Annotated in this window: 97 protein-coding genes, 1 tRNA gene and 1 pseudogene (2 of these 99 cut by a window edge); 54 read left to right on the top strand and 45 right to left on the bottom strand. The window is 71.5% G+C overall.

Annotated elements, in window-relative coordinates; translation table 11 throughout:
• The 10 genes from narH to moaC all read left to right on the top strand — a co-directional run.
• Window positions 1–170, top strand: the final stretch of a protein-coding gene (gene narH, locus EGX94_RS06970) for a nitrate reductase subunit beta (protein WP_021798519.1). It extends 1,354 nt beyond the left edge of the window; the window shows 170 of its 1,524 coding nt (coding positions 1,355–1,524); the start codon falls outside the window, past its left edge; the stop codon is at window positions 168–170.
• Between the two features lie 206 nt (window positions 171–376).
• Window positions 377–1,021 (top strand): nitrate reductase molybdenum cofactor assembly chaperone, encoded by a 645-nt coding sequence (gene narJ, locus EGX94_RS06965; RefSeq protein ID WP_196807793.1) that lies wholly within the window; start codon window positions 377–379, stop codon window positions 1,019–1,021.
• 5 nt (window positions 1,022–1,026) lie between these two features.
• Complete coding sequence (gene narI / locus EGX94_RS06960) at window positions 1,027–1,830, top strand: respiratory nitrate reductase subunit gamma (protein ID WP_043150376.1); 804 nt, start codon at window positions 1,027–1,029, stop codon at window positions 1,828–1,830.
• 77 nt (window positions 1,831–1,907) lie between these two features.
• Window positions 1,908–2,750, top strand: coding sequence for a helix-turn-helix transcriptional regulator (locus EGX94_RS06955; RefSeq protein ID WP_021797936.1), 843 nt, complete (start codon window positions 1,908–1,910; stop codon window positions 2,748–2,750).
• Window positions 2,751–2,786: 36 nt separating this feature from the next.
• Window positions 2,787–3,023 (top strand): MoaD/ThiS family protein, encoded by a 237-nt coding sequence (locus tag EGX94_RS13815; RefSeq protein ID WP_021797934.1) that lies wholly within the window; start codon window positions 2,787–2,789, stop codon window positions 3,021–3,023.
• A gap of 75 nt (window positions 3,024–3,098) precedes the next feature.
• Window positions 3,099–3,518 carry a molybdenum cofactor biosynthesis protein MoaE gene (locus tag EGX94_RS06950; protein ID WP_021797931.1) on the top strand — a complete coding sequence of 140 codons (420 nt, stop codon included), beginning with the start codon at window positions 3,099–3,101 and terminating at the stop codon, window positions 3,516–3,518.
• Window positions 3,519–3,565: 47 nt separating this feature from the next.
• A complete protein-coding gene (locus EGX94_RS06945; protein ID WP_226906014.1) occupies window positions 3,566–4,321 on the top strand; it encodes a HesA/MoeB/ThiF family protein in 756 nt (251 codons plus the stop codon).
• A gap of 48 nt (window positions 4,322–4,369) precedes the next feature.
• On the top strand, window positions 4,370–5,614 hold the full coding sequence (locus tag EGX94_RS06940) for a molybdopterin molybdotransferase MoeA (protein ID WP_021797935.1): 1,245 nt from the start codon (window positions 4,370–4,372) through the stop codon (window positions 5,612–5,614).
• Between the two features lie 584 nt (window positions 5,615–6,198).
• Entirely contained in the window at window positions 6,199–6,429 is a 231-nt protein-coding gene (locus tag EGX94_RS06935; RefSeq protein WP_123826095.1) for a hypothetical protein, read from the top strand.
• A 208-nt stretch (window positions 6,430–6,637) separates the two neighbouring features.
• Entirely contained in the window at window positions 6,638–7,075 is a 438-nt protein-coding gene (gene moaC / locus EGX94_RS06930) for a cyclic pyranopterin monophosphate synthase MoaC (protein WP_231386103.1), read from the top strand.
• Between the two features lie 160 nt (window positions 7,076–7,235).
• Here the strand turns inward: moaC and EGX94_RS06925 are convergent, their stop codons facing one another.
• The 3 genes from EGX94_RS06925 to EGX94_RS06915 are packed head-to-tail and all read right to left on the bottom strand — an operon-like array spanning window position 7,236 to window position 9,205.
• Window positions 7,236–8,207, bottom strand: a complete 972-nt coding sequence (locus EGX94_RS06925; RefSeq protein WP_021797933.1) for an SLAC1 family transporter — start codon at window positions 8,205–8,207, stop codon at window positions 7,236–7,238.
• A complete protein-coding gene (locus EGX94_RS06920; protein ID WP_021797938.1) occupies window positions 8,204–8,752 on the bottom strand; it encodes a MogA/MoaB family molybdenum cofactor biosynthesis protein in 549 nt (182 codons plus the stop codon). The genes EGX94_RS06925 and EGX94_RS06920 overlap by 4 nt, the downstream gene beginning before the upstream one ends.
• 3 nt (window positions 8,753–8,755) lie before the next feature.
• A complete protein-coding gene (locus tag EGX94_RS06915; protein ID WP_021797930.1) occupies window positions 8,756–9,205 on the bottom strand; it encodes an HIT family protein in 450 nt (149 codons plus the stop codon).
• Between the two features lie 261 nt (window positions 9,206–9,466).
• Here EGX94_RS06915 and EGX94_RS14070 point away from each other — a divergent pair, with 261 nt between their 5' ends.
• The 6 genes from EGX94_RS14070 (at window position 9,467) to EGX94_RS06890 (ending at window position 16,012) form a co-directional block, all read left to right on the top strand.
• A complete protein-coding gene (locus EGX94_RS14070; RefSeq protein ID WP_264291245.1) occupies window positions 9,467–9,601 on the top strand; it encodes a hypothetical protein in 135 nt (44 codons plus the stop codon).
• Window positions 9,602–10,095: 494 nt separating this feature from the next.
• The gene (locus tag EGX94_RS06910) at window positions 10,096–11,295 is read left to right on the top strand and encodes a sensor histidine kinase (protein WP_051245436.1); all 1,200 of its coding nucleotides are present in this window, start codon (window positions 10,096–10,098) and stop codon (window positions 11,293–11,295) included.
• A gap of 267 nt (window positions 11,296–11,562) precedes the next feature.
• Window positions 11,563–12,225: a response regulator gene (locus EGX94_RS06905; protein ID WP_021796393.1), complete on the top strand. Its 663-nt coding sequence runs from the start codon at window positions 11,563–11,565 to the stop codon at window positions 12,223–12,225.
• A gap of 522 nt (window positions 12,226–12,747) precedes the next feature.
• Window positions 12,748–14,091, top strand: a complete 1,344-nt coding sequence (locus EGX94_RS06900; protein ID WP_021796398.1) for an MFS transporter — start codon at window positions 12,748–12,750, stop codon at window positions 14,089–14,091.
• Between the two features lie 168 nt (window positions 14,092–14,259).
• Complete coding sequence (locus EGX94_RS06895; protein ID WP_051245449.1) at window positions 14,260–15,180, top strand: ABC transporter ATP-binding protein; 921 nt, start codon at window positions 14,260–14,262, stop codon at window positions 15,178–15,180.
• 1 nt (window position 15,181) lies between these two features.
• On the top strand, window positions 15,182–16,012 hold the full coding sequence (locus EGX94_RS06890) for an ABC transporter permease (RefSeq protein ID WP_021796395.1): 831 nt from the start codon (window positions 15,182–15,184) through the stop codon (window positions 16,010–16,012).
• Window positions 16,013–16,055: 43 nt separating this feature from the next.
• On the opposite strand, the gene EGX94_RS06885 is transcribed toward EGX94_RS06890, so the two are convergent.
• The 3 genes from EGX94_RS06885 to EGX94_RS06875 form a co-directional block, all read right to left on the bottom strand.
• Window positions 16,056–17,033, bottom strand: a complete 978-nt coding sequence (locus EGX94_RS06885; RefSeq protein ID WP_021796401.1) for a ribose-phosphate diphosphokinase — start codon at window positions 17,031–17,033, stop codon at window positions 16,056–16,058.
• A gap of 125 nt (window positions 17,034–17,158) precedes the next feature.
• Window positions 17,159–17,806 carry a response regulator gene (locus EGX94_RS06880; protein WP_051383704.1) on the bottom strand — a complete coding sequence of 216 codons (648 nt, stop codon included), beginning with the start codon at window positions 17,804–17,806 and terminating at the stop codon, window positions 17,159–17,161.
• Between the two features lie 19 nt (window positions 17,807–17,825).
• Window positions 17,826–18,968, bottom strand: a complete 1,143-nt coding sequence (locus EGX94_RS06875) for a sensor histidine kinase (RefSeq protein WP_051383705.1) — start codon at window positions 18,966–18,968, stop codon at window positions 17,826–17,828.
• A gap of 148 nt (window positions 18,969–19,116) precedes the next feature.
• On the opposite strand from EGX94_RS06875, the gene EGX94_RS13215 reads away from it, so the two are divergent.
• Window positions 19,117–19,374, top strand: a complete 258-nt coding sequence (locus EGX94_RS13215; protein WP_148083275.1) for a hypothetical protein — start codon at window positions 19,117–19,119, stop codon at window positions 19,372–19,374.
• A 23-nt stretch (window positions 19,375–19,397) separates the two neighbouring features.
• On the opposite strand, the gene EGX94_RS06870 is transcribed toward EGX94_RS13215, so the two are convergent.
• The 20 genes from EGX94_RS06870 to EGX94_RS06775 form a co-directional block, all read right to left on the bottom strand.
• On the bottom strand, window positions 19,398–21,833 hold the full coding sequence (locus EGX94_RS06870) for a class III lanthionine synthetase LanKC N-terminal domain-containing protein (RefSeq protein WP_043120164.1): 2,436 nt from the start codon (window positions 21,831–21,833) through the stop codon (window positions 19,398–19,400).
• A gap of 67 nt (window positions 21,834–21,900) precedes the next feature.
• A complete protein-coding gene (locus tag EGX94_RS06865) occupies window positions 21,901–23,070 on the bottom strand; it encodes a hypothetical protein (RefSeq protein ID WP_028706489.1) in 1,170 nt (389 codons plus the stop codon).
• 5 nt (window positions 23,071–23,075) lie between these two features.
• Window positions 23,076–23,711, bottom strand: coding sequence for a hypothetical protein (locus tag EGX94_RS06860; RefSeq protein ID WP_021796373.1), 636 nt, complete (start codon window positions 23,709–23,711; stop codon window positions 23,076–23,078).
• A complete protein-coding gene (locus tag EGX94_RS06855) occupies window positions 23,708–26,011 on the bottom strand; it encodes a beta-ketoacyl-[acyl-carrier-protein] synthase family protein (RefSeq protein ID WP_043120182.1) in 2,304 nt (767 codons plus the stop codon). The genes EGX94_RS06860 and EGX94_RS06855 overlap by 4 nt, the downstream gene beginning before the upstream one ends.
• Window positions 26,012–26,016: 5 nt before the next feature.
• On the bottom strand, window positions 26,017–27,030 hold the full coding sequence (locus EGX94_RS06850) for an aminomethyltransferase family protein (RefSeq protein WP_021796394.1): 1,014 nt from the start codon (window positions 27,028–27,030) through the stop codon (window positions 26,017–26,019).
• A gap of 104 nt (window positions 27,031–27,134) precedes the next feature.
• Window positions 27,135–29,207 (bottom strand): GNAT family N-acetyltransferase, encoded by a 2,073-nt coding sequence (locus EGX94_RS06845; RefSeq protein ID WP_021796403.1) that lies wholly within the window; start codon window positions 29,205–29,207, stop codon window positions 27,135–27,137.
• Between the two features lie 43 nt (window positions 29,208–29,250).
• The gene (fabZ, locus tag EGX94_RS06840) at window positions 29,251–29,778 is read right to left on the bottom strand and encodes a 3-hydroxyacyl-ACP dehydratase FabZ (RefSeq protein WP_021796399.1); all 528 of its coding nucleotides are present in this window, start codon (window positions 29,776–29,778) and stop codon (window positions 29,251–29,253) included.
• The gene (locus EGX94_RS06835) at window positions 29,775–30,071 is read right to left on the bottom strand and encodes an acyl carrier protein (protein ID WP_043120168.1); all 297 of its coding nucleotides are present in this window, start codon (window positions 30,069–30,071) and stop codon (window positions 29,775–29,777) included. Before EGX94_RS06835 ends, fabZ begins: the two co-directional genes overlap by 4 nt.
• 79 nt (window positions 30,072–30,150) lie before the next feature.
• Window positions 30,151–30,912, bottom strand: coding sequence for an SDR family oxidoreductase (locus tag EGX94_RS06830; RefSeq protein ID WP_021796384.1), 762 nt, complete (start codon window positions 30,910–30,912; stop codon window positions 30,151–30,153).
• The gene (gene sbnB, locus EGX94_RS06825; protein WP_021796409.1) at window positions 30,912–31,940 is read right to left on the bottom strand and encodes a 2,3-diaminopropionate biosynthesis protein SbnB; all 1,029 of its coding nucleotides are present in this window, start codon (window positions 31,938–31,940) and stop codon (window positions 30,912–30,914) included. Before sbnB ends, EGX94_RS06830 begins: the two co-directional genes overlap by 1 nt.
• On the bottom strand, window positions 31,937–33,025 hold the full coding sequence (sbnA, locus tag EGX94_RS06820; protein WP_021796406.1) for a 2,3-diaminopropionate biosynthesis protein SbnA: 1,089 nt from the start codon (window positions 33,023–33,025) through the stop codon (window positions 31,937–31,939). The genes sbnB and sbnA overlap by 4 nt, the downstream gene beginning before the upstream one ends.
• Window positions 33,022–35,388 carry a lantibiotic dehydratase gene (locus EGX94_RS06815; RefSeq protein WP_021796379.1) on the bottom strand — a complete coding sequence of 789 codons (2,367 nt, stop codon included), beginning with the start codon at window positions 35,386–35,388 and terminating at the stop codon, window positions 33,022–33,024. The genes sbnA and EGX94_RS06815 overlap by 4 nt, the downstream gene beginning before the upstream one ends.
• A complete protein-coding gene (locus EGX94_RS06810) occupies window positions 35,385–36,560 on the bottom strand; it encodes an aminotransferase-like domain-containing protein (RefSeq protein ID WP_021796378.1) in 1,176 nt (391 codons plus the stop codon). Before EGX94_RS06810 ends, EGX94_RS06815 begins: the two co-directional genes overlap by 4 nt.
• A gap of 10 nt (window positions 36,561–36,570) precedes the next feature.
• Window positions 36,571–36,810, bottom strand: a complete 240-nt coding sequence (locus EGX94_RS13400; protein ID WP_021796388.1) for an acyl carrier protein — start codon at window positions 36,808–36,810, stop codon at window positions 36,571–36,573.
• Between the two features lie 31 nt (window positions 36,811–36,841).
• On the bottom strand, window positions 36,842–38,308 hold the full coding sequence (locus EGX94_RS06800; protein WP_043120169.1) for a class I adenylate-forming enzyme family protein: 1,467 nt from the start codon (window positions 38,306–38,308) through the stop codon (window positions 36,842–36,844).
• 2 nt (window positions 38,309–38,310) lie between these two features.
• On the bottom strand, window positions 38,311–39,201 hold the full coding sequence (locus EGX94_RS06795) for an ACP S-malonyltransferase (protein ID WP_021796381.1): 891 nt from the start codon (window positions 39,199–39,201) through the stop codon (window positions 38,311–38,313).
• 36 nt (window positions 39,202–39,237) lie between these two features.
• Window positions 39,238–40,074 (bottom strand): ABC transporter permease, encoded by an 837-nt coding sequence (locus EGX94_RS06790; protein ID WP_021796385.1) that lies wholly within the window; start codon window positions 40,072–40,074, stop codon window positions 39,238–39,240.
• 9 nt (window positions 40,075–40,083) lie between these two features.
• The gene (locus tag EGX94_RS06785) at window positions 40,084–41,019 is read right to left on the bottom strand and encodes an ABC transporter ATP-binding protein (protein WP_051383708.1); all 936 of its coding nucleotides are present in this window, start codon (window positions 41,017–41,019) and stop codon (window positions 40,084–40,086) included.
• A gap of 553 nt (window positions 41,020–41,572) precedes the next feature.
• Window positions 41,573–42,370, bottom strand: a complete 798-nt coding sequence (locus EGX94_RS06780) for a PIG-L family deacetylase (protein WP_021796376.1) — start codon at window positions 42,368–42,370, stop codon at window positions 41,573–41,575.
• Between the two features lie 75 nt (window positions 42,371–42,445).
• Window positions 42,446–43,675, bottom strand: a complete 1,230-nt coding sequence (locus EGX94_RS06775; RefSeq protein ID WP_226906013.1) for a glycosyltransferase — start codon at window positions 43,673–43,675, stop codon at window positions 42,446–42,448.
• Between the two features lie 224 nt (window positions 43,676–43,899).
• Here EGX94_RS06775 and EGX94_RS06770 point away from each other — a divergent pair, with 224 nt between their 5' ends.
• Window positions 43,900–44,775 (top strand): hypothetical protein, encoded by an 876-nt coding sequence (locus tag EGX94_RS06770; RefSeq protein WP_123826091.1) that lies wholly within the window; start codon window positions 43,900–43,902, stop codon window positions 44,773–44,775.
• 66 nt (window positions 44,776–44,841) lie between these two features.
• Here the strand turns inward: EGX94_RS06770 and EGX94_RS06765 are convergent, their stop codons facing one another.
• A complete protein-coding gene (locus EGX94_RS06765) occupies window positions 44,842–45,972 on the bottom strand; it encodes a hypothetical protein (RefSeq protein ID WP_028706496.1) in 1,131 nt (376 codons plus the stop codon).
• Window positions 45,973–45,975: 3 nt separating this feature from the next.
• Complete coding sequence (locus EGX94_RS06760; RefSeq protein WP_021796392.1) at window positions 45,976–47,166, bottom strand: MalY/PatB family protein; 1,191 nt, start codon at window positions 47,164–47,166, stop codon at window positions 45,976–45,978.
• 129 nt (window positions 47,167–47,295) lie between these two features.
• Here EGX94_RS06760 and EGX94_RS06755 point away from each other — a divergent pair, with 129 nt between their 5' ends.
• The 5 genes from EGX94_RS06755 to EGX94_RS06735 all read left to right on the top strand — a co-directional run bounded on the left by EGX94_RS06755 (window position 47,296) and on the right by EGX94_RS06735 (window position 54,850).
• Entirely contained in the window at window positions 47,296–48,465 is a 1,170-nt protein-coding gene (locus EGX94_RS06755; RefSeq protein ID WP_021796383.1) for a uroporphyrinogen-III synthase, read from the top strand.
• An 83-nt stretch (window positions 48,466–48,548) separates the two neighbouring features.
• The gene (locus tag EGX94_RS06750) at window positions 48,549–50,582 is read left to right on the top strand and encodes an NAD(+) synthase (RefSeq protein ID WP_021796375.1); all 2,034 of its coding nucleotides are present in this window, start codon (window positions 48,549–48,551) and stop codon (window positions 50,580–50,582) included.
• Between the two features lie 45 nt (window positions 50,583–50,627).
• A complete protein-coding gene (locus EGX94_RS06745; RefSeq protein WP_051245443.1) occupies window positions 50,628–52,088 on the top strand; it encodes an Eco57I restriction-modification methylase domain-containing protein in 1,461 nt (486 codons plus the stop codon).
• A gap of 5 nt (window positions 52,089–52,093) precedes the next feature.
• The gene (locus EGX94_RS06740; RefSeq protein ID WP_043120198.1) at window positions 52,094–53,020 is read left to right on the top strand and encodes a BsuBI/PstI family type II restriction endonuclease; all 927 of its coding nucleotides are present in this window, start codon (window positions 52,094–52,096) and stop codon (window positions 53,018–53,020) included.
• A 936-nt stretch (window positions 53,021–53,956) separates the two neighbouring features.
• Window positions 53,957–54,850, top strand: a complete 894-nt coding sequence (locus EGX94_RS06735) for a PadR family transcriptional regulator (RefSeq protein WP_192962628.1) — start codon at window positions 53,957–53,959, stop codon at window positions 54,848–54,850.
• Between the two features lie 203 nt (window positions 54,851–55,053).
• Here the strand turns inward: EGX94_RS06735 and EGX94_RS06730 are convergent, their stop codons facing one another.
• Window positions 55,054–57,027 (bottom strand): solute carrier family 23 protein, encoded by a 1,974-nt coding sequence (locus tag EGX94_RS06730; RefSeq protein ID WP_021798154.1) that lies wholly within the window; start codon window positions 57,025–57,027, stop codon window positions 55,054–55,056.
• A gap of 247 nt (window positions 57,028–57,274) precedes the next feature.
• Between EGX94_RS06730 and EGX94_RS06725 the strand changes: the two genes are divergently transcribed.
• The 9 genes from EGX94_RS06725 to EGX94_RS06690 are packed head-to-tail and all read left to right on the top strand — an operon-like array spanning window position 57,275 to window position 66,254.
• On the top strand, window positions 57,275–57,922 hold the full coding sequence (locus EGX94_RS06725) for an SAF domain-containing protein (RefSeq protein ID WP_021798156.1): 648 nt from the start codon (window positions 57,275–57,277) through the stop codon (window positions 57,920–57,922).
• The gene (locus EGX94_RS13395; protein WP_051245445.1) at window positions 57,922–58,821 is read left to right on the top strand and encodes a hypothetical protein; all 900 of its coding nucleotides are present in this window, start codon (window positions 57,922–57,924) and stop codon (window positions 58,819–58,821) included. The genes EGX94_RS06725 and EGX94_RS13395 overlap by 1 nt, the downstream gene beginning before the upstream one ends.
• The gene (locus EGX94_RS06720) at window positions 58,818–60,449 is read left to right on the top strand and encodes a CpaF family protein (RefSeq protein WP_081660615.1); all 1,632 of its coding nucleotides are present in this window, start codon (window positions 58,818–58,820) and stop codon (window positions 60,447–60,449) included. Before EGX94_RS13395 ends, EGX94_RS06720 begins: the two co-directional genes overlap by 4 nt.
• On the top strand, window positions 60,446–61,309 hold the full coding sequence (locus EGX94_RS06715) for a type II secretion system F family protein (RefSeq protein ID WP_123826087.1): 864 nt from the start codon (window positions 60,446–60,448) through the stop codon (window positions 61,307–61,309). Before EGX94_RS06720 ends, EGX94_RS06715 begins: the two co-directional genes overlap by 4 nt.
• Window positions 61,299–62,207, top strand: a complete 909-nt coding sequence (locus EGX94_RS06710) for a hypothetical protein (protein WP_021796131.1) — start codon at window positions 61,299–61,301, stop codon at window positions 62,205–62,207. Before EGX94_RS06715 ends, EGX94_RS06710 begins: the two co-directional genes overlap by 11 nt.
• Before the next feature lie 46 nt (window positions 62,208–62,253).
• The gene (locus EGX94_RS06705; RefSeq protein WP_021796128.1) at window positions 62,254–62,475 is read left to right on the top strand and encodes a hypothetical protein; all 222 of its coding nucleotides are present in this window, start codon (window positions 62,254–62,256) and stop codon (window positions 62,473–62,475) included.
• Window positions 62,472–62,912 carry a TadE family protein gene (locus EGX94_RS06700; protein WP_021796130.1) on the top strand — a complete coding sequence of 147 codons (441 nt, stop codon included), beginning with the start codon at window positions 62,472–62,474 and terminating at the stop codon, window positions 62,910–62,912. Before EGX94_RS06705 ends, EGX94_RS06700 begins: the two co-directional genes overlap by 4 nt.
• A gap of 40 nt (window positions 62,913–62,952) precedes the next feature.
• Complete coding sequence (locus EGX94_RS06695) at window positions 62,953–63,399, top strand: TadE/TadG family type IV pilus assembly protein (RefSeq protein WP_123826085.1); 447 nt, start codon at window positions 62,953–62,955, stop codon at window positions 63,397–63,399.
• On the top strand, window positions 63,396–66,254 hold the full coding sequence (locus tag EGX94_RS06690; protein ID WP_123826083.1) for a LysM peptidoglycan-binding domain-containing protein: 2,859 nt from the start codon (window positions 63,396–63,398) through the stop codon (window positions 66,252–66,254). Before EGX94_RS06695 ends, EGX94_RS06690 begins: the two co-directional genes overlap by 4 nt.
• A gap of 293 nt (window positions 66,255–66,547) precedes the next feature.
• Here the strand turns inward: EGX94_RS06690 and EGX94_RS06685 are convergent, their stop codons facing one another.
• The gene (locus EGX94_RS06685; RefSeq protein ID WP_021797430.1) at window positions 66,548–68,776 is read right to left on the bottom strand and encodes a 6-phosphofructokinase; all 2,229 of its coding nucleotides are present in this window, start codon (window positions 68,774–68,776) and stop codon (window positions 66,548–66,550) included.
• Between the two features lie 501 nt (window positions 68,777–69,277).
• Here EGX94_RS06685 and EGX94_RS06680 point away from each other — a divergent pair.
• The 4 genes from EGX94_RS06680 to EGX94_RS06665 all read left to right on the top strand — a co-directional run bounded on the left by EGX94_RS06680 (window position 69,278) and on the right by EGX94_RS06665 (window position 75,841).
• Window positions 69,278–70,051: a hypothetical protein gene (locus EGX94_RS06680; RefSeq protein ID WP_021797426.1), complete on the top strand. Its 774-nt coding sequence runs from the start codon at window positions 69,278–69,280 to the stop codon at window positions 70,049–70,051.
• A 9-nt stretch (window positions 70,052–70,060) separates the two neighbouring features.
• Complete coding sequence (locus EGX94_RS06675) at window positions 70,061–71,881, top strand: DUF6531 domain-containing protein (protein ID WP_021797433.1); 1,821 nt, start codon at window positions 70,061–70,063, stop codon at window positions 71,879–71,881.
• Window positions 71,882–72,578: 697 nt separating this feature from the next.
• Window positions 72,579–75,491 carry an RHS repeat-associated core domain-containing protein gene (locus EGX94_RS06670; protein WP_226906085.1) on the top strand — a complete coding sequence of 971 codons (2,913 nt, stop codon included), beginning with the start codon at window positions 72,579–72,581 and terminating at the stop codon, window positions 75,489–75,491.
• A 62-nt stretch (window positions 75,492–75,553) separates the two neighbouring features.
• Window positions 75,554–75,841, top strand: a complete 288-nt coding sequence (locus EGX94_RS06665; protein WP_123826079.1) for a DUF7668 domain-containing protein — start codon at window positions 75,554–75,556, stop codon at window positions 75,839–75,841.
• A 7-nt stretch (window positions 75,842–75,848) separates the two neighbouring features.
• On the opposite strand, the gene EGX94_RS14335 is transcribed toward EGX94_RS06665, so the two are convergent.
• Both EGX94_RS14335 and EGX94_RS13790 read right to left on the bottom strand, forming a co-directional pair.
• Window positions 75,849–76,178: a transposase family protein gene (locus tag EGX94_RS14335; RefSeq protein WP_196807754.1), complete on the bottom strand. Its 330-nt coding sequence runs from the start codon at window positions 76,176–76,178 to the stop codon at window positions 75,849–75,851.
• 24 nt (window positions 76,179–76,202) lie between these two features.
• Window positions 76,203–76,592 carry a helix-turn-helix domain-containing protein gene (locus EGX94_RS13790; protein WP_196807753.1) on the bottom strand — a complete coding sequence of 130 codons (390 nt, stop codon included), beginning with the start codon at window positions 76,590–76,592 and terminating at the stop codon, window positions 76,203–76,205.
• A gap of 255 nt (window positions 76,593–76,847) precedes the next feature.
• Here EGX94_RS13790 and EGX94_RS14065 point away from each other — a divergent pair, with 255 nt between their 5' ends.
• The gene (locus tag EGX94_RS14065; protein ID WP_264291242.1) at window positions 76,848–76,976 is read left to right on the top strand and encodes a hypothetical protein; all 129 of its coding nucleotides are present in this window, start codon (window positions 76,848–76,850) and stop codon (window positions 76,974–76,976) included.
• Here the strand turns inward: EGX94_RS14065 and EGX94_RS14330 are convergent.
• Window positions 76,957–77,076 (bottom strand): hypothetical protein, encoded by a 120-nt coding sequence (locus tag EGX94_RS14330; RefSeq protein WP_404825150.1) that lies wholly within the window; start codon window positions 77,074–77,076, stop codon window positions 76,957–76,959. The genes EGX94_RS14065 and EGX94_RS14330 overlap by 20 nt on opposite strands.
• Window positions 77,077–77,241: 165 nt before the next feature.
• Between EGX94_RS14330 and EGX94_RS06645 the strand changes: the two genes are divergently transcribed.
• The 10 genes from EGX94_RS06645 (at window position 77,242) to EGX94_RS06600 (ending at window position 88,013) form a co-directional block, all read left to right on the top strand.
• Window positions 77,242–77,790, top strand: coding sequence for a hypothetical protein (locus tag EGX94_RS06645; RefSeq protein ID WP_123826077.1), 549 nt, complete (start codon window positions 77,242–77,244; stop codon window positions 77,788–77,790).
• Window positions 77,791–78,200: 410 nt separating this feature from the next.
• Window positions 78,201–78,680, top strand: a complete 480-nt coding sequence (locus EGX94_RS13390; RefSeq protein WP_021797431.1) for a hypothetical protein — start codon at window positions 78,201–78,203, stop codon at window positions 78,678–78,680.
• A gap of 108 nt (window positions 78,681–78,788) precedes the next feature.
• Window positions 78,789–79,319, top strand: coding sequence for a GNAT family N-acetyltransferase (locus EGX94_RS06635; RefSeq protein WP_021797441.1), 531 nt, complete (start codon window positions 78,789–78,791; stop codon window positions 79,317–79,319).
• Between the two features lie 314 nt (window positions 79,320–79,633).
• On the top strand, window positions 79,634–80,515 hold the full coding sequence (locus EGX94_RS06630; protein ID WP_021797429.1) for a sensor histidine kinase: 882 nt from the start codon (window positions 79,634–79,636) through the stop codon (window positions 80,513–80,515).
• Window positions 80,512–81,198, top strand: a complete 687-nt coding sequence (locus EGX94_RS06625; RefSeq protein WP_021797436.1) for a response regulator transcription factor — start codon at window positions 80,512–80,514, stop codon at window positions 81,196–81,198. The genes EGX94_RS06630 and EGX94_RS06625 overlap by 4 nt, the downstream gene beginning before the upstream one ends.
• On the top strand, window positions 81,195–82,238 hold the full coding sequence (locus EGX94_RS06620) for an ABC transporter substrate-binding protein (RefSeq protein ID WP_021797440.1): 1,044 nt from the start codon (window positions 81,195–81,197) through the stop codon (window positions 82,236–82,238). The genes EGX94_RS06625 and EGX94_RS06620 overlap by 4 nt, the downstream gene beginning before the upstream one ends.
• Entirely contained in the window at window positions 82,235–83,884 is a 1,650-nt protein-coding gene (locus tag EGX94_RS06615) for an ABC transporter permease (RefSeq protein WP_123826075.1), read from the top strand. Before EGX94_RS06620 ends, EGX94_RS06615 begins: the two co-directional genes overlap by 4 nt.
• Window positions 83,885–83,894: 10 nt before the next feature.
• A complete protein-coding gene (locus tag EGX94_RS06610) occupies window positions 83,895–84,986 on the top strand; it encodes an ABC transporter ATP-binding protein (RefSeq protein WP_021796281.1) in 1,092 nt (363 codons plus the stop codon).
• Window positions 84,987–85,112: 126 nt separating this feature from the next.
• Window positions 85,113–86,516: an MFS transporter gene (locus EGX94_RS06605; RefSeq protein ID WP_021796278.1), complete on the top strand. Its 1,404-nt coding sequence runs from the start codon at window positions 85,113–85,115 to the stop codon at window positions 86,514–86,516.
• A 144-nt stretch (window positions 86,517–86,660) separates the two neighbouring features.
• A complete protein-coding gene (locus EGX94_RS06600) occupies window positions 86,661–88,013 on the top strand; it encodes a hypothetical protein (protein ID WP_021796282.1) in 1,353 nt (450 codons plus the stop codon).
• Here EGX94_RS06600 and EGX94_RS06595 read toward each other — a convergent pair.
• On the bottom strand, window positions 87,991–88,821 hold the full coding sequence (locus tag EGX94_RS06595) for an alpha/beta fold hydrolase (protein ID WP_123826073.1): 831 nt from the start codon (window positions 88,819–88,821) through the stop codon (window positions 87,991–87,993). The genes EGX94_RS06600 and EGX94_RS06595 overlap by 23 nt on opposite strands.
• Before the next feature lie 235 nt (window positions 88,822–89,056).
• On the opposite strand from EGX94_RS06595, the gene EGX94_RS06590 reads away from it, so the two are divergent.
• The gene (locus EGX94_RS06590; protein WP_021797005.1) at window positions 89,057–90,736 is read left to right on the top strand and encodes a class I adenylate-forming enzyme family protein; all 1,680 of its coding nucleotides are present in this window, start codon (window positions 89,057–89,059) and stop codon (window positions 90,734–90,736) included.
• Between the two features lie 87 nt (window positions 90,737–90,823).
• Here the strand turns inward: EGX94_RS06590 and EGX94_RS06585 are convergent, their stop codons facing one another.
• Window positions 90,824–93,322 (bottom strand): helix-turn-helix transcriptional regulator, encoded by a 2,499-nt coding sequence (locus EGX94_RS06585; protein ID WP_021797011.1) that lies wholly within the window; start codon window positions 93,320–93,322, stop codon window positions 90,824–90,826.
• 661 nt (window positions 93,323–93,983) lie between these two features.
• Here EGX94_RS06585 and EGX94_RS06580 point away from each other — a divergent pair.
• Window positions 93,984–94,057: transfer RNA gene (locus EGX94_RS06580), tRNA-Ile, on the top strand.
• 220 nt (window positions 94,058–94,277) lie between these two features.
• On the opposite strand, the gene EGX94_RS06575 is transcribed toward EGX94_RS06580, so the two are convergent.
• From EGX94_RS06575 to dnaA, 10 genes and pseudogenes are all read right to left on the bottom strand, one after another.
• Window positions 94,278–94,778, bottom strand: a complete 501-nt coding sequence (locus EGX94_RS06575) for a DUF3566 domain-containing protein (RefSeq protein ID WP_051245588.1) — start codon at window positions 94,776–94,778, stop codon at window positions 94,278–94,280.
• Between the two features lie 158 nt (window positions 94,779–94,936).
• Window positions 94,937–97,552 carry a DNA gyrase subunit A gene (gene gyrA, locus EGX94_RS06570; protein ID WP_021797008.1) on the bottom strand — a complete coding sequence of 872 codons (2,616 nt, stop codon included), beginning with the start codon at window positions 97,550–97,552 and terminating at the stop codon, window positions 94,937–94,939.
• Window positions 97,553–97,615: 63 nt separating this feature from the next.
• Window positions 97,616–99,592 carry a DNA topoisomerase (ATP-hydrolyzing) subunit B gene (gyrB, locus tag EGX94_RS06565; protein ID WP_226906084.1) on the bottom strand — a complete coding sequence of 659 codons (1,977 nt, stop codon included), beginning with the start codon at window positions 99,590–99,592 and terminating at the stop codon, window positions 97,616–97,618.
• 578 nt (window positions 99,593–100,170) lie between these two features.
• On the bottom strand, window positions 100,171–100,650 hold the full coding sequence (locus EGX94_RS13785; protein ID WP_314710849.1) for a DUF721 domain-containing protein: 480 nt from the start codon (window positions 100,648–100,650) through the stop codon (window positions 100,171–100,173).
• 422 nt (window positions 100,651–101,072) lie between these two features.
• A pseudogene (gene recF / locus EGX94_RS06555) lies at window positions 101,073–102,212 on the bottom strand (DNA replication/repair protein RecF); the annotation flags it as partial.
• Window positions 102,213–102,219: 7 nt separating this feature from the next.
• The gene (gene dnaN, locus EGX94_RS06550) at window positions 102,220–103,371 is read right to left on the bottom strand and encodes a DNA polymerase III subunit beta (RefSeq protein ID WP_021796412.1); all 1,152 of its coding nucleotides are present in this window, start codon (window positions 103,369–103,371) and stop codon (window positions 102,220–102,222) included.
• A 210-nt stretch (window positions 103,372–103,581) separates the two neighbouring features.
• Entirely contained in the window at window positions 103,582–105,276 is a 1,695-nt protein-coding gene (locus tag EGX94_RS06545; protein WP_021796410.1) for a nitrite/sulfite reductase, read from the bottom strand.
• A 383-nt stretch (window positions 105,277–105,659) separates the two neighbouring features.
• Window positions 105,660–108,203: an ABC transporter permease gene (locus EGX94_RS14060; RefSeq protein WP_192962626.1), complete on the bottom strand. Its 2,544-nt coding sequence runs from the start codon at window positions 108,201–108,203 to the stop codon at window positions 105,660–105,662.
• A gap of 28 nt (window positions 108,204–108,231) precedes the next feature.
• Window positions 108,232–110,922, bottom strand: coding sequence for an ABC transporter ATP-binding protein (locus EGX94_RS14325; RefSeq protein WP_404825112.1), 2,691 nt, complete (start codon window positions 110,920–110,922; stop codon window positions 108,232–108,234).
• 463 nt (window positions 110,923–111,385) lie between these two features.
• Window positions 111,386–112,852, bottom strand: a complete 1,467-nt coding sequence (gene dnaA, locus EGX94_RS06530) for a chromosomal replication initiator protein DnaA (protein ID WP_021798757.1) — start codon at window positions 112,850–112,852, stop codon at window positions 111,386–111,388.
• A 487-nt stretch (window positions 112,853–113,339) separates the two neighbouring features.
• Between dnaA and rpmH the strand changes: the two genes are divergently transcribed.
• The 5 genes from rpmH to EGX94_RS06505 all read left to right on the top strand — a co-directional run.
• Window positions 113,340–113,477 carry a 50S ribosomal protein L34 gene (gene rpmH, locus EGX94_RS06525; protein ID WP_021798759.1) on the top strand — a complete coding sequence of 46 codons (138 nt, stop codon included), beginning with the start codon at window positions 113,340–113,342 and terminating at the stop codon, window positions 113,475–113,477.
• Between the two features lie 7 nt (window positions 113,478–113,484).
• A complete protein-coding gene (gene rnpA, locus EGX94_RS06520; protein WP_021798764.1) occupies window positions 113,485–113,856 on the top strand; it encodes a ribonuclease P protein component in 372 nt (123 codons plus the stop codon).
• Window positions 113,853–114,146, top strand: coding sequence for a membrane protein insertion efficiency factor YidD (gene yidD, locus EGX94_RS06515; protein ID WP_021798749.1), 294 nt, complete (start codon window positions 113,853–113,855; stop codon window positions 114,144–114,146). Before rnpA ends, yidD begins: the two co-directional genes overlap by 4 nt.
• A 26-nt stretch (window positions 114,147–114,172) precedes the next feature.
• Window positions 114,173–115,231: a membrane protein insertase YidC gene (gene yidC / locus EGX94_RS06510; RefSeq protein WP_051245598.1), complete on the top strand. Its 1,059-nt coding sequence runs from the start codon at window positions 114,173–114,175 to the stop codon at window positions 115,229–115,231.
• A 94-nt stretch (window positions 115,232–115,325) separates the two neighbouring features.
• Window positions 115,326–115,343 carry the 5' portion of a Jag family protein gene (locus tag EGX94_RS06505; RefSeq protein ID WP_021798761.1) on the top strand. It continues 591 nt past the right edge of the window, so only the first 18 of its 609 coding nucleotides appear in the window; it begins with the start codon at window positions 115,326–115,328; the stop codon falls past the right edge of the window.

The following is a 115,343-nucleotide window of genomic DNA, read 5'->3' as shown; positions in this document are numbered from 1 at the left end:
TCGCCAAGTACGACGACCGCTTCGTCGTCCCCACGACGCACTCGGAGCTGCCGCGAGGCCTCGCCCGGCTCGAGGGCTGCCCCATCCGCGGTCTCGACGACGACGCCTTCTTCCCGACGGCCCGCGGCAAGGGCCGTCACCCGTCGATTCCGCTGCAGGTGCTGCGATGAACGCCCTCGGCGCAATGTCTTCGGGCACGGCCCGGAACCAGCGGGCGCTCCGGGCGCCGGACGCCGCCCGGCCGGACCGGCCGCAGCGGACGGGCCTGCTGCGGCACGAGGAGGGCCATCCGGTGACCGATGTCTTCATGGGCGCACCTCGCCTGCCCGTCAGGCGGCACGTGCCCACCGACCGCGCCCAGCGGCGGACCGTCGAGATGGCCTGCTCGCTGCTGCTGGACTACCCGGCCGACGAGCTGGCCGAGCAGTGCACGGCCGTGCGGGCCGAGCTGGCGACCCTGCCCGCACCGGTCGCCGAGCACCTGGAGGCCTTCTGCGCCCGTGCCGAGGCCCTCGGACTGCGCGGACTGCGCGAGCACTACGTCGAGACCTTCGACCAGCGGCGCCGCTGCGCGCTGTACCTGAGCTACTACGAGCAGGGCGACACCCGCGGCCGCGGGCAGGCCATCGTGGCCTTCCGCGAGATCATGCGGGCCGCCGGCTTCGAGCAGGCCCGCGAGGAGCTGGCCGACTACCTGCCGGTCGTCCTCGAGTTCGCCGCCCTCGACGACGAGCAGGGCATGGGCGAGGAGCTGCTCGAGACCCACCGCGAGGGGCTGGAGGTCATCCGGGCCGCCCTCGTGGACGCCGGCTCGCCCTACGCCGAGCTCGTCGAGGCGCTCGTGGCGACCCTGCCGGAGCCCGACGAGCGAACCATCGCCGCTTACCAGAAACTCATCAGCCAGGGCCCGCCGACCGAGCTGGTGGGTCTGGGCGCGGGGCGCCCGGGCGCCCCGGTCGGCGGCCGCGCGTCGGCCGTCGACGGGCCCCCAACCGAACCGAACTCCCCGAAGGAGGGGTGACCATCATGTCCGCCGCCACGGTCCTGGCCTGGGTCGTCCTGCCGTACCTGTCGATCGTCCTGCTCATCGGGGGGCTCGTCTGGCGCTTCCGCACCGACCAGTTCGGGTGGACGAGCAGGTCGAGCCAGTGGCGCGAGAGCGCGATCCTGCGCTGGAGCTCCCCGCTGTTCCACCTGGGCATCCTCCTCGTCGCCCTCGGGCACGTCCTGGGCCTCGTGGTCCCGCAGAGCGCCACCGACGCGATGGGGATCCCGCACCACGTCTACCACCTCGTCGCGACGATCCCCGGCTCGATCGCAGGCGCAGCCGCCGTCGTGGGCCTGGTCGGCCTGCTGTACCGCCGCATCGTCGTCAGGTCGGTGCGTCTGAACACCTCGAGGGGCGACATCCTCACCTACGCGCTGCTGACGATCCCCATCGCGCTCGGCGCGGCGGCCACCGTCAGCACCCAGCTCGTCGGCCCCGCCGGCGGCTACAACTACCGCGAGACGATCTCGGTCTGGTTCCGCTCCATCCCGATGCTGCACCCGCGGCCGGAGCTCATGGCCGACGTCCCGATGGTCTTCAAGCTGCACATCCTCGCCGGCATGCTCCTGCTGTGCATCTGGCCGTTCACCAGGCTCGTCCACGTCGTCTCGGCGCCGGTCGGCTACGTGACGCGCCCGAACGTCGTCTACCGCTCCAGGCGGGAGGGCCCCGTCGCCTCGGCGCCCGCGGCCCGCGGCTGGGACCGCCCCTTCGAGAGCCCCGGCCGGCGGGGCCGCCGGTCCGCCGCCCGCACCGCGAGCGACCGGACGGCGCTCGCGTGACGGATCCCGACCGCGACCCTCCCCGGACGCCGCGCCCTAGAATCGGAGCAGTGGACAGCGAACGAAGGGCCTCATCCATGCCTACCGACCACCGGGCTCCCCTCGACTGCGCCTGCAGCCACCGGGACCACCAGTACGACGCGAGCACGCCCGATCTGAGCGAGACGCTCAGGAGGATGGCCCGGCTCACCTCCGCGCAGCAGGCCCTGCTGCGCCGCATCTCCGCGCACGCCGGGTCCGTCACCGTCGCCGAGCTGGCCGCCGAGTCGGGCCTGCACCCGAACTCGGTGCGCGAGACCCTCGACGCGCTCGTCAACCTCGGCCTGGTCACCTGCGAGCAGATGCCGATCAGGGGCCGCGGCCGCCCCGCCCTGGGCTATCAGAGCTGGACGCCGACCGACCCGGCGTTCCCGGCGTGCACGCTCGCCCAGGTGAGCCATGCGATGTTCGCCTGGCTCACCGCCCACGTGGCCGACCCGCGCCAGGCGGCCCACGAGATGGGCCGCTACTGGGCCGACGACGCGCTGGCCATGATGCACGTGCCCGACCACACGCGGCTCAAACCGACCGGGGGCTTCACGATGGCGGGGCACCTCAACAAGATGCGCCTGTTCCTCACCTCGCTCGGCTTCGCGGCGCAGCCGCATCCGCGCATCGACACCGGACTGGTGCTGCACGGCTGCCCGTTCGGCTGCACCGACGAGTCGTGCCCGGACTCGCTGGCCCTCGAGATGCGCGACGGCCTGCTCGAGCGGGTCATCGAGCGCACCGCGGGCAGCATGGCCGACGCCCAGGTCATGGTCGACGTCAACCACCCGCTGCGCTGCGAGATCATCCTCACCCCGAAGGACCGGCTCGCCGACGGGGGGCCGGCCTCCGGCGGCGACGCCGAGGCGCCGGTGCGCGCCGCGGCATCCTGAAGGTCCCGCCCGACCGGGGCACGACAAGGGGGATCCATGATCACCGTACGGTACTTCGGCGGCGCGGCGGAGGCCGCGGGCGTCGAGTCGGAGCAGTGCGCCCCGGCGGGGCGCCTCGACGAGCTGACCGCGGCGCTGGCCGACGCCCACCCCGACCTCGAACGCGTCCTGCCCGTGTGCAGCTTCCTCGTCGACGAGGCCTCGGCCGCGGCCGACACGCCCCTGGGCGATGACGCGCTCGTCGACGTCCTGCCGCCCTTCGCCGGCGGCTGAGCCCGGGCCCGACCGCACCGTCCACCATCCGCTCCACCGTCCGGGTCCTGACGCCCGGGCGCCCGAAGGCATGACATGAACGCTGTTCTCTCCGGCATCACCGCCGAGGCGCTCGACCCGGCGGCGCTGTGCGCGCGGATCGGCGACGACCGCGCCGGCGCGGTGGCCTGCTTCGTCGGCGTCGTGCGCGACCACGACGCCGGCATGCCGGTGACCGCCATCGACTACTCGGCGCACCCGGCCGCCGGGCGGGTCCTCGACGGCATCTGCCGGCGCATCGCCGCCCGCGAGGGCGTCCACGCCGTCGGCGCCTGGCACCGCACCGGCGGTCTCGTCGTCGGCGACGTCGCGATGGTCGTGGCCGCGGCCGCCGAGCACCGGGGCCAGGCCCTCACGGCCGTCTCCGATCTCGTCGACCTCGTCAAGGCCGAGCTGCCGGCGTGGAAGTGCCAGTGGCTCCCCGACGGCTCCCACGTCTGGTCGGGCATCGCGTGAGCGCCGGCGGGGACCGTGCGCCGGCCGGGAGCCGGACGGGGGTGCGCGTGCCGCTGCGCAACCGGGTCGGGCCCCTCGACGACGCGACGGCCGCCCGCCACCGCCGCACCCGGCTCGTCACGGGGATCGGCGAACGGGGTCAGGCCCGGCTCGCCGCCGCGCGGGTGCTCGTCATCGGGGCCGGCGGGTTGGGCTCCCCGGTGCTGCTCTACCTCGCCGCGGCGGGGGTCGGGACGTTGGGCGTGTGCGACTCCGACGTGGTCGAGCTCTCGAATCTCCAGCGCCAACTGCTGCACGGCGAGGCGGACGTCGGCACGCCCAAGCCGGCCAGCGCGGCCGCCCACCTGGGCGGGCTCAACTCGGCCGTGCGCGTCGAGCAGTACCCGCACGCGACGAGGGGTTTCCTCGACAAGCACGGCGCCGAGTGGGACGTCGTCATGGACTGCACCGACAGCTTCACCGCCAAGTACCTCGTGGCCGACTGGGCGGCCGAGGCCGGCGCGCCCCTCGTCTGGGGTACCGTCGTGGGGATGGGCTTCCAGCTGTCGGTGTTCTGGTCGCGCCCGCCGACCGGGCTCCCGGCGACGAGCCTGCGGACCCTGCACCCGCGGGTGCCCGAGCCCGGCTCGACGCCGACGAGCGCCCGGGCGGGCGTCCTCGGGACGGTCGTCGGACAGGCCGGCACGGCCATGGCCACCGAGGCCGTCAAACTCATCACGGGCGCCGGCGACCCGCTCATCGGGCGGGTCCTCGTCGGCGACGCCGCGCGGAACCGCTACGAGACGCTGCGCTTCGCGCGCTGACGGGCAGGGCCGGCCGACTGTCGTGGGCGGCCCGGGAAGGTGGATGACATGGGTGACGAGCCGTTGGGCCTCGACGAGTACCGGGCCCTCGTCGAGGCGCGGATCCCCGCCCGGGGCACGGCCACGAAACCGCTGGACGAGTGCCTGGGCCTGACGCTGGCCTCCGATGCGCCCGCCCGCATCCCGGTGCCCCCGTTCACGAACTCGGCGATGGACGGTTTCGCCGTGCGCCGCGTCGACGTCGCCGGGGCCTCCCCCGAGCATCCCGTGAGGCTCCCCGTCATCGCCGACGTCCCCGCCGGCGACCCCGCGGCGACGCCGCTGCGTCCCGGCACCGCCGAACGCATCATGACCGGCGCGATGATGCCCGCCGGGGCCGACACGGTGATCCGCGTCGAGGAGACGGACCACCGTCCGGGCACCGACCGGGCGCCCGAGGCCGTGACGATCCTCCGCGGGGCCGAGGAGGGCGCGAACGTGCGCCGGGCGGGCGAGGACGTCGAGGCCGGCGATCCCGTCCTGACGGCCGGGATCCCGCTCGACGCCGTGGCGATCGCCGCCGCCGCCTCGGTCGGCCACACCACCCTCGAGGTGGTTCCGCGTCCGCGCGTCGGCGTGCTGGCCACCGGCTCGGAGCTGCGCGAGGCCGGCGACCCGCTGGGGCCCGGGCAGATCCCCGACTCCAACTCCCATCTGCTGGCCGGCCTCGTGCGCGAGGCCGGCTGCGAGCCCGTCGAGGTCGGGCGCGTGCCCGACGACCCGGCGAAGCTGCTGGGCCTGCTCGCGCAGTGGCCCGCGCTCGACCTGGTCATCACCGCCGGCGGGATCTCCGCAGGCGCCTACGAGGTCGTGCGCCAGGCCCTGTCGGGCCCCGCCTCGCGCTTCCACCGCGTCGCCCAGCAGCCGGGCGGGCCGCAGGGCCTGGCCACCGCCGTGGTCGGCGGGCGCCCCACCCCGGTGCTGTGCCTGCCGGGCAACCCCGTGAGCGTGTGGGTCGGCTTCCACGTCCTCGCCGCCGGGGTGCTGCGGGTGCTGGCCGGGCGGGCCACGGGCACCGCCCCGCGGACCAGTCGTGTCGTGGCGGCCGAGCCCTGGTCGGGACCGGCCGCGAAGGTGCAGTTCATGCCGGTCGTGCGCGAGGGCGAGCGCGTCCGTCCGATGCACCCGCTCGGCTCGAGGTCGCACCTGGTGGCCTCGCTGCCCCGCGCCGACGGGCTGGCCGTCGTCCCGGTCGGCACGGGCCGGGTGGAGCCCGGAACGGAACTGGAGTTCATCGCGGCGCACCCGCGCTGAGGGCGGCAAGCGGGCGGACTCGAAGACGCCGCGGCCCCGGACACGGAAGGCAGAGATGACCGGTGGAGGCGCCAGCCCGTGGGGGCGACGCGGCCTCCTCGCCCTGTGCCTGCTCGCCCCTGCCTGTTCGAGGCGGAGACCCTCCTGCTCATCCGCTCCGGCAGGCCGCCCGGGAGGACAGCGGCAATCCCGCTGCGGGGCCCGATCGTGCCGGGGACGCTCGCTCATGGCCGCCCTCCGGGCCGGGTCATCCTCTCCCGCCGTCGCAGGCACGTGCGAAGGACGCCGCTGCGGCGCGGGCCGCCGGCCTGCGCCACGCGGACCACGACGCGCTCTACGCGGCGCGGCTCGAGCAGCCGTGCGGGATCCGCAGGGCCCGTGTCTCGGTCCGACGCGTCGTGGAGCGCCCCGACGGCACCCGCAGCGGCGAATTCCTCGTCCGCGGGGGCAAGGGGGAGAGCATCCGGTGCTTCGCCGACATGGCCCTGCCGGTGCCTGCCGACAAGCCCGTCTGCGGCGCCGACGTCTGCCGGGCTTCCGGTGACCTGCAATGCGCTGACCGGCGACCGCGCCTTCGACGAGGAGTGGGCCCTCATGACGACGGCCCCTCCCCGGCGCCGGTGCTCGGCCCGCAGCTGCGCGCCGTCCTGGGCGCCGACTGCTTCCGCCGGCTGCATCTGGCCGACGGCCGTATGATCTGTCTGACCAGGAATTCCTTCCGGGTCGAGGACTTCGGGCGACCCGCCGGCCAGGTCCGGTGGCCGGGGCGGATCATCGAGGCCGAGTCGGCAGGGCCGGCGGCGGGCCCCGGCTGAGCCGAGGGAGCCGGCCGAGCAGTCCGCACGACCGCCGGACGCGGGAGAGCCTCCCCGGCCGGCGGAGGATCGACATGACCGACACGCCGGACGGTCCGATGCGCCTCCCGGAAGGTGTACGGCTGTGCGTCGGAGAGGAAGCGACATGACCGACACGCCGGAGAATCCGGTGCGCCTGCCGCACCTGCGCGGCGACGGCGGCGCCTTCATGGTCGACGTGACCGCCAAGGCGCCGAGCGTGCGCGAGGCCACCGCCGTCGCCGAGGTCGGCTGCTCGCCGCGGGTCATGTCCGCCCTGCGCGACGGCACCGTGCCGAAGGGCGACGTGCTGGCCGTGGCGCGCGTCGCCGGGATCATGGCCGCCAAGCGCACCCCCGACCTGCTGCCGTTGGCGCACCGCATCGGCGTGCACGGCTGCGAGCTCGACCTGTCCCTCGCCGAGGACCACGTGGCGATCCGCGCCACGGTCCGCACCGCCGATCGCACCGGCGTCGAGATGGAGGCCCTCACCGCGGCGACGGTGGCCGCCCTGGCCGTCGTCGACATGGTCAAGGGCGTCGACCGCTCGGCCGTCGTCCGGGAGGCGATGATCGTCCACAAGTCGGGCGGGCGCTCAGGCGACTGGACCCGCCCGGGCCGGGGGTGAGCCGGGCCCGGAGCCCGACCTCGTCCCGCATCCCGTCCCCGGATGCGGCCGAGAGGGCCCGACCGCGCACCATGCACGGGCGGACGCCCCAGCTGCGATCAAGGGACGCCGACCGCCCCGGGCGCCCGACCGCCGGGCCGGTCCGTCGGGGCCAGCCGAGTCAGGGCACCGGTCGGGCACCCGGCAGCGCACGGACGGTGAGGCCCGCGACGGCGACGACGACGGCCGTCGCCAGGGCCAGGACGGCCCAGGCCGCAGGGCGCCACGGCCCGAGGGGGGCGGTGGCCAACCACCGCACGAGGAAGTTCGCCGTCGCGGCCGAGGGGAAGGTGAACGACCACATGGCCGTCGTCGCAGGGGCCCTGAGATAGCAACCGGGCACCAGGAAGAGCTCGACGACGATGAACAGCGCCGTGATGCCGACGAGGATCTCGACGACGGCATCGCCGCGTCCGCCGTTCATCGTCACCCACGCGGTGCCGGCCGTGGCAGGCGGCGCGACGAGGATGGCCAACAGCGGCCATTGGGAGGGCGGCAGCGGCTCGCGCGTCCACAGTCGCACCGTGACGACGGCGCCGATCATCACCCACAGCATGATGCCGATGCCGAACTCGGCCATGGCCGGGCCCCGCGCGCCGACGAGCGAGAGCGCCGGGCTCGTGACGAAGGCACCCGCGATGAGCGGGACGAAGTAGCCGGTGTGCAGGGACTCGACCCGCACCGGCCGGATGCACCAGCGGGCGACGAGCCGCGCGCCGAACAGACCGACCACGAGGGCGCAGGCGATGATGAGCCAGAACGCCGCGGTCGGAGCCCGGATGTACAGGCGCTCGCCGAGCAGCACCCCCACCAGCGGGAAGTAGGAGAACGCGAAGCCGTCCAGGTCGTCGCCGAAGCGGTTGGCCCCGCACGCCAGGGCGCGGACGTAGCGCACGGCGATGACGAGCACGGCGGCCAGGGCCGCGAGGGCGAGCAGATCGGCGCACCACCCGGGCGCTCCGAGCAGCGGAACGGCGCTCCCCCAGGCCCCGGCCAGACCGCTCAGGCCCAGCGCGACGGCCAGGGCGCTCAGATCGAACGGGCGCGGTGCGGGCCCGTCGGGAACCCCCTGCCCTGGTGCGGGCGCGCTCATGAGGGCCGGCGCCCTCTCGTCGCGCCTGTGGCCGGCGCGGGGTGGTCGCCGCCGTCGAGCTGGTCGAGGACGTGCCCGAGCAGCGGCGCGACGACGGCGACGGCGTCGCGCACCCCGCCGGGCGAGCCCGGGGCGTTGACGACGAGGGCGGCGTCGGCACCGCGCGCACTGATGCCGACGAGGCCGCGGCCGAGACAGGCGGTCGGCGCGGAGGCCTCGCCGCGACGGCGGATCGCATCGGCGAGCCCGTCGAGGCGGGCTGCGAGCAGGGGCGCGGTGGCCTCGGGCGTCACATCGCGCGGGCCGATGCCGGTGCCGCCGGTGGTGAGGACGAGGCGGCAGCCGTCGGCCAGGGCGGCAGCGATGGCAGCCCTCACCGATTCGACGCCGTCGGGCACGACGACGACCGGGCCGGCCGCGATGCCGGCATCGGCGAGCAGACGAGCAGCGAGCGGACCGGACAGATCCTCGCGCTCGCCGTGCGCACAGCGGTCGGAGACGGTGACGACCCTCGCCAGGGGCCCGTCCCCGGTGGTTCCGGCCACGGTTCAGGCCAGCGCCGGCGAGCCGGGCGCGACGGGCACAGCGGCACCGTGCCCGAGCTCGTGCAGAGCGGCGCGGACCCGCTCGGTCGCGGCGTCCAGCTCGGTGCCGGGCACCTCGGCCCGGGCGTTGGTGAAGCTCAGTTCGGCCTCGCCCCAGGCGGGCAGGACGTGCAGGTGGAGGTGGGGGATCTCGAAGCCGGCGACGAGCAGGGCGGCGCGCGGCGAGTCGAAGGCCCGCTCGACCGCCTGGCCGATGATCTTGGCGACGGACATGAGGCGGGCCAGCAGCGCGTCGTCGGCGCTGGTGAACTTGGCGACCTCCTGGCGCGGCACGACGAGCATGTGGCCGTCGGTGATCGGGTTGATGGACGCGAAGACGACGCACGTCTCGTCCGCCCAGGCGAAGCGCCCGGGGATCCGACCCTCGATGATCTTCGTGAAGACAGTGCTCATGGCCCCATCGTGGCACGCCGAGGGCCCGGCCTCGGGACGGGGCCGGGCGGCGGCGGAAGCGGTGGACGGCACGGCCCGCGCTCCGGACCGGTCGGGTGTGCGAACACGCCGTCCGGGGGCGGGGGGAATGGCCCGGCCCTGCGCTCCGGAGACCGGGCTTGCGCGCCGGGGGCCGGAACGCGAGGATTGCTGCACGTCGGCGTCCCGCCGGGCCGGCGCAGGAGCGCCGCCCCTCCCCGGACGCGCGGAGGAGGTTCGGTCATGGCACGAGGACGAGCCGGATGGTTCGCGGCGGTCGTCGGGGCATTGCTCGGGCTGGCCCATCTGCACCGCCACCGCGCCGAGCGGTACGAGGCGGAGCTGTGGGCCGAGGCGGGTCGCGGCCTCAGGCCCTGAGGACCTCGTGCGCACGCCCGCCACCGACCTGATCGAATCCGCCTGCGACCCCCGTTCCTCTCGGAGCTCCGAGGGCCTCGTGCGCATGCCGCCCGCCATCACCGGTCGGGCGCGCAGCGCGGTCCTGGACGCTCGACCCCGCTGGCCCGAGTCCCGGGCCACCCCGACGACCCGGGCGCCGCACCCGACCGGCGAACCCGTCTCCGGGCGCCGCGCCCGCGCGACCCCGACCCCTCCAGAAGGGGCACGACGAGCCCATGAACCCCGGGCGCCGCGCCCGCGCGACCGACACCACCGTCGTACCCTCGTCCCCCGAGCCCGCACCGGCCCGTTGCGCCGGGGCGCGCGCCCTCGCTCACGCGGACTCCTCGATCGGCCCGCGACGGGCCCCGGCCGGGAACCCCGCGGCCGGCCCGGGAACGGTTCCCCGAGACCCCCTCGCCCGGACGCCCCGGCGGGGTCCGGGCCCGCGGAGACGACCGTAGACTCCGATCATGAGCCTCGTCCCCCCACTCCGCCGCTCCGCGCGCCGGGAGCTCATCGCCGATGGGGCGCTGGCCGCCTGCCTCACCGCGCTCACCTGCTTCTGGGGGGACGTCACCGTCCCCCAGCGCGACTCCTACCTCACGACGCTGCTCACCGGCCTGCCGCTCACGACGCCGATCGTCCTGCGCCGCCGCCGGCCCCTGCTCATGCTGGCCATCGCCACGGTCGGGGGCCTCGTGCAGTGCGTGGCCGTCGAGGCCCCGACCCCCTCGCTCATCGCGGTGCCGATCATCACCTACTCGGTCGCCCGCTGGGTCGACGGCCACGGCTCGCGGCTGGCGGTCCTGGCCGGCTTCATCGGCGCGGTCGTTGGCCCCTACCGCTGGTCGCACACGCGCGAGCCGTGGATCCCCGGTCCGGATCCCAGCAGCGTCTTCACGCTGCTCTTCCTCATCTGCACGGCGATGGTGCTCGTCCCCTACCTCATCGGACGCCGCGTCCGCGAGAGCGACCGGGTCGAGCTCGAACGCGAGCTGGCGGCCGAGGCGCAGTACGAGGCCGAGCTCACCGCGCAGGCCGAACGGGCCCGCACCACCGAGGCCCGCGTCCGCAACGAGATCGCCCGCGAACTGCACGACGTCGTCGCCCACTCGCTGAGCGTCATCACGGTCCAGGCCCAGGGCGGCAAGGCGCTCGCCGCGAAGAACCCCGACGCGGCGGTCCACGTGCTCGGCACGATCGCCGACATGAGCCGGGACGCGCTCGTCGAGATGCGCCGCATCGTCGGCGTGCTGCGCGAGGGGCCCGCCGAGTACCGTCCTCAGCCGGGGCTGGACGACATCCCGACCATGGTCGAGCGGGCCGGCGAGCGCGTGCACCTGGAGGTCGTCGGCAGCCCGCCGCAGGTGCCGCCGACGCTGGGGCTGGCCGCGTACCGCATCTGCCAGGAGGCGATGACGAACTTCCTCAAGCACGCCGGCCCGAAGGCCCACTGCTGGATGCGCCTCGACTACGGGGCCGAGCGCATCGTCATCGACGTCGTGGACGACGGGGCGGGCGCGGCCGTGCTGGACGACGGGGCCGGCAACGGGCTGCGCGGCATGGCCGAGCGGGCCACCGCGATGGGCGGCACCGCCGACGCCGGGCCCCGCCCCGAGGGCGGGTTCGCCGTGCACGCCGAGTTGCCGCTGGAGCAGCCGGGCCGCTGAGGACCCGCCCACGAGTCGCCGGACAGCGTCGACTCGGGCCTCGGCCCCTCCCGTTCCGCCCCGTCCGCGCGGATCGCCGGCGCCGTCGTGCTCGCCCGGCGACCACGGGCGACCGTCCTCGGCAGAGCCGTCGGGGCGGCGCCCACGGTGCCCTGCGGACGTCGAACCGCCGGTCGCCGTCGGGCGGGCCCGGCGGCGCGGTTACCGTGGGGGCACCCGACCACGCGGGACGTCCGGCGGGCGCCGGACGCGAGTGCAGGAGGAATCATGGCCGAGCCGATCACGGTGCTTCTCGTCGACGACCAAGAGCTGGTGCGCAGCGGTTTCCGCATGCTCATCGACGCCCAGGACGACATGGGCGTCGTCGGGGAGGCGGCGGACGGCGCCGAGAGCCTCGAGCAGCTGGACCGTCTGCGGCCCGACGTCGTCCTCATGGACATCAGGATGCCCGTCATGGACGGCGTCGAGGCGACCCGGCGCATCATCGCGTCCGGCCTCGACACGCGCGTCCTCGTGCTGACCACCTTCGACCTCGACGAGTACGTCTTCTCGGCGCTCAAGGCGGGCGCCTCGGGCTTCATGCTCAAGGACGCCCGGCCCGAGGAGCTGCTGGCGGCCATCCGCACCGTCGCCTCCGGCGACGCCGTCGTCGCCCCCAGCGCGACCCGCCGTCTGCTCGAACACGTCGCCCCCAGCCTGCCCGACCACGTCGGCGAGGAGGACGACCGCCTGTCGGTGCTCACCGAGCGCGAGCTCGAGGTCCTCGGCGAGGTGGCGCGCGGCGCGACGAACGCCGAGATCGCCGAGCACCTGTTCATGGCCGAGGGCACGGTGAAGACCCACATCGGGCGGCTGCTGTCGAAGCTCGAGGCACGCGACCGCGTCGGGCTCGTCCTCATCGCCTACGAGACGGGTCTCGTCCATCCCTGAGCGGCCCCGGGCGCCCCGTCCTGCCATCCGTTGCCCGCCCCGCAGGGCCGCCCGGACCGCGTCACGTGCTCTTCGACAAGGATTGATGGTCTCTCTCAGAGGCTCGACCGCACCCTTGCGGACCGATCGCGATCACATTCCGGTCGTTTTCGTCCCCCCGGAGTTCCCACTGGTCTATCATGAGGAACGCATCGGATGTCCTGCCCGTGCAGTCCGTCTCGCCCGATGACGCAGTCGACCGCGGGCCCGCAGGATCCAGGGCATTCCCGCCGCATTCGCGGCCCGCAGACGCCCAGGGGGCTGTTGGGGGTGACCAGCAGCCCCCTGGTGCCCCTTCCAACGCGCGACGAGGCGCTGTCACGGGGGATCCGGTGCGTGCGCGCCCGATGGATCCCGACGCCCGTTCGACGAGATGATCCACCCCGACGGCGGGCCTCCGCGGCGGGATGGTGCATGCCCTCGCGCCCGCCGCCCGCACATGCTGACCGTCTAGACTCCCCGTGACCGCGGGAGGGGGCGCGTGTGGAATTCACCCGGAGACTGAGCAGGCTGAGCAGGCACCGCGACTTCCGTCGGCTCGTCCTCGTGCGGCTGTGCGGCCAGTGCGGCGACGGCACCGCGCAGGTGGGCATGGCCTCGTACCTGCTGTTCAGCCCGCAGAGCCAGACGAGCGCCTGGGCGGTCGCCGGGGTGCTCGCCCTCACGATGCTCCCCTACTCGCTGCTCGGCCCCTTCGTCTCGGTGCTGCTCGACCGCTTCTCGCGCCGGCGCATCTCGGTGCTCGTCGACGTGACGCGCGCCGTGTGCAGTCTCGCCCTGGCGGCGATGATCGCCGTGCACCGGACAGGCGGCGGCGCGAGCGTCGTCCTGGCCGTGCTCCTGCTCGTCATGCTGAGCCTCAACCGGTTCACGCTGGCCGGCCTGCAGGCGGGCCTGGCGGGGACGGTCGAGGAGGCCGAGTACCTGGAGGCGAGCTCGATCATGCCGATGATCGGCCCGCTGGCCGCGCTCGTCGGCGGCGCCGCGGCCGGGGCCATCCGCCTGGCGCTGGGCGGTCCCCTGGGCACGGACGCCGCGAACGGGCTCATCTTCGTCCTCGCGGCGGCGCTGTTCGTCGGCGCCGCCGGCACCGCCTGCCGGATCGGGCGCACGGTCCTCGGCCCGGCGACGGACGCCGAACGGGTGACGGTGGGCGACGTGGCGCACGGCCTGGCCACCGGGATGCGGCACCTGGCGCACCGCCCGCCGGCCTGGCTGGCACTGCTCGCCGAGGCCGTCGTGCGCATCGGCTACGGCTTCCTCATGGCCTTCGTCGTCGTGATCCACCGCCACCACTTCGCCGGCGAGGGGCGCCTCGGATCGGCGATGGCCGGCGCGGGCGGCTGGTTCGCCGTGAGCGGCGTCGGTTTCGTCCTGTCCGGGGTCGTGTCGGTGCCGGTCGCCGAGCGCATCGGCGTGCGGCGCTGCATCGGGGCGATGCTGCTCGTCATGGGGCTCTCGCAGGCCACCGTCGGCGCCATCATGGCCGTACCGGCCCTGCTCGTGAACTCCTTCCTCACCGGGCTGGCCGGTCAGTCGCTCAAGGTGCAGACCGACACCGTCGTGCAGGCCCACGTGGACGACGACCACCGCGGACGCGTCTTCACGCTCTACGACGTGCTCTACAACATCTCGACGGTACTGGGCGCCGTCCTCGCGGCCGTCGTGCTGCCGCCCGATGCGGTGAGCCCGCCCGCCATGGCCGCCCTCGGCGCCGGCGCCCTGCTCGCCGGGCTCGGCTTCCTGGCGGCCACGCGACCCCTGGGCGGCGCGACCTTCGACCGGGGCACCCGGGCCGCGGACGAGCGGGCCGGCGCACGGGCCTGAGCCGACGGGCGAAGCGCACCGGCCGAGCCCTCCCCTCCCGGCGTCGACGTGACATTCATCACGCCCCGGCATGACGAGGCGCACCGGATCCTGGGAACCACTTGTCAGAGGCGGTTTTCAGTCATTGACTGGGGCGTGCAGCACCTCACCGACCCAGAAGGGGACATCATGAGCGCACCAGTCAGCGTGCCGGGACAGGCCGCCATCGAGGTCGACTCGATCAGCAAGTCCTTCCGCACCGCGGGGGACGAACGGGTCGACGCCGTTCGGGGCATGAGCTTCACGATCCGCAGCGGCGAGGTCGTGGCCCTGCTCGGCCCCAACGGCGCGGGGAAGTCGACGACGATCGACATGATCCTCGGTCTCACCCACCCGGATTCGGGAACGGTGAGGGTCTTCGACGGAGCGCCGCTCGACGCCTCGCGCAGCGGGCGGACCGCGGCCGTCGCCCAGAGCGGCGGCCTGCTGGCCGAGAACACCGTGCAGCAGACGATGCGCGTCATCGCGGCCCTCCACCCGGGGTCGAGCATCGGCTCGTGCATGAGCCGCGCCGGCATCACCGACCTCGCCGACCGCCAGGTGTCGAAGTGCTCCGGCGGCGAGCAGCAGCGGCTGCGCTTCGCCCTGGCCCTGCTGCCCGACCCGGACCTGCTCATCCTCGACGAGCCGACGGCGGGGATGGACGTCCGGGCCAGGCGCGACTTCTGGCGCGAGATCCGCGCCGAGGCGCAGGCCGGCCGGACGATCCTCTTCGCCACGCACTACCTCGACGAGGTGGACGAGTTCGCCGACCGCGTCATCCTCATCAAGGAGGGGCGCGTCATCGCCGACGACACGGCCGACGCCATCCGCACCACCGCCGGCGGCTGCACCGTCTCGGCGGAACTGACCCCCGGGACCCTCGACCGCATCGGCCTGGCCGGCACGCGGCTGCTCGAGGAGCGCTCCGGGCGCACTTATCTGCACAACCCCGACTCGGACGCGCTGACCCGCCGCCTGCTGGAACTGGGCGGGCGCGGGATCAGGGTCGTCCCACGCAGCCTGGACGACGCCTTCCTCGCACTGACCTCGACCACGACGGAGAACTGACATGACGATCCTCACCGACACCCCCACGGCCCCCGGCCCCACCGCGACGAACTCGGTGCGGCTGCCGCCCCGGCGCACCCGGCTGCGCGGCATCCCGCTGAGCTACCTGTGGTGCGAGCTCCGCCGTCCGATGCGCCGCTCGAACCTGATCTTCAACCTGGCGCTGCCGGCGGTGCTCTACCTGGCGCTGTTCCGCGCCGGCCCGTCCGACGCGAACCTGCCCGGCGGCAACTTCGCACTGTGGATGATGATCGGCATCGCCGTCTACGGCTCGGCCGCGGCCAGTACGAGCGCGGCCGCCTCCATCGCCATGGAGAAGGCGTCGGGCTGGATGCGCACGATGCGGCTGACCCCGCTCAGCACCGCCGGCTACGTCCTCACGAAGATCGCCGGCGCCATGACCATGAGCATCCTGCCCGTCGGCGTCGCCGGCCTCCTCGGGCTGCTCACCGGCGCGCGGGGCACCGCGGCGGCATGGGCCTGCGGGCTGGTGGGCGCCTGGGCGTCGTCAGCGATCTTCTCGGCCCTCGGCCTGGCGATCGGCCTGGCCCTGCGCGCCGAGGTCGTCATCCATGTGCCGGGCCTGGTCATCACCGCCCTGGCCTTCCTCGGCAATCTGTTCATCCCGCTGTCGGGCACGATGCTCACGATCGGGCGCTTCACCCCGATGTACGGCGCCGCGACGATCGCCCGCTGGGGCCTGACCGGTGGCAGCAGCTTCAGCGCCGACCACGACTCGCTCGGCTGGGCGGTCGTCAACGCGGCCTGCTGGCTGGTCGGATTCGCCCTCTGGGCGGCGCGCAGGTTCACCAAGAGCACGGGGCGCGTCTGACCCCATCGCCCGGCGCCCCGCCCGGCGGGCCGGGGCAGGCCTGTCAGAACAGCTTGCTCTGGTCCTTGGGCGGGGCGTAGGCGGGGTCGACGCCGTCGAACATCTTCGAGATGGACCGGCCCCGGTGGATGCGGTCGATGGCCTCGGCGAACATCGGGGCGATGGACAGCACCGTCAGCCCGGGCCAGTCGGCGGGGGCCGGAACGGTGTCGGTCGTGACGACCTCGCTGATGAACTCCTCGGCGCGCAGGCGCTCGGCGGCGCGCCCGGCGAACAGGCCGTGCGTGCAGGCGACAGAGGCCGATCGGGCGCCCTGCTCCTTGAGCTTGCGGGTGAGTTCGATGATCGAGCCGCCGGTGGCGATCTCGTCGTCGAGGACGATGCAGTGCCGGCCCTCGACGTCGCCGACGACCATGTCGATGACGACCCGGTCGTCGCCCAGGCGGCGCTTGGAGCCGGCCGCGACGGGCAGGCCGAGGAGGCGGGCGAAGTTCGAGGCGGACTTGGCGTTGCCGAAGTCGGGACTGACGACCACCGCGTCCTCGCAGGCGCCGCGGTAGTGGTCGGCGATGACGCCCAGGGCGGTGAGCTGGTCGACGGGCACCGAGAAGAAGGCCTGCACCTGCGGGGAGTGGAGCTGCATGGTGAGCACGCGGTCGACGCCCGCGGTGACGAGCAGGTCGGCGACGAGACGGCCGCCGACGCTGATGCGCGAGGCGTCCTTCTTGTCGGAGCGGGCGTACGAGTAGTGCGGGATGACGGCGGTCACCTGGGCGGCCGAGGCCGACTTGGCGGCCTGCACCATGAGCAGCAGCTCCATGAGGTGGTCCTGGGTGGGCGGCACGAGCGGCTGGACGATGTAGACGTCGCGCTGGCGCACGTTGACCAGCAGCTGCGCCTGGAGGCAGTCGTTGCTGAAGCGGCTGATCCCGACCGGTGAGAGGTCGACCCGCGCGCACTGGCAGATGTTCGCGGCGAGCTCGCGATGGGCCGAGCCCGAGAACACGACGATGTCTTCCACGGCCGTCCTTCCCGCAGCGGATCGGTGCGCAACCAGCCTAGACGTCCGCGGGGTCCGTGCCGCACTCGACGCACCCGGCGAGCCGTCGGGGAGCCCCCGATGGGGTTCCACCGGTTCCGCCCGTCCTACAGCCAGCCCTGGGAGCGGGCCGTCTCGATGGCCTGGATACGGCTCGTCGCGTCGAGCTTGGTCATCACGGCCGACAGGTAGTTGCGCACCGTCCCCTGCGAGAGGCACAGCTGCTTCGCGGCCTCGGAGGTGGACGACCCGTCCGCGATGAGGCGCAGGACTTCCAGCTCGCGCTCGCTGAGCGGGCAGGGGCCGACGCGCAGGGCCTCGGCGGCCAGGTCCGGGTCGATCGCGGTGTGGCCGCCCATCACCGCCCTGATCGAGCTCATGAGGCGCGCGCCGGTGGTGGTCTTGAGCAGATAGCCGTTGGCGCCGGCCTGGATCGCGGCGTGGAGGTGGCCGCTGCCCTGGAGCGCGGTGAGGAGGAGGATCCTGCCCCGGTAGCCCTTCCCGCGCAGCTGCGCGGTGGCCTCGATACCGGTCGCGCCGGGCATGTCGACGTCCATGAGGACGAGGTCGGGGCGGTGCGCCGCGACGGCCCGCAGGACGAGATCGCCGCGGCTGACGCGGGCCACCACCTCGAAGGACGGCTCGGTGCTCAGGAGGGCCTCGAAGGCCTCGGCGACGAGGTCGACGTCCTCGGCGAGGAGGATGCGCAATCTGCTCCTCTCGTCGGAGGGCGGGTGGGGGGTGACTGTGCTCATGGCAGCATTGTGCCGCGGCTCATTCTGCTCCGACAAGGGGGATCACGGCACGGAGACGGAACCTGCCGCCCTCCACCGGACCCGCCTCGAGACTCCCCCCGAGAAGAACGACCCTTTGACGCATCCGCCCCACACCACTGCCGTCCCCACCCACCGGCCGACCATCCACGACACCATCATTGACCACCGACACGACAGCACAACCGCCCTCGATCCCCACCTCGACCCGGCACGACGAGGCATCGGCATGCTTGAGCATGTTCGTGACCCCCTCACGAACCACCAGAGCGCACTCGGCATCTGCACCACCCACCGGCACCGCACTCGCCTCGAACCGAACACCGATCCGCTCACACAACGCCCGCGCCGACCCGAGCTCCTCCTCGACCCCCGCCACCATCGGCCCATGCGTAAGAGCCCGCAACTGAGCCTGACCCTCACGAACCGTCTCCCCCGACGCCACCAACTGCCGCCGCGCCAACCCGACATCCCGATCCAACAGATTGAGAGCAGCCTCCTGACGCAACGACACCGCCACCAGAGTCCGCCCAATGATGTCATGCAGATCACGAGAGATCCGCGACCGCTCCTCATCAACGCTGAGCCGAGCCAACCGCTCCCTGGAAACCTCCAACTGGATGAGGGTCCGGGCCAGCAGAGCAAAGGTCAACAGGACGATGCCGACAACGATGTTGAGGCAGACCAGCACGAGCTTCCCAGCGATCGTGTAGGGCCGGATGCACAACAGTGCCACCTCGACGAGGATGACAATCGTGATCATCACCATGCGGTGACGCTGCGACGACACGAGGAGCAGGAGGGCGACCACCACGACGGCATCGAAGAAGGCGGCCGAGACGAGGCCCTCCGTGATGAGGATCGCGATGATGAAGACCGTCGACGCGATCGACCACGGACGGTCGACGCGATCGACGATGACTGACTTCTGGATGGCGGGGTAGCACAGCATCAGCCCGGTCACGGCGACCAGGTAGATGACGGTCGCCACTCTGCCCGCGGTCGGGGTGACCTCGTAGGAGGTCACCCCGACGAGGGCGCCGCGACAGCAGGCCACGTAGCACAGGAAGACGACAAGAAGAGCCGTTCGCTGCACCTGACGGGGAGTGATGAGGTCCAGGAAGGATCTGAATTGTCTCGACACGTCTCAAACTCCAGGTTTCAAATCCGCATGCGCCACCCACACTGCCATCCAGAAACTGTCATCGACGTCACTGGATTGCAACCAGATGATGGAGTGTCTGCAAGAGGAGTATCCTGCGGTGGAGCCATTTTCAAAAGACTCGGGAGCCATGCAGAATCTCATCCCACTCTCATCTCATTCCTTCGGGGTCAGGATTTTTCCAGTGACGCTTGAGTTTTGCACAACCTCCGGTTCACCAATGACAGAAGACAGACCAGCTCATGATGACTGGGGAGTCGATCAGCTCGTCCTCCTGGGTGGCAAGAGCATGAAGATCGGTGAGGTTCATAGCATTGTCCGTTCATGTAGTGGTTTCCGTTGTGATTCCATTCTCTTCGGCGCGAAGGCTCCGAACCAGTCATCATGATCACCGACTCGGGATGATGAGTGTCATGCCAGTGCCAACGCATCGCTCACCACGGCCCATGGGTCGGGGGCCAGTGCCAGCGCCACGCCAGCGCTTCCTGAGGCGAGGTCAAGTCCGGCTCGGGCACCCGCCCGGCCGAGGACGACCGTGCGGGGCGCCCCGCTTCCGTCCGTGACCCGAGTGCATCCCCAGCGCAGCCGCCGAGCGTGTTCTGCCGACACCCGGTCACCAGGGGCCAGAGCTCTCAACGCCATAAGAAGACCGGCCCGGCCCCGTATCAGGCCTGCTTCGAGCACGTGAGGGCTGCGGCAGCTCGCCCCGGCCGCGGCGATGAGAGAGAGCACGGCATCGTCGTCGCCAAATGAGCCGGGAGGCAGCATCCGGGCGAGGAGGGCCGCCGCGAGCCCCCCATGACCGAGGTACGGCATGCGTCTGCTGCCGCTGACCGCAGTGAGAACCCGTCCGTCCATGGACAGCCGTCCCCTCTCGAGTCGGAGCGCAGCCGCCGCCTGTCCAACTGACGGGCCATCGCTCCTCAATGGGAGCAGAGCCAGACCCACCCCCGCCCAGCCGTGGAGAAGACCGGCCCGTCCCGGCATCCCGCTCTCAAGAGCCTCGCACGTCAGTCGCCGCTGCTGCCCGGCCATGCGGGTGAAGTCGGCGCGTTCGAGGGCCGCGCCCGCCTTGTCGAGCACGGCGGCGATCCCGGCCGTCCCGTTGGCCCACCAGGGGCAATCGGCGTCGGGCAGTCCGCGCGCGATGCAGCGTTCGAGGAGTTGCTCCGCCTCGTCCGGGCGCCCCATCCTGAGCAGGGCCCAGGCCATCCCCTCAGCCCCATCGGCCACGCCCCGGGGAAGCACCTGAAGGGCGCGGATCTGCTCGCACAGGATGTCCAGGAGCGGTTGGTCCACCGTTTCGCCCAGCAGGTGAAGCGAGAGCAGCACGCCGGCGCTGCCGTGGAGCAGTCCCAGCCCCGCACCGGGACGTTGGAACTGGACGGGATCGCCGGGGAAGAGACGCTCGGGTCGGGACGGGTCGGCGAAAGCCTTGATCCCCTCGACCAGCTCCTCGACCCGCAGCGGTTCGGTCCTCGTCGACGTCGGCAGTGGCGCGCCATCGCCGCGCAGCTCCTGCGAGCCGACGCGCAGCATCTCGGCCTGCACCGGTCCGGACTGGTCCGCCGAGATGAGCGCGGGCACCTCGAGAACCGCCATGATCCTGCGCCGGGCCGATTCGTCCGCATGGTCGTCAGGTGCATCACGGGCCCGGGAGAACTGGGGATGGTGGAGTCCGGCCGAGGGGCCCGCGCCGTCAATCGTGCACGACTCGAAGTCGATCGCGACCAGACCGTCCGGCCCATCCATGAGATTGCCGGGGTGGAGGTCACCGTGGACGATCCCCATCCGGTTCATCGTGGCGACCAGTTCGTCCAGTCTTCCGCTCACGCCGTCCAGCCACTCCAGGTATCCCGTCCGGTCGGCATTCGGAACGGCCGATGGATGCCTCGTCTTCAGCACCGTGGCGAGCGAGGCGCCCGGCACGAGGCCCATGACCAGGAACTCACTGCTGCCGACCCGGAGATGGTCGAGGGGCTCGGGTGCGACGCCGGTGCCGGCGAGCCTGCGCAGGGCCTTCCACTCGTGCCGCAGTCTGATGCCCGCGGGTTGCTCCTCGAGGTCGAGGCCGCAGTGGTCGCGGGCCTCCTTGAGCACGACCCGTCGTCCGTGCCACTGGGCCGAGTAGACGCCCCCTGCGTTGGAGCGGTGGAGCAGGCGGACCTGCGAGATCTCCAGATGCTCGTCCTCCGGGCTCGTGGCCTCCACGCGGGCCATGAGGGCCGCTGGCAGGCCGGGCGCCGAGTGCTGCTCGATGCCGCGCCGGTCCTCGACCACTGCGCCGTCGACCCTCACGCCAGGACGCGGCGTACCGGCGGTGTCGAGCAGCCATTCGGCCTGGAACGCCCCGTGGCGGAGGCTCACCGGCGACCCGGCCAGGTGCGGCTCGCCTTGGACCGGTGGGTGCGGCAGACACGGCAGCTCATCGGCGAGCCGCAGGGCCAGGGCCTCGAGTCGCCCAGCGGCCGGGTAGCACGTGAAGACCTTCCCCGACTGGACAGGATCGGCGTACTTGAGCTGGCTCGCCAGGACGAGTTCTCGCGTGCGGAGCATCTTGTGGGCGACGCCCTGCTCGCGACAGATCCGGGCGGCGGCCCCGACGACGGCGGCGGCATCCCGTGGCAGGGCCGAGACATGGATCTTCCACCCCTGTCGCGGCAGCGGCTCGGCTGGGGCGAGCGGCGCCCAGGTCGACCAGGGGCCGGCATCACGACCGACCCATCCGGGGATGGGACCCTCCGGCCGGATGGGGGTCCGCAGGAAGGGCGATCCGGGGGCCCACGCCACCTCGAAGAAGGGGCTGCGCCACAGCATGTAGGGCGAGACCCGGTCCATTTCCGTCATGAGAAGGAGTTTAGATACTCGTGCCGGGTCGGTTCAGCGTATCAGCATGCGGTCCCGGCCCTGCCCCTCACGCCGCCGCCTCTCCGTCCTGAACGGCGTCGACGATCGTCTGCAAGAAGCCCGTGGCCCGCTGCCGGCTGTCGCTGCTGCGGTGGCCCAGGGTCAGGGAGGTCCGTCCGTTCACCGAGAAGGAACTGATGAACATCGCCGCGTACGGGACGAGCATCGGCAGGGTGAAGACCGCCTCGGGCCGCCACTCGGGCAGGGCGTACCGATGATCGGCGTCGATCCGGCCGTGGTCGGAGACGATGGCGGTGCACGGGAAGAGCCCGTCCCGGCCGGCCGAGCGGGCCTGCTCGAGGGAACGGGCCATCGGGTTGGATGCGACGAACCGGGCCATGATGGCCCGCAGCTCGTCCCCGTTCGCCATGGCCCGCAGGATCCTCCCCTGCACCTCCCGCCAGCCTCTCCCGGGGCGGGCCTCCATGTAGAGGGGGGCGCTCAGGTTGGCGGTGGAATCGATGGTGGGGTCGTGCCGGCGCAGGTCGACGGGGACCAGGACGCGCGCGCCGGGGCACACGTCCCCCAGCCGGCTGATGATCCTGGCCGTCATGAAGGGGAAGTCGCCGTCCAGCCGGACGTGGGACCACCGGGGAAGATCCGCGTCATCCCGCCCGGCGCCCAGCGGTGAGGGCTGAGGCGAGCCGGGGCTCGCCCACGGGGCATCGGGGGCCGGGCGCCGTCGTGCCTTGGAGAGGAAGTACTGGTCGGTGACGGTCGACGTGGAGCCGGCCGGCTCCTCCCCGCGCAGGGCCCGGAAGAGATCATCCGTCCAGCGTTCGATGCCGCGTCCGTCGGCCACGGCGTGGCTGACCCGGATGACGAGCCGGTCCACGTGGCCGTCGCTGATGAGTCCGACACTCGCCACCGGACCGTGGACGAGATCGAGAGGGGTGTGAAGGAAGGGATGATCGGTCCACTCCTCACCGGCCCCTGTCGTATGCACCTCGAGGGCGGGCGGCTCGCCCGTACCGAGCCAGAGCTTCCCCTTCCTCGCGACGGACAGGCCGGGGTTGGCCCGGCTCGTCACGACGATGGCACGTTCCAATTCCTGAGGGTCGAGCCGCCCGCGACCCTCGATGACGAAGCTGATGATGGGATTGTCCCCCTGGGTCGCGGCATTCAGGTAACCGCGTTCGATCGATGTGATGCGGCGCGAGTACTGCGCGGCGGTCATGTTCTTCATCCCTTCGGTTGGATGCGGGTACGAACGGGCGATGCGAGGCGCCCCCCGCGAGAGGAGCGGGAGACCCACCACCGGATCGTTGCAGGCCGGGTGGCCGCGACGGCGATGGCTCCCGCCCCACTGCAGTCGCTGCTCCACAGCCATGTCGAGTCGTCGAGTCGTCGCCATCCGGGCCGCCAACGGGGCAGCCTCACCTGCGAGAAGGTCTCCTTCGTGAGCCGGGTCGCCTTGATGATGGCCTCGGACTCGGCGAACTGCCGAATGCTCGCAGGCGCACCATCGGGCTCATGGACGAGCCCGCCCAGCCATGCGAGAGCCCCCGGCCGGTTCCGGTGATCCTGGACGTCCACGCCGATGGGGCCCCCGGCGCACAGGGCGGTGAGACTCCACGCACCGCAGTGGGACAGGGACCCGTTCAGTCCATCGTCCCAGCGCCACCGCTTGTGCTCATCGCGAGCGGGGACGTCGTGACGCCCGGCCAGCAGGCGGGCCGCCTGCGTCAGCAGATGACGCCCGCCCGGGGGGATCCTCTCCCCGCGGGGCCCTCGAGGCAGGCCTTCGTGGCGGATGAGCAGGCACTCGATCGTCGGGGCGCAGCGCAGGGGGTCATGGGTCGTCGCGGTGCCGCTCATGCGCACTCCACCACCATCGAGGCGAAGGCACCGCCGTCCGAGCGGGATGAGAGCATGATCAGGTCGTCCTTCCTCCGCTCCTCGTCGACGAGCGCGTTCAACAGCCCCAGACCGGCGGCCGAACCGGCCGAATTCCCTATGAGCATTTGCGGAGCGAGGGTGCGGGTGCCGCTCAGGCCCACCCTCCGAGCCGCCTTCTTCTCGAGGGCGTCATGGGCGGGGTCGCCGCATCGCGCCGAGACGAAGGTGGCGATGTCCTCGGAGTCGGCTCCAGCGCGTTGGAGCGCCGTGCTCAGGCAATCCGCCCAGGACCTTTCGGCCGAGTCCTCCCCGCAGGGCTCCTCAGCCGTCCCCGTGGCGGCACTGGACATGATCCGGGCCAGCGGGGCCGCATCGCGTTCTCGGGCGCTCCGACGGGACTCGAGCATGATCGCCACCGCGCCATCGGCGAGGACCGCTCCGCACTGCTCGCCGACCCGTCTGAAACCACCCCGGAGGACGGCCGAGGAGATGGCGAGATCGGGGAATTCATCCGCGACGACGACGACGATGCGTTCTGCGCCGCCTCGAGCGATCACGTGCCTGGCCAGGGTCAGCGCCATGATGGAGCTGACGCCCGCTCCCGCCAGAGTGGCCGTGTACCCGCGCAGCCGATGAAGCATCGCCAGGTGCCCCGTGGCGGCATTGACGACGGTGTTCGGGAAGACGAGCGGGTCCGCGCCCCTCATGCCCTCCTTCACGACTCCCTCGTGGAAGCTGAGCAGAGCGCTCAGGGGGCCGTAGCCGGTGGCGAAGACGATGCCCGTTCCGGCCGATTCGGCCCGTGTGGGTCTGCCGTACCTGGAGTACATGTCCGTCAGTGCCGCATTGGCCAGCAGGCTCAGCGGATCCATGCGGCGGGCGCGGGCCGGGTTGACCCCGCGCCTGAGCCTGGTCAGGTCCGAACGAGCGAACGGTACTGCTCCCCCGATACCGCCAGGGAGGTTCTCGAGCTCCTCGAACTCGCCTCCGTCCGCGAACGCGGCGATCAGCTCCTCGGTCGTGGCGGCCTTCCCGCAGACCCCCGCGATGCCGGTGATCATCACATCGCTCCGGTGCGCTCCGGAGGCGGGGGAGGGCTTCCCGCGGGGGCCGGTGACGACCAAGGAGGCGTTGTTGCCGCCGAAGGCGAAGGAGTTCGACAGGACCACGTCGACCGGGCCGCTTCGCGCCTGGTCGGGAACGATGTCCAGACCGGATGGGCTCGTGATCCCGCGGGTGTTGATCGTCGGGGGAATCGTTCCTGTCCTGATGGCCAGTACCGCGCAGACCGCCTCCACGGCCCCGGCCGCGCCGAGGGTGTGGCCGAGTGCCGACTTCGTGGAACTCGTCACCGGAGCCGTCTCGCCGAAGAGACGGGAGATCGCCTTGGGCTCGACGGCGTCGTTCGTCGGGGTTCCCGTTCCATGCAGATTGACGTAGCTCACATCGGCGGGTTCACAGCCGGCGCACGCCAGGGCGTCCGCCATCGACTGGAAGGCGCCCTCACCACGCGGATCGGGCGCCGTCTGGTGGTAGCCGTCGCAGCTGGTCCCGTAGCCGCCGATCTCCGCGAGGATCTCGGCGCCCCTGCGCTCGGCCGTCTCCCGCCGTTCCAGCACGAGGAAACCGGCGCCTTCACCGAGGGTCAGTCCGGTCGAGGCGGACATGGGGCTGCAGGGCTCTGCGTCCAAGGCGCCCAGGCATGAGAACCCGTAGCTGGACAGGCTGGCCAGCGGGTCGACCCCGCCGCACACGACCCGGTCCACCTCACCGCTCCACAGGAGTTCCGCCGCGTAGCCGATGGCGATCGCGCCGGCGGCGCACGCATTGGAGGTGACCGCGCGGGGGCCCGTGACACCGAATCGTGTCGCGATGAAGTCGGCAACGGAGTGGATCTGGGAGTCGAGGGCCGTGACGGCGTCGACCGTGTCGTTGAGAACGGCTTCACGGTGCGCGGCTTGCAGTGATTCCATGGCTCCCAGGCTCGAGCCCACGACCAGAGCGGTCCGCGGCCCGGGAAGATCCGACGGGGTCAGACCCGCCTGGGCGAGAGCCTGCGCGACACCCCTCTCCGCCAGCGAGTAGCAGCGGTCGATACGTCCGGTCCGTTCCGTGGTCACCTGGCCCGCCCAGTCGCTGAGCAGTTCGGAGGTGTCGAAAAGACTGTTCCTGACGATTCCGGTCCGCCCCGCGCGCAACGAGGACCAGCTCTCCCGGGTGGTGCCGCCTGCCGCGGTGACCAGGCTGACACCGGTCACCATGACGCTGTTCCCGCTCATCACGGTCACGCCATCCTCTCGACGGAGGAGCGGGCCAGGACTCGGGGCAGAGCGACGGTTCGGATGGTCGTGCCGTCCTCACCCTCCAGGCTCAGCTCGATGCCCGGGACCCAGAAGGGGGCCTCGACGATCGCGAAGCCGAGTTCCTCATCGGGATTGGCCGAGGGCGTCACGTAGATCACCTCACCGATCCGCTGCCCGTCGGCGAGGACCGGGGCCGACGGCTCGATCGTGGAACCTGCGGCCGCGATGAAGGGGACGAGCCGACGCTGCTCGCGGGTGGGAGCGGTCAACGCATCCGAGCCCCGGAACTCCCCGATGCGGTTCCAGTCGATGAGCCAGGACAGATCCATTTCGGTGAGATCGCGGCCCCTGATGCCGAAGGCGTAGTGCGGGGTTCCCGCCTCGGCCTCGACCCGCGCCAGGGCCGCATCGCCGATCACGGCCCCGCCGAGGGCACGGGCCTTCTCGGCGATGGTCAGTTCCGCGATGCCGGCGGCGTCCGTGACGACCAGGTAGCCGTACTCTCCCGAGGTGGACACGCGGGCCATGATGGCCGACGTCCCCCTGTCCGCCCCGGGGATGGTGATCTCGGTGATGCCGTGCAGGACCAGACCGGAGATGTCGTAGTCGATGAAGTCCCCGGCGACCTTCCACGCGCCGGCCCCCTCGAAGGCGATGGCCCTCCACCCGGAAGGGGCCACGTCCACCGTGACGCCGTCGGGAACATCCATGCTTCCCAGGTAGTCGACCAGTTCCTCTGCGCCGACCGCGCTACGGGGGACCAGCCAGGAGACCTCGTCCAGTTCCAGGTGCAGCAGGATCGCGAACGGTCGGCCGTCATCCCCCAGGGCGAGGCACTCGCGGGCGGTGTCAGGATCGACGAAATCACTGGACCTCGACAGGAAGCCGTCGAGGAACTCCAACCGGTCATCGCCCGTGAGCCGCACAAGCGGCGCGCCGAGGGTGTGGACCGCAATGCTGTTGCGGATGATCTGGTAATCGGTCTGTGCAGTCATGTTTCCTTCTCCTCTTCGTGGCGTCGATCCCTGTGGTCCGGGTCGACGAGCTGTGTCTGTTGGTCGTTGTTCTCCTGGTCGTCGGCGGATTCCGTCTCGTCGGATCAGGCCGCCGTCCCGACCCGGGTCATCCGGGTCAGGGGCGCCCCGGTGGCGCGCACTCGCCACACCATCGGGTCCTCTTCCAGGCCCGCGCGGCTCGTGCACCCAACGAGGAGGCCCGATGGCGTCGAGCGAACGAGGATCTCGGGGACGAGTTCCTCGTGACCGGGAGCCGGAGCGATGCTGAGCCAGATGCCCTGGTCCAGCTCGATGAGCGTCGACGGCGTCCACCGCTGCCAGACGCCACTGCTCGGGGTGCTCCACGGACCGCGGAGCCCCGGGAACACGACGCGGGTTCCCGGTCCGGTCATGGGGGTGAGCCACAGGACGTCCTCGCCGTCGGTCTCCACGCTCGTGACGGAGAACTCGTGGCGGCCGACAACGAGACTGTCGTTGATGGTGAACAGATTGCGGCGGTCGTCGCTGATGAGACTTCCCGTCTGAGTGGTGCTCCAGGTCTGGCGCGACAGGCCCCATCCCATGCCGTGCTCGCGGCGGTGGCGTTCCGGTTCATGCGTTGCCCACACGCCCGCTCTCCAGTAGGGGTTGCAGGCGAATCCACGGATCCTCGGGAAGGGCGTGCGGACGAGCCGGCGTCCGTTGATGCGCCAGTCGGCCACTCCTGCGGCACTCTCGCGAATACGCAGACTCTCCTTCGTCGAGACGACCGGATCGGCGACGAGGCCGCCGAAGGTGAGGGCGCCGGGACGGCTGCGCGCCGGTGGATGCACCACGGTGACGATCCGGGCAGCACCGGACTCGTCGGTCGTGAAGCGGCGATCCAGGAGCGTCGAGTGGATCATCGACGTGCGCCTGCCCGTGGTCTCCACGACCTTCTCCCCCTGTTCCCCGTACCACGTGGCGGGGAAGGACGGGTCGAGTTCGACCGATGCCGCCACCACCTCGGTGCAGTCGCGCACGGCCAACCCGGCGCCCACCGGCGCGCAGGTGAGGCTGGGGCCGCGGACCGGTACCGCGTCGAACCAGCCGGTGCGCAGTCCGACCGACTCGAACATGCGCAACTCGGAGTTCGGTTCAGCGACGAAATCCTGAATCAGCGCATCATCCTCCACCCGCGCCGTGCACGATATCGAGGTCTCCAACTCGGTGATCCGGACGCCGGAGGAGATCCGCTCCATCCTGAAGGCGCGTGAATCGGACTCACGCCATCCCGCCGCGCGGAAGCCGGGTCGCCCCGGCCAGGTGACGGACACGAGCGGACCGTAGTGGTCGGGGTGGCCGACGTCGACGGTGCCGTCGACGGGATCGACGGTGAGGGTGAGATCACCGCACCGGGCGACCATGGCCGGGACGTCCGGTTCGGGGATTGCCGGCGGATTGTCCAGCTCGAGTCGTCGAACGCTCCCGTCCGGCCCGATGAGAGTGGCCTCCACGACGACGGCCGCGTGGGCGTCGACGAGAGCATTCAGTTTCATCCCGCCCAGCGCAAGATGGTACTGCAGGGCCAGTCGCCCGTCGTGGAGGAAGGCATCGGAGGCCAAGTGGTCGTCGAGACGCTCGGAGATGCTGCCGAACGAACGCAGCTCCCCGAGCTGCTCACGGTCGGCGTCGCTGAGGTCCCCGACGACGGCGCGCATGATGAGCGGTATGTAGTTGTAGAGCTGGACGTTCCCGTCCTCGCCCGGAGAACCATAGCCCAAGCTCATGCAGCCCACTCGTCGGTAGAGCCGGAATGCGGTGCTGTTGGCGGGGTTGACGGTCAGACGCAGGACGCGTCTCCCCGAGCGGAACAGGCCTTCCACCGCTTCGGTGAACAGAAGACCCGAGGCCACGGAGCGCCGGTATCCCGGCGCGACGAAGAACATGTCGGCGAAGCCCTCGTGCTCGGCGACGGATCGCCGACCGTTGCTGCGGAAAACGCCGAAGGTTCCGATGACCTGTTCTCCGTCGACCGCGACGAGGAACGACTCCACGCCCCTCTCCCGGATCTCAAGAGCGAGCTGGTCGCCGGTGATTCCCCCTTCCACTGGGTTGGGACTGTCCTTGTGCGCATTGAACAGTCGTGCAATGGCTTCTGCGTCGACCTGCTCGAAGGGCCGTACGGAGATGGGCATGGTGGATCCGTTTCGTGATGATGGGTTGCGGGCGTGAATTCTTTCAGGCTCTTTCGCTGACGATCAACTCACCGCTCGCAACGGCTGCGCGGCCGACGGCGGCGCTGACCCTGACGGTCCTGAGTCCGCCGAGTCTGGTGCCCATCCTGGCCTTCAGGGTGAGAACGTCACCGGGTACGACCAGACGGCTGAACTTCATGCTCCTGATGGCGCCCAGGTAGCCGACCCGGCTGCTCTGATCCTCGCCGGACCCGTCAACTGCGTTCTCGAGATGCTCGGAGACGTAGATGACGGCTACCAGCTGGGCCATGGCCTCGACGATCAGGACACCGGGCATGATGGGCTCGTCCGGGTAATGCCCTGCGAAGTACGGCTCGTTGACCGAGACCGCCTTGATCCCGTACCCGCAGACGCCGGGTTCGACATCGTAGGCGCGGTCGAGCAGGAGCATGGGGGCGCGATGGGGCAGCATCTTCCTGATCCGGTCCGCCGCATAGTCGTGCAGGACGCTCTCCCCGTGTCCGGTGCTCGACGTCGGCAGCGGGCGGGTGATGACGGACGTGAACATCATCGGACCTCGTTCGCCTCGATGTGATCAGCCATCGCATTGATCGAGCCGAACGCCTTCGCATCGTCGTCGTTGATGCTCACCCCGAACTCGTTGTTGACCATGACGACGACTTCGAGGGTGTCCAGCGAGTCCATCTCGAGACCCCGGCCGAACAGCGGCTGATTGTCCGAGACGACTTCGGGGGTGGTGTCCAGGCCGAGCCTGTTGATGATCTGCTCCTTGAGCCTGAAATTCCTGGCCATGCGGGCCTCGGCCTGCTGACGGACGCCCGAGGGCCTGACGGTGGTGGACATGATGTCTCCTCTTTCTTCTTCTGGTGATGGATTCTCCGGAACAGTGCCCGGTTCGTGACGTGACCGGGATCCGGACATGTCAGCCGTTGATCATCCCGCCGTCGATCGTCAGCACCTTGCCGGTGACGTAGGAGGCCAGCGGACTGGCCAGGAAGACGATGGCGTTGGCGACCTCCTCAGGCTGACCGAGTCGCCCCAGGGGGATCAACCGCTCGGCCTGTTCCACGACCCTCCTGGGCGTCCTCCGGACCATGTCCGTGGCGATGAACCCTGGAGCCACGCAGTTGACCCGGATACCGCGACCGGCCGTCTCCTGGCAGACGCTCTTCGCCATGGCGATGATCCCGCCCTTGCTGGCCGCGTAGTTCGCCTGCCCGGGACGTCCCGCCACGCCACTCGTCGAGCTCGTGAGGACGATCGACCCTCCGGCCGAGTACATGGCCCTCACGGTCTCCCGGAGGCAGCAGAACGTTCCGGTCAGGTTGGTGCTGATGGCCTGGTCCCACTTGGCGAGACTCATGCCCGCCGCATGTCCGTCGGCGGTGACGCCGGAGTTGAGGACCGCGGTGTCGAGTCGGCCGAACTGCTCGCGGATCGTCCGGAACAGCGCGATGACCTGCGTCTCATCGGTGACGTCCGCGCGAACGGTCAGGCACTCACGACCGAGTTCCCGAACGCGCACCGCCGTCTTCTCCGCCTTGTCCGCCTTGGCGCGGTAGGCGACGACGACACGACATCCGGCCTGCGCCAGGGCGAGTGCCGCCGCCGCACCGATCCCGCGGGAACCGCCGGTGACGAGGGCGACCGCTCCGTCGGGGAAAACGCCTGTGAGGCCTCTCATCATCCGCTCCTCCGAGAATCGCTGAACTGTTGACGGCCTGGGTCGAAGCCGCCGATCTCCGATCCGAGGCCATTGATGTCGGCGAAATCGAGGACCTGTCCTGCAACGGCCAGATCGAGGATCCCCAGACCGAAGGGAGAGAAGATGATCGGTTTCCCGTTCCGCGGCAGTTCCCTCGCATCGCTCAGCAGCTCCCCGATGGTCGCCGAGATGAAGGCGCTCCCCCCTGACTCCTCGGCAGCGCGCTCGATGCTCGTTCCCGCCCGGCAGACATGCTCGACGTCATCCACGACGTTGGTCGCCGCCAATATCGAGGCGGTGCTCAGATCGCGCAAGGACAGGTGCAGGATCACTTGGTCCTCGCCCGCCGAGTCGTTGTCCAGATCGAGCCAGTACGTCGAGTCGGTCGTCGCGATCGACACCGTGTCGGACCCCTGCAGGACGTCCTGCGCGCTCTGGCGCACCTCGACGTCGAGAAATGGATGGGCGACCAGCGCAGACCTCGCGAAGCGCGTGGCCCGTTCAGGAGCGACGTCCTGGACGCGGATGGCCCGAAGATCGGAGTGAAGCGCGACGAGGAAGTCGAGCACCCTGCGGTTGATCGTCCCGGAACCGATGAATCCGGCTGTGAGAACGGGTTTCATGCCATGCAGGGTCTGACTCGCCAGCGCTGCGCTGGCGGCGGTCCTCGTAGCGGAGATCTGGCTGGCCTCGAGGACCGCGACCGGGTAACCGGTCCTGGGGTCGTTCAGCACCATCACCGAGGATGCGCGCTGCAATCCTCGCTCGGTGTTCCCGGGGAAGGACGAGATCCACTTGATCCCCATGACATCCTGCTGGCCGTGCAGATGTGCGGGCAGGGCGATGATCCGGTCGTCCTGGTGCCCCAGCGGTCGGAGGAAGCAGGAGAAGGGCAGCGCCGTCTGACCCAGGCAATGGGCCATGTACGCGTCCTGAACTGCTCGGACCGGTGAGAAGGCGCCGCTGCGCAGGGCGATCGCGACGTCATCGTGGTTGAGGATTCTCATGCTGCTGCCTCCTCGTGGTCGGTGAGATGGATGGGCGGGTAGGAGCAGCTCGGCCCCGCCCATCGGGATGGTTCGGGCAACGGACCTATGTGCTGACGGACCCAGCTCCGGTCGTAGATGGTGTCGAGATAGCGCTCCCCGCCGTCCGGCAGGATCAGCGCGCACCGGGCCGATTCAGGCAGCCGCGGCGCGAAACGCAGTGCAGCGGTCAGGACGGCCCCGGAGGAACCGCCGACCAGCAGGGATTCCTTGCGAAGCATTTCGTGGCAGCCGACCACGCAGTCCGCATCGTCGACCCGCACGAGCCAGTCGGCCGAGTCGTTGCTCATCAGGGGTGGTCTCAGCGCAGCGCCGTGCCCTGGGATGACACGTGCGGCGCGCTGGGGCGGTTCTCCGAAAATGCGACTGGCGCACGAGTCGACCGCGATGACCGTCACGTCCTGACGGCCCGCTCGGCGCAGGCCCTCGGCGCATCCCCGCAGGGTACCGCAGGAACCCGTTGCGAGGAACAGGTGCGTCAGGCCGGGGATGGCGGTGAGGATCTCCTCCATCGTCCGGTGGTGGGCCCGCGCGTTGGCAGGATTCGCGTACTGGTTCGACCACCAGGAATCCGGCAGGCTCGCGATGAGTTCGTTGACCCGTCGGATGCGGACCGGCAGGTACTCCCCGGTCGCCTCGTCCGGACGATCGATGACCTCGACATCGGCGCCGTAGGCTCTCATGAGGGCGAGGTTCATCGAGGTGATCTTCGGATCGGTGACGCAGCGGAAGGAAACGCCGTGGAAATTGCAGATCTGAGCCATGGCGATCCCGAGATTGCCCGAACTCGACTCGACCACCGTGGTGCGCCCGGGAACGATCCGTCCGGACCCGAGGGCGTCGGTGAGCATGGACAGAGCGGTGCGGTCCTTGATGCTGCCGCCCGGGTTGAGCTTCTCCATCTTGCCGAAGAAGCGTGGGCCCGGCGGGGGGAAGAGGCGCTCCAGACTCACCATCGGAGTGTCACCAATCAGGCGCAGCGCATGGGGAACCGGCCCACCGGTCGACTCGTTCGGGGGATCCGCCACGGGGGTGCGGATGGTCATGACTCCTCCTTCACTGGGATTGCGGATGGGTTCACGGGGCCTCGCGTCATCTGGAAGCGGAGCTCGCTCACGTAGTGCTGGCCGGAGTCGTCGCACAGCCAGTTGTCCTCGGGAAGCGGCAGGCACTCGGATATCACGGCAGTGGCACCGAGCTCCTTCGCCCTGCGTGCCATGCGCACGAGATTCGCCGTGAGAACAGGGCTGGTGAAATCCACGTGGATCGGTTTCGTCTCGTGCGAGAACTTGGCGAACACGCGCGTGGGCAGACCGTTCGAGGTGCGCCATTCCTGGACCCGCACGAAATCCATGGCGGGGTCCCCGCGGCCGGGCGGGATGAGCTCCTCCGGGGTTGGGGTCCACGCCTCCCGGAACAGGACCAGGTCGTCGATGGACAGTCTGGGCGTGTGCTCACCCGGCAGACCGATCTTGAACGCGTCCGCGCACAGGATCGAGAGGGGAACGCCCCAGATCTCCCGCAGGGTGAGGACCCGACCGGAAGGCATGGTACCGACGATTCCCGCCGGCGTGTCCGTCAGGAGGATGCGCGAGGCCGGGACGACCCTTTCGGGATCGGCCGCGACGGCATTGGTGAACCCGATGCCGGTCTCGCCGGTTCCGATGCGCGCCGGCTTGACCCGGCCGGTGTTGCGCCGCCAACCGCTGGGGAACAGGGGCACGGTTCGGCTGGTGCCCAGGGCCCGGTTGATCGTGTCCCTGACGACCGGAGTCACAGCGGTTCCGGCGCTGCTCTCGACGGCCGGCATCTCCAGGGTCGCCAGACAGGCATGCAGCTCGCCCAGAACGACCTGGTAGTCACCGGCCTCGACGTTCTCGGCCGAGCGGGCGACGATCTGCAGATCGGGGCTGTGCACCGACATCGCGGGGACCGGCGCCTCCGTCCGGGGGAAGCACTCGTGGACCGCCCCACGAATGCGACGGCTCTCGAGGCGGATCCGAGTCGCGCTCGCGCCGGGCTCGCCGAGGATGCCCGCCCAACGGCGGGACAGCTCCTCCTCGACGGTCCTGAGAGGGTTGTCCTCGGTCTCGCCCCACAGCAGCTCGAGGGAATGGTCCCAGACGTCGGCGACCGTTCCCGCTCCACCGCCCGTCGAGACGATGAACTCAGTCATCGACCTCTCGAAGGCGAGGCAGAGCCTCTCGCCGAACCACTCGGCGGAACGCAGGACCAGGTCCAGTGGCTCGGCAATGCGGGTCAGCAGAGATTCGCCGACGGACGCCGCGCAGGGCCTCGTCGCGTCCATGTAGACCGTGGTGCGGGCCGCGTAGGCCTTTCCCTCGGAACGATACGAGGGCCCGTGTGCGATGGATTCGTAATACTCGTCGAACTCCGTCAGTCGCTCGCGGAGTTCCCGATGGTCGGCGGCGTTCCCCAGCTCTTGGAGCCGGGCCATGATGCCGTCGAGGACACCGCTGAAGCGGCGACGCAGTCCTTCGTCACCGATGCGCTCCACGCGCTTCATCAGGAGAGGGAGCGCCGCCGGACTGACCGGGATGGCGGCGTCCCATGTGAGGAACCTCCTGTGGACGTACTTCACCAGGGTCTTCTCCACCCGGGCCCTGCTCCACGCGGAGGCGTCGGGGCCACCGGCGAGCTCGGCAAGGATGTCGGATCCATTCCGCGATCCATCGACGAGACGCAGGACGCGCATGTCCTGAGCGGGTACGTGCGGATTCACGTGGCCCGGGCGGACGAGCTCGCCGAGCTCCTCGTCGAGGCCCTGATCCGGTCGTACTCGTGGCGGGAACCACCAGCGACCCCCCGATTCGGAGAACACGGTTCCGAGGCGTTGCACGGCCCATGCCTCCATGCAGACCCACAGGTCCTCGACGGATTCAGCCGACGGGGTGAACCCGAGCGCCACGCCCGGAGTACCGACGGGGATCCACGCGAAGGGGCCGAAGAAGCCGATCGTCTCCGCCTTGCTGCAGTAACGCTGCCAGTAGAGAGCCGCGGCCTCCTCCCTCCGGCGCCGTCGCGAGGACAGCCGCTCGGCCTCCGTGGACAGCTCGTGCATTCCATGGGAGAGGACATTCCGGTTCTGCCAGGTCAAGGCGGACAGGAAATCCTCCCGGCGGAGGAGACCTGTGATCCTGGTGGACAGACGGAGCCGCTCCCCGGCGAACGCATCACGGTACTCGGTCTCGTCGATGATGCCGTCCATGTACCGCTGAGCGGCCGTGCAGAGCTCGGGACACGAGAGGAGGTCGAGTCCTTCGACCGGGAAGCCGGCGCTCCGCAGGACACCCGCACCGAACGCCCTCCAATCGGAGTCCCCGACCGGAACGAGATCCTTGATCCTGGAAATCGTTCTGCGATTCCTCGTGATCGTCGGGGTCGTCATGCCGCGCCCTCCTGAACGGTCCCTGCCCCGGAGATGACCGCGCAGAGGCGATCGGCGGCGACGTGCAGTTCGCTCTCGCTCGCGCCGCTGAACGACAGCCGCAGGCCGGCCCTGGCCGCTCCGGTACCGCCGAACCGCGCTCCGGGGACGAGAGCGATCCCGGCCCGCCGCGCCGCCTCAGCGAGTCCGGAGGCGTCGACTCCGGTCGCGTCGGTGAGCCAGAGGTAGAAGCCCCCGTCAGGTTCGCGCCAGCTCCAACGATCGCGGTCGAGCCCGGAGGCGACCAGCGCCTCCGACAGGGTCATGGCCTTTCCCGCGTAGATCTCGCGGAACCGTGCAATGGCACGGTCCCAGCCGCATCTGCGGTGATGGCCGGCGATGATCGCCTGCGCGATCGGCGAGGGCGACAGGGTCGCCGTCTCGACCGCGCCACGGATCCTCTCGTGGTACTGGGCGGCCGGATCGATCCAGCCGCACCGCAGGCCGGGAACGAAGACCTTCGAGAAGGTCCCCAGATAGGTGACGCCGGCGGGGCTCATGGATTTCAGTGCGGGTAGCTCACGGCCCGTGAATGAGAGCATCCCGTAGGGATTGTCCTCGATCACGTGCACGTCGAGCGCCTCGCAGGCCTCGAGGAGCCTCTGCCGCCGGCCCGTGCCCTGGGTGCGCCCGGTCGGGTTGTGGAAGGTTGGCACCGTGTACAGCACGTCGAGCCGGCCCCCAGACGCTCGAACACGCGTGACGGTCTCGACGAGGGCCTCTGGGACGAGGCCCTCCTCATCCATGGGCACTGGGGCGACGCGGGCTCCGCACCAGGCGAAAGCGCTGAGGGCACCGGGGTAGGTGAGCTCTTCTGTCGCGATGTACTCCCCGTCGGCCACGAGCGCCCGGCACACGGCGACCAGGCCGAGTTGACTGCCGCTGGTGGGGACGAGGTTCGAGGCGAGGGGGTGCATCGATTCCCGGCCGGCCAGGTCCTCGATCGCCTCGACGAGGTCGCTCGGCGTCTCCATGGTCGAGTACTGGAGGATGGTGGGCCCGCCCAGGCGGATCTGGCGGCCGACCTGCTCCGAGAGTCCCCTCATCTCGATGGGGCTCAGATCGGGCACCCCGCCGGCCAGCGAGATGCCTCCGGACGGCACGTCGAAGAGGTGCGCTGCTCCTGCGGTCATGGCGATGCGCTCATTCCGCATGAGTCGTGACCGCGCTCTCGGCGTAGGCATGCATCTCCGCCGGGGTCCGGGGCAGCCCATCGGCGAACGACGCGGGGTCGATCTCGATGGAGTAGCTGTCCTCGACAGCCACGAGGACGTTCAGGAGACCGAGCGAGTCGAGTCCCTGGGCCGTGAAACTGGTCTGGGGGTCATCGAGCTCGACTCGCGCTGCGGTCGAGATGACTGCGGTGAATTCTTCGATGGTCATGTTCTGCTCCTTATTCCGGTTGAGGCGACGCTCAGGAGACGGTGCCGAGGCAGAGGTTCTCCAGCTGACGTCGATCGGGTTTCGCGTTGTGCGTGAGGGGGATGGAGTCCATGCGGATGATCCGGTCGGGGGCCCTCGCCTGATCGAGGAACTCCTCGAGAGTGATGCCGAGGGAGTCGGGATCGGCCGGACCCGTGAAGCAGAGGGTGAGGCTCTCGGAGGGCCCGGACGGGTGGAGGGCGACGGCAGCATCCACCCCTTCGACCCGCTCGGCCGCGGATTCGATCTCGTTGAGCGAGATTCGAATGCCATGGCGTTTGACGATGTCGTCGTTGCGGCCCATGAAGAACAACCTGCCGGTGTCGTCCAGGCGACCTCGATCGCCGGTGTGCAACTCGACCGATCCGTCCAGAGCCCGGCGATAGCGGTCCTGAGCCTCCATGGGGACACCCCAGTAGCCACTCATCACGGTGCGGCCGCGGACGACGATCTCACCGGGATGACCCGTCCCGACCGGTTCGCCGTTCTCGTCGAGGATGAGGATCTCGTCCCCCGGGATGGCTCGTCCCACGGATTCGGGATGAGCCCGCCATTCGTTGGTGGGCAGGATCGAAATCCTCTTGCACTCGGTCATGCCGTACATGGAGGCGTACTGCACCCGGGGGAAACGCTCCAGGAACTCCTCCATGAGCGCGGGCGCCATCCGGGCGCCGGTGTTCGTCACGAGGCGCAGCACCGTGCCGACAGGACGGTGCCGGTGCAGGGCGATGAGCATGCGGGCCAGCGATGGAACCAGCGGAACGACCGTGACGCCCCGCTCCACGATGATGCGCAGCAGGCGAACGTCCTCGGCGGCACTGACGATGACGACCTCGGCCCCGCAGTCAGCGGCGAGAAGGAGCTGGTAGAGGCCGTAGTCGAAGGCGAGCGGAAGACGACAGGCGATGACGTCGTCGCTGCGGTAGCCGAGACAGGAACCGATCGACTCGACTGCTGCACGCACCTGACGATGGGGGCAGACGACCCCTTTGGGATTCCCGGTCGTGCCCGAGGTGTAGATCAGCAGGGCCGGAGCGTTCTCCGAGGTCGTTGCACGACGGGGGCGGGGCGCGGCACTGACGCGAGGAAGATCGGCGAGGTCGATGACCCGTCGGCCTCCGGCGAGGGGGGCACCGGCCGGACCGTCGGCGACGACGACTCGCGCATCGCAGTCGTTGACGACGTGGTCGACCTGCATTCTCGTGAGACCCGGGTGCAGCGGGACGAACACGGCACCGAGTTCCAGCACCGCCCACATGAGGACGACGGTTCGGACGCACGGCCCGGCGAGAGCGACGACGCGGTCACCAGGGCGGACACCGAGATCGGTGAGCTCATCGGCCGTTGCGGCGACCCTCGCCCCCAGTTCCGACCAGCGGAGCCGTTCCGTGCGATCGCTCACGGCGGGCCTGTCGGGGCGGTTCCTCACGGAGTTCCAGAGGAGTTCTTGGACGACCATGATCATGCCTTCCGGGTGAGATCTCGAGGGGTGGTGACGCACATGACCGATGACGAGGGGAGCCGACGGCGGGCCAGGCCGCTCAGCGTCCTGCCGGGAGGAGCGGCCACGATCATCCCCGGGTCGAGCGACTCGATCGTGTCCATGCACAGGTCCCAGCGCACGGGAGCGGTGATCTGACGCACCAGACGATCGCGGAGCTCGTCCCCGTCACGGATGACTCGACCATCCAGGTTCTGGATGATCGGAATGGGGGCTGCACGGAAGGGGACTTCGTCTGCCGCCAGGCCGAAGGCCTCGAGTGCGGGCCTCATGAACGGGGTGTGGAAGGCTCCCGCCACCGCCAGACGCTTCACCGCGCAGCCCTCCGGAGGTGCACTGGTCAGTCGTTCGATGGCTTTCAGCGATCCGGCCGCAACCACCTGCCCCGTGCCATTGCGATTGGCCACGGATGCACCGGCCGCCCCGATGGCATCGGCGACGACCGCGGGGTCGCCCCCCAGGACGGCCGCCATCGTCGTCTCCGCCGCCCTGCAGGCCTCGGCCATGGCCAACCCGCGGAGACGGGCCAACCGCACGGCCTCGCCCGGCTCCAGCACACCGGCCATCGCCGCGGCAGACAGTTCGCCGACGGAGTGACCGGCCACCGCGATGCTCCGGCCGGTCACCTCGGTCATGATGAGAAGGGCTTGGGCGACGAGCAGCGGTTGGGCATTCTCCGTGCGGGAGATCTCGGCCATCGAGCCCTCCGTGCCGAGCGCTGCCAGATCGATCCCCGCCCGGAGGGACCACTCGCGCAACCGTGCGGAGGCGGCCGGCTCCCTGATCCAGGGCGTCAGCATTCGGGGCCGTTGGGCCCCCTGCCCTGGGCAGATGACGATCGCGGTGGTCATTTCCATCCTTCCTCCCCGTGGTTCGTGCAGGACCACTCACGCGCGGCCCGAACTCTTCGTGTAGGCGCGTGCGGCGAGCAGCACGAACAGGACGAACCAGCCGCCGACGTCGAGGAGCACGAAGGTCAACGAGGAGTGGACACCGGACAGGGAGCAGCCATCGGTGAGGGCACGACGAGCGATGTCGGACACCCCGAACATCGGAGTCCAGCGGCCGACTTGGAGCACCCTGCCCGACAGGGGGAGGAAGAGGTTGCCGATGAAGGCGAGTGCAGTCGTCGTGAGACCGGGGATCGACGTGACGATCTCGGCGCGCAGGGTCAACCCGATACCGAGCCCGAATGCGGCGAAGACCGCTGAACCGCCCCATGCGGTGAGCAGACCGAGAATCCAGACCCGCAGATTCCCCTCGGCGCCGGTCCCCCAGCCGAGAAGACCGACGACAACGACGGGCAGCACGGCCGAGAGCATGGCGGAAGCCACTTTGGACAGGACATATCCGACCGATGAGATCGGCATGAGACGCATGGTGCGCATCCAGCCCGAAGACTTCTCAATGGCGATTCCCACTGCGGTCGACGTGGAGGCCGTGGCCGATCCGTACACCGCAATGCCGATCATCATCCACATGGCGAAATTTCCGTGCGGGGGAGCGGTGTGCGAGCTGCCGGTCCGGTGGAGCGCGAGATAGAGGACTGCGGGAAGCGCCACATTGATGAGCAGGGCCTGCCTGTTGAAGGGCCGCTTCAACTCGTGGCCCAAGTAGGTGAGGCTGAGGCCACCGGCCGGCCTCGCGGAGACGGGGGCGAATGTCTTGACAGCCCGGGCCGGAGCGTGATCGGCGAGAACAGGTGCAGTGGTGAGCAGGGACATGATGGTCTCTCAGTTCTTGCGGGTGAGGGTGAGGAAGGCGTCCTCGAGGCTCTGCGGGAGAACTTCGATGTCGGTGGCTCCGACTCGTACGAGATCGCCCACGAGGGCGTCGGAGTCGGTGCTGTGCAGATAGGTGCGGCCCGCGGACCGTTTGACGATGCTGACCCCCGGGCCATCGAGGACCGTCCGCGCGGCGTCAGCCGGCAGGACGCAGGAGGCGATGCGGCCCGAACTCGCGGCTCGGATGTTGTCCGCCGTGTCATCGGCGATGATCCGACCGTCCTGGATGAGGATGACCCGGTCCGCGAACTGGTCCGCCTCCTCGATGTAGTGGGTGGCGAAGACAACCGTGCGGCCACGGTCCGCGTCCTCGTGGACGCGCTCCCAGAAGGTCCTCCGGGCCTCCACGTCCATGGCGGCGGTGGGTTCGTCGAGGATCATCAGCTCAGGATTCGGGATGAGGGCCATCCCGAAGCGGACGCGCTGGATCTCCCCGCCCGAGCACGTGGAGATCTTCCGGTCCGCCAGCTCGTTGATGTTGGCCCGCGCCATGCACCTGTCGACCTCGGCTTCGCGGAACAGGCCTCCGACCATGTGCATCAGGTCGCGCACGGTGAGGTCCGGGAGCATGCCTCCGGACTGCATGACGGCGGAGACCAGTCCTGCATGGGCGGCAGTGATCGGGTCGAGTCCGAAGATGCGTGCGCTTCCGGAATCCGGCCCGAGCAGTCCCAGGGCCAGGTCGATCGTCGTGGATTTTCCAGCGCCGTTGGGGCCGAGAAAGGCGACGACCTCGCCCCGGTCGATGGTGAACGAGACGTCATCGACGGCGGTGATGGTTCCTCCGCTCGGGGCCCGGAACGTCTTCGTGAGGGATTCGAGACGGATCGCTGCATTCGGATCATGCTCACGAGATGTCAACGGGTCATTCAGGTACTGGGCCATGAGGATCCTTTCAGTGCGCCGAGGAGCGGGTAATCCTTGTTCCGCCATCGATCCTGTGACGCCGGGAACCGTTCTGGCGAGGGAACATGGGAGGCTCATGAGAAGTCGGGGCACCTGTGTGCCGGTCGATGTGACAGATGTCATGACAGCCCGCCACGCACGCTTGTTCAGCGGAACGGCGCGGCAAGTCCACCGGGCCCTCCCGGATCACTGCGCGGAAGGATCCACCAGCCGTCATGCATGGGCGGGTCCCGGTCGGAGGAGAGATCGATGAAGTCGCAGCAGACGAACCGCTCGGGCGCGCCGCGAGGGGCCGGACGTTCTCCGGATCGTTGTCGGTTTCGCGGACGGCACGCGCTCAGCCCCGATCGGGCGGGCTGCGCGCCGAATCCGTCAGCGTCGGCGGGGAAGACGCGGACCCGCCCGTTGGGATGGCCGCCGTCCTCCGCCCCGCGAGTCGGTGCGGAGGCTGTCGCCGTGCGTGAATCGATCCCGCCGGTCCCGCCCCGAACGCATCCTCGTCACGACGAACGCCCCCGGTCCGCCCCAGCCCTCACAGCAGGCCGATCCTCCGCGGGATCGCCTGGCGCTGGCCGCCGACGTGGCGGATGCACCGCTCGGCGCCGGAGCCGACGACGGTGAGCTGCGTGCGGAAGCGGCGCAGCGCCGCGACGACCCGGGCCTCGAGCGCCGGGTCGTCGACGTCGAGCCAGGCGGCCGCGGCGGCGTCGCCGGCGGCCGGGTTGTCCTCCTGCGAGAGCACCTGGACGAAGGGCAGGCCGGCGCGCTCGCACGTCAGGGCGACGATCTCGTGGCAGCGCACATGGTCGGGATGACCGTAGCCGCCGCCGTCGTCGTAGCTCACGAGCGCGTCGTAGCCGCGGCCCTCCAGCCCTGCGAGCAGGTCGGCGGCCTCCTGCTCCAGCGGCGCCCTCGTGAGGGCGCGCGCGCCGGCGCCGGCGGCGGGCCCGGCCAGCGTCGGCGTCACCCAGCGCATCCCCGAGTCCTCGTAGCGGCACTCGGGCAGCCCGGCGGCGCGCCACGGTGCGGAGCCGAGGAACCACCGCTCGGCGATGCCCAGCTCGGCGCAGGCGGCGTCGAGCTCGCCCTCGCGCACGGCGACGAGCCCGTCGGGCGAGGTGCCGGCGGGCAGGACGCCGTCCACGACCTCGCCGCGCTCACCGCGCGTGCAGGTGACGAGGTCGACGCGGCCTCCCCGGCTCGTCACCCGGGCGGCGAGCGGGCCGGTCGAGAGGGTGTCGTCGTCGGGGTGGGCGTGGACGAGCAGCACGCGCAGGCCCGCGGGGTCGCCGATGAGTCGCTCGATCACGGCGGTGTTGTCGATGGGCACGGTGCTGCTCCTCTTCTCCCGGACGGTCGGCGGGGCCGGCCCCGTCCGCCGGGCGCCCCGCCGGGGGACGACCGGTCAGCCGGTCGCGCGGCGGTAGGCGGCGAGCAGTCCCGCCGCGGTGCGGTCCCAGCTGCGCTCGCGCGCGAAGTCGCGGGCGGCCCGCACCATGCGCTCGCGCAGCGCCTCGTCGTTGCGGACCGACTGGGCGGCCGCGGCCCACTCGGCCGGGTCGCGGCCCTCGAGCAGGATCCCGGTGACGCCGTCGCGGACCGCCTCGGGGATGCCGCCGACGCGGCCGGCGATGACCGGGGCGCCGCTGGCCTCGGCCTCGAGGCAGACGAGCGAGAAGGTCTCCGAGTAGCTCGGGTTGATGAGCGCGCAGGCGCCCCGCAGCATGCAGGCCAGCTCGTCGCGGTTCTGCGAGCCGAGGAAGACGACGTGCTCGTCGAGGCCCAGCTCGTGCACGAGCCGGTGCAGCCGCGCCTCGTAGTCGGTGAAGTCCTGCGAGGCCTCGCCGGCGACGATCAGGTGCGGGCGGTCGTACTCGGGGATCTCGGCCATCATGCGGATGGCCAGGTCGGGGCCCTTGAGCGGTTGGAGGCGCGAGGCGAACAGGTAGTAGCAGCCGCCCGTGGCGCCCCAGGCCCAGTGCCGCTCGCCGGGCTGCAGGGGGTGGAAGCGGTCGGCGTCGACGCCGGGGTGCACCGGCACGATGGGCGTCGACAGCGGCCCGTAGCGCTCAATGATGGTCCGCCTCTCGGCCTCGGAGACCGAGACGATGAGGTCGGAGCCCGCGGCGACGAGCGCCTCGCCGCCGGGCCGGCCCGGCGACTCGGGCGGCTCGCCGTCCGACAGGGAGTGCGTGCCGGGCGGGGCCGACACCGAGTGGAAGCTCTGGACGTGCGGGACACCCCAGCGCCGCGCCAGCGGCAGGGCCGCGACCCCGCTGAACCAGTGGTGCGAGTGGACGAGCCCGTAGTCGTGGTCGAGCCGTCCCATCGCCTCGCGGAAGGGCTCGATGAGCGCCTCGGCCCTGCTCTTGGCGACGACCCGGGCCGGGCCGGCGTCGAGGTTGATGAGCCGCACGCCGGGCGCGATCTCGGCCCGGTCGGGCGCGTCGGGGTCGTCGCGCCGGGTGATGAGGTCGACCTCGTGGCCGGCCCGGGCCAGCGCCATGGCGGAGTTCAGCTCGACGACGTTCATGCCGCCGGCGTCGGCCGTGCCGGGGGACGCGACGGGCGAGGTGTGCAACGAGACGAAGGCGATGCGCGCCAGCTCAACCATCGAGTCCACCTCCGTCGTCACGGCAAGTGTTCCACAGATGGCCGGGCGAAAGAATCGCATCCGGGGATCGCCCCTGGTCGGGGGGCGCCGCCGTCGGGGGCCCCTCAGGGGACGCCCGACGGGGTCCGCAGGGGGCCCGCCCGGGTCGTCGACGCCCCGTCATCGGGGAGCGCCTCGGGGTCGACCGACGGGCCCGGGCCGGTCGCTGCGGCCCGAGGGCGGCCGCCTCGCCTAGGGTTGGCCCCATGAACCGTGTTGGCCCCGTGACCCGCCGCATCGTCCCCGCGCTCCTCGCCGCCGCCGTCCTGTCGGCCGCCGGCTGCGCCCAGAACCCCTCGGCCAAGAACGGCGACCCGTCGGGCTTCGGCCCCACGAGCACCTCCCCCGGCGCCACGAGCACCGACGGGGCCAAGGCCATCGAGGGCTTCGACTTCGCCGGGGCCGACTGGTACGACGCCCGCTCGGGGCAGACGCTCCACGCCGGCTCGACGCCCTCGCAGGACTTCTGGTGGCAGGTCGACACCGGGACCAGCGGCAACCCCGTGCAGTACGCCGACCTCGACCACGACGGCGACGAGGACGCCGTCGTCTGGCTGACGAGCGGCGAGGGCAACGGCTACTGGCACCACGCCTACATCTGGACCTGGGACGCCGCCCGGGGCACCGCCGTCCAGTCGCCGTACCCGATCACCGACGACTCCTCGTGCGGCAACGCGACGAAGTCCCTGAGCGTCGACGCGGCGGCCGGCACGATCACGGCGACGCGCCTCATCCGCAACGGCGAGGCCTGCTCGGATCTTCCGTCGCACGAGGTCACCAACACGATCACGCTCGAGAACGGCGTGCCGATCCGCACGGCCCCGGTCCGCGCCTCGGCCGGCCCGTGCCTCAACCCGGCCTCCGACGGCCGCGCGACCACCGAGATCGCCACCAGGCCGTTCAAACTGGCGCCCGATGCCGGCGCCCCCGAGCTCCCGCTCGACCGAGTCACGTGGGTGGCCCTCGGCGGCGGCCGCGACCAGACGACGAACGGCTTCCACCAGGTGCTCTTCCGCGCCGACGGCGACTCGCTCACCTGGTACTGCGCCTACACCGACGAGGTGGGCGTCGCCAACGGCTGAACGGCGCCCACCGCTCGTCCGACCGGGGCGGCCCTGCGCCCGTCCGGGCGGGTTCGGACCGGCCCCTCAGCCGCGGGCCAGCTCGGCGCCGTCCAGCGCGTAGGTGATGGTGAGGCGCCGGGCGCCGGCGTCCTGGCCGATGCGGCTGTCGGCGACGATGACGACCTGCCCGTGGGCGTCCGACCAGCCGATGCTCAGCGCCTCGGCGGTCGGCGACGCGGTGGGCAGCTCGGGGACGGCGAGGAGCCGGGCGAGCAGCCCGGCGTCGAGCCCGCCCGGATCGACGCGGTGCGCAGCATCCCCGGCCCCGGCATCCCCGACGCCGTCCGGGGCCGAGGGCTCGTCGACGACGGTGAGCGGCAGCTTGCCCTCCGAGGGGCCCCCTCCCGAGCACAGGCGGGTCTGGTCCATCCAGGGCCGGCCGCCGCCCGGCGCGCCGCCGGCGTCCTCGGCCGGCCACAGCGCCTCGGCCGCGCAGTCCTGCCGGTTCGCCAGCCGGACGACGGCCGCGCCCCCGGCCGGGGCGAGACGGTCCAGGTCGCCGAGCACCGAGCCGAGGGCGGCGGCGGTCCCCAGATCGCTGTGCACCTGGACGACGCGCGTCCCGATCCAGTCCTGCACGATGCCCACGGTCGGCGTGCCGGTCCAGTCGCCGCGCGTGCAGTGCGCGGTGATGCGGGCGGCCCCGCCGGCCCCGGCGGCCGCCTCGACCCGTGTGAACTCCTCGCCGCAGGCCGTCATCGACCCGGCGTAGCGGGTCCAGGCGCGCGAGAGCTGCTCGGCGTCGGCCTGGAAGAACTCGCCGGCCGTCTCCCCGGTGCGCGGCGGGGAGCCGGAGACGAGCCGTGGCAGCGACTGCGGGCGGACGCTCCACAGCTGGTCCCGGCCGTCGGGCGCGCGGACGGTCAGCTCGAGCTCGGCGCGGGCGATGGACGCGGAGACGAAACCGGTCGCCCCGGAGTCGGCGCGCACGCTGCTCACCGCCCAGGCGAGGAACGGGGCACTCGTGACGGCGTCGTCCAGCGGGGCCTCGGCCCCGGCGCGGGCCACGAGACCGGGGGCCACCGCGCAGCCGAGCGCCGCGGTCACCGCGACGGCGCAGACGGTCCCGCCGAGGCGCAGGGCCCGTCGTCCCCCGGCGCGCCGCCCGTCCCGGGCCCCTGCGGCGCGCGAGCCCCCGGCCGGTCCGGCGGCCATGGCTCAGGCGAGCCCGGACAGGCCGTTGACCAGCTGCTCGACCCCCTGGGAGAGGATCGCCGGGGTGGTGGCCAGGTTGAAGCGGACGAAGCCCTTCGCCTGCGGCGAGAACCATTCGCCGTAGTCGACGGCCAGCCCGCAGGTGTCCTGGAGGAACGAGCGCATGTCGGCGGGCCGGACGTAGTCGCGCAGGTCGAGCCACAGCAGATAGGTGCCCTCGAGGGTCGGCATGAGGGCGGTCGGGGCGACCTCGCGGACCCGGGCCCGGAAGCCCGCGTCGTTGACGCGGAGGAGCTCGGTGAAGCCGTCCAGCCAGTCCGCGCCGCCCCGCCAGGCGGCCTCGGCGGCGGTGAGCCCCAGGATGTTCGGCTCGGTCTGCACGTAGGCCCTCGCCCAGGAGTCGTAGCGGGCGCGCAGGCCCTCGTCGTGGATGACGATGTGCGAGTGGACGAGGCCGGCCAGGTTGAAGGTCTTGGAGACCGCGCTCAGCGTGATGACGCGGTCGCGGTGGCGTCCGCCGGCCACCTCGGACATCGCGATGAACGGGCGGGTGCCGGGCAGGATGTCCTGGTGGATCTCGTCGGCGACGACGAGGACGTCGTGGCGGGCGCAGATGCCCAGCACCGCGTCGAGCTCGTCCTCGGTCCACACGCGGCCGACCGGGTTGTGCGGGGAGCAGGCGATCCACAGCCGCACGCCGCCGTCGACGACGGCGCGCTCGAAGCCGTCGAGGTCGAAGCCGTACTCGCCGGCCCCGTCGCGGACCAGCTCGCTCGTGACGAGCCGGCGGCCGGTGTCGCGCACCGCGCTGTGCATCGGGTAGTAGACCGGCGTCGTGAGCAGGACGGCGTCGCCGGGCTCGGTGAAGGCGCTGATCATCCAGTAGAAGGACGAGACGACGCCGGTGCCGAAGCGCACCCGCTCCCGCCTGACCCGGGCCTGGCCGCGGGCCGCCGCCCAGGCGTCGAAGGCCTCGAAGTAGGAGTCCGGCACCGTGGCGTAGCCGAAGGCTCCGTGCCGCACGCGGGCGGTCAGCGCGTCGAGGACGGCCTCGGGCGCGCGGAACTCCGTGTCGGCCACCCACAGGGGCAGCAGATCGGGGTTGCCGAATCGTTCGCCCAGGGCGTCCCACTTGAGGGAGTCGGTGTTGCGGCGCTCCACCCGGTAGCGCTGCACGAAGGTCTCGGCGTCCATCGGTCCTCCTGTCGGTGCACGAACCCGTGAATTCTCTCACCCCGGCGCGCACCGTCGGGCCTCGTCCGGGCGGCGACTCTCCGGCTGAGACCGCTTCGTCGGGCGCGCGGGGCGTGACAGGCTTGGCCCGTGACGAATCCAGAGGCCGAGCTCCCCGCACGGGGCCCGGCCGCGCACGGATTCGTCGACGGGGCCTTCACCGAGGTGCTGGCCGGCGCCCGCGTCCTCATCACCGCGCAGCGCCGTGCCGAGGACCTGTCGGCCGCCCTGAGGCGCCGCGGCGCCGGCACGGTCATCGCCTCGATCCTGGGGGTCGAGCACCACATCGACGAGGCGGGCCTGCTGGGCGTCACCCGCGACCTCATCGACGAACCGCCCGACTGCGTCGTCGTGACGACGGGCATCGGCCTGCGCGCCTGGCTCGACGCGGCCGACACCGCGGGCCTGTCCGAGGCGCTCGCCGGGATGCTCCGGGGCACCTCCACGATCGCCCGGGGCCCGAAGGCGCTCGGCGCGCTGCGCGGCGCGGGGGCCGAGCCGGCATGGGTCTCCCCCCGGGCCAGCTCCCGCGAGATCCTCGACCGCCTGCTCGGGGCCGGCGTCGAGGGCCGGCGCGTCGTCGTCCAGTGCCACGGCGCCGGGGACGACGGCCTGTCCGAGGCGCTGCGCGAGGCGGGCGCCGAGGTGACGCCGTTGACCGTCTACCGGTGGGGCCCGCCGCCCGACGCCGGGGCCGTGACGGACTCGATCGACGAGCTGCGCGCCGCCCGCTTCGACGCGGTGGCGTTCACCTCCTCGCCCGGCTCGGCCGCCTGGGTGCGGGCCCTCGACCGGGCGGGGGCCCTCGCCGAGGTGCGCGCCCAGAACCTGGCGGGCCGGCTGCTCCTCGCCGCGGTCGGCCCGGTCGCCGCGGAGCCCCTCGTCGGGGCAGGTCTCGATGCGGGCTGCCCCGAGCGCGGGCGCATGGGTGCGCTCGTCCGGTACATCTCGACGCGGGTCGCCGAGAACGCCCTGACCTGCGTCATCCCGGCCGGCCTGCTGCGCGTCCACGCCACTGACGCCGCCCTCGGCCAGCGGCCGCTCCGCCTGTCGCCGGGCGGGCTGGCGGTCGCGCGTCTGCTCGCGGGGCACCCCGGCGAGACCGTGAGCCGCGAGCAGATCCTCCGCGTGCTGCCCGGCGACTCGACCGACCCGCACGCCGCCGAGGTCGCCATCGCCCGCCTCCGCGAGGCGCTGGCCAGCCCGGCGTCCATCCGGACGGTGGTGCGCCGGGGCTACCGTCTCGTCGACGCCAGCTGACGGGCCGGCGCAGGGCGCGGAGTGCGTCGCCCGCCGCCGCGGGGCGACAATGGGGGCCACCACCGGCAGACGACAGGAGGGCCATGAACTTCGCCTCGCTCTACGACCAGGGCTTCGCGCGCATCGCCGCGTGCACGAACGCCGTGGCGATCGCCGACCCGGCCACGAACGCGGAGCGCCTGGCCGGGCAGGGGCACCGCATGGCGGGCCGCGGCGCCGCCGTCGTCGCCTTCCCCGAGTTGAGCCTGACCGGCTACGCCATCGACGATCTGCTGCTCAACGGGCGGCTGCTCGACGCGACGCTCGAGGCGCTCGGCTCCTTCGCCCGGGCCACCGCCGCCCTGACGCCGCTGTTCATCGTCGGCGCGCCGCTGCGGCGGGGCAACCGGCTGTACAACTGCGCGGTGGTGGTGCACCGCGGCCGGGTGCTCGGCGTGGCGCCCAAGAGCTATCTGCCGAACTACCGCGAGTTCTACGAGAAGCGCCACTTCGCGCTCGGCGCGGGCATGCGCGGCGCCATCGACCTCGGCGGGCTCGGACGGGCGCCCTTCGGCGACAATCTGCACTTCCGCGCCCGCGACGTCGAGGGCCTGCAGGTGCACGTGGAGATCTGCGAGGACATGTGGGTCCCGGTGCCGCCGAGCTCGCGCGCCGCCCTGGCCGGGGCGACCGTGCTGGTCAACATCTCGGGCTCGCCGATCACCGTCGGACGCGCCGAGGACCGCCGCCTCATGTGCCGCTCGGCCTCGGCCCGGGACCTGGCCGCCCACGTCTACTGCGCCGCCGGCCTCGGCGAGTCGAGCACCGACCTGGCCTGGGACGGCCAGACGATGATCCACGAGAACGGCGTCCTGCTCGCCGAGACCGAGCGCTTCCCCGACGGCCCGCGCGCCTCGGTCGCCGACGTCGACCTGGCGCTGCTGACCGGGGAGCGGCTGCGCAACGGGTCCTTCGACGACAACGCCGTCCGCTTGGCCGGGGCCGGCCTCGACGACGGGGCCGAGGTCATCGACTTCGTCCTCGACCCGCCGCGCACCGATCTGGGGCTGGCCCGCGAGGTCGAGCGCTTCCCCTTCGTCCCCGCCGACTCCTCGCGGCTGGCTCAGGACTGCTACGAGGCCTACAGCATCCAGGTGGCCGCGCTGCGCCAGCGGCTCGCGGCGATCGGCGAGCCGCGGATCGTCCTGGGCGTCTCGGGCGGGCTCGACTCGACGCACGCCCTGCTCGTCGCCGCCCGGGCGATGGACCTCGCCGGGCGCCCGCGCACCGACATCCTCGCCGTGACGATGCCGGGCTTCGCCACGAGCTCGCGCACCCGGGGCAACGCCATGCGGCTGGCGCAGGCGCTCGGCACCACCTTCGAGACGCTCGACATCCGCCCGGCCGCGACCCGGATGCTCCAGGACCTGGGCCACGCCGAGGACGAGTACGACGTCACCTTCGAGAACGTGCAGGCCGGTCTGCGCACCGACTACCTGTTCCGCATCGCCAACCAGCGCGGCGGCATCGTGCTGGGCACCGGGGACCTGTCGGAGCTGGCGCTCGGCTGGTGCACCTACGGCGTCGGCGACCAGATGAGCCACTACGCGGTGAACGCGGGCGTCCCGAAGACGCTCATGCAGCACCTCATCCGCTGGGTCATCGCCTCGGGGCAGTTCCCGGGCGAGGTCGGCGCGGTCCTCCAGTCGATCCTCGACACCGAGATCAGCCCCGAGCTCGTCCCCGTCGGCGACGGCGACCGGCCCCAGTCGACGCAGGACGCGATCGGCCCGTACGCGCTCCACGACTTCGCCCTCTACTACTGGCTGCGGCACGGTTTCCGGCCCAACCGGATCGCCTTCCTCGCCCAGCGGGCCTGGAGCGACGCCGACGAGGGCGACTGGCCGGCGAACTTCCCCGAGGATGAGAAGCGCTCCTACACGCCGGCCGAGATCACGCACTGGCTCGGCGTCTTCTGTCGGCGCTTCATGCAGTCGCAGTTCAAGCGCACGGCCGTCCCGAACGGCCCGAAGGTGCTCGCCGGCGGCGCGCTGAGCCCGCGCGGCGACTGGCGCTCCCCCTCCGACGGCAACGCCCGCGTCTGGCTGGCCGAGCTCGACAACATCCTTGGGAGCTGAGTCAGCCGCGACTGATGAGGACCGGACAGACTCGCGACCGCAGGCGTGTCGGCGGTCAGCGGTACCGTGATGGTCATGGACATGGTGGGGCGCGCGGCCCGCAGGCGCGAAACTGCGCTGGCCGATCTTGACGAGACCGAGCGAGCGGCGAGAGGTCAGTTCTTCACGCCCACCGCCGTCGCCAAGATCATGGCCCGTCTGCTCAAGGTTCCCGATCACGGAGTCGTGCGAGTGCTCGATCCCGGCGCCGGATCGGGGATGCTCACTGCAACGCTGGTCAGCCATCTCGCAACCGTCACCCCAAGCCTCCGGGTTCACGTAACCGCCGTCGAGGACGACACCTCCCTGCTGCCAGCGCTGCGCGAGACACTAGACGACTGCTCCGTGCTCGGGGCCGAGACTCGCCTCATCGCCGAGGATTACGTCTCGTGGGCCGTGACCAGTGACGAACGTTTCGACCTTGTCATTCAGAATCCGCCTTACCATAAACTCCGCGTTGATAGCACCGCCGACGTGCTGCTCCGCAATGCAGGGATCGTCGTCCCCAACATCTACGCGGGGTTCATGGCGCTGGCAGCGCGTCAATTGACTCCAGGTGGTCAGATGGTGGCGATCACACCGAGGTCGTGGATGAATGGCACCTACTATGAATCCTTCCGCCGTGGTCTCTTGGATCGCGCCGCCATCGACGCGATCCACACTTTCGCATCGCGCTCCTCGGTGTTCGGAGACATGGGCGTGCTCCAAGAGTCGATTATCGTGTCAGTGACCTCAAATGCAATCCAGGGACCGGTGCGACTTTATTCGTCGGTCGATCAGGCCTCTGAAACCGCTGAACGTATCGTCCCCGGAAACCAAGTAGTCACACCCGATTTCGTGTTCGTCCCGGCCAGCCGGTCAGACGCCGATGCCGTGTCGTGGATGGCGAGCGCGACCCGAACTCTCGCTGACCTCGGACTGACGGTTTCAACTGGGCGAGTGGTGGATTTCCGCTCGCGCGACCTGCTCCGCCACTCCCCCGACCAGCCCTGCTCCCCCATGATTTACCCGGCCAACATCGTTGAACGCACAGTCCAACACCCCCGCACGAGACTGAGAAAACCCCAGTGGTTTGCGATCGATTCCACAACAGCGAGCAAACTCCTCGTTCCGGCGGGCGTCTACGTCTTGGTCAAGCGCTTCTCCTCGAAGGAGGAGAAGCGCCGCATCGTCGCAGCCGTCTGGGACGACGACCGGGCCCCCGCCTTCGACAACAAGCTCAACTACATTCATCGGGCCGGGCACGGACTCGACCCGGGTCTCGCACGCGGCTTGGCCATATGGTTAAACTCCACCCGGGTCGACGACTACTTCCGCGTCTTCAGTGGACACACTCAAGTCAACGCGACCGACCTGCGACACATGAGATTCCCCAGCCATGCCGAGCTCCTCGAGCTGGCTCGGACGAACAGCGACATCGACATTGCAGTCGAACAACTCTTCGCCGCTAGGAGGAAGGCCGCGTGAGCACCATGGAGGAGGCCAGACGGATCCTCACCGCACTCGAGTTCGACACGAAACGAACCAACGAAATGGCAGGCCGCACCCTCATGGCACTCGCCGGCGTCGACGAGAACACGCCTTGGTCAAAGGCCACTGGAGAACGCCTCGGAGTCCGAGCCATCATGGACTGGATGCGTGAGAGGCTGGAGCATCCGATCGCGGAGAATTCCCGTGAGACCGTCCGTCGTTTCGTCCTGCATCAGTTCGTGGATGCCGGGTTCTGCCTCCACAACGACGATGATCCTTCCCGGCCGACCAATTCCTCACTCAACAACTACCGCATCAATCCCGAGGCACTCCTAGTGATCCGAGAGTTCGGTACACCAGATTTCGAGCAAGCGGTCGGTGAGTACCTCGCGGACGCGCCCGGATTGGCCACTAGGTATGCAGCGGTGCGCGAGATGACCCGCATACCAGTCACCCTGCCCGGCGGCAGGACCATCGATCTTAAAGGCGGTGGTCAGAACGTCCTGCTCAGGGACATGATAAAGGATTTCTGTGCCTACTTCATTCCCGGCGGAGAAGTCCTCTACGTCGGAGACGCAGATGCAAAACTCATGCTTTTCGAGCAACAGCGACTTGCCTCTCTGGAAATCCAGCTCGACTTGCACGGAAAGTTCCCGGACCTGATCGTGCACGAACCCGATAAGAACTGGCTCTTTCTCATGGAGGCCGCGTCCACACACGGACCAATCGACCACATCCGTCACAGCGAGCTCTCGACCATTTTCGCATCCTGCACCGCGAAGCTCATCTACGTCTCCTGCTTCCCTACTCTCGCAATCATGAGAAAATTCCTCGTCGACCTTGCCTGGGAGACCGAGGCTTGGGTCGCAAACAACCCGACCCACATGATCCATCTCGATGGTGACAGATTCCTCGGGCCACATCGATAGGCATCGTGAATTCGTTCTCAGTACTGAAGACAGTGAGTTCTCCTCAATCCCGAGCACATCCCGCGTCTTTGAGGTTTATGCAAAACCTTGACACAATCCAAGTGAAACACCTAGCCAGCAGGCCCATGGAATTAAGTTCTGCATAAGCCTCCCTGTCGACTTGGCTCGACGCCGAATCCATACTGAGGGGCGGGCCGGTTGGGTTCCCGTCATCACGCACCCGGAGGAACGGGCGGCTGAACCTTCTGCTGCGCGGTGCTGGACGCCCGGAACCACCGGATCGTGGATTGGACCGAAGCCGGTGGTGCGGTGAAGCCGGACCGAAATGGGCTCTAGGGGAGGCTCCGGATGATCTCCTTGTACGGTCGACGGCGTTGTCCTCGGCGCCGATGTCCCGGCCGTGCGAAACATGTCAAGACGTCGGGACAACGCCCGCGTCTGGCTGGCCGAGCTCGACGAACCGGCCGAGCGGGACTGACGTCGATCCGTGGCTCGGCAAGCGTTCCCAGACCCCGAGACGCGCCCTCGCACCCGCTGACGCCCTCCGGAGGCGCGGCGGGCGTCCCTGGATGCGGCTGGCAGCGCGCACCCGCGCACAATCCGCGCGCCGGCGCTGTGACTGCGGTTCCGGGCCGCAACCCCGCGCTCGACCCCGCCCGTCGGCCGTGCACTCTTGATTGTGTCGATGTATCGAAGTAGCATTCGATACATCGACATGATGGCCGGGCGTCCATGTTCCTGGGCCGCCGCACGGGCCCGATCCGGACGGCTCGTCGACCCCGTACGGGGCGGCAGACGCACGAAGGGCCCCGGGAAGCCCGGCGACCATCCGCAGGCGGGGCAGAGCGAACCCACCCGGCGCGCGAAGAGCCCAGAGGAGCCCGACGACCATCACGAGCATCACCCGACAAGGGCACGAGAGGCAAGGACAGAATCATGAGAAGGCGTTTCGAGCACTACATGGCCATGAACCCGGACGACATCGGGCACGGCCCGGCAGGACGCAGCCGACACCGCCACGAGGACTGCGAGGGTCGCGCCGGGGCCGAGAGCCGGCGCCGCGGGCGTCCCCCGTACGGCCCCGGCGCCGGCAGGGACGACGAGCACCGCACGCCCCACGACGAGGCCAGAGGGCGCCGTCGGCGCGGCGGGTGCGGGCCGTGGGGCAGCGCCGATGGGCCCTGCGGCCCCTGGGACGGGCGCGACGACTGGGACGAGCAGGCCCCCCGGGACCCCTGGGGAGGCAGGCCCCCGATGGGCGCCCGACCCGACAGCGGGCCCCGTGACGGCTGGGGGCGGCCCACTCCGCCGCACCCCGGACGGGGCCGCGGGCGCCGCGGCGATGTGCGCCAGGCCGTGCTGCGCGTCATCGCCGAGCAGCCGTCCACCGGCTACCAGGTCATGACCGCCATCGCCGACAGATCGCGGAATCTGTGGAAGCCGGGGCCGGGCTCGATCTACCCGGCACTGCAGGCGATGGCCGACGAGGGCCTGGTCAGCTGTCAGGAGGGCGAGGGCGGCAAAAAGATCTACACGATCACCGAGGCCGGCACGAGCCGCTTGGCCGAGCACCCCGGAACGGCCCCCTGGGAGCGCATGACGCGCGACATGGCCGGCACGCTCGATCTGCGCCCGGCGATGGGGGCTCTGCGCAGCGCCGTCGCGCAGGCCGCCCGCTCGGGCACGCAGGCCCAGCGGCGGAGGGTCGCCGAGCTCCTCGATGCGACGCGCAGGCAGGTCTACCTGGTCCTCGCCGCCGACGAGGCCGAGAAGACCGGGGAGGACGCGGCGGGGCCGGACGGGGCGCCGACGGCACCGGCCGAGAACTGATCGACCCGGTCGGGAGTCGTGCCACGCCAGGCGACCGCCGGGCCCGCCCGTGGAGCGCCGCCGCGTCCTTCGCCGGATCCGGGGCGCCCCCAGTGCGGGCTCGACGGCCCGACCCGTCCCCGCATGCGGCTGACAGCGCCACCCGTGCACGATCCGCGCGCACGCGCTGTGACTGCGTTCAAGGGTCGCAGGACGCCCGGAACTCAGTTCTCGAGCTGCTCGAACTTGCGGGACCAGGCGGTGCGCACCGGGTTCGCGTCAGCGACGAGCCGGTCGAAGCGGTTCTCGGCTATCTCGACGACCTGGCCCAGCGCGACGCGGCGCTCCAGCTCGGGCGAGTGCTCGACGCGGCGCCAGGCGTCGGCGATGAGCTGCTCGCGGGAGGCGAGGTTGGCCACGCAGACGACGAGCGGCATGCCGAAGCGCTCGCGGTAGGCGGCCGAGGCCGCCGCGAGCTCGCCGCGCTGGACGTCATCCATGCGGTCGAGGTCGATGGACCCGACGTCGACCTGCGCCTGCTGGTCGTCCGCCGTCCGGCCGTCGGCGTCCGCGGCGACGAGATCGACGATGTCGACGTAGCCGTTCACGAGGGACTTCTGCTCATCGGGGGCGGCTGTGAGGACGGCGTCCTCGAAGGCCTCGCGCAGGGCGGTGACCGAGGCGAAGGGCCGGGCCTGCGCGGCTCGCTCGACGGGCCAGACGGCGCCGCTGAACAGCAGGGCGAAGGCGGCGGCGAAGGCGTCCGGGCTCATCGCGTTGATCCCCTCGAGGTCGACCTGCCGGCCGTCGCTCACGGCGACGTCGGGCGTGCGGTGCGGGCCGACATGGAAGAACAGGATGTTGAGGATGATCGCGACGACGGCTCCGAGGGTGACACCGGAGCCGAAGAGGATCTGCAGCCAGCCGGGCACCATCGTGGCGAGCCGGGGCTGGAGGGTGACGAGCAGGGCCAGCCCGATCGAGGTCGACACGATGACGGAGTTGCGGTTGTCGTGCAGGTCGACCGTGCGCAGGGTCTGGATGCCGACGACGGCGACGGAGGCGAACATGGCCAGCGAGGCGCCGCCGATGACCGGCGAGGGGATCGAGTCGACGACGGCCCCGGCCTTGGGCAGGAGGCCCAGCACGATCATGACGGCGCCCGCGGTCGTGACGACCCAGCGGGACTTCACACGCGACAGGCGCACGAGGCCGACGTTCTGCGCGAAGCAGGTGTAGGGGAACGAGTTGAGCACGCCGCCGAGCAGGGTGGACAGGCCGTCGGCGCGCAGGGCGTTGGCGATGTGCCGGGAGGTGATGCGCCGGCCGACGACCTCGCCGGTGGCGAAGACGTCGCCGGTGGTCTCGACGGCCGTGATCGCCATGACGATGACCATCGAGACGATGCCCGCCACGGTGAAGCGCGGCAGGCCGAAGTGGAAGGGCGTCGTGACGCCGACGACCCCCGCCCGGCCGACGGCGGAGAAGTCGGCGTCGCCGAGGGCCAGGGCGACGAGCGTGCCGGCGACGAGGCCGATGAGCACGGAGATGGTGGCGACGAAGCCCTTGGACAGCCACTGGACGACGACGATGACGGCGAGCGTGAGCAGGGCGTAGCACAGCCCGCGGACGGTCAGGGCGGCGGCGTCCTGGCCCTCGGCGGCCCCGGTCCCCCACGAGACGATGTCGGAGGCGGCGACGTTCATGAGGGTGGTGCCCATGATGGTCAGGAGGGTGCCGGTGACCACGGGCGGGAAGAAGCGCAGGAGCTTCGCGAACAGGGGCGCCGCGAGGAAGGTGAGAAGCCCGGCGACGATGATCGAGCCGTACATGGCGCCGAGGCCGGCGACCCCGCCGCCGTTGGCCAGGCCGATGGCGATGAGAGGGCTCACCGCGGTGAACGTGACGCCCTGGAGCAGCGGAAGGCGCACGCCGATCCGGGGGCCGAGACCGGCCGACTGGATGATCGAGGCGATGCCGCAGGTGAGCAGGTCGGCGTTGATGAGGTGGATCGTCGTCTCCGAGTCGAGGCCGAGCCCGCTGGCGATGACGAGGGGCACGACGACCGCGCCGGCGTAGAAGGCCAGCACGTGCTGGACGCCCAGGACGGCGAGCCGACCGACCGGGGGCACCTGGTCGACGGGGTCCTTCGTCCTCGCTGCGGTGCCGGCTCCCGGCGCGGTGATGGCTTCTGACATGGGCTGGTGCTCCTGACGGACGACGATCCCTCCCATTGTCCCGGAGCCGGCCCCCGGGCGGCCCCGGGGACCGCCCGGTGAGCACCACCCGGGTCCGCCGGCCCGGCGGGCGGGACGCGGCCACCCGCGCGGGGCGACGGAGCGGGAAAGTTGTCCACATTTCCCGCGGGCTCTTGTGCTGCGGGGCGCGCAGCGGGTTGGGTACGGGTACGGAACCAATGACGGTCCCCGCGAAAGGCCCACCCCCATGGCTGCTCCAACGCATCAGATCCCCGCGTTCCTCCAGCGGACGGGGTCGCCCTCGCTGCGCGCCCGCAGGAGTCCGCGACTCATCCTCATCGGCCTGCTCTGCACCTGCCTCGGCGGGTTGGGCTGCGCCGTCGCCTGGCAGCGGACGACGCACGCCCACCAGGTGATCGTCGTCGCCCGCGCGCTGGCCCGGGGCGAGCAGGTCGGCGCCGGCGACCTCACCACGACGAGCATCGGCGCGGCGTCCGGCGTGTCCACCGTGGCGGCCGACCGCCTCGACGCCCTCGTCGGACGCACCGCGCTCGTCGACCTGCCGTCCGGGGCCCTCGTCACGGCCGACTCCATCGGCGACTCGGCGATCGCCCCGGGCACCTCGGTCATCGGCCTCCACCTGCCCGCGGGCCGCGTCCCGAGCACCCTCGTGCCGGGTGCGGACGTCGTGCTCGCCACGGCCCCCGCGCCCGACGACGACCCCGACGCCGAGTTGGCCAAGGAGCAGAGCCCTGGCATGGTCGTCAGCACGCCGGTCCAGGCCAGCGACGGCTCCTGGTCGCTCGACGTGCAGGTCCGGACCGATGTCGCGCTCCACCTGGCCGGGCTGGCCTCGGTGGGCCGTCTCGTCGTCGTCCAGACGGGAGGCGCGTGATGGCCCTCGTCATGCTGTGCTCGGCGACGGGGTCCCCGGGCGTCACGACCTCGGCGCTGGCCCTGGCGCTCGGCTGGCCGCGCGGCGTGCTGCTCGTCGACTGCGACCGCGACCCGGCCCAGGCGGTGCAGGCCGGCTGGCTGCGCGCGGCGCCCGTCGCTTCGCGGGGACTCGTCGACCTGGCGCAGGCGCACCGCGAGTTGCAGCCGATCGCCCCGCTGCTGTGGGGCCGCACCGTTCCCCTTCTCGACCCCGGGCCCGAGGGCGCGGACGCGGCGGAGCAGGCGCCTGTCCGGCGCTTCCTGCCCGGCTTCACCCACCCGGGCTCGGCCGTCGTCTTCGAGCCGGTCTGGGTCGAGCTGGCCGAGGCCCTCGCGGCGCTGTCGGGCAGCGGGGTCGACGTGATCGTCGACGCCGGGCGGATCGGCCGCGGCGGCCTGCCCCGCCCGCTGCTCGCCGCCGCGGACGCCGTGCTCGTCGTCGTGCGCAGCACCCTGCGCTCGCTGGCCGCCGTGCGCCTGCACCTGGACGACCTGCGCTCCTCGCTCGAGGAGGCCGCGTCGGGCGCGCAGCCGGGATTCCTCGTCGTCGGCCCCGGCATGCCGTACGGCGACGCCGAGATCACGGGGCAGCTGGGGCTGCCGGTCGTCGCCGACCTGGGCTGGCGGCCCGAGCAGGCGGCGGTGCTGAGCGACGGGGTCACGGCGCCGCGGCGCTTCGAGCAGCGCGGCCTGCTGCGCGGCGCCCGGGCCGCCGCGTCCGCGCTCGCCTCGTCGCTGGGCCCGGGCGGGGCTCCCCGGCCCGACGGCGCGGCGGGCGGGGAACGGGCGGACGGCGCCCCCGCGGCCGTGGTGCGCGGGGACGGCCGCGTCCCGGCGCCGATCGGGGGTGCCCGATGAACCCGTACGAGTCGAGGAGCCCCGGGCCTGCCGACCCTGCCGGGATCGGGTTGGGCCTGGCGTTCTCGGGCCTGCGCACCGCGCCCCCGCCGCCCGGCTGGGCGGCCCGGGCGCTGCGCGAACGCAAGCAGGCCGGCACGGGTACGACCGGGGGCTCCGCGGAGGACGGCCCCGCGGGCGCGCCGTCGACCGCGCCGGAGTGCCCCCGCCGGCCCGAGGCCGCGCCCTCGGCGCGTCTCGCGCCCGGGCCGGGCGCCGACGGCGCGGGTAGGGCCCGGCGCGGCACGGGCCCGGCGCAGGCCCTCGACGAGGACGCGGAGCCCGACTGGCAGGTCGTCATCGCCCTGCGCGCCACGGCATCCGAGCTCATCACCGAGCGCCGGGAGCAGTGGGAGCTGGAGCACCGGCGCACGATGGCCCCCGAGGACCGCCGCCTCATGGGCCGCTCGATCATCGTCCGCACCGTGCACGAGCACGCCGACGAGCTGGCCCGCTCGGGCCGGGCGCTGTGGCCGCTGGCGCTCGAGCGGCGGTACGCGAAGGCGGTCGAGGACGCGATCTTCGGCTACGGGCGCATGCAGCCGGTCTTCGACATCCCCGACGCCGAGAACATCGAGATCCACGGCTTCGACACCGTCGTCGCCCAGTTCGGCGACGGGCGGCGCCGCGAGCTCGCACCGGTCGCCGACTCGGACGAGGAGCTCGTCGCGGCGGTGCGCTTCCTCGGCGAGAACGCGAACCCGCCCAGGCCCTTCGACGACGCCCATCCGACGATCACCGTGGCCGTCGGCGACCGCTTCCGCCTGCACGCCATCGGCTTCGGGCTGGCCGACAGGCCCTCGGTGATCATCCGCCAGCACCTGCTCACCGACGTGAGCCTGGGCCGGCTGGCCGCCGGCGGGCTGATGCCCCGCGAGGTCGCCGACCTGCTGCGCCGCGCGGTGCTGGCGCGCCTGTCGATCGTCATCTCGGGCGACCAGGGCGCCGGCAAGACGACACTGCTGCGGGCCCTCGTCGATGCGATCCCCGACACGGAGCGCTTCGGCACCCTCGAGACCGACTACGAGCTCCTCACCCATCTGCAGCCGCGGCGCCGCAACATGGTGGCCCTCCAGGCCACGGTCGGTCTCGGCGAGGTGATCGACGGGCGGCGCATCGGCGAGTACACGGTGGCCGATCTCATCCCCGAGGCGCTGCGGCAGAACCTCGCCCGGCTCGTCGTCGGCGAGGTGCGCGGCAACGAGGCGGGCGCGATGCTCCAGGCCATGCAGTCGGGGGCCGGCGCGCTCACCACGACGCACTCGCACTCGGCGGCCTCGACGATGGACCGGCTGGCCGCCCGGGTGGCGGCCGGCGGGGTGCTGCGCCTGGACGAGGCCTACCGGCAGATCGCCTACAACATCCATCTGCTCGTGCACGTCACCCTGCTCGACGACAGCTGGCGCGGCGGGCCCCGGCGCCGTTTCATCGGCGAGATCCGCTCGCTGACGGGCGCGGTCGAGGGCGAACGCCCCGTGACGCACCTGGTCTACCGGGCCGGGCGCGACGGCGAACCGGAGGTCTTCGACCCCGGCGAGGAGCTGCTCGCCGAGCTGGCGCCCTTCGCGGGCGAGGGGGCGCGGCCATGACCGCGCTCGTCGCCGCCAGCGCGACGCTGCTCCTCATCGGCGCGGTCTCGCTCGTCCTGGGGCTCGGGCCCGGACCGGGCGCGGGCGTCCTCGCGGATCTGCAGGCCCGGGCCTCCTCGCGGTGGACGACGGCCCCGCGGGCGCGGCGGGTCAGGCTCGCCGCGGCGGCCGCCGGCGGTCTCGCGGGCTTCGCCCTCACCCGCCAGCCGCTCGTCCTGGCCGGCGTGCCGGCGCTCGTCCTCGTGCTCCCGGCCCTGCTGGCCGGCCCCGCCAACCGGGACCTCCTCGTCCTCGAGGCGCTCGACCGGTGGGTGCGGCTGCTCATCGGCTCGGCCTCCACGGGGAAGTCGACGGTCGACGCGATCCGCGCCACCAGGGCGCAGCTGCCCGTCGTCCTGCGGGGGCCGGTGAACGCGGTGATCGCCCGGCTCGACGCGCGCTGGACCCTGGACGCCTCGCTGCGCGCCATGGCCGACGAGCTCGCGAGCCCCGACGCCGACGCCGTCATCGCTGCGCTCATCGTCGCGACCCGCCGCGGCGGCACCGGCTCGGCCGGCGCCCTGCGCGCCCTCGGCGAGCACACGCGCAGGCGGCTGGCCGCGCTGCGCGAGACCGAGACGGAGCGGGCCAAGCCGCGGATCGTCGTGCGCCAGGTCACGGTCATCACGCTCGCGGTGCTCGCCGGCGTGGCGCTGGTGAGCCCCGGCTACATGGCCCCGTACGCCTCCGGGGTCGGGCAGCTCGTGGGGGCGCTGCTCCTCGCGGCCTACCTGGGCTCCCTCGTCATGCTGCGTGCGGTGGCCCGCCCCCGGCGCCGCGAGCGCGTCCTCCAGACGGCGGGTGGTCGTCATGATCGTTGAGCCCCTCGTCATCGCCTCGTCCGCCGGGCTCCTCCTCGGGCTCGGTCTCTTCCTCGTGCTCCTCGGGGCCGTCCGGCGGGCCGTGCGGATGGGCGACGCCCTCGCCGTCCTCGACGGGCGAGACCCGCAGCAGGCGCCCGCCCAGGCCGATCTCGTGCACGACGCCGACAGCGCCCTGGAGCGGCTGGGCGCCGGGGCGTACACGCGCCTGCGCATCCCGCTCGGCGGGCGGACCACCCGGCTGCTGGGGCTGCACGACCGGTCGATCGGCGACTTCGTGGCCGAGAAGATCGTCCTGGCCCTCGCCGGACTGGGCGCCCCGGTGCTCGTCATGGCGCTCAGCGCCCTCATGGGCGCCCCGCTGCCGGCCCCGACGGGCGGGCTGTCGGTCGTGGCGGCCGCAGCCGGCTGGTGCTGGCCCGACGTGGCGCTGCGGCGCGGCGCCGAGCGGGCCCGCTTCGCGGCGGACGAGGCGCTGCTCACCCTGTTCGACCTCGTGCTGCTGGAGCGCATGTCGAACCGCTCGGGCGCGCAGGCCCTCGAGGCGGCCGCCGCGGTCTCGGACGCGCCGGTGTTCCGCCGGGTGCGCGGCGTCCTGGCGCAGGCGGGCCTGGAGCAGCGCACCCCGTGGTCGGGGCTGCGGTCGCTGGCCGACGAGCTGAGGCTCCCGGCACTGACCGACCTGGCCGACATCATGCAGCTCGACGACCAGGGCGCCTCGCTCACCGAACCGCTCGCCGCCCGGGTCGAGGAGCTGCGCGACGCCCATCTGACCGCCGAGCGCGCCGCCGCCCAGGAGGTCAGCGAGCGGATGACCATCTGGATGGCGCTGCCGGTCATGGTCTTCGGACTGGCCTTCATCGCCCCTCCCCTGCTCAGACTCGCCGGCCTGGCCTGAGGCCGGGCACCGGATCCGTCCCACCCCACCCCTGAAGGAGACCGTCATGAACGACCGATTCCCCGCCCCCGTGCTCCCCGCCCCCGTGGCGCGTCTCGGCGCGCTGCTCGTCGGCGTCCTCGTCGGGCCGGCCCCGCGCGCCCGCCGCGACGAGCGGGGCCTGTCGCAGTCCACCGAGAACGCCGTCCTGCTGGCCGGCGCGGTGGCCGTCGCGGGCGTCGTCGTGGCCGCCGTGCGCGCCTACGTCACGGCGCACATGCCGTCATGACCGCCAAGGCCCGCCGGACGGGCCCGCGTCGAGGGCTCCCGGGACGCCGGGCCCGCGAGCGGAGCGGACAGAGCGGGAGCCACGGGCGCCGCGACGAGCGGGGCCTCAGCCAGTCGATCCAGTGGGCCGTGCTGGCCCCGGCGATCATGCTCACCCTGCTCGGCGCCGTCGACGCGGGCGTGTGGCTGCACGCCCGCAGCATCGTCCAGCAGGCGGCGATGACCGCCGCCGAGACGCAGGCCCTCGCCGATGAGGGCCCCGGCAGGGCCGAGGAGGTCGTCCGGTCGATGACCGGCGAGCTGGCCGACGTGACGACCTCCGTCGACGTCGGGCCGACGCAGGTCACCGTGACGGTCCGGGCCCGGGTTCCGCTCGCCCTCGACCTCGGGCTGGCCCGGGTAGGCGCGAGCTCGACGCGGGCCAGGGAGCGCGGCTGAGGGCCGGGCGCGCCCGGCAGGAGCAGTGACAGGAGGAGCGATGAGCGATCCACGAGCACGAATCCGCCACGGCGAGGAGCGCGGCTCGGCGAGCCTGGAGCTCGTCATCGTCGTTCCCGCCGTCGTCGCGGTGATCGCCCTGCTCACCGCGGGGTGGCGGCTGTGGTCGGTGCGCTCGCAGGTGCGCGAGGCCGCCGCCGCGGGGGCCCGCGCCGCGACCCTCGCGCGCAGCGGCGCGGAGGCCGAGCAGGCCGCGTCGGCGGCGATCGACGCCGATCTCGGGACCGTGGGGAGCAGCTGCACGGCCCCGACGGTCGACATCGACGTCTCGGCCTTCTCGGCCCCGCCCGGACAGGGCGGCGACGTCGTCGCCGCCGTCACCTGCGAGGTGCCCTTCACGGATCTGCTGATCCCCATGCCCGGCGCGCTCACCGTGAAGGGGCGCGCCGGGTCCCGACTCGACAGCTTCAGGGAGCGGCAACCATGAGAAGACTCCTCGCGCGGCTCGCGGCGAGCGCCGTCCTCGTCGCCCTCGTCCCGGGCGGCGCCTGGGCGCTCGTCCACTGGGGACGACTCGACCTGCTCGGCCGGATCCCGTGGGCCCGGCTGTTCACGCGGCCCGACGACGGCTCGCTCGTGCTCGTCGTCCTCACACTGCTCGGCTGGCTGGCCTGGCTGCTGCTGGTCGCCTCGCTCGTCTGCGAGACGATCGGGCTCCTCACCCGCGGCGCGGTGCGCCTCGACCTGCCCGGCGCCGGGCTGTTCGCGCCCTTGGCGGCGGTGCTCGTCGCCTCCATCGCCGGGCTCGCCGCGACGCAGTCGCAGCCGGCTCCCGGGGTCCGGGCCGCCGACCAGGCGCCGCCGCCCCCGGCCGCCCAGGCCGCGACGCCCGCCCCCGCCGAGCAGACCGAGGCCGGGCCCGTGACGGGGCCCGGGCCGGACGCCGTGCAGCACACGGTGGCCGACGGGGACGACCTGTGGGGCCTGGCCGAGCGCTACTACGGCGTCGGCGAGGACTGGCGGCGCATCGTCGACGCGAACCGCAGCATCGTCCTCTCCCCGCTCGACCCGCTCCGGCCCGGCACCGTGCTCGAGATACCCGGGCCGGTCCGCGTCGGGGCCCCGGCCGCTGCGGGCGGCGGCCCCGACGGGGGCGCCCCGGCGCGCCCGCTCTCCCACCGCGTCGACGACCGGAACGCCGACGAGGGCACGATCGCCGTCGCGGTGGACGAGGGCGACAGCATGTGGTCCATCGCACGCTCCGAGCTCGGCGACGGGGCCCGCTGGCAGCAGATCGCCGCGCTCAACACGCAGGTGGCCGATCCCGCGCTCATCCGGCCGGGCGAGGTGCTCGCGGTGCCGGCCGGGCCCGGCGCCGCGACGGACCCGGCGGGGCGGGACGGGCACGAGGACCCGGACGGTCAGACCCGGCACGACGGGCAGCGGGCGGGCCCGGACCGCGCGGCCCCCCGGGCCGGCGAGCCGGTCGGGAGCACCCCCGCCGGAGACGCCCCCGCCGAGAGCCCCCCCGCCGAGAGCCCCCCTGCCGAGGACGCGCCGGCCGAGGCGGGCGGGGCCCGGCCCCTGGCGGACGAGGAGGAGCTGTCCGAGCACCTGCGCCTGCTCGTCGGGCCGATCGGGGCGACGACGGCCGGGGTTCTCGTCGCGGCGCTGGCGGCCCGGCGCCGCTGGCAGCTCAACGCCCGGCCCGTCGGTCGTCGCAGCCCGTCGACCGGTGAGCGCGGAGCCCATGTGGGGGCGGCCCTGGCCGCCGTCGCGGCGGGCCCGGGACGCGCCGGCGACCGGGACGACCCGGCCGTCCGGCGCGGCGGCGGCGGAGGCACCGTCCGTCGGCCCGGGCCGGTCGCCCCCGTCGGCGGCGGAGGGGGAGACACCGGCGGCAACACCGGCGGCGCGCTGCCGGTGCGGCTCGGCTCGTCCCCCGACGGGCCCGTCGACGTGGACCTGCTGGCGAGCGGCCTGCTCACCGTCGCGGCACGGCACCCCGAACTCGCGGACGGCCTGCGGGCCTCGGTCGCCATCCAGCTGTCCGACGAGTCGGGCCCGCCCGCCCAGGTGCGCGTCGGTCCCGACTGCGCCTGGCTGGCCCGCCTGGACAGCCCGCGGATCGCCGTGGCGCCGGACGGGGCACACCTGGCGCGGGAGCTGGAGCGCCTCGTCGACAGGCGCTCGGCACTGCTGGGGCGCGGCGGCGCCGCCGAGTTGCGGGCCGACCCGCAGGTGGCCGAGGCCTGGGAGCCGATCGTCGTCCTGCTCGACGAGCCCTGCGGGGTCGGCGCCGACGAGCTCGTCAGGGTCGGCGTCTGCGTCATCGCCCCGCCGGAGCCCGGCGAACCGGCCGGGCTCGAGCTCGCCGAGTGGCGGGCCCGGCTCGCCGGCCGCGAGTTCAGCCCCGAGCTGGTCATGGCGCCCGCGCGCCGCGGCGTCGAGGAGCTCCTCGACGCCGCCGACAGCACCGAGTACACGAAGGCCTGGTGGTGGACGACCGACCCCGACCTCCCCGATGACATCGTGCCCCTGCGCCGGGGCACCGCATCCGCGCCCAGTCAGGAGACCGCCGTGCCGCCCGCACCCATCACCGACACCGTCCCACCGGCCCCGTTCCTGCGGCTGCTCGGCCCCGTCGAGCTGCTGGGCGCGCGGGGGCCGCGCCCGGCGCGGGCCGTGCGCCAGTGCCAGGAGTACTGCGCCTGGATCCTCGAGAACCCGGCCGGCACCGCCGCCAGGATGACCCGCGAGCTCCTCGTGGCCGACACGACCCGTCGCTCGAACATGTCCCGTCTGCGCGCCTGGCTCGGCTCGGACGAGGACGGCGAGCCCTACCTGCCCGATGCCTACAGCGGACGCATCGCCCTGCACCCGCAGGTGAGCTCGGACTGGGAGCGGCTGCGCCTGCTCATCACGCCGGGCGTCAACCGGGTCGGCGACGACGTGCTCGAGCGGGCCCTGACGATGGTGCGGGGCGCGCCGCTCGCCGACGCCGCGCCCGGCGAGTGGGCCTGGGCCGAGCGGATGCGCTCGGACATGATCTCGACGATCCGCGACATCGGCGTCGAGCTGGGCGAGCGTCTGCTGGCTCGCGGCGAGTTCGACGGCGCCCGTCGGGCGGTGGGCACCGCCCTGGCCGCCGCGCCCGACGACGAGCACCTTCTGAGGACGCTGCTGCGCGCCGAGCACCTGGCCGGGAACCGGCCCGAGGCCGAACGGCTCGTCCTCCAGGTCACGAGGGCGGCCAGGGCCACGGGGACCGACCTCCAGGAGGAGACGATCATCTTGCTGCAGGAGGTGATGGAGGGCCGCCAGCGTGCGCGTCTCGCCTAGTCGCATGCCATTCGAGGGCGGGAGCGCCCGGGCCAGCGGACGGCCCCCCGGGTGCGCCCGGAGCAGTGACGCGGATGTCGGACCGCGCCCGCCCATGCGGGCAGACCCTCGAGCACCGCGCGGTCGCACCGCTCCCGCACGGGCCGCACCCCGCCCACGCGAGGCCCCGATGCGGGCCCCGCAACCTGCCCGGAGCGCGGTGGATCATCGACCGGACCGTGATCGACCGGGCCGTGCCGGCACGAACGACTCCACCGCCGAGGAGCCGCCGGTCGGTCCGCGCCGGGCCGCGCTCACGAGGACGGCTCCCTGCCCACCGCCGCAACGACCGGACGGAGCTCCATCCACCACTGCGTGCGGGGGCGGCGCTTCACGCTGTTGACGTACTCGGTCATGTGCGCCAGCGGGTGGTCCTCGATCCGGCCGCCGCGCAGGCCGAGGTAGCGGGCCGTCGGCTCGTCGGCGCCGAGCTCGCGGGCCAGCACGTCGAGGGCCGCCGCGGCCATCCGCGTGGCGAGCAGCCGGTCGGCGGGGCTCGGCTCGCCGCCCTGCTGCACGTGCCCGATGATGTTCGTCCGCACGTCGTACAGGCCGTGGCTCTCGCCCTCGAACAGGCGCCCCAGGAAGTCGGTCGTGTACGACTCGGAGGCCCTCTCGGAGCGCACCGCGAGGAACAGGCGGCGCCCCCGGCCGAAGGAGTCGCGCAGCCAGCGCACGTCCTGGTTGAGCTGGTCGAGGCCGATGCCGTCCTCGTCGAGGTAGATGCGCTCGGCCCCGCCGGCCAGGCCGCCCATGAGCGCGAGGTAGCCGCAGTGGCGGCCCATCGTCTCGACGACGAAGCAGCGCGTCGTGGCCGCCGCCGACTGCTTGATGCGGTCGATGTCGTCGACGATCTCGTTGAGGGCGGAGTCGGCGCCGATGGTCTCGTCGCTGCCGGGCAGGTTGTTGTCGATGGTCGCCGGCACGCAGACGATCGGGATGCGGAAGGCCGGGTAGCGGTCGGCCTCGCCCTGCATGAGGTGGGCCGCCTGATAGGCGTTCCAGCCGCCGATCACCATGAGGGCGTCCACCCGGTGGTCCTCCAGCGCCCGGCTGATCGCGTAGAACTGCTCGACGCCCGGCACGTCGCGGCGCAGACCGAGCTCCGCGCCGCCGACGCCGGTCCAGCCCTCGACGTCCTCCCAGCCGAGCTCGTCGACCGCGCCGCGCAGCAGCCCGGTGAAGCCGTTGCGCACGCCCAGCATGGTGTGGCCCCGGGCGATGCCCAGACGCACCGCGGCTCGGGCCGCCGTGTTCATGCCCGGGGCCAGGCCACCGGCGTGCAGGATCGCCACGCGCGGGGAGTCCTCCTTCGTCGTGACCCGGTTCGGGTGGGTGAGCTCGGTGAAGATCCGCGCCATGTCGGTGAAGTCCTCGTTGCGCAGGCCCATCGCGGCGTCGTAGTCGCCGGCCGCGATGAGCTCGGGCACCCGTCGGGTCCTCGCGACCGCCTCGGCCAGAGGCAGACGCACGATCTCCGAGCCTCGGATGCCCAGGACGACGCCCTCGGTGGCGGGGCCCGCGGTGAGCGCCTCGAGGGCCGCCGAGTAGCCGAGCCAGGTGCTGGCCCAGCGGTCGTAGGCGCTCGGCTTTCCGCCGCGCTGCACGTGGCCGAGGTTCGTCAGGCGGGCGTCCTCGCCGTTGATGCGGCTGATCGTCGCGCGCACGTACTCGCTCGTGATCGGTTCGCCCGTGCGGTCCTGCGCCCCCTCGGCGACGACGACGATCGACTCGCGCCGGCCCGCGGCCCGGCCGCGGCGCAGCTCGGCGCACATCTGCTCCTCCCAGCCGTCGGCCGGCGGCAGCTCGGGGATGAGGACGTAGTCGGCACCGCCGGCGATGGCGCTCATGAGCGCCAGGTAGCCGCAGTGGCGACCCATGACCTCGATGACGAAGCAGCGCTGGTGACTGGCGGCGGTGGCGGTGATGGCGTCGATCGCGTCGACGATGCGGTGCAGGGCGGAGTCGGCCCCGATCGTCGTGTCGGTGCCGACGAGATCGTTGTCGATCGAGCCGACCAGGCCGGCGATCATGAGGGCCGGGTGCGCGGCGGCCATCTCGGGACTGATGAGCCCCGCGTCGGCCAGCTCGTCCATGAGCCCGGGCCATTCGGCGCGGAAGGCGTCCAGGCCGGTCAGCGAACCGTCGCCGCCGATCACGACAAGACGGTCGATCCCGCGCTCCACCAGGTTCTTCGCGGCCTTGAGACGGCCCTGCCGGGTGCGGAACTCCTTCGAGCGGAAGGTGCCGATGGACGTGCCGCCCCGGCCCAGGATGTTCCCGGCGTCCCCCCATGCGAAGCGCCGGATCGCGTCGCCCCCGTCGACGAGACCCTGGTAGCCCTCGTAGACGGCGAAGACCTCGGCGCCCCGACTCATCGCAGTGCGCGCGACACCGCGAACGGCAGCGTTCATGCCCTGCGCGTCACCGCCGGAGGTGAGCACGGCGAGGCGGGCTGGGCTGGCGGCAGCGGTGTCGGTCATGGCTCAATTCTCACCCGCGGCCGGGACGACGATCCGGGCGCAGGGGCGGTTTCCGTCGATTTCACCCCGCGCAGCGCCCCGTCGGGGCCCTTGAAGCCGGGCATCCACTGAAGGACGACCGGCCAGAACCGTGTCGGGTGCTCCGCGGAGCGTGGCCCAGGCCCCGCGGTGGCCTGGCGCGCATCCTTCACGGCGTGCACCACGCGCGCGTGGCCTCGTGCTCCCGCTGGGATCTCATCGCAGCCAGGCTTCGTCCCGGCGTGCCGTGTCCCGTGCGCCCGTGGGGGGACCCTGGGCGTTGAGGGACTACGGGATTTCCGTCGGCCCGTGTCCCGTGCGCCTGTGGGGGACCCGGGCCCCGCCCCCCTGAGGGAGTCCCCTGATTCTTTCCCCTGTTCGGGCCCGCCCGGGCCGGGAGCCGGTGACGGGTGCCGGTGTCCGGGTCTAGCGTGCTGGCTTGGCGGCCGTGCACCCCCTATGCGGCCGCTGTGAGGTGTCCCCATGGCTGAGTATTCGGACAGGCTTGGAGCCTATGACGAGGACGTGCCGTTCGATGATGCGGCGGCGGACGCGTTGAGGTCGGCGGCGACGGTCTTGTCGGGGACGTTGTCGGGGCAGGCGGCCTCGCGGTCGGGGTGGGCGTCGGCGGCGTCGACGGATTTCGAGGGCCATTACGGGGACGTGTTCGACGCGAACGCGAGGGCGGCCTGTGATGACTGCACGAACATCGCGTCGGCCCTGGACGCGCTGGCGGTCGACGTGCAGACCATGAAGGACGCCGCCCAGTCCGAACGCGACCGCCGGCGGCAGGCCAAGGAATGGGCCGACCGGCAGGACCGGGAGAACATCCTCAAAAGAGGCTGGGACTGGGTGTCCAACGGCGACAAGCCCCCCGCGGGCCCGCCCGCGAGACCAGTGGTGGACGCGCAGGCCCCCACCGTGGCGACTTGGTCCGAGCCGGCCCCGGGCCCGGCGGGGGGCGTGTCTTCGGCCCGGCCCGATGATCTGCGGGCGTACTCGTCGAACGTGACCGGCGCGAACGACACCGTCACGACCCAGAAGGGCACCCTCGACGGGGCCATCACCGACTTCCAGACGAAATGCTCCTGGTGCAGCATCGACACCTCCGGGATCACGGCCGCGCTGGCCACGTTCGGGTTGAACAACACGAACGAGACCCGCTGGGTCGACACGGTCGCGGACGCGTTCGAGGCCGCCGGCGCCTCCGGGGTCGTCTCGGCGGTCTCGGACGCGGCCCTCGACGCGTCCCTCTAGGCCGCGGGCGTGAACCAGACCCGCCAGCCGGTCGACGTGACCGCCCCCACCATCCAGGGCGACCCGCAGACGTCCGGGTATGCGGACGACCCGGTCAACACGACGACCGGGAACTTCATCGAACCCGAAACCGACCTGTCGTTCGACGGCGGGGCCGCGTCGTTGGGGTTCGAACGCGTGTACAATTCCCTGTCGACCGGTATCGGGGCGTTCGGGCCCGGCTGGGCCTCCACCGCCGACCAACGACTACTCATCAACGACGACGGCGCGGTGTGGGTGCAGCCCTCCGGCCGGCATGTCGTGTTCCCGAGACTCGGTGGCGGCTGGGACCGGGCCGACGGCGACAGTTTCTGGCTCCACACCACCGACGCCACCGGCCCCGGTACTGCCGAGGACGCCGCCGGTACCGCTGCTGCCGCAGACGCTGGTGTCGGGGGCTCCCCTGCCGCCGGTGACGGCTCCTCCGGTGCTGCCGGCACTGCCATGGCGGGCGCGCATGCCGCCGCCTCTGCCGCCGGGGACGACTCCCCCGCCGACGCAGCCGCTGCTTCTGCTGCCGCGGGCGCTGGTGGTGCCGCGGGCGCTGCTGCTGGTGGGTTTGTGGTGTCTGACAGTGCGGGTGGCCGGTGGTGTTTTGATCGGGCCGGCAGGCCCGTGTCGGTGTCTCGTGGGGCGGGGACCCGGGTGGGTTACGAGTGGGACGGGGGCCGGCTGGTCGGCCTCACCCACGAGCGGGGCCGGGCCATCACCGTGGAGTGGGACCCGGAGGGGACTCGGGTCACCGCCCTGGCCGCCAGCGACGGACGGCGGGTGGACTACGGCTACGACCCGGCCGGCAGACTCACAGAGGCCCGGACCGCAGCCGGGGCCCGTACCTACGGGTGGAACGAGGCCGGTCTCATCGCCACTGTCACGGATCCGGATGGTGTGGTCGAGGTGGTCAACACCTACAACGGGCGGGGGCAGGTGACGTCGCAGCGGTCCCGGTTCGGGCGGGTCTCGCACTACACGTATCTGCCCGGTGGCGTGACGCAGGTCGCTGATGGGGATGGGGGCCGGGCGAACACGTGGGTCCATGACCAGCGTGGGCGTCTGGTCGGGATGGTCGACACGGACGGGAACCGCCAGTCGGTCGGCTGGGACCGGTGGGGCAACCGGGTTCTGGTGACGGGCCGTGACGGGGCGGCCACGGTGTGTCGGTATGACGGGCGGGGCCGGCTGGTCACGCGCCTGGAGCCGTCGGGGGCCCGGTCCGACTACGAATGGGACGGTCTGGACCGGGTCGTGCGGGTCGCGGTCACCGACACCACCGGCGCCGGCCGTGGTGGTGGGGTTGGTGCGGGTGCGTCCGACGCCGGCAGCGCCGGCGCCGGCCGTGGGAACACCAGCGGTGCCGCCGGCGGCGGGTCTGGGCCGGCGGTCACGACGTACGGGTATGAGGGGGCCGGCCGGAATCCGTCGACGGTGACGGACCCGGAGGGCGGGGTGACCCGCCTGACCTGGGACCGGAACCTGCTGGTCGAGGTGACCGATCCGGCCGGTGTGGCGGTGCGGTTGGGTTATGACGGGTACGGGGATCTCGTGTCGTCGACTGACGCGGCCGGTGGCACCGCCCGGCTCGAACGTGATGGGGCGGGCCGTGTGGTCGCGGCGGTGACCCCGCTGGGACACAGGACCGAGTACCGGTATGACGGGGCGGGCCGGCTGGTGTCGCGGCGGGACCCGGACGGGGCGCTGTGGCGGTTCGAGTACACGGCCGCCGGGCGTCTGGCCGTGGTGGTGGACCCGGGCGGGGGCCGGACTGTCACCGAGTACGGGCGGCGGGGCTGAGGAGGCCACGACGGATCCGTTGGGGCGGCGTCTGGAGCAGGAGTGGGATGATCTGGGGAATCTGGCTGGGACGGTTCTGCCGGATGGGTCCTGGTGGGGGTTCGTTCATGACGGGCTGGGCCGGTTGTGTCAGGTGAGGGACGCGGCCGGTGGTCGGGCCGAGTTGTCGTACGACGTGTGCGGGAACCTGACTGGCACTGTGGATCCGTCTGGGGTGGTGCAGGCCTTCGGGTATGACGGGGCGGGTCTGCCTGTCCGGGCGGCTGATCCGGTATCGGTTCGTTCCGCGCGTCGGGACGGGCTGGGCCGGGTGGTCGAGGAGGCCGGCGAGGATGGTTCGGTCACTCGGGTGCGGTACGACCGGTGCGGGCGTGCGGTGGAGGTCATTGACGCGGCCGGCGGGGTCACTCGGATCGACAGGGACGCGGCGGGCCGTCAGGTGCGGGTCAGGCAGCCGGGCGGGAAATGTTTCGGGTATGAGTATGACGCGTGTGGGCGTTGGTCGGCGACGGTCAGTGTGGGTGGGCGCCGGTACGAGGTCGGTCATGACGCGGACGGTCGGATCGTCTCGGAGAGGTGGCCGACCGGTGAGCGTGTCACGTCACGGTTCGACGCGTGCGGGCGGGTCATCGAGCGGGTCGAGCCGGGCCGGGGCCGGACCCGGTTCGGTTATGACCGGTGCGGGCGGATCAGCTGGGTGCGGGACACGTGGAACGGGCGGCGGCGGTTCTGCTATGACAGGGCCGGGCAGCTGGTGGCGGTGACGAACGCGCTGGGCGGGACCACTCGTTTCGAGTATGACGGGTCCGGCCGGCGGGTCGGGCTGGTCGACCCGATGGGCGGGCGGACCGTGTGTGTCTGTGACCCGATGGGCCGGCCGCTCAGCATGACCGGGCCGGACGGGCGGACCACCCGGTACGGGTGGGACGCGGCGGGCCGGCCCGCGGCCCGCGTCGACGGGGCCGGGCGGCGACTCGAGTTCACCTATGACGCGTCGGGCCGGTTGAGCAGCGTTCTCGCGGACGGGGCCCCGCTGGTGTCCCGGATGCTGGATTTCGGGGCCCGTACCCTCACCCTGACGGGTCGGAGCGGGCGCACGGACACCCTGACGTGGGACGGGCTGGGCCGGCTCGTTGAACGGGCCCGCGACGGGCAGACCGTGCGGTGGGGCTACAACGCCGACGGGCTGCGCACCTCGATGACGCACCCGGACGGCACGGTCACCCGCTACGAGTACGACACCGACAACCGGGTCAGCGCGGTCGAGCACCCGGGGCTCGGGCGGGCCACCATCGCCCGTGACGAGATCGGCCGCGTGACCGCTCTGGACGCTGACGGGCTCCACGCACGCTGGGTCTGGCAGGGCGGCGGTGTGGTGGCCCACGAGGTGGACCGGCGCGGGTTCATCCAGTCCACCGGCTTCGAGCGTGACCGGGACGGGCGCGTGAGGGCTCGGACCGTGGACGGGATCCGTACCGAGTACACGTACGACGCGGCCGGTCAGCTCGTCGCGTCCCGTGACAGTGAGGGGTTCACCGGCGCGTGGCGGTGGGACGCGAACGGGCGTCTGACCCGTCACGAGTTCGACGGCCGGGCCACCGAGTACGCCTACGACCCGGCGGGCAGGCTGCGCGCCAGCCGTGACCGGCGCGGCGAGACCGTCTACGACTATGACGGCGGAGGACGTCGGGTCCGTGAGGCCGGACCCGACGGGGAGCGCCTGTTCGGCTGGGACGGCCGCGGCAGGCTGGAGTCTGTCACCGAGATCATCCATGACGGGGACCGGGTCCGGGCCCGGACCCGCCGTCTTGACGTGGGCCCGCTCGGCGAGCTCGCCGCGGTCGATGACCTGCCCGTGTGGTGGGACACCGCCGCCGGCGGCGGCGCCATGACCGGCCTCGGGGACGTCCCGGTCATCGACGTGGCGGGCGTCGGCCTCGGTGTCGGCGGCCCCGAGCCCGGCTGGCTGACCGGCGCCCGGAGCACTCGGGACGGGCGGCCCGTCGACCCCTGGCAGGGGCCCGACACGGCTTGGGCGCCCACGGGCGGGTCGCAGGCGGACGACGCTGGCGGCTGGTTGCCCGGCGGGGTCGGCCTGACCGCCACGGGCGGGCTCACCGTCGCCGGGATGGAGTGGATGGGGGCGCGGGTCTACGACCCGGCCACGGCCGGTTTCCTGTCCCCCGACCCGCTCCCGCCGGTGCTCGGGGCCGGCTGGGCCGCGAACCCGTACTCCTACGCAGGAAACGACCCGGTCAACCTGTCCGACCCGGCCGGGCTGCGCCCCCTCACCGACGCCGACATGAACGCCTGGCGCGACGCCCACAAGACCGGTCTGGAGAAGGCCGGGGACTGGGTCAGCAACAACTGGGAGTACATCGCCGCCGGCGCCGCGGTCGCGGCCGGGGTCGCGCTCATGTGCACCGGCGTCGGCGCCGGGGCCGGGCTCGGGCTCATGGCCGCGTCCGGGGCCCTCATGTCGGGCGGGGTCAGCATCGCCGCCCAGAAGGCCTCTAACGGGGCCGTCGACTGGGGTCGGGTCGGCATCGACACCGCTGTCGGGGCCGTGTCGGGCCTGGCCGGCGGCGGCGCCTACGCCGGGGTCAGGGCGGCCACCGAGTCCATGACCTCGTGCCTGGGCCGCAACATCCTGGCCGGCGCCGCGTCCGGGGCCGCGGGCGGCGGCCTGTCCGGGGGCCTGACCTATCTGACCGGCCCCGGGCCCCACACTGCGGGTGGTCTTGCGCAGGCCACCGGCGGCGGGGCCCTGGGCGGCGGGGGTCTGGGCGCCGCGGGCGGGGCTCTCTCGAAGGTCTCCGGGGTCACCGAGATCGGTTGTTTCCGCGCCGGCACCCAGGTCCTCATGGCCGACGGCACCGCCAAGAACATCGAGGACGTCACCGAGGGCGACCGGGTCGCCTCCGTCGACCCCGACACCGGGCAGGACACCACCAGCCGCGTCGAACGCACCTTCACCCACGACAAGGTCGCGACCCTGCGCGTGTCCACCACCGCCGGTGAACTCGTCACCACCAGCAACCACCCCCTCTACGTCGAGGACAGGGGCTTCACCCCCGCCGGCCGGCTCCACCAGGGCGACCGGCTCCGCGGACCCGACGGCACCACCACCGAAGTCACCACCCTCCAATCCACCGGCACGACCGAGACCGTCCACAACCTCGGCGTCGCAGGCACCCACAACCACGACGTCCGCACCGGAACCCACTGGACCCTCGCACACAACAACGAATGCACTCCAACCTACAATGATCTAAGATCAGCTGGAGCTAAAGATGCCCATCACATAATTCAGGATGCAGCCGTGCGAGACCTTCCTGGATACAGCCGTGGAGATGCTCCTGCAGTACAGCTCGAAGGACCATCCACAGAAATTGGGAGTCCTCATTACAAAGCGACTCAAGTGCAACGCCAGCCCGGTGGTGGCACTTACGGAGATGAACGGAGGATCGCCGAGGAAGCTTTGAGATCGGCAGGTATGTCCGATGATGACATCGCATCAAATATTTCGCGCGCCGATTCTTATTTCATGAACAATCTAGGAGTGACAATGGATACACCGACAAGAATCCCCGGAAACAGGCCCCAATGATACGAAATGAAAATCTTCCATCAAGCCTCGTCTCGTCAATTCAGAGAATAATTGATCTCATCGTGGAGCACAACTGGGCAGAACTGAGCAAGGACGCCCCCAATAGTCGCGTGCAATGGGCTGACATGGAGCGGGAATTGAACTCTTATGGTGAGGACTATGCAACACTTCCCGATGATTTCATCGAAAAAACCCATTTCGGGCGTCTCACGTCTGGGGGGTACTGGATTGACTGCCCCTTGTGGGTAGTAGGCCACAAAACGTCTGATCTTGAGGTGCAGATGGAAGCCTTCCAAAAGGATTCAGATGCCAAATGGGATATTCAAATCGACGACATTAGAGTTCCTTGAAGCTTATTCATAGGGTGTAGGTGAATATTATTCCGAGTGTTGCTGTGATGGTGTCCGGGAAGGTGTTGATGGGTCGTCGGTGACGGGTCTTGAGGGCATGCCAGTTTTTGAGGTGAGCGATGGTCTGTTCGATTCGTCGTCTGATTTTTCCGGTGGCTCTGTTGCAGATCTTGTTCGCTTCGGTCTGGGGTGGGCCTGCTGGTTTCTTGGTGGGGGTGATCAGGTCCAGGCCGGTGTAGCCCTTGTCCGCGATGTGTCGGGGATGAGGGGATCGGTCCGGGTCGTCGTCTTCGATGTCGAGGAAGCCGGACTCGGTGAGGGCCCGGGCGTCGTGGATACGGCCGGGGAGAGGGTCACTGGCCTAGGCCGGGGCGCCGGTCAGGGTGCAGGCGACTTGGAGGTCGACTCCGGTGGTGTGGTGCTTGCCCGAGTAGAGCTCTGGCTTGTCACGCCAGGCCCAGCAGGGTGCCGGGGTGCCGTCGATGATCAACTGGGTGTCGGGGTCGAGGTCGTCTGTGGTGGGGATGTTGTCGGCCAGGGTGTCGGCGACAAGGGGTGTCCAGGCGGTCAGGACCCGCGAGACGGTGGGTTGGGAGATGTCGAACAGTTCGGCGAGGAGTTGTTGTTCGAGGTTGTGGCGCAGGCTGGCCGGGACGAGCCGGATGCTCTGGTAGAGGCCGAGCCGGCGGGATCCGGCCGCCGGCAGGTCGCCATTGACCGCCGTGTGGATTCTCCGGCACAGGTCGTGCATCTGGGTTCGGGTCAGTCGTGTGATAGCATCAGGCTCGCGGCCTGCCCTCTGGTTGTTTCTTTTCACACACTGACCATCTCAGGGCAGGCCGCCTTCTCATCTTCTGCGACACGCCCCACGCGAGATCATCGATGACAACCCGAACCAGTCCTATGAATAAGCCTCAATATTATCAAGAAACTGGTGACCTTGCAACCGCCTTCGTCCCGAACAATCGCCAGGTCAGTGAAATATTGGAGAGATTGGGAAAATGACATGATTGAACAGTATGAAGGCGAGGCAATGACAGTCGGGGCACTGTTTCATCGCGATTTCCAAAAAAGCTTGTTGGTAGACATGGCAGATGCATTAGAATCGATGAGGGTTATGCAAAGCTGTTTTTGAAGAATTCTAGGGCGATGATGGCCGTGATGGTTTCGGGGAAGGTGTGCAGGGGTCTTCGGTGGCCGGTGTGGAGTGTCCGCCAGGTTTTGAGGTTGGCGATTGCTCGTTCAACCGGGGCGCGTAGCGTGTTGATGGCCTTGTTGTACTGTTTCTGGGAGGGTTATGCCACTACACTGGGCATGTTGTTTCGACTCAGAGATCCGCCCAAGTCGACCGCTGGGGACAGAGCACGGGAACGATCCGGGAGGAGTACTCCCAAGAACCCTTGAAGGAACTTCAGTCCAAACTCGGTGAACGTGGAGAGAAAATAATTAGGGCAGGGTTCAAACATCGCAAGGCAGGACCGATGATCCTTAGCATCCGAGAGCCTTCCACAAATTCCGGGTACTTCTTGGTCGATCTTGCGTTCGCAAGCGATGAGCTTGGTATTCCAGTGGAAGCGAGAAAGAAAGAAGATCGCTCAAGCGCAAAATGGCGCTGGAGATTCACTCTAAAACTATTGGACCTGATCTGCGGGGCGCCGGACTGTCTTTACGCAGGCGCTGGAAACGAGGTTGATGTACCCACACCGGAGGAGATCACGACAAACAAGATGATGCGGCAGAGTCTGCCGGCCGTGTGGGGCCTTCCATCCTCCCTCTGTGATTCTCGGGGTCGCGTCACAGAGGATGTCCTGTCTTCTGGGTGTCCTGCCGCCGTGGAGCAGTGGAACGACCACGTCACTGCCATCAAGGTCTGGAGCCCGCTTTCCGTGGTTCCAGCGGACCACAACGCTGAAGCCATCGTTCTAGGTTTTCTTGGGACCGTCTTATGACCGGCATGAAACGAAACCACATTTTCGCGTATTTCATGCGTCGAGACTTATTCATAGGGTGTATGGCCAACATGAAATAAACCGTATTTTTCGCGGCTTTCATGCGCGGTTTCGGATATGATTGGGGTATGCAGAGGCTTATTCACAGGAGTCGTCTACAGGGGCGTTTCCCTTTGTCGGGTCCTCGTCCTGTCATGCTGTGAATAAGCTTCGCAGGTTGAGGTCACCCCGAGGAAACCGCCGTCCTGATCAGATGGAAGAAACGTTCCGGAAGTCACGTGCTCGTCAGGATGAAGACCGAAGCGATTCTGTACGCCTCCGAAGGAGTCAGTACCAGCATCATCGCTGAAATGGTTGAACGGACGGAGAGGACCGTGCAGGAATGACTGGCCGAATGGCAGGCCACGCGGATGTGCTCGGTCCTGACCGGGCGTGCGGGGAACCAGAACGCGGCGAAACTCACCCGCACCCAGAAAGAAGAACCAAAGGCCGTCCTGGCCCAGCCGCCCTCCCAGACGGGTGTCCACGCCGAGTTCTGGGACGTCCCGGCCCTGCGCGACGTCGTGAAGATCCTGTTCGACGCCCGGCACGAGCCCGACTCCTCGTGCCAGCTGCTCCTGCGGTTCTGCGGGTTGAGTTTCAAACTGCCGGACCCGTTCGACAAGCACCGCGACGAGCAGGCCATCACCAGGCGCATGGCAGAGGTGAAAACCAAAGTCAACGACCTGTTGGACGCCGCCTGGGAGGTGTACGCGACAGACGAGGCACGCCTGGAGCACGAGGCTTGGACCCGCCGCATGTGGCCCCCCGGAAGGACAGCGCACCAGACCGTCCGTGGACCGGCAGAAAACAGCCCAGTCGTTCTTCGGTGCTCTCTCGTTGACCAGTAAGAAGGTCACGCTGTATCCGGTCGAGGGGAACCAGAACACCGAGCAGATAATCCTCGCATCGGTCCGAGCGTCACCGGACCGTCACCCCTCACCGAAGGACTGCACGCCATGATCACGCCTATTTTCCGTCCTCTCGCAGACGACGAGACACCGCTGCTCGAGCGAGCGACCCTGGGCAACCTCAACTGGTGCGGGGAGCGGTTCACCGTCTCCGACCTCCACACCACCACTGATTTCGCCCACTACACGGCCGTCGACCCGGCCCGGGGCGACTTCGGAATCGTCGCGACGGTCGAGGACGCACCCGTGGGAGTCGTCTGGGCGGTCTTCCTGCCCAGCGACTCACCGGGGTACGGCTTCATCGACGACGAGACCCCCGAGATCAGCGTGTGGGTCGACGCGCCCTTCCGGGGCCAGGGGATCGGGCGGCGGCTGATACGGCAGATGATCAGCGAGGCGCGCGAACGCGGCCTCGCCTCGCTCTCGCTGTCGGTGGAGCAGGGCAACCATGCCGAACGCCTCTACTCCTCCGAGGGCTTCGTCCACGTCGACGGCAGGGAGGACGCCGGAGTCATGGTCGCAAGGCTGACCAGCCCGCCGCACCAACCAGGAGCACCGGACGGGCATGCGATGGATTGACGGCTCCCCGCAGGCCGAGTGGAGCCGGACTGCTCCACGACTCCCGCACACGGCGAGACTCGTCCACAACACCGCTGAACCATGCCATGGCTGAGGGCTGCTTGCGCCACTGAGCCCCCGCGAACAAACCCCGTGGCCCCGTGGAGCGCGGATCGGCTGGTGAGCGACGGCCGGGAAGGCACCAGAGATCGTGGCCGAAGGCGCGTCCGGTGGCAGACAGGGCCCGCCGATCGAGCGGGCTCCTGTCGGCCGTCGCGCCGGGAGCCCGAGGACCGGCTCGGACGCCCGGACCACGCCCGATGCATACTGACCGCGTGCATGCACTGGTCTGGGTCACCGGCGCCCTGGGGGCGGTCTGCGCAGCGCTGTGCGCACTGACGATCGTGCTGCGCCGCCGCCTCGTCCTGCTGCGCGCCGACAACGAGTACCTCCGCGGAGCCGTCAGGCACCGCATGGAGCGCCCCCAGCTCTTCTCCCACGAGGTGCGCACCCCGCTCGCCCTCATCCGGGGCGCCGCCGAGCTGCTCCTGGAGGGAGCCCCCGGCCCGCTCACCGAACGCCAGCGGGAGTTCATCGAGACGATCGCCGACAACAGCGCGCAGATGACGCAGCTCTCCGAGACGATGCTCACCGAGGCGCGCATCGAGGCCCAGCTGCTCGCCCTGCACCGCGAGCGCATCGAGATCCGCTCGCTCGTGCGCCAGACGATCTCGCAGCTGCGCCACTTCACGCGCATCCCCATCGAGCTCGACAACACCGGCCCGCGCATCGTCCTCGACGGGGACCCCGCCCTGCTGCGCCAGGCGCTGTGGAACCTCGTCAACAACGCGGTGCGCCACGCGGGCCCCGGCGCGGCCATCACGGTGCAGGTCACCACGGCCGACGACACCGTCGTCATCGCCGTCACCGACGACGGGTCGGGCATGACCGAGGCCGAGCGCGCCCGGCTGTTCCGGCCGTCCAGCGCGCCGATCGGGCAGGACGAGGGGCGCGGCACCGGCCTGGGCATGCTCGTCGCCCAACGCGTCGTCTCCGCCCACGGGGGCCGCATCCTCGTCGACACCATCGACGGGCGCGGCACCTCGATCCTGTGCGCCCTGCCGCTCGAGACGGCCCCCTGGCCCGGCACGGACGCTCCCCCGACCGCGCCGGGCGCCTCCGGGGCGACGGCCCGCGAGCGGGAGGCGGCGCCATGAGTCCCACGGCCCTGGTCGTCGACGACCAGACGCAGATGGTCTCGATCGTCGCCTTCGCCCTCGAGACGCAGGGCTTCACCTGCCTGACAGCGCACAGCGCCGAGCAGGCATGGGCCGTCCTGACCCGTCGGCGGGTCGACATCGTCATCCTCGACATCATGCTGCCGGGAGCCTCGGGCATCGCCCTGTGCGAGCGCATCCGGGCCACGAGCGGGACGCCGGTGATCCTGCTCACCGCCAAGGACAGCACGGACGACCGCATCGCCGGGCTCCTGGCCGGCGCCGACGACTACCTCACGAAACCGTTCAGTCCCCGCGAACTGGCCCTGCGCGCGCAGGCCGTCCACCGCCGGGCGCAGGGCGGCGCCGGGGACGGGCTCCTCGTCAACGGCCCGCTCGTCATCGACACCGTCCGGCGCCGGGCCACCTGGGACGGCAGGGTTCTGCGCGTCTCCGACGTCGAGCTGCGGCTGCTCACCGCACTGGCCCGCCACAAGGGGGAGGTCGTCACCTGGAGCACGCTGCTCAACGAGGTCTGGTTCACCGAGTCCGGCAGTGGCGGCCGCGAGATGATCAAGACGACCGTCTACCGCCTGCGCCAGCGCCTGGACACCGAGGGGCGCCCTCTCATCGTCACCGTTCGCGGCATGGGCTACCTCATGCCCGACCAGGACCCCCGGTGAGACGCCCGAACCGCGGCCGGCCGCGCGCCCGGCCGCTCGCCCGGATCGGCGGGGCCCTCGTGCTCTGCCTCGTCATGACCGCCTCGGCGACGATCGTCGTCTCCCATGCGCGCGGCCCCCATCTGTCGGTGCTGTGCTCCTCGATCGAGGACCTCTGCCAGGAGTGGGGCCGCGTCTTCCGCGAGCGCACCGGCATCACCGCGACCATCACCCGCCGCTCGGCCGGTGAGGCCCTCACCCTCATCAGCCAGTCCGACAACCAGTTCGACCTGTGGATGGGCGGGCCCGCCGAGATGTACGTCCTGGGCGCCGAGCGGGGCCTGTTCCTCGACCACGTCCCGGCCGGCGCGGAGCACGTGCCGGACGGGCGCAAGGATCCGGACGGCGCGTGGACCGGCATCTACCAGGGCGTCCTCGGGTTCTGCTCGAACAGCGAGGTGCTCGCCCGGGCCGGACTCGACGCGCCGCGGCGCTGGGACGACCTGCTCGACCCCCGTCTGCGGGGCCTCGTCTCGGTCCCGAACCCGAACCTGTCGGGCACCGGGTACACGATGGTCGAGACCCAGGTGGCCAGGCTCGGCTCGGACGCGGCGATGGACTGGCTGTCGCGCCTGGACGTGAACGTCCTGCAGTACACCTCCTCGGGCCTGGCGCCCTCGGGGGTGGTGGCGCGCGGCGAGGTGGCCGTGGCCGTCACCTTCACCCAGCACTGCGCCAAGCAGATCGACCAGGGCCACGACGAGCTGACGATCACCTACCCGGATGACGGCACCGGCCACGAGATCGGCGCGATCGCGGTCCTGGCGGGCACCGACCAGCCCGCCGCCGCTCAGCGCTTCGAGGGCTTCATGCTCTCGGCGGACGGCCAGTCGCTGGGCGGCGAGACCGGATCGAGCCAGTTGCCGGCCCGCGACGACCTCGGCCACGACGAGCGGCTCGCCCTGCCGTCCGGGACGTCCCTGGTCGAACTCCCCCTGGCGGAGGCTGCGGCACGGCAGAGGGAGCTCATCGGGCTGTTCGACGAGAGGGTGCTGTCGTGAGGCGGCGCGGCCGGCCGCCCCGCGCCCCGCGGCGGGGTCCCGCCGGCGGACGGGCGCTCGTCGGGGCGTTCCGGGGTCTCGGTGCCGCGGCGATCGGGGCCCTGCTGTGGCCGACGCTGACGGTGCCGTTCGTCCCGGCGGGGCGCGCGGCCCTGGCCGACGCCGTCGTCCACCAGCACCGCCTCGTCGTCGACACGCTCGTGCTGGCCCTCGTCACGGCCCTTGCCGGGACGATCGGCGGCGCGCTGACGGCCGGCGTCCACCACCACTTCCGCTTCCGCGGGCGCGGGCTGCTGCACCTCATGCTGCTCAGCCCGCTGCTCCTGCCCCCGGTGGCACCCGCCATCGCGCTGCTCGAGCTGTGGGGCCACAACGGGTTCGCGACGCGCCTCCTCGGCTGGCGCTCGGTGCCGGTCTACGGCTTCACCGGCCTCGTCATCGCCGAGGTGATGACGCTGCTGCCGCTCGCCCATCTCATGACCCTCGTCGGTCTCTCGAACCTGGACGGCTCCCTCACCGACCAGGCGCGCGACATGGGCGCCTCCGAGGCCCGCGTCCTCGCCCGGATCGTGCTGCCGGGCATGCGCGGGGCGCTGGCCGGCGTCTTCCTGCTGCTCGTGGCCCACGCGACCGTCGACATCGCCAACCCGCTGGCCCTCGGCGGCAGCTACCCGGTGCTCAGCACCAGGCTCCGCGAGGCGGCCGCCGGCGAGGACGACATGACGGCGGCCGGCGCCTACGGGCTGATACTCCTCGTCATCTGCGCCCTGGCGGCACTGGCCATGCCGGGGCGGGATCACCGCCCGTTCCAGGAGCGGCTGCGCCGCCGCCGCCGGGTCCCGCCGTCCGGTGCGCGGGACCGCGTGCTCGTCGCGGCGGCCTGGGCGCTCGCCTCGGTCGAGGCGCTGCCGCTGGTCGTCTGCGCCGCGGCCTCGGTCCTGGCGGACGTCGACTCCCCGCGGCTGACCGGCCAGCACTACGCCGAGCTGATCACGAGCGGCACCGCGCGCCTGGCGGCGGCGGATTCGCTGCTCGTGGCGGCCGCGGCCGTCGTGGCGTCGACGAGCATCGCCCTCGCCGCCGTGGCGGTCGCTCCGCGCACCGGGTCGGCGAGCATCTCGCGCGCGCTGCTCGCCTCGTCCGCCCCGGTCCTGCCCCTGGCCCTCGGCGCCCTCCACTGGTGGCGCGCCCCGGAGTGGGGCGCGACCTCGGGCTGGGCCGCCCTCGGACTGGTCGCGACCATCATGACGATCGGCTCGGCCCCGATGATGATCGTCCTGCTGCGGCAACGGCTGGCCGCGATGACGCCCTCGGCCGCCGAGTCCGCCGCGGGCCTGGCCGTCCGGGTGCGCCACGTGGTCCGTCCACTCGTCGTCCCCCACCTGGCCCCGGTCGTGCCGGCCATGCTCGTCGTCGCCCTGGCCGGGGCGGTCAACGCGTTGTCCCCGGTCATCCTGTTCGGCGGCGCCGACACGCCCTTCCTCGCGACGCGCATCATCACCGACGTCGAGGCAGGGCAGCTCGACCGGGCGAGCGCCCTGGCGACGACGACCGCCGCCCTGCTGGGGCTGCTCGGCGGCTGCGTCACCGTGCTCGTCGCCCCGCCGCGTCGGCCGGCCGTCCCGGACGACGGGGGCCCGACGTGAGGAGGCGGCAGTGAGGGCGATCGGCATCACCAAGACCTTCCCGGGCATGACGCGTCCGGCGCTGCACGACGTGACGATCGGGGCGGGGCCGGGCGAACTGCTCGACCTCATGGGGCCCTCCGGTTCGGGCAAGTCGACGCTCGTGACGATCATCAACGGTTTGACGAAGCCAGACGCCGGCAGGGTCGTCATCGGCGGCGAGGACGTCACCGACCGTGCGCCGAGCCGACGGCCCACGACGACGATGTTCCAACAGGACAATCTCTTCCCGGAGATGAGCGTGGCCGGCAACGTCGCCCACCCGCTGAGGCTGGCCGGGGCGTCCCCTACGCACGTGCGGGACCAGACCGAGGTGATGCTGCTGCGCCTGGGGCTGGCAGGCGTGTCCGACGCGCTGCCGCGGCACCTGTCGGGCGGCCAGCGCCGCCGCGTCGCCCTGGCCAGGGCGCTCGTCTCGCGTCCGGCCGTGCTGCTCCTCGACGAGCCGCTGTCCGGGCTGGAGCAGGGGCTCAAGGCCGGCCTTCTCGAGCTCATCGACCAGATGCGCCGGCGTCTGGGCATGACCGTCATCCACGTGACGCACGACACCCCGCTCGCCCTGGCGACGGCCGACCGGATCATCGTCCTGGACCGCGGCCGGATCGCCGACGAGGGCGCGCCGCGCGACGTCTACCAGCGGCCGACGAGCTCCTTCGTCGCCTCGTTCCTGGGCGCCTCGAGCTTCCTCGACGTCCGGGTCATCGGCCCGGGCGATTCGGCCTCGACGCGCCGGGTGGACGTCCTCGGCACCGCGATGACGGTGGCGGGGCCGGCGACGGTGCCGACCGCGGCGGGCCGCGAGGCGACCCTCCTCGTCCGCCCAAACGCCCTGTCCGTCGTCCCGGCGAGCGGCACGACGACGGTCATGGGTCAGCCCGAGCCGTCCGGGATGCTCGGCATCGTCCAGCGCAGGCTCTACCGCGGCGAACGGATGGAGTACCTCGTCGAGACCGAGCGGGGCTCGGTGCTCGGCACCGGCGACCTGTGGGGGCCGGCGCTGGAGCGCCACGAGCCGGCGCGGCTGGTCCTCCACCCCGAGCGGCTGTGGCTGCTCCCCCGCTGAGGGCACCGCCACGGTGACAGGGCTGTGACCAACCGTGACCGCCGGTGATCGACTCCCGCCTCGCGCGCGGCCGACGATGGGATCCAACGCCGCTCATCCGAACGGCCCTCACCACTGGAGCCGCACATGTCCACGACCTCGATGACACGACCCGGCGGGGAACGGTCCTGGCTGGCCGCGCCGCCGCCCGCTCCCCGCCTCCCCGACGACGAGGCGAGGCGCCGCTACCCGCGCCTGCGCTTCCAGGTGTTCATGGGCATCTTCATCGGCTACGCGGGCTTCTACCTGATCCGCAACAACATCTCACTGGTCTCGAAGATCCTGCTCGACGGCGGCCGGATCAACAAGACCGGCATCGGCCTCATCGCCAACGCCGTCCTCATCGCCTACGGCTTCTCGAAGTTCTTCATGGCGATGATCTCGGACCGCTCGAACGCCCGCTACTTCATGCCGCTGGGCCTCGTGCTGTCGGCCGTCGCCAATCTCGTCGTCGCATTCGTCCCGGCCGTGTCGGGCTCGCTGGCCGTGTTCGCGATCGTCATGTTCATCAACGGCTGGTTCCAGGGCATGGGCTGGCCGCCGGCCGGCCGCGTCCTCGTGCACTGGTTCAGCACCAACGAGCGCGGCTGGAAGACCTCGATCTGGAACTGCGCCCACAACGTGGGCGGGATGGGCGTCGGCGCGGCAGCCGCCTGGGGTCTGGCGCTGACCGGCGACGACTGGCACGCGGCCTTCTGGCTGCCCGCCCTCATCGCCATCGTCGTCGCCGCCGTCGCCTTCGCCCTCATCCGCGACACGCCCGCCTCGGTGGGCCTGCCCCCGATCGAGGAGTACCGCGACGACCCGGCCAAGGTCGCCTCCGACACGAGCGAGCTCGAGAGGCTGAGCTACTGGCGGATCGTCATCGAGCACGTCTTCAAGAACAGGGCGATGCTCCTGCTGGCCTTCGCCAACGTCTTCGTCTACGCCCTGCGCTACGGCGTGCTGAGCTGGGCCCCCACCTACCTCTCCCAGGTGCACAGGGTCTCCGTGGCCAAGGGCATCGCCGGCTTCTCGCTGTTCGAGCTGGCCGGCCTGGTCGGCACGCTGGCCTGCGGCTGGGCCTCGGACCGGATCTTCAGGGGGAACCGCACCCGCACCGGTGTCACCTTCCTCATCGGGGCGGGCGTCTTCCTCGTGCTCTACTGGCTGGCGCCGGTGGGCACCCCCTACTGGCTGCTCATGGTCCACCTGTTCTTCATCGGCGCCTTCATCTACGGCCCGGTCATGCTCATCGGCCTCCAGGCCATCGACATGTCGGCCGCCCATGTGGCGGGCACCTCGGCCGGCTTCACCGGGCTGTTCGGCTATGTGCTCGGCGCGACGATGGCCTCGACCGGCGTCGGCTACGTCGCCGAGCACTTCGGCTGGTACGTCACCTACGGCATGCTCGTGGCCTTCGTCGTCGTCGCCGTCATCCTCCTGGCCCTCATCGGCCCCGAGGAGAGACGCCTCATCGAGGCCCATCGGGTGAGGAGCGGGAAGCAGTGACCGGCCCCCGGGCCGGAACGGACGGTGGGCTCTCGGCGCCCCCGCACGGCTCCCCGGCCGACCGGCCGGCCCAGGCGCAACGGCCTATGCTGTGTCCCGGCGGCGCGTTCCGGGCGCGCCGCCGGGACACGAGGGACGAGAACCATGGCGAACACCCCCGAAGGCTGCCGCACCGGCGCGGACGCCGCACCCTGCTCGGCCGGTACGGCGTCGGCCGAGTCCGACGGGGGACGGCGGGGGCCCTCGCTCGGGGCCCGGGTGGCGCTCGTCCTGGTGGGCCTGCTCGTCGGGCTCCCCGTGCTCGGCATCGGGGCGGGCGCGGTCTTCCTCGCCGTCCAGGCGGCACGGATGCAGGCCTACGACGACGCCCGGGCCGCGCAGGCCCAGCGGACCGTCCTCGATTACTGCGCCCGGACGTACGGCTTCACCCCCGAGATCACCGGTCGCGAGGGGCGCTCCACGGTGAACGGGGCGGACACGATCGGTCACATCGGCACGCCCCGCGACGACGTCGTCACCTTCGAGGCCGCCCACGACGGCACCGCCTTCCAGATCGAGGCCGACTACGCCGACACCTCCGATCCCTACAAGCTGCCCGAGGGCCCGATCGACGCCACCGTCGACCGCCTGCGCGACAACTACCAGGCCGATGAGGTCCTCGCGGGCGTCTACGCCGAGGTGGCCGCGGTGCTCGGGCTTCCGACGCCCGTGTCCACCAATGCGGCGACCATCAAGCGCCGTGAGATGCTCACCGACGTCCACTACGACGGCACCAATGCGCGAGAGGTGTTCGGCACGACGGAGGCCGGCGCCCTGGAAACGCTCGGGATGCTCTACGGCGCGGACGTCGATCTCGACGGGGCCTGGCCCAGGGCCGGTGACCTGCTGCCCGAGGGGACGGGCGGCGGCCGCCCGGTCGAGTTCTGGTGCGACATCTACCAGCTGCGGGCCGGCGCCGACCCGGCCCAGTGGGACTGGACGCGCGATCCCGAGGACCAGTACCCCATCGTCAGCCGCGTGCTGGGGATCTCGGCGCCCCTGTCCACGACGTTCCGGCCCGAGGAGCAGGGAGTGGGCACGACCTACATCACGGACTCCCAGCTCGCGTACTGGGAGTCGACGCACTTCATCGCGCTGTTCGCGCCCGTGACGCCCTCCGAGCTGCCGGGCGACCTCGACTGGTCGGAGACGGCCCGACTCACCGGGGGCACGAGCCACGACCCGGTGGGCACCGTCCACCGGGTGAGCACCTCCGAATCCGAGCGGATGTCCGGGCAGTGGGTCGGGCCCGCCGATGACACGGTCTACATCCCCGCCTCCCTCATCGACGACTACCTCGGGCAGGGCTACCGCGACGCAGCGATGCTCATCTTCGATCCCTCGGTCGAGGTCGGGACCCCCTACGACGTCGAGTCTCCCGTGCGCTGCGGCGACTACTACGTCATCGACAGGCCGTTCCACAAGGGCGAGTACTTCACGCTCGCCCTGGCCCGGTGAGCGCCCCCGTCAGGAGGCCGAGCAGCAGGCCGGTGACCTCCTCGGGGGCGTCGACGGTCACGAGGTGGCCGGCGCCGGGGATCTCGTGGAGCGCGAGCCCGTCATGGGCGGCCCAGCGGCGCATCGAAGCGCGCACGTCCGCGGCGTCGGCTGCCCCGCAGACGAGCAGGGTCGGCACGCCGACGCGCTGGTCGGGATCGGCGCCCAGCTCCTCATCGACCACGACCAGCGTCCGACGGAGCAGGCCGGCGGGCAGCGCGGCGAGGCTGCGCAGCGCCAGAGCGCGCCCTCGCGGGGTCGTCGACGACGAGTCGGCCAGGCGACGCAGCGCTGCCCGACCGGTCGGGCACCGCGGCAGCGCCCGCCGGAGGACCCCCGGCGGCCGCGGTCCGGTCGGACGGTCGGCGTTCCAGGCGGCGCCGAGCGCCGCCAGGGCGCTCACGCGCTCAGGGTGGCCTCGGGCCAGACCCTGAGCGATGGCGCCGCCGAGCGCCTGGCCGACCAGCGCCGCACGGTCCATGCCGAGCTCGTCCATGACCGCCAGCACGTCCCGTTCGAGCACCCCGGCGCTCGGGGCCGTCGCGCTCGGGCGCGAGCGCCCATGCCCGCGAAGATCCGGCACGGCAACTCTGAAACCCGCATCGACGAGGGGCATCACCTGGTCGTCGAAAACGGCCCGGTCCATCCCCGCACCGTGCAGGAGCATCACGGCCGGACCGGCGCCCCGGACCCGTCCCATGAGGACGCAGCCCGCGGTGCGCACCGCGAACTGCTCGTCGTGTCCGTCCATCTCGACCTCCTGGGCCATCTCAACCCTTAGGGGTGATTCTGCCAGTCCCTCACCCGGACGCGCGAATTCTCGGGCGCCCGCCGGGAGTGCGGGCGCTGTGAGTGCCGGCCGACGGGTGGGGCGCCATTGCCCGACTACCTACCGAAGCGTAGGTTTGATGGTGTTTCCGGGATCGATCCGCTCGCGGGGCCCGAGGGGAGCGCCGGCCCGCGTCGCTCCGGACCACCGGCCATCAGCACGAAGAAGGACGCAGATGACGCTGCCCATCGAGGCCCCCAACACCGACTACGACACGGCGGCCCTGCGCGAGGTCGTCGAGCGCCGATTCACCTGGGCCGCCGGCTTTGAACGCAATGCGCACCGCTACGCGCACCGCACGGCCATGACGGATCTGCCCAGCGGCCGCGTCTGGACCTACGCCGAGCTGGGCGCCGATGCGGGCCGTCTCGTGGCCGGCCTCGCCGCCCACGGCGTCGGAGTCGGAGACGTCGTCGCCCACCAGCTGCCCAACTGCCCCGAGTTCGCCCTCCTGTACATCGCCGCGCAGGGGCTGCGCGCCGTGAGCTCCCCCATGAACTTCCGCCTGGCCCCCGGCGAGACCGCCTACGCGCTCGACCAGCTGCGCCCGGCCGTCTACGTCTACGACACCGAACGCTCCGAGCAGACCGCCGAGTCCCTGGCCAAGGCCGATTTCCGGCCCAGGGTGCTGATCGGTGCCGGCGGCGGCGCGCTGCTGCCCGGAGCGATCCGCTTCGAGGAGCTCTGCGCCGAGCAGGCCCCCGTCTTCACCGCCCCGGCCGACGGCTCCACCTGGGACGAGACGAGCCGCCTGTTCACCTCGGGCACCACCGGCATGCCGAAGGCCGTTCCGCTCACGAGCTTCAACGAGGTGCTCACCGCGCACGACGTCATCATGCACTTCCCGGTGAACCCGCACGACCGCACGCTCAACATGTCGCCGTGGTTCCACCGGGGCGGCAACTACTGCGCCGGTCCGAACACGATGTTCTACGTGGGCGGCGAGGTCGTCATCATGCCCAAGTTCGACGCTGGAGCCGTGCTCGACGCCGTCGAGGAGCACCGGCTGACCTACCTGGTCGGCGCCCCGACGAATCTGGAGCGCCTGGCCGACGCGCAGGAGGCCGGACCGCGCGATCTGTCGAGCCTGCACGGCATCATCACGATGGGCGCCCCCCTGGAACGGGCCGCCGCCATCCGCTACCAGGACGTGCTCACCCCACGGCTGGGCAACGGCTACGGCGTCACCGAGACCTTCTGGAACACCTTCCTGCGCCCCTACGACGTCACCGACATGCCGGGCACCGCCGGTCAGGCCTGCATCGACGACGACGTCGCCGTCGTCCGCGTCTTCGAGGACCGCGTCGCCGAGCCCGACGAGCTGGCCGCCAAGGACAACACCGAGGTCGGCGAGGTCATCATGCGCTCGGTCAAGGCCGGCTACGCCTACGCCGACAACCCGCGCGAGCAGAAGAAGAAGTTCCGCGACGGCTGGGTCTACCCCGGGGACCTGGCCACCTGGGACGAGAACGAGACGATCACCATCGTCGGCCGCAAGGACGACATGATCATCTCCGGCGGCGAGAACGTCCACCCGGTGCAGGTCGAGGAGGCCCTGGCGGGCCATCCGGGCGTCGCCGCGGCGGCCGTCACGGGCCTGCCCGACACGGAGTGGGGCCAGCTCGTGGCCGCCTACGTCGTGCCCCGTCCCGGCTTCTTCACCGACCGGCAGGCGGCCGCCACCGAGCTCGACCGGTTCTGCAAGGACAGCGACGACCTGGCGAACTACAAGCGCCCGCGCCGCTACGCCTTCGTCGACGAGCTGCCGATGACCGCGACCGGGAAGAAGAAGCACTTCGTGCTGCGCGGCCAGGCCCCGAGAGATGAGGACGACGGTCTTTTCCTCAAGCCGTGAGACTCGGGCCGGCCGGGCCCGGTGGGTCGCGCGCCGGGCGCTGCGCAGCGGCCCGCAGGCGCCCCGGCCTGCGACGGGCCGGGTCCCTCAGATCATGCCGAGGGCCTGGCCCATGAGCACGGCCGAGGCCCGGTCGTGGACGCCGAGGCGCTTGTACATCTGCTTGGCGGTGGAGCGGATCGTCTCCTTGCCCAGGCCGAGGTCGGTGGCGATGCGGCCGAGCGTCTTGCCCTCGGCGAGGCCCCGGAGCACATCGACCTGCCGCGGCGTGAGGCGGACGGCACCGGCGGACGGCCAGTCCCCGGGCCCGTCCACGCGCAGGCCGGCGAGTTCCCGGTAGGGCCGCCCGACGGCCTCGAGGACGGGCCGGCGCGCCGCGTCGGGCAGCAACGCCACCGCGCCGAGCGCCTCGGACCAGTCGTAGAGGCGCAGGATCATGCCCGCCAGGTCGTCGGGGTCGGGCCCGCCGGCCACCGCGCCGAGCTTGAGGCCGTAGGCGATCATCCGCCAGCGGCTCGTCGTCGTCGACATCGCCAGGACGCGATCGACGAGGGCGCGCACCGTCTCCCGGTGGCCCTGGACGAGCTCGACCGAGGCGCGGATGACGAGCGCCATCTCGGACGGGATCGACCCGTCCTCGAGCCGGCGCTGGGCTTCGTGCAGCCGGCCCTCGCGCGCATCGATCATGGCGAGGGTGGCGTGCAGGGGCCACCACTCGAAGGGCCACAGGTCGCTCCACCGGGCGCGCCCGAGGAAGGCCTGGAGCCACTGGTAGGCCGGCAGGGTGCCGCGGTTGACGAGCAGCGCCCACCCCTCGGCCTCGACCTGGAGCGGGGCGAACGGGGCGTTCGGCGAGATCTCGGCGCTCGACAGGCCGTCGGCGTCCCAGTCTTCGCCGTAGCGGGAGGCGATGCGGATGAGCTGTTCGGGCAGTTCGTCGCGGGAGCCGCTGATGGCGACCAGCCGCCCGTACTCCTCGATGTAGAGGCGGGCCTGCTCGTGGAGGGCCGTCTTGCCGGAGAGCACGGCGTTACGGGCGGCCATGCCGAGCATGAGGCCCGGGTAACCGACGACGTCGACGCGGCTCCGCGCGCAGATGCTGGCGGCCATGCCCAGGCAGGCCTGGGCGTCGGACAGCAGCGCGGTGAAGAGCATGCCATCGGCCATGCCCATGAGGCACATCGCGAGGACCGCCGAGTCGTCCGTGAAGCGGGCGTCCAGGCGGCGGTGCCGCGTGCAGGCCTCCAGGTGCCGGGAGACGTGCTCGGTGAGCACGCTCTCAGCCGACAGCGCGAAGCGCCGCACGTCCTCGACCGAGTCGGGGCGCAGGGTGCTCAGGCCGAGCGCGAGCCTGCCTCTCAGCTCCTTGATGAGCGGGTGGACGGACTGCTCGTCCTCGCCGTCGACGAGGTGGGCCAGTTCGAGCCAGGGCAGCGGCAGGAACGGCGCGTTGGGCCGCCAGGTGCCCAGCAGGAACTCGCGGGCGTAGGCGATGTGCGTCCACACGGCGGGCACCTGGTCGCCCCAGGCATCGGCGAGTCCGAGGCGCTCGTTCGAGGCGAAGGTCGCCAGGATGTGCATCGAGGCGGCCAGCACCCGGTCGAGCAGGGACCAGTCGCGGATCATCGTGAGGATGCAGATGCGCACCGCGTCGGGCACGGGGACGGTGCGGTCGGCCATCGCCATCCGGAGGCGCCGGCGCCAGAGGCGGGCCGGGCTGTCCGGGTCGATCATCATGCGCTCGACGAGCTGGGCGGCGAGGAGGATCGGGAAGCCGGGCTCGCTCGTGCCGGGCCGTGTGATCGCGCCGTTGAGCCGTGCCCGGCGCACCTCGGCGGGGGTGATCCTGCGGTTGAGCAGGTACGAGGAGATGCCGGCCATCATCGGTTCGGAGATGAAGTACGCCCAGGCGTGCAGGAGGACGAGCGGCTCGTCGGCCAGGCGGGGGTAGGCGCGGTCGGCCCAGGCGGCGGCCGCGTCGGCGCTCCGGCCGGGCGCGGGGAGGGCCCCCATCCGCACCCACTGCTGCGTGAGGTCCCGGTCGTCGTGGGCGTCGAGGTCGAGGAGGAAGGCCTCGAGGAGCGCCGGGACGCCGCCGGTCACGCGCAGCGCGCGGAAGCGCCAGGCGCTGTCGACGGCCTGCGCGGGGCCGATCTCGGCGAGGGTCTGTGAGTCGATGACGAGCGAGCTCGACCCGAGGACGACGTCGAACATCGCGTCGAGGTCGGCGCCGGGCCGCCTGTCCACGGCCGCCGCCACGATGATCGAGTGCTGCGGGACGCGGGTGCAGTCGCCGGCGGCGAGGACGGCCTGCAGCAGCTCGTCCAGCTGCTCGTCGAGGCCGTACCACTCGACGAGCAGCGGCCCGCTCTGGTCCCTGAGCGCCGCCGCGAGGGACTCGACGTCGGAGGCGGCCCGCACCGTCACGACGGTGCGGGGACCGGGGCCCTCGGTCTGCTCCAGCGCCCGGCGTGTGGTCTCGATCGGGAAGAACTCCTGCGGCGCATGGATGATCGCGCGGTCGACCATGCCGAGGGACACGGCGAGTCGAGGCGCCAGGGCGCTGATGACGTCGACATGCTCCATGACTCGCTCGGACCTTCCTGCGGTCTCCCGCTGTTGGGCTCCGCACAGCGGGCGCTGCGCTGGGAATCGAGCACGACGACAGGGGGCCTGCTGCCGCGGGGTTCCCGGGCCCGAGAGGGTGGGGGTGCTCGAACCCTGGCGAACGGATGCTCGCGGAATCTTCTTCTGTATGCCCGGATCTGCGGACGGCGTTCTCCTGCAGAACGAGACATCGTTCCGGACCACCGGGGGTGGTGGGGACCGACAGGCAGGATTTCCCCCGTCCACCGTCATTTTATCCCGCCTACGGCGTGTTGCCTTGTCCTGACGCGTGGCGGGGTCGGGATGACGAAATTTCCGGGCACCCTGGCCCGTTCTGCCGCGGCACGGGCGGTCGTCGCCCTCCCCACCCCTGGTTCACCCATCAGGGACGCCTCCGGGGTCGACCCCGTCCCGGCCCCGTGGTCAGGCCCGTGGTACGGGTCCGGCCAGCACCGGAACCGGCTACGGGACGCCGCTCGGAGGCCGGCCCACGGCGCGGGGTCCGACCCGTACGGAGGCGGTCCGGTCGGGGACGACCCGGTCCTCCGACGGCCCGTCATCCGGCGGTCGGCGACGATTTGGGCCCTGCGCGCGCCGTGCTGTACAGTACTGGCTCGGTGCTGCCGGTGGCGGCACCGATGGGCCTATAGCTCAGTTGGTCAGAGCGCGTCCCTGATAAGGACGAGGTCACTGGTTCAAGTCCAGTTAGGCCCACCCGACCGTCCGCCGCTCGTCGGCGAGCTTCTTGTCATCAGGACCCGACCCGTTCCCGGAGCGGCGCGCCGGGGGCTCTGGGAACCTCGCCGACCGGAAGAACCCCGCAACGCACCGTCCCATGGCGCCCGCTGCGCGGGGTGTCCGCCGAGGAGGGCCGCATCATCCGCGCCGCGGGCGGGAAACGCCCGACGGCGGGGGCGCGTGGGCAGCCGGGCGCTCAGTCCTCGGCGAGGGTGACCTCCAGGCCCCCGATGACGTTGGCGGCCAGGTTGTACAGGAAGCTCAGCAGCGTGCAGACGGCTGTGATGAACACGACGTTGAGCACCGCGACGATGGCGGTGAAGCCGAGCACGCGCCACTGGCTGACGTAGTTCGACAGCTCGAGGCCCGAGCCCGAGGAGCTGCCGACGAGGGCGGTCAACGCCTCCTGGGCCTGGTCGAGGGCGCCTGACAGGGAGATGATGCCCCACACGACCCACACCGCGATGAACAGGATGATGCCGGCGGCGATCGAGAACAGGAACGAGGTCTTCATCACCGACCAGGGGTCGAAGCGCGCGATGCGCAGCCGGGCCTTGCGGGTGGGGCGGCGGACGTTCCTGCCGGTGCCCGACAGCTTCACGCCGATGCCGCCCGCGGACGCGTCCACGGTCTGGCGCTGCACGATGCGCGTCCGGTCGGGGTCCTGCTCGGCGGACTTCGCCTTGGCCTTCGCCATTGGTCCTCCTGAGTTCTGGCTCGTGAGTTCCTGTTCGTGGCCCGTTTCGCGGGCGTCCTGATGACCGGCTGGACGCCCGAGGGTTGGAGGCCGGCCGTAGACACCGTTTCCCTGGCGTCCTGATGACCAGCTTCTCACACCCGGGTGCGCCGCGCCCGTCAGCTCCGATCAGCGTCGGGACGCCCGGCCCCGGCGTCGGCGGTCTCGGGGGGCTCGTCCGGGCCTGCGGGCCCGACAGCCCCGGGGGGTTCGGCGGCGGGCTCCTCGTGCTCCGGATTCAGGGCGATCGCGATGACCTCGTCCCCGCCCCGCACGCCGACGAAGCGCACGCCCATCGTGTCGCGGCCGGTCGGGTTCACCTCGCCGACGGACGAGCGCGTCACCTGGCCGGAGGCCTTGATGGCGATGATCTCGTCGCTCGCGCGGACGACGAGACCGCCGACCAGCCGGCCGCGGTCGTCGTCCATGCGCATGGCCCTGATGCCGAGGCCGCCGCGGTTCTGCACGCGGTAGCCGCCCACCGGGGTGCGCTTGGCGTAGCCGCCGTCGGTGACGGTGAAGACGAACAGCCCGCCCTCGTCCGTGCCGGCCGGGATGATGCCCATGCTCAGCAGCTCGTCCCCCTCGCGGAAGCGCATGCCCGTCACGCCGGAGGTGGTGCGGCCCATCGGGCGAAGCTGCTCGTCGGTGGCGTGGAAGCGCAGCGCCTGGGCCCGCCGGGAGACGAGCACGATGTCATCGTCGGCGTCGACCAGCTCGGCGCCGATCAGCTCGTCGTCGGCGTCGCGGAAGTTCAGGGCGATGAGGCCGGCCTGGCGGGGCGAGTCGTAGACGCTCAGCGCCGTCTTCTTGACCAGGCCCCTGCGGGTGGCCAGGACGAGGTACTGGGCGTCCTCGTAGCCGTGCAGCGCCAGCACCTGGGCGATCCGCTCGCCGGGTAGGAAGCTGAGCAGCCCGGCGACGTGGCCGCCCTTGGCGTCGCGGCCGCCCTCGGGCAGCTGCCAGGTCTTGATGCGGTAGACGCGGCCCATGTTCGTGAAGAACAGGATCCACTGGTGGTTCGTCGTGGCGAACAGGTGCTGCACCTCGTCGTCGGCGCGCAGGGTGGCGCCGCGCACGCCGCGGCCGCCCCGGCGCTGGGGGCGGTACTGGTCGGTGCGGGTGCGCTTGGCGTAGCCGCCGCGAGTGATCGTCACGACCATGCCGTCGTCGGGGACGAAGTCCTCCTCGGAGAAGTCGCCCTCGGCGGCGATGATCCTGGTGCGGCGCTCGTCGCCGTACCTGTCGACGATCTCGCCCAGCTCGGTGGAGATGATCCGACGCTGGCGGTCCTCGCTGGCGAGGATCGCCTTGAGATCGGCGATGAGGGCCTCGAGCTCGGTCAGCTTGTCGAGGATCTTCTGGCGCTCCAGGGCGGCCAGGCGGCGCAGTTGCATATTGAGGATGGCCGCGGCCTGCACCTCGTCGATGTCGAGCAGCTCCTGGAGGCCCTGGTTGGCGACCTCGGAGTTCGGCGAGCGGCGGATCAGCGCGATGACCTCGTCGATCATGTCGAGGGCCTTGGCCAGGCCGCGGTAGATGTGCGCCTCCTTCTCGGCCTGGTTCAGCTGGTAGCGGGTGCGGCGCTCGATGACCTGCAGCTGGTGGTCGACCCAGTAGCGGATGAACTGGTCGAGGCTCAGCGTGCGGGGCACGTTGTCGACGAGTGCGAGCATGTTGCAGCCGAAGGTGTCCTGCAGCTGCGTGTGCTTGTACAGATTGTTCATCACGACGCGCGGCTGGGCGTCGCGCTTGAGGACGATGACGAGGCGCTGGCCGGTGCGCGTCGAGGTGTCGTCGCGGATGTCGGCGATGCCGCTGATCCGCCCGGAGTTCACCAGGTCGGCGATCTTCTGGGCCAGGTTGTCGGGGTTGCACATGTACGGCAGCTCGGTGATGACGAGCTGCGTGCGGCCCTTGGCGTCCTCCTCGATGCTGATGACCGCGCGCATGATGACCGAGCCGCGGCCGGTGCGGTAGGCGTCCTCGATGCCCTTGCGGCCCACGATGAGCGCGCCGCCCGGGAAGTCGGGACCCTTGATGCGGGCCATCGACGCCTCGAGCAGCTCCTCGTCGGTGGCCTGCGGGTGGGCGAGGAACCACTGGACCGCCTCGTCGACCTCGCGCAGATTGTGCGTGGGGATGTTCGTCGCCATGCCGACGGCGATGCCGGTGGAGCCGTTGACGAGCAGGTTCGGGAAGCGGGCCGGCAGAACGGTCGGCTCGGTGTCGCGGTTGTCGTAGTTGGGCTGGAAGTCGACGGTGTCCTGGTCGATGTCGCGGACCATCTCCATGGCCAGCGGGGCCATGCGGCACTCGGTGTAGCGCATGGCCGCGGCGCCGTCGTTGCCCGGGGACCCGAAGTTGCCCTGCCCGTTGACGAGCGTGCAGCGCATCGCCCACGGCTGCGCCAGGCGGACGAGGGTGTCGTAGATGGCCGAGTCGCCGTGCGGGTGGTACTTGCCCATGACGTCGCCGACGACGCGCGAGCACTTGTTCCAGCCGCGGTCGGGCCGGTAGCCGCCGTCGTACATCGTGTAGATGACACGCCGGTGCACGGGCTTGAGGCCGTCGCGCACATCGGGCAGGGCGCGCTCGACGATGACGCTCATGGCGTAGTCGAGGAAGGCGCTCTGGATCTCGCCCTTGAGCCCGACGGTCTCGATCGTGCCCTTGCCGGGTCCGACCAGTTCGTCCTTGCCGCCGTCGTTGGCATTGTTCGAGTTGTCGCTCATCATTCTTCCTCGATTCGGGGATCGTGCGCGCCGGGTGCCGAGCGGGGACCGGGTGCCTGGGGACTACGCATCGATGAAACGGACGTCCTTGGCGTTGCGCTGGATGAAGCGCCGGCGCTGCTCGACGTCCTCCCCCATGAGGATCTGGAACATCTGGTCGGCCTGGGCGGCGTCGTCGATGCTCACCTGGAGCAGGATGCGGTTGTCCGGGTCCATCGTGGTGGACCACAGGTCCTGGGCGTCCATCTCGCCGAGGCCCTTGTAGCGCTGGATCGGGTTGACGTTGGGCAGTTTCTTGCCGGCCGTCAGGCCCGCGTCGCGCAGGGCGTCGCGCTCGGCGTCGGAGTAGGCGAGCTCGTGGGGCGAGTTCGTCCAGCGCAGTCGGAACAGCGGCGGCTGGGCCAGGTAGACGTAGCCGCCCTCGATGAGGGCCGGCATGAACCGGAAGAGCAGCGTGAGCAGCAGCGTGCGGATGTGCGCGCCGTCGACGTCGGCGTCGGCCATGAGGACGATCTTGTGGTATCTCAGCTTGTTGATGTCGAACTCCTCGTGCACGCCGGTGCCGAGGGCGTTGATGATGGCCTCGATGGTGTCCGACTGGAGGGCCCGGTCGACCCGGGCCTTCTCGACGTTGAGGATCTTGCCGCGCAGCGGGAGGATCGCCTGGGTGCGCGGGTTGCGGCCGCCCTTGGCGGAGCCGCCGGCCGAGTCGCCCTCGACGATGAAGATCTCGCACTCGCCGGGCTCGTTGCTGGAGCAGTCGGCGAGCTTGCCGGGCAGCGCGCTGGAGCCGAGCAGGCCCTTGCGGTTGCGGGCCATGTCGCGCGCCTTGCGGGCGGCGATGCGGGCGCTGGCGGCGGCCTGCGCCTTGCGGACGATCTCCTTGCCCTCTCCGGGATTGCGCTCCATCCAGTCGCCGAGCCGCTCGTTGACGGCCCGCTGGACGAAGCCGCGGGCCTCGGTGTTGCCGAGCTTGGTCTTCGTCTGGCCCTCGAATTGCGGCTCGACGAGCTTGACCGAGACGATGGCGGTGAGACCCTCGCGGATGTCGTCGTTGGAGACGCGGTCCTCGCGCTTCTTGATGAGGCCCCAGGCCTCGCCCCACTTGTTGACCGTGGTGGTCAGGGCGGTGCGGAAGCCCTCCTCGTGCGTGCCGCCCTCCTGGGTGTTGATGGCGTTCGCGAAGGTGTGGAGGCTCGTCGTGTAGCCGGAGTTCCACTGCATCGCCACCTCGACGCCCATGCCGAGTTCGGCAGAGTGGGCCTCGACGTCGATGACCGGGGAGAGGGCCTCGCGGCTGCCGTTGAGGTAGTTGACGTAGTCGACCAGGCCGCGGTCGAAGCGGAAGACCTCGTGCAGCGGGGAGCCGTCCTCGTCGACGTGGCCAGCGCGCAGATCGGTGATCTCGATCTGCAGGCCCTTGTTGAGGAAGGCCATCTCGCGGAAGCGGGTGGCCAGGGTCTCGAAGCTGAAGTTCGTGGTCTCGAAGATCTCGGCGCTCGGGTGGAAGGTGATCGTCGTGCCGGTCGTTGTGCTGCTCTCGAGCCTCTCGACCGGGCCGGTGGGCTCGCCGAGCACGTAGTCCTGCGCCCAGTGGTAGCCGTCGCGGCGGACGTCGGCGCGGAAGCGCTCGGACAGGGCGTTGACGACCGAGGAACCCACGCCGTGCAGGCCGCCGGAGACCTTGTAGCCGCCGCCGCCGAACTTCCCCCCGGCGTGCAGGACGGTGAGCACGAGGGTCAGCGAGCTGATGTGCTCGACGGGGTGCTCGGTCACCGGGATGCCGCGGCCGTCGTCGCTGACGCGGCAGCCGCCGCCGTCGAGGAGCTCGACCCGGATGGTCGAGCAGTAGCCGGCCAGGGCCTCGTCCACGGCGTTGTCGACGATCTCGTAGACGAGGTGGTGCAGGCCGCGCTCCCCTGTGGAGCCGATGTACATGCCGGGGCGCTTGCGGACGGCCTCGAGGCCCTCGAGGACCTGGATCTCCGAGGCGCCGTAGTCGCCGTCGACCGAGTCATCGGCGCTCTCCGTCAGGACGATGTCATCGCCGCCGGCGGGGGTGGAGTCGGCCGTCTCGGGGTCGACGTCTTCGTTCAGCTCTTCGCTCACCGGATGGTGCTCCTGTCCGTCACGGGTGTGCACGGGCGCCACCCAGCGTCCGATTCTACCAGTAAGGGGCGCCCACCCCGAGGCTTCCGCGCCCCGATGCGACACCTCTCTACCCGCTGAAGGCCTTGGAACGGCCCTCTGCGGCGATCGACCCCTTCTCGCGTGGGGGACCCCGCGTCATGTCGGGATCCCGCGCGGCATCCGCCGTCCCGTTCTCCGGGGCCCGAACCGCGCCCGGTCCTCGCGCCCCGTCGTCCTCCTCGGCCCGCACCACGCCCCGCCACCCTGACCGACCCGGTCCTTGACCCGCCCCGCAGGTCCTGTACCTCTCTCCCCTCCGGGTCCCGCCTCCTCGTCCCCGTCCCCACCTCACGTTCGCGCCGGAACCCGGGACATGTCCGAGGCAGGAACGCAGACGTGAGGTGGGGACGAGGAGGCGGCAGGCGGCAGGCCGCCGTGAGCGCGGGATCGTGGAATGCCGGACCGAGCCGACAGGACGGGGACGGGCACTACCCGTAGGTGTCCCGGGGCCCGCGCCCCGGCACCGAGCGGGGACCATGGTGCCAGCTGGGGGCGCTCGGGCCCCGGACGTCGACGAGGGTGACGGCCCCGTCGCCGAGGCGACGGTTGAGCTCCGCGACGAGCTGCGGGGCGATCGCGCGCAGGGCACTGGCCCAGGTGCTCGACTCGGCGCGGACGACGAGGACTCCGTCGTGGTAACTCTCGGGCGTCGAGTGCCGGGCGTTGGAGGGACCGACGAGTTCGTCCCAGCGCTGGACGACGAGTCGCAGCCCGATCTGCCGGCGCCAGCCCCGGGCTGCGATGAGCTCGTCGACGGCCGCGCCGAGCGGCTGCGGGTCGCGGGCGTCGGGACGCGGGCCCGAGCGCTGCTCGCCGGTCACGCGACGACGCCGGCGGCCCCCGCGGCCCGGCCCCAGACGCGCCGGGGGCAGCAGCCCGGACAGCCGGTGGGCGACCCGGCTCGCCACGTCGAAGCCCTCGGGATCGTGCTGCTCGACCGGGTCCGGGACGGCCCTGAGGTGACGGCCCCCGCCGGAGGCGGCGCCGGTCACGGAGTCCTCGTCCGCGCCGGGCGCGGAGGCACCGCTGAACTCCCCGGAGCCGAAGCCGCCCGAGCGCGCGGCGTCCCGCCCGCTCCCCCCGGGCCCGGGGGCCGGGCCGTCGGGGCCGCGGGTGCTCATCGGCCGTCCTCCTCGTCCCGGTCATCCGGGGCGCCGTCCTCGTCGGCGCCATCGGGCACGGGGGGTGCGGGCCCGTCGCGGTCGCACCCGTCATCGCCGTCACCGCGGGCGCCCTCCCCCTCACCGGGCCCCTCGGGCCCGTCGAGGTCCACGACGCCCGGGCCGCTGAGCACCGAGACGCGCTCGGGCACCGCCGCGACGCGCATCGCGACGTCGAGACGCAGGCCCTCGAGCCGGGCGGGGACGTCCTCGGCGACGGCCGCCGTGACGATCACCTGCTCGGCGTCCGCGACGGCGTCGGCGAGCCGGTCGCGTCGGGTGGCGTCGAGCTCCGCGAAGACGTCGTCGAGCACGAGGACCGGTTCGATGCCCTCGGCGCGCAGCATCCGCAGGCTGCCCAGGCGCAGGGCGAGCGCCAGCGACCAGCTCTCGCCGTGGCTGGCGTAACCCTTGGCGGGCAGCGGGCCGATGCGCAGCTCGACGTCGTCGCGATGGGGCCCCACGAGCGAGACGCCGCGGAGGCACTCGTCGTGGCGGCGGGCGGCCATCTGACGCCGGAGCAGGTCGTCGAGGACGGCGGGGGCCGGCGTCCCGGGACGGCCGTCGTCGTCGGGGGCGCAGAGCTCGGCCAGCCCCGGCAGGGAGGACTTGTAGCCGATCCCGGCCACGTCGTTGACGGGGGCGATCGCCGCGTAGGCGGCGCGGGTGGGGGCCAGCAGGTCGGCGAGCGTGACCAGACGGGCGGCGAGCAGCTCGGCCCCGAGACCGGCGAGGCGCTCGTCCCAGACGTCGAGGGTGGCCGCCGAGCCCCCGTCCGGCCGGCCGCCGCGCCTGGCGAGCTGCTTGAGGAGGGCGTTGCGCTGACGCAGGGCGCGCTCGTAGTCGGCCTTGACGGCGGCCATGCGCGGCCAGCGGGTAACGATGAGGGCGTCGATGAAGCCGCGCCGATCGGCCGGGTCTCCCTTGACGATGGTCAGGTCCTCGGGGCTGAAGACGACGGTGCGCAACGCGCCGACGAGGTCGCGCACCCGCCGCTGCGGGACGCGGTTGATGCGGGCGCGGTTGGGCCGCCCGGCATTGAGCTCGATCTCGAGGAGCAGCCGGCGGGGGTCGTCGGCGCCGGCCACGACGACGGCGCGGATGATCGCCTGCTCCGTGCCGGCGCGCAGCAGCGGGGCGTCAGAGGCGACGCGGTGCGAGCCCAGCGTCGAGAGGTACTCGACGGCCTCGACAAGGTTCGTCTTGCCGTGACCGTTCGGACCGATGAGCAGGTTGACGCCCGGCCGCAGCGCCAGCGAGACGGCCCGATAGCTGCGGAAGTCAACCAGCTCGAGATGATCGACGAACACGATCGGCTCAGCCGGGCAGCCTCATGAGCATGATGACGTGCCTGTAGTCGGCGTCGGGCTCGCCGTCGAGCTCGGGCAGGCCCTGCACCAGACAGGGCTTGCCGGGGGCGGTGAAGGAGAACTGGACGTAGGGCTGGGTGAGCGCGCCGAGGGCGTCGGACAGGTAGTGCGGGTTGAAGCCGACGGCCGTGACCTCGTCGCCGCCGCGTGTGATGACGGCCTCGACCGCCTCGGTGGCCTGGGCCTGGTCGCCGGTGGCGGCGTCGAGCGCGATGCTGTCCTCGTCGATGGCCATGCGCAGCGAGGTGTTGCGCTCGGCGACGAGCGAGACGCGCTTGACGGAGTCGATGAGCTCGGCGGTGCTGCAGCGCACGACGACGTTGCCCCTGATGTCCATGAGGTGGCGCACCTTGGGGAACTCGCCGTCGAGCAGGCGGGTGGTGAGCTGGCGGGTGCCGTTGAGCCCGTCGCCCTCGAAACCGATGAGGCCCTCGCCGGCCCCCTCGCTGGCCAGGGCGAGCTGGACGGTCTCGCCGCTGCTCATCGAGCGGGCCGCCTCGCCGAGCACCCGGGCCGGCACGAGCGCCGCGCCCTCGGCCCCGGTGGTGGCGGGGTTCCAGGTGAGTTCCTTGAGGGCCATGCGGTAACGGTCGGTGGCCAGCAGGGAGAGCCGGTCGCCGTCGATCTCCAGGCGCACGCCCGTGAAGACGGGCAGCAGCTCGTCGCGGCCGGCGGCGATGACCACCTGGGCGACCGACCTGGCGAAGTCCTCCGAGACGACCGAACCGGTGGCGGCGGGCATCTCGGGCAGGTCCGGGTAGTCCTCGACGGGCAGCAGCTGCAGTGTGAAGCGGGCCGAACCGCACACGAGCTCGACGTTCGAGGCGCCGGCGGTGAGCCGGACGGGACGATCGGGCAGCGACTTGGCGATCTCGGCCAGCAGCTTGCCCGAGACGAGCACCTCGCCCGACTCGTCGACCTGGGCGCCGATGGTGATCCTCGCGCTCGTTTCGTAGTCGAAGCCGGACATGACGACCTGGTCGCCCTCGGCACGCATGAGCAGGCCGGCGAGGATCGGGACGCTGGGACGGCTGGGCAGACTGCGGGCCACCCACGCGACCGCCTCGGCCATGACACCGCGATCAACTGTGATCTTCACTGTGCTCCTCGTCCTGTGAGAACCGGTTCGGTTGACGCCGCTCGCGCGGGCGAGCGGCGGTGCTTGCATCATATCGACTCGACTGGCCACCCGGACCGCAGCGCACAGGCCGGGGCGGTGCCGACCCCGCCCCGACGCCCGCTGAGAGGGTCGTCCACAGTCGACCGCAGTTGTGCACAACATCTGTGGACAACCCCGGCGCGGCACGTCTCAGCGCAGTGCGGCCTCGTCGACGCGGTGCGACCACTGGGCGAAGGTCTCGTCCCCGTCCCGGCCGGCCAGGTAGCGGCGCACGACGCGTTCGACGTAGTCGGCGACCTCGTCGGCCGTGACGCGCAGGCCGCGCACCGTGCGCCCGAAACCGGCCTCCGGACGGCCCATCGTGGCCAGCCCCCCGCCCAGGTGCACCTGGTAGGCGAAGCCCTCGCCGCCGTCCGTCCGGGAGAGCTGCCCCTTGAGCCCGATGTCGGCGAGCTGGATGCGCACGCAGGAGTTGGGGCAACCGTTGACCGCCAGGCCGATCGGCGGGTCGATCCCGACGCCCTCGAAGCGGCTGTCGAGTTCGGCCGCGAGCGCCGTGGCCGCGGCCTTCGTCTCGACGAAGGCGAACTTGCAGTACTCGATGCCGGTGCACGCCATCGTCGCGCGGCGGAAGGGCCCGGGTCGGGCGGTGAGCCCGAGGGGCTCCACCCGGGCCAGGAGGTCCGTCACCCTGTCGGGCGCGACGTCGAGGACGACGAGCTTCTGCAGCGGGGTCGGGCGCACGCGGGCGCCGCCGGCGACCTCGACGGCATCGGCCAGACCCGCCAGCACCTCGCCGGACAGGCGCCCCACCCGGGGGGCCAGACCCACGTACCTGCGACCGTCCTTCTGGTCGTGCACACCGATGTGGTCGGGATTGCCGACCGACAGCGCCGGAGCGGGGCCGTCGGTCAGACGCCGGCCGAGGTACTCGTCCTCGAGGACCCGGCGGAACTTCTCGACGCCCCAGTCGGCGAGCAGGAACTTCAGCCGGGCGCGATTGCGCAGCCGCCGGTGACCGTAGTCGCGGAACAGGCGGACCATCGCGTACCAGACCTCGGGGCCCTCCTGCTCGGTGCAGAAGGCACCGAGCCGCTCGCCCAGTCGCGGCGAGGTCGACAGGCCGCCGGCGACCCACAGGTCGAAGCCGGGCCCGAGCCGCGGGTGGACGACGCCGACGTAGGAGAGGTCGTTGATCTCGTGGGCGATGTCGAGGCTGGGGTGGCCGGTCGCGGCCGTCTTGAACTTGCGGGGCAGGTTCGCCAGCTCGGGCCTGCCGAGGTAACGGCGGGCGATCTCGGCGAGCATCGGGGCGGGGTCGATGATCTCATCGGCGGCCACGCCCGCGACGGGCGACAGGAGGAAGCCGCGCGGGGTGTCGCCGCATGCCTCGACGGTCCGCAGCCCGACCGACTCCAGCCGCCGCCAGATCTCGGGCACGGACTCGATCTCGACCCAGTGGAACTGCAGGTTCTGACGGTCGGTGAGATCGGCAGTGCCCCGGGCGAAGTCGCGGGAGATGCCGGCGAGGACGCCCAGCTGCTCACCGGTGAGCGCGGCCCCGTCCAGGCGCACGCGCATCATGAAGTGGCGTCCGCTCAGCTCGTCGGGGCCGAGGGTGCCGGTGCGGTGGCCGTCGATGCCCTCGGCGCGCTGGGTGTACAGGCCCCACCAGCGCATGCGCCCGTGGAGGTCGTCGGAGGGGATCGAGTCGAAGCCCCGCTTCGAGTAGATCCGCTCGATGCGCTCGCGCACGGCCAGCGGACTGCCACCGGCCTGCTTGAACTCCTCGTTCGGGTTGAGCGGGGCGCGCCCGTCGACGGCCCACTGGCCGTTGCTGCGTCGCGGTCGGGACGGCATCGCCGCGGAGGTCGTGTTCGCCATGGTGTCTCATGCCTCCTTCGCGGGGCCGGATGGCCCCGCTGTGGTCCGGTGTTCTGCACAGGGTCGCGGATCGGGCGGACGGTTCACGGGAGCGGTGGGCCACGCACCGGTGCGCAGGGCCGCGCCGGTGGGGCGACCGGCCGGTGACCGCCGTCGGTCCGAGGACAAAGTCGTGGTCCCCGAGTGTTCAGGGGCGCCGGTCGGTCAGCAACACAGCGCGCCGGCGACGAGGCACAGGTCGACGTGCCTGCGCTGCACCAGGTCTTCGCTGCGGGACATGACCCAGACACTAGGGACCGCGGACGGCCCGCACCGTGCTCGTCCGCACCGTGGACGGGGTGTCGCGACCGAGCCCGGGGCGACCGGATCCCCGGATGACGGGGTCATTCGCTGGCGATGGCCTGGAGCATGGCGAGCCGCGCCGCCTTGCGGGCGGGCCACAGGGCCGCCACGACGCCGACGAGGACGGCCGAGGCGAGGAAGACGCCGATCGTCGGCCACGAGATCGCCAGCACCGTGAGGCCCTGCCCGATGAGCACGTGCTGAAGGGCGATGCCGAAGCCGACGCCCATGAGGACGCCGAGTACGGCGCCGAGCACGGCTATGGTGACCGACTCCAGGGTGATCATCGTGCGGATCTGCCGGCGCTTCATGCCGACGGCCCGCAGCAGGCCGATCTCGCGGGTGCGCTCGATGACCGACAGGGCCAGGGTGTTCACGATGCCGAGGACGGCGATGACGATGGCCAGGGCCAGCAGGGCGTAGACCATCGTGATGACCCGGTCGATCATCGCGGTGCGCTCGGCCGCGTAGTCGTCCATGGACTGCACGACGATGAGCGGATCCGAGCCGGTGACGGACCCGATCCTGGTGCGCAGCTCGTCGACGGTGACGCCCTGGGCCGCGTCGACGGTGAGGAAGGCGTCCGCGTCGCCGCCGCCGAACTGCTCCACGGTCGCCAGATTCGTCACGACGTCCGCACTCGTGGCGCCGTCGGCCGGTTCGAAGACGCCGGTGATCCGCAGCGTGATCGGCAGCGGAGCCGCGGCGTCGAGCAGGGTGATCGTGTCGTCGACCGTCAGGCCGTTGGCGTCGGCGAAGCCCTTCTGGACGATCACCGTGTTCGGGTCGTCGCTCATCCGACCCGAGAGCATCTCCTCGGAGACGATCCTGTTGAAGTCCCCGGCGGCGAAGGCCCCGAGGAGCAGCGGCTGCTGCCCGACCGTCATGGCGACCACCTGCCGTTCGGGGTGGACGTCGGCGACGCCGTCGAGCGCGGCGATCCGCTCTGTCGTGCCCTTCGGCAGGGGACTGTAGTTGACCGGCCTGACGATGAAGTCGCCGCGCAGGTCCTCGTGCACGGACCGGCGGATCGACGCCGAGGCCGAGGAGCTCATGATCGACAGCATCGTGACGAGCATCAGCCCGATCATGAGGGCCGAGGCGGTGGCCGCGGTGCGGCGCGGCTGGCGGATCGAGTTGAGCTCGGCGAGCCTGCCGGACTCGTGGAACAGCAGGCGCCACAGGCGTCCGAGCAGCCAGATGAGGGGCCTGCCGACGACCGGGCTGGACAGGGCGACGCCGATGAGGACGGCGAAGGCGCCGATGCCGAGGACCCACAGGTGGGCGTCGAAGGCGCCGAGCGCCCCGGCGACGACGCCCGCTGCGCCGGCGACGGTGCAGACGGCACCGACCCGGGCGCGACGGCCGAGGCCCTCGGCGCCGGTGGAGAACTCGCCGCTCATGGCGGCCACCGGCGGCACCCGGGAGGCCCTGCGGGCCGGCCCCCAGGCGGAGAACACGGTGACGACGACGGCGAGGACGAGTGAACCGACGACGTTGGCGGGACTGGGCATCGGCACGGAGCTGCCGAGCTCCATGCCCAGAGCGGCGACGACCCGGCTGATGCCCCAGGCGAGGACGGCGCCGAGGACGATCCCGGCGGCGCCGCCGAACAATCCGATGACGACGGCCTCGAGTACGACCGAGTCGCGCACCTGGCGGCGGGAGGCGCCCAGGGCGCGGTAGAGCGCCAGCTCGCGGCAGCGCTGGGCGACGAGGATCGAGAAGGTGTTGACGATGATGAAACCCGCCACGACGAGGGCGATCGTCGCGAAGACGCCGAGGAAGACGTTGATGAAGCTCATCGCCTCGTCGATGGCGTCGGAGATCTGCCCGGCGGTCGTCTCACCGGTGGTGGCCTGGAGGCCGTCGGGCAGGACGGCGTTGACGGCGTCGTTGACGGCATTGACGTCGAAGCCCTCGGCGACGGTGACGCCGATCGTGCTGTAGCCGCTGGAGCCGTCGAGCAGCAGCCGGGAGGCCGTCGCCTCGTCGAAGAAGAGGTAGCTGGCTCCGGCCGTGGCGCCGTGGGCGTAGCCGGCGGCGCCGACGATCGTCAGCTGCACGCGCGAGCCGTCGGAGGCGAGGACGGTGACCCGGTCGCCGACCGAGTGGCCGGAGTCGGCGAGCGTGGCCGGGTCGACCGCCACCTCGTCGTCCGCAGTGGGCGCTCGCCCCTGCTCGACCTGGAGACCGGTCCGGTGGCCCATGGACGGTTCGCCGTGGTAGTTCATCGCCACGCTGGTCGTGGAGGCCCCGGCGATCCGGCCGTCAGTGTCGAGGAGGTAGACCCGGTCGGAGGCCGAGATGATGCCCGTGGCGCTCTCGACGCCGGCGACCCCCCTGACGGTGTCGAGTTCACCGGCCGGGACGGTGGCCGCGGCGGCGCCCGAGACGGAGCCCGCCGCGGTGCCGGGACGGCTGTCGTCGGAGCGCACCGAGACCGAGATGTCGGTGAGCGATCCCCGACTCATCGAGTCGAAACTGTCGGACAGCATCACCGTGTAGGTGAGCGTCCCGGACATGAACGCGATGCCGAGCACGACCGACAGCGTGGACAGCACGAGCCGCAGTCTGTGGCCCATGAGGGATTTCCAGGCGGCCCGCCACATGTCAGGCGCGCCTCGCGGGGCGGTAGCGGGCCGGTCTCTCGTCGGGCATCGAACGCGCCGGGCGAGTCCGCGGCAGTTGGACGGGTGCGTCGTAGACCTGCTCGCTCCCCGCGTCGGCCCCGTCGACCGCGGGCGTCACCGGCGCCCGGGCCGGGAAGGTCGTGGCGCGGTCCGGGGCCGGTTCGTCGGGTTCGGCCCACATCGCGGGTACCGGGGACGGCCGGCCGGTGCGGCCCTGCGTCGGCGGGGATGGTGGTGCGCCGGGGGCACCCGCCGCGGGGGACGGCTCCGTACGCCGGGACTGCGGGGCGGGCGGCACACCCGAGTGGGCCGCGGGGGTGAACGGCGGCACATGCGGCGGGGCCGTCGGCACGTGCGGCGGGAAGACGGGAACCACCGGCGGGGCGCCCCGGAGGGGCGGCGGGACGACGGGGTCGACCCGGCGCAGCGGCGCGGCGCGTCCCGGGGCGGACGCATCCTGCCGGCGGGCGGACCCGTCGACCGGTCCGCGGGCAGCGGTGCCGGGCGTGGATGCGGGAGTGCCGGGGAACGGCGCCCCCGTCCCCGCGTGGTGACCGTCGACGGTGATGCGTGCCCCGGCGCCGGGCAGCGGGGCCGGGACGATCGGACGAAGACCGGCCCCGCTCCCCTCGGGGATCCGAACGGGCGGGGCGGTACGGGACCGGCCGTCGACCGTCGGAACGGCGGGGGACAGGCCCCCGGCGCCAGCGGGGCCGGGGGTGGGGGCGTCGACGGCCGGGCGGGTCGAGGCGGGGCTGCTCGTGGCGGACGCGCCGGTGGCCGCGCGCCTCGCGAGGGGACCGCCCGCGCCGAGGCCCGCGGTGAACGGGCCGGTGCGCGCCGGAGCGGCGGCGCCGGGGGCGAACGGGTTCGACCGCGCCGTGCCCGGGGCGCCGTGCCCGTCGAGCCCGCGGTTCCCGTCGACGGGCCCGTTCTCCGGCCTCCTCCTGGGCACGGCTTCCGAACGGCTCGGGGGGATGTCCCCGGGACGTCCTGTGGGCGGGGGCGCGGGGCTGGTCGCGAGCGGGGGGACGGCCCCGCCCGTGGGCACGGCGCCCGGTCGGCTCATCGGTGCTGCTGCGGGCCTGGTCATGGGCGCGAACGGATTCGGGAAGCAGGACCGCTCGGCGGTGGGGGCCGTCGTGCCGATCGCCCCGGCACCGCTCGCCCCGCCGCGAGCCGGTTCGACGCCATCGGTCGGTCCCGCGCCACTGGTCGGCCTCGCGCCGCGCATCCCGGAACCGTCCGGCCCGGAGCCGTTCAACGCAGCGCCGTTCCGTGCGACGGCGCTCCGCGCGGCGCCGCCAGTCCCGGACGCGTGTTCCGGCCGCGGCGCGGATCCGGCGGAACCGGTCGTCGACACGGAGCTGATCGGCGCGACCCCGGCCGACGCAGGACGGGGCGGGATGGAACCGCTCACCGGGGCGGTCGGTGCCGGCCGGGGGACGACGGGCTCACGACGAATCACCGAACGGGCGGTGTCCGGACTCGTCGGATGGGTCGGGTCCGCCGGGTGGGGCACCGGACGCGTCACAGGCGTCGGGGAGGACGTCATCCGCCGCGTCATCGGGGGCGCCGGGGCCGGCATCCGGGCGGCGGGGACCGACGGCGCGACGGAGGATGAGGCGGCCGGCGCCGGGCGGGGGGCCGGCGGACGCACCGCGGGCCGGGCGGCCGAGGCGGCAGGAGCGGAGGCCGGCGCCGGCCGCATGTGCTCCACAGGCCGCATGGCGGGGACGGTACGACCGGCGGGGACCCGGGTACCGGACCGGTCGCCGGTGCGGCAGGACGCCGTGCCGGCGGAAGCAGGAATCCTGCGACCGATCCCGTCGCCGGCGGAGGCCGCCGGCGACGGGATCGGAGCCTTGATGGGGTTCGTGATCGCGGGGATCTCGGTCGTGTCGGCATCGGCGAGCTCGTCGTCGGGGCTCAGACGGGCCATGTAGTCCAGGACGCTCTCGCGGGTGGGATCGGGAAGATCGCCGACGATGCGCCCGTCGGCGAGGAAGAGCGCGCGGTCGGCGTGGGCGGCGGCCACCGGGTCGTGGGTGACCACGACGATCGTCTGCCCCAGATCGGCGACCGAACGGGCGAGGAAGGCGAGCACCTCGGCGGAGCTGCGCGAGTCGAGGTTCCCCGTGGGCTCGTCGGCGAAGATGATGTCGGGCTTGCTCACGAGGGCGCGCGCGCAGGCGACGCGCTGCTGCTGCCCGCCGGACAACTGGGACGGCTTGTGGGCGAGGCGGTCGGCCAGACCGACCGCAGTGATCACCTGGTCGAACCAGTCCCGGTCGGGCCTGCGGCCGGCGATGGCCATCGGGAGTTCGATGTTCTCGCGCGCGGTCAGCGTCGGTACCAGATTGAAGGCCTGGAAGATGAAGCCGATGCGGTCCCTGCGCAGGGCCGTCAGCTTGGCGTCCCGCAGCGTGCTGATGGTGGTCTCGCCGATGAGGACATCGCCGCTGGTCGGCCTGTCGAGCCCCGCCACGCAGTGCATGAGCGTAGACTTCCCGGAACCGGAGGGGCCCATGACAGCGGTGAACCGCCCGCCGCTGAAGTCGACGTCGACGTGATCGAGCGCGACGACCCGGGCATCGCCTTGGCCGTAAACCTTGGTCAGACCGCGCGTGCGCGCAGCGATCCGCGGCGCCGGGATCTCCGGTGCGATCATGACGGGCCTCCATGCTTCGACGGTCAGACCAGCCTATCCCGACGATCTCCCTCCGGATCGCCCCCGGCTCCACTCCGATCGTCTCGTTCTGCTCGGACCGTCCACCGATCCACCGGTGTCCTGTGTTGAGGAATCCTTCACACGGTTAAGAACTGCAGTCCTCTTAACGACTGTGGGAACTGTGGACAACGTTCGTTCTCCCTGACCAGCGCGTCCACCGGTTGAGGACGGGCTGTTGACAGGAGGTGGACGCCGGGCCGGGGTCGGTGGATCGGGCCCGGGCCTGAGGACGACGGACCACAACGAATCCACGGGGTCGACGAGTTGTCCACAGGATCTCCCACCGAAGGGGCGGGGCGGAACGAGGCGGTGGGAGCCCTGGGAGTCGGACCCGTGATCGTGAGTCGCCCCCGGCCCCGCCCAACGGTTCCGTCGGGTACTGCTCGGGTGCGGCCGGCGCAGTTCATCCGCGCGCGGCGGCCTGCTTGATCCGGTTGGTGAGTTCGGAGACCTGGTTGAACACGCTGCGCTGCTTGCGCATGAGCTCGCGGATCTTGCGGTCGGCGTGCATGACGGTCGTGTGGTCCTTGCCGCCGAACTCCTGGCCGATCTTCGGCAGCGACAGGTCGGTGAGCTCGCGGCACAGGTACATGGCGATCTGACGGGCGAGGACGAGCGGCTGCGTCCGGCTCGAGCCCGACAGGGCCTCGACCGAGACATCGAAGTACCCGGCCGTCTCGGCGATGATGAGCTGGGCGCTCACCTCGGCGTCGGTCCCGTCGGGGATGAGGTCGGCGAGCACCCGGTCCGCCAGGTCGTGGGTGACCGGCTCCCGGTTGAGCGAGGCGAAGGCCGTCACGCGGATGAGCGCGCCCTCGAGCTCGCGGATGTTCGTCTGGATGCGCGAGCCGATGAACTCGAGCACGTCGGCGGGCACGAGCAGCTGTTCGGCGAGGGCCTTGCGCTGGAGGATCGCGATGCGGGTCTCCAGGTCGGGGGGCTGGATGTCGGTGATGAGGCCCCACTCGAAGCGGCTGCGCAGCCGCGACTCGAGCTGCTCGAGCGCCTTGGGTGGCCGGTCGGAGGTGAGGACGATCTGCTTCTGGGCGTTGTGCAGGGCGTTGAAGGTGTAGAAGAACTCCTCCTGCGTCTGCGTCTTGCCCTCGAGGAACTGGATGTCGTCGACGAGCAGCACGTCGACGTCGTCGCGGTACTTGCGGCGGAACTCGACCGTGCGGTTCTCGCCGACCGCGTTGATGAACTCGTTGGTCATCTCCTCGGTCGAGACGTACTTCACGCGGACGCCCTCGTAGTAGTCGATGACGTAGTGGCCCAAGGCGTGGAGCAGGTGCGTCTTGCCCAGCCCCGACTCGCCGTAGATCATGAGCGGGTTGTAGGCCTTGCCAGGGGCCTCGGCCACCGCGACGGCGGCCGCGTGCGCGAAGCGGTTCGAGGCGCCGATGACGAAGTTGTCGAAGGTGTATCGCGGGTTGAGGCGCTGCTCGGAGCCGTTCGGGTCCGGGGCGGACGAGGAGGGACCGGCCGACTCGCTCAGCAGCAGCGACGGGGCGCCCTTGCGCGGGACGAAACGGGGAGCGGACTCCTCCCTCCTGGCCTCGCCGGTCCCCTCGTCGTCGTGGTCGGGGGCGCGCAGATCCAGCTCGAGGTCCGGCTCGATCGTGAGCGCCAGGTGCATCGACCGGCGGTAGTAGTCGCTGAGCGCCTCCTCGAGGGCGCCGCGCATCTTCGTCTCGATGCGTTCGCGGGTGAAGTCGTTGGGGACGGCGACCATCATGGTCGACTCGTGGACGGTCAGAGGTTTCGCGTTCCTCAGGAAGGCGCCGCCACTGGTACCGCACTCGGAGAGAACGTGCTCCCACGCCCGGGTGAAGTCTGGCTCGTTGCGAGATGTGCCAGGCTCGGTCGCCACGCCGCCTCCCCTCCGGGAACCCGCCCGTCGCCCACCACGGACGGTGCCGCGTGGACCGACGTACCTGCTCCGTCCAGTCGTTCAGTCGTTTATACACCTGATACACCTGTCCACAGGACTGTCCACAACCGCGGATGCGTGTGGACAACCAGGTCGACACGCAGGGAAGCGCCCGTCATGGAGTACTGCAACGGCTCCGGCAACGCTATCGACGATGGTCCCGTCACGCAACACGGCACGATGAAATCTGTGGTCCATGCGGCGTGTTGGCTGGACTTGACGAGAAGGATCACAGCTGGGCGACTCCTTCCCGGTGTCGATCCTCTTTGAGGATGCCATCGCCAGGGCCTACACTTGACGGGCCGCTGACGTCAGCGGGCGCCCTCGCGGGTTCATGAACGGGTTCCGGGTCCTCGGAGCCTGGCGGCGAGCCCGCGATGGCGATGCGAAAAGCCCTTCATCTCATCGAGCACTAGGGAGTCATCCCGTGAGCAAGCGCACGTACCAGCCCAGCAATCGCCGTCGGTCACGCACCCACGGCTTCCGTTCCCGCATGAGGACGCGCGCCGGCCGTGCCATCCTGTCGGCCCGTCGCCGCAAGGGCCGCGCCGAGCTGTCCGCCTGAGCGAGCCGTGTTGCCCGCCCCGGCGCGGCTCCGACGCTCCGAGGACTTCAGGACCACCGTTCGTCACGGCGTACGGGCCGGTCGTCCGACGCTCGTCGTCCATGCCGACCTCGTCGAGCACGTCGTCCCCGAGGACGATCCGCTCCCGGCGCAGGTCGGTTTCGTCGTGTCCAGGAGGGTCGGGAACGCCGTCACCCGCAACCGCGTGAAGCGCCGCCTCCGGCATCTCGCCGCGGCGCGGCTCGAGCAGGGGGCGCGCAGCGACCTGCGCGTCGTCGTTCGCGCGCTCCCCGCGGCGGCCACCAGGCCCGAGCGGCTCGAGGAGGACTTCTCGCAGGCTTGGCGCCGCGCCCTCGAACGGTTGGAGGCGGGGACGTGAAGCACTTGCTCATCGCCTTCGTGAAGGTCTGGCGGACCGTCGTCTCGCCGCTGTACGGCGACGTGTGCAAGTTCTACCCGACGTGCTCGGCCTACGGGCTCGAGGCGCTCCAGCTGCACGGCGCGGTGAAGGGCAGCTGGCTCATCGTGCGGCGCCTGGTGCGCTGCCACCCATGGTCCACGGGCGGGGTCGACCCCGTGCCCGGATCCCCCCTCGCGGCCGGCGCGGACGAGACAGCAGGGGCCGCGGCCCCCACGAGCACTCCCGACGAGTGCATCCCTATGAGGTGAATGAGTTGAACCTTCTCCTGACAATGATGGGCCTGGGCGACATCGGCTCGGCCATCATGCAGCCGCTGTACTGGGCGGTGAGCGGCATCATCGTCGCGGCCCACTGGCTGTTCGCGCAGTTCATGGACCCCGATTCCGGCGCCACCTGGCTGCTGGCCATCGTCCTGCTGACCTGCTTCGTCCGGCTGCTCATGATGCCGCTGTACGCCAAGCAGTTGAACTCCTCGCGTGCCATGCAGTCGGTCCAGCCCAAGCTCGAGGCCCTGCAGAAGAAGTACGGCGCCGACCGCGAGCGCCTGGGCCAGGAGACGATGAAGCTCTATCAGGAGGAGGGCGTCAACCCGGCCTCCTCGTGCCTGCCGCTGCTCATCCAGCTGCCCATCTTCTGGGCGCTGTTCCGGGTGCTCAACTCGGCCTCGCGGGGCACGAACGTCAAGGGCTACTGGCTGAGTCGCGATCCCGATCTGGTTCATTCGTTGAGCAGTGCGCACATCTTGGGCGCCAAGCTGTCGGGCACCTTCTGGCCGATGACGAACGGCTTCGGCCCCACCCAGCTCTTCGCGATGGTGCTCGTCATCGCCATGACTGCGCTCATGTTCTTCCAGCAGCTGCACATGCTTCGGCGCAACATGCCACCGAGTTCGCAGACCGGCCCGATGGCCCAGCAGCAGAAGATGATGCTCTACCTGTTCCCGCTCATGTACCTGTTCAGCGGCGTCGCGATCCCCATCGGCGTCCTCCTCTACTGGCTCACGACGAACATCTGGACGATGGTCCAGCAGTACGTCATCATCCGGAACTATCCGACCCCCGGGACGCCCGCCTACGTCGAGTGGGAGGAGCGCATGCGCGCCAAGGGCCGCGACCCCAAGAAGATCGAGCGCACCCGGGCCGACCGCGCCCGCAAGAAGCCGCGCACCGCTGGCCCGACGGAGACCGTCAAGACGGACGAGAGCGGTCGTGCCGTCGTCAACCGGCAGGGCACCACCCGGCAGACCGCCCGCCGGACGACGAGCGGCGCCCAGCGCCAGGTCGTCCGCCGCCAGCCGGTGCGTCAGACCAAGTCGCAGCGGAAGAAGAGGTGAGGGCCCGCACGGCCGCCGATCCTGAACCACTCGTCCGGCCGACGGACGGACGCAACGACCCCCCAGGGCGCGAGCCCAGTCACGAGGAGGACTCATGAGCGAGAGCACCGAG

This window comes from Propionibacterium acidifaciens, assembly GCF_003798325.1.
In the GTDB taxonomy this organism is placed as follows: Bacteria; Actinomycetota; Actinomycetes; order Propionibacteriales; family Propionibacteriaceae; genus Propionibacterium; species Propionibacterium acidifaciens.
Note: the sequence above shows the minus strand (reverse complement) of the source record. Positions and strands in the feature narration are given on the sequence as shown.

Excerpts from the sequence above, each read along its gene's own strand:
- EGX94_RS06865 (WP_028706489.1), bottom strand. The coding sequence starts at position 23,070 with ATGACCGCCGCGCAGTACTCGCGCCGCATCACATCGATCGAACGCGGT.
- EGX94_RS06700 (WP_021796130.1), top strand. The coding sequence starts at position 62,472 with ATGACCGCCAAGGCCCGCCGGACGGGCCCGCGTCGAGGGCTCCCGGGA.
- EGX94_RS06685 (WP_021797430.1), bottom strand. The coding sequence starts at position 68,776 with ATGACCGACACCGCTGCCGCCAGCCCAGCCCGCCTCGCCGTGCTCACC.
- EGX94_RS06680 (WP_021797426.1), top strand. The coding sequence starts at position 69,278 with ATGGCTGAGTATTCGGACAGGCTTGGAGCCTATGACGAGGACGTGCCG.
- EGX94_RS06770 (WP_123826091.1), top strand. The coding sequence starts at position 43,900 with ATGAACCGTGTTGGCCCCGTGACCCGCCGCATCGTCCCCGCGCTCCTC.
- EGX94_RS06765 (WP_028706496.1), bottom strand. The coding sequence starts at position 45,972 with ATGGCCGCCGGACCGGCCGGGGGCTCGCGCGCCGCAGGGGCCCGGGAC.
- EGX94_RS06790 (WP_021796385.1), bottom strand. The coding sequence starts at position 40,074 with ATGTCCCTGCTCACCACTGCACCTGTTCTCGCCGATCACGCTCCGGCC.
- EGX94_RS06750 (WP_021796375.1), top strand. The coding sequence starts at position 48,549 with ATGAACTTCGCCTCGCTCTACGACCAGGGCTTCGCGCGCATCGCCGCG.
- EGX94_RS06860 (WP_021796373.1), bottom strand. The coding sequence starts at position 23,711 with ATGAGCGGCACCGCGACGACCCATGACCCCCTGCGCTGCGCCCCGACG.
- EGX94_RS06940 (WP_021797935.1), top strand. The coding sequence starts at position 4,370 with ATGGGTGACGAGCCGTTGGGCCTCGACGAGTACCGGGCCCTCGTCGAG.
- EGX94_RS06545 (WP_021796410.1), bottom strand. The coding sequence starts at position 105,276 with ATGGCGAACACGACCTCCGCGGCGATGCCGTCCCGACCGCGACGCAGC.
- EGX94_RS06845 (WP_021796403.1), bottom strand. The coding sequence starts at position 29,207 with ATGCCCATCTCCGTACGGCCCTTCGAGCAGGTCGACGCAGAAGCCATT.
- EGX94_RS06715 (WP_123826087.1), top strand. The coding sequence starts at position 60,446 with ATGACCGCGCTCGTCGCCGCCAGCGCGACGCTGCTCCTCATCGGCGCG.
- EGX94_RS06625 (WP_021797436.1), top strand. The coding sequence starts at position 80,512 with ATGAGTCCCACGGCCCTGGTCGTCGACGACCAGACGCAGATGGTCTCG.
- EGX94_RS06605 (WP_021796278.1), top strand. The coding sequence starts at position 85,113 with ATGTCCACGACCTCGATGACACGACCCGGCGGGGAACGGTCCTGGCTG.
- EGX94_RS13395 (WP_051245445.1), top strand. The coding sequence starts at position 57,922 with ATGGCCCTCGTCATGCTGTGCTCGGCGACGGGGTCCCCGGGCGTCACG.
- EGX94_RS06730 (WP_021798154.1), bottom strand. The coding sequence starts at position 57,027 with ATGTCAGAAGCCATCACCGCGCCGGGAGCCGGCACCGCAGCGAGGACG.
- EGX94_RS06600 (WP_021796282.1), top strand. The coding sequence starts at position 86,661 with ATGGCGAACACCCCCGAAGGCTGCCGCACCGGCGCGGACGCCGCACCC.
- EGX94_RS06905 (WP_021796393.1), top strand. The coding sequence starts at position 11,563 with ATGGCCGAGCCGATCACGGTGCTTCTCGTCGACGACCAAGAGCTGGTG.
- gyrA (WP_021797008.1), bottom strand. The coding sequence starts at position 97,552 with ATGAGCGACAACTCGAACAATGCCAACGACGGCGGCAAGGACGAACTG.
- EGX94_RS06690 (WP_123826083.1), top strand. The coding sequence starts at position 63,396 with ATGAGAAGACTCCTCGCGCGGCTCGCGGCGAGCGCCGTCCTCGTCGCC.
- EGX94_RS06835 (WP_043120168.1), bottom strand. The coding sequence starts at position 30,071 with ATGTCCACCACCGTCAGGCCCTCGGGCGTCCGTCAGCAGGCCGAGGCC.
- EGX94_RS06925 (WP_021797933.1), bottom strand. The coding sequence starts at position 8,207 with ATGAGCGCGCCCGCACCAGGGCAGGGGGTTCCCGACGGGCCCGCACCG.
- fabZ (WP_021796399.1), bottom strand. The coding sequence starts at position 29,778 with ATGATGTTCACGTCCGTCATCACCCGCCCGCTGCCGACGTCGAGCACC.
- sbnB (WP_021796409.1), bottom strand. The coding sequence starts at position 31,940 with ATGAGAATCCTCAACCACGATGACGTCGCGATCGCCCTGCGCAGCGGC.
- EGX94_RS06725 (WP_021798156.1), top strand. The coding sequence starts at position 57,275 with ATGGCTGCTCCAACGCATCAGATCCCCGCGTTCCTCCAGCGGACGGGG.
- EGX94_RS06720 (WP_081660615.1), top strand. The coding sequence starts at position 58,818 with ATGAACCCGTACGAGTCGAGGAGCCCCGGGCCTGCCGACCCTGCCGGG.
- EGX94_RS13790 (WP_196807753.1), bottom strand. The coding sequence starts at position 76,592 with ATGCACGACCTGTGCCGGAGAATCCACACGGCGGTCAATGGCGACCTG.
- sbnA (WP_021796406.1), bottom strand. The coding sequence starts at position 33,025 with ATGACCATCCGCACCCCCGTGGCGGATCCCCCGAACGAGTCGACCGGT.
- EGX94_RS14325 (WP_404825112.1), bottom strand. The coding sequence starts at position 110,922 with ATGATCGCACCGGAGATCCCGGCGCCGCGGATCGCTGCGCGCACGCGC.
- EGX94_RS14070 (WP_264291245.1), top strand. The coding sequence starts at position 9,467 with ATGGCACGAGGACGAGCCGGATGGTTCGCGGCGGTCGTCGGGGCATTG.
- EGX94_RS06855 (WP_043120182.1), bottom strand. The coding sequence starts at position 26,011 with ATGAGCGGGAACAGCGTCATGGTGACCGGTGTCAGCCTGGTCACCGCG.
- EGX94_RS13215 (WP_148083275.1), top strand. The coding sequence starts at position 19,117 with ATGCAGAATCTCATCCCACTCTCATCTCATTCCTTCGGGGTCAGGATT.
- EGX94_RS06760 (WP_021796392.1), bottom strand. The coding sequence starts at position 47,166 with ATGGACGCCGAGACCTTCGTGCAGCGCTACCGGGTGGAGCGCCGCAAC.
- EGX94_RS13400 (WP_021796388.1), bottom strand. The coding sequence starts at position 36,810 with ATGACCATCGAAGAATTCACCGCAGTCATCTCGACCGCAGCGCGAGTC.
- EGX94_RS06950 (WP_021797931.1), top strand. The coding sequence starts at position 3,099 with ATGAACGCTGTTCTCTCCGGCATCACCGCCGAGGCGCTCGACCCGGCG.
- EGX94_RS14060 (WP_192962626.1), bottom strand. The coding sequence starts at position 108,203 with ATGGGCCACAGACTGCGGCTCGTGCTGTCCACGCTGTCGGTCGTGCTC.
- EGX94_RS06585 (WP_021797011.1), bottom strand. The coding sequence starts at position 93,322 with ATGGAGCATGTCGACGTCATCAGCGCCCTGGCGCCTCGACTCGCCGTG.
- EGX94_RS06850 (WP_021796394.1), bottom strand. The coding sequence starts at position 27,030 with ATGACTGCACAGACCGATTACCAGATCATCCGCAACAGCATTGCGGTC.
- EGX94_RS14065 (WP_264291242.1), top strand. The coding sequence starts at position 76,848 with ATGATTGAACAGTATGAAGGCGAGGCAATGACAGTCGGGGCACTGTTT.
- EGX94_RS06895 (WP_051245449.1), top strand. The coding sequence starts at position 14,260 with ATGAGCGCACCAGTCAGCGTGCCGGGACAGGCCGCCATCGAGGTCGAC.
- EGX94_RS13390 (WP_021797431.1), top strand. The coding sequence starts at position 78,201 with ATGTGCTCGGTCCTGACCGGGCGTGCGGGGAACCAGAACGCGGCGAAA.
- EGX94_RS06880 (WP_051383704.1), bottom strand. The coding sequence starts at position 17,806 with ATGAGCACAGTCACCCCCCACCCGCCCTCCGACGAGAGGAGCAGATTG.
- EGX94_RS06575 (WP_051245588.1), bottom strand. The coding sequence starts at position 94,778 with ATGGCGAAGGCCAAGGCGAAGTCCGCCGAGCAGGACCCCGACCGGACG.
- EGX94_RS06710 (WP_021796131.1), top strand. The coding sequence starts at position 61,299 with ATGATCGTTGAGCCCCTCGTCATCGCCTCGTCCGCCGGGCTCCTCCTC.
- EGX94_RS06590 (WP_021797005.1), top strand. The coding sequence starts at position 89,057 with ATGACGCTGCCCATCGAGGCCCCCAACACCGACTACGACACGGCGGCC.
- EGX94_RS06595 (WP_123826073.1), bottom strand. The coding sequence starts at position 88,821 with ATGGCCCAGGAGGTCGAGATGGACGGACACGACGAGCAGTTCGCGGTG.
- EGX94_RS06795 (WP_021796381.1), bottom strand. The coding sequence starts at position 39,201 with ATGACCACCGCGATCGTCATCTGCCCAGGGCAGGGGGCCCAACGGCCC.
- EGX94_RS06910 (WP_051245436.1), top strand. The coding sequence starts at position 10,096 with ATGAGCCTCGTCCCCCCACTCCGCCGCTCCGCGCGCCGGGAGCTCATC.
- EGX94_RS06785 (WP_051383708.1), bottom strand. The coding sequence starts at position 41,019 with ATGGCCCAGTACCTGAATGACCCGTTGACATCTCGTGAGCATGATCCG.
- moaC (WP_231386103.1), top strand. The coding sequence starts at position 6,638 with ATGGTCGACGTGACCGCCAAGGCGCCGAGCGTGCGCGAGGCCACCGCC.
- EGX94_RS06890 (WP_021796395.1), top strand. The coding sequence starts at position 15,182 with ATGACGATCCTCACCGACACCCCCACGGCCCCCGGCCCCACCGCGACG.
- EGX94_RS06815 (WP_021796379.1), bottom strand. The coding sequence starts at position 35,388 with ATGACGACCCCGACGATCACGAGGAATCGCAGAACGATTTCCAGGATC.
- yidC (WP_051245598.1), top strand. The coding sequence starts at position 114,173 with ATGGGCCTGGGCGACATCGGCTCGGCCATCATGCAGCCGCTGTACTGG.
- EGX94_RS06635 (WP_021797441.1), top strand. The coding sequence starts at position 78,789 with ATGATCACGCCTATTTTCCGTCCTCTCGCAGACGACGAGACACCGCTG.
- EGX94_RS06915 (WP_021797930.1), bottom strand. The coding sequence starts at position 9,205 with ATGAGCACTGTCTTCACGAAGATCATCGAGGGTCGGATCCCCGGGCGC.
- EGX94_RS06705 (WP_021796128.1), top strand. The coding sequence starts at position 62,254 with ATGAACGACCGATTCCCCGCCCCCGTGCTCCCCGCCCCCGTGGCGCGT.
- narI (WP_043150376.1), top strand. The coding sequence starts at position 1,027 with ATGTCCGCCGCCACGGTCCTGGCCTGGGTCGTCCTGCCGTACCTGTCG.
- narJ (WP_196807793.1), top strand. The coding sequence starts at position 377 with ATGGCCTGCTCGCTGCTGCTGGACTACCCGGCCGACGAGCTGGCCGAG.
- EGX94_RS06955 (WP_021797936.1), top strand. The coding sequence starts at position 1,908 with ATGCCTACCGACCACCGGGCTCCCCTCGACTGCGCCTGCAGCCACCGG.
- EGX94_RS06830 (WP_021796384.1), bottom strand. The coding sequence starts at position 30,912 with ATGAGAGGCCTCACAGGCGTTTTCCCCGACGGAGCGGTCGCCCTCGTC.
- EGX94_RS06740 (WP_043120198.1), top strand. The coding sequence starts at position 52,094 with ATGGAGGAGGCCAGACGGATCCTCACCGCACTCGAGTTCGACACGAAA.
- EGX94_RS06735 (WP_192962628.1), top strand. The coding sequence starts at position 53,957 with ATGAGAAGGCGTTTCGAGCACTACATGGCCATGAACCCGGACGACATC.
- EGX94_RS13815 (WP_021797934.1), top strand. The coding sequence starts at position 2,787 with ATGATCACCGTACGGTACTTCGGCGGCGCGGCGGAGGCCGCGGGCGTC.
- EGX94_RS06810 (WP_021796378.1), bottom strand. The coding sequence starts at position 36,560 with ATGACCGCAGGAGCAGCGCACCTCTTCGACGTGCCGTCCGGAGGCATC.
- EGX94_RS06695 (WP_123826085.1), top strand. The coding sequence starts at position 62,953 with ATGAGCGATCCACGAGCACGAATCCGCCACGGCGAGGAGCGCGGCTCG.
- EGX94_RS06870 (WP_043120164.1), bottom strand. The coding sequence starts at position 21,833 with ATGACGGAAATGGACCGGGTCTCGCCCTACATGCTGTGGCGCAGCCCC.
- EGX94_RS06800 (WP_043120169.1), bottom strand. The coding sequence starts at position 38,308 with ATGGTCGTCCAAGAACTCCTCTGGAACTCCGTGAGGAACCGCCCCGAC.